General features: G+C 60.6%; 70 protein-coding genes. 33 read left to right on the top strand and 37 right to left on the bottom strand.

The genetic code is table 11. The features are described 5' to 3' along the window. Positions 1-94: 94 nt before the first annotated feature. The gene (locus AC3WN7_RS18745; protein WP_095964163.1) at positions 95-763 is read right to left on the bottom strand and encodes a polysaccharide lyase family 7 protein; all 669 of its coding nucleotides are present in this window, start codon (positions 761-763) and stop codon (positions 95-97) included. Positions 764-1,084: 321 nt separating this feature from the next. Here AC3WN7_RS18745 and AC3WN7_RS18740 point away from each other — a divergent pair, with 321 nt between their 5' ends. From AC3WN7_RS18740 to AC3WN7_RS18730, 3 genes are read left to right on the top strand one after another with little or no spacing between them, the layout of a single operon-like run. Continuing rightward, positions 1,085-3,208 (top strand): putative bifunctional diguanylate cyclase/phosphodiesterase, encoded by a 2,124-nt coding sequence (locus AC3WN7_RS18740; RefSeq protein ID WP_102674504.1) that lies wholly within the window; start codon positions 1,085-1,087, stop codon positions 3,206-3,208. Between the two features lie 45 nt (positions 3,209-3,253). Then, a complete protein-coding gene (locus AC3WN7_RS18735) occupies positions 3,254-3,742 on the top strand; it encodes a YgjP-like metallopeptidase domain-containing protein (RefSeq protein WP_095964161.1) in 489 nt (162 codons plus the stop codon). A gap of 37 nt (positions 3,743-3,779) precedes the next feature. Continuing rightward, positions 3,780-4,076 carry a winged helix-turn-helix domain-containing protein gene (locus AC3WN7_RS18730; RefSeq protein WP_007894945.1) on the top strand — a complete coding sequence of 99 codons (297 nt, stop codon included), beginning with the start codon at positions 3,780-3,782 and terminating at the stop codon, positions 4,074-4,076. Between the two features lie 97 nt (positions 4,077-4,173). On the opposite strand, the gene AC3WN7_RS18725 is transcribed toward AC3WN7_RS18730, so the two are convergent. Next, entirely contained in the window at positions 4,174-4,626 is a 453-nt protein-coding gene (locus AC3WN7_RS18725) for a GNAT family N-acetyltransferase (RefSeq protein ID WP_095964159.1), read from the bottom strand. A 258-nt stretch (positions 4,627-4,884) separates the two neighbouring features. Between AC3WN7_RS18725 and AC3WN7_RS18720 the strand changes: the two genes are divergently transcribed. Continuing rightward, positions 4,885-5,622: a substrate-binding periplasmic protein gene (locus AC3WN7_RS18720; protein WP_095964158.1), complete on the top strand. Its 738-nt coding sequence runs from the start codon at positions 4,885-4,887 to the stop codon at positions 5,620-5,622. Between the two features lie 139 nt (positions 5,623-5,761). Here the strand turns inward: AC3WN7_RS18720 and yccS are convergent, their stop codons facing one another. The 9 genes from yccS to betI all read right to left on the bottom strand — a co-directional run bounded on the left by yccS (position 5,762) and on the right by betI (position 19,535). Then, a complete protein-coding gene (gene yccS, locus AC3WN7_RS18715) occupies positions 5,762-7,945 on the bottom strand; it encodes a YccS family putative transporter (protein WP_102674505.1) in 2,184 nt (727 codons plus the stop codon). 239 nt (positions 7,946-8,184) lie between these two features. Next, complete coding sequence (locus AC3WN7_RS18710; protein ID WP_102674506.1) at positions 8,185-9,363, bottom strand: BaiN/RdsA family NAD(P)/FAD-dependent oxidoreductase; 1,179 nt, start codon at positions 9,361-9,363, stop codon at positions 8,185-8,187. Positions 9,364-9,515: 152 nt separating this feature from the next. Continuing rightward, complete coding sequence (gene dbpA / locus AC3WN7_RS18705; protein ID WP_238540823.1) at positions 9,516-10,853, bottom strand: ATP-dependent RNA helicase DbpA; 1,338 nt, start codon at positions 10,851-10,853, stop codon at positions 9,516-9,518. A 105-nt stretch (positions 10,854-10,958) separates the two neighbouring features. Then, positions 10,959-12,386, bottom strand: coding sequence for a multidrug transporter subunit MdtD (mdtD, locus tag AC3WN7_RS18700; RefSeq protein ID WP_102674507.1), 1,428 nt, complete (start codon positions 12,384-12,386; stop codon positions 10,959-10,961). Positions 12,387-12,534: 148 nt separating this feature from the next. Beyond that, positions 12,535-13,872, bottom strand: a complete 1,338-nt coding sequence (locus AC3WN7_RS18695; RefSeq protein WP_102674508.1) for a TldD/PmbA family protein — start codon at positions 13,870-13,872, stop codon at positions 12,535-12,537. Then, positions 13,872-15,314: a TldD/PmbA family protein gene (locus AC3WN7_RS18690; protein ID WP_102674509.1), complete on the bottom strand. Its 1,443-nt coding sequence runs from the start codon at positions 15,312-15,314 to the stop codon at positions 13,872-13,874. The genes AC3WN7_RS18695 and AC3WN7_RS18690 overlap by 1 nt, the downstream gene beginning before the upstream one ends. Before the next feature lie 260 nt (positions 15,315-15,574). Further along, entirely contained in the window at positions 15,575-17,275 is a 1,701-nt protein-coding gene (betA, locus tag AC3WN7_RS18685) for a choline dehydrogenase (protein ID WP_102674510.1), read from the bottom strand. A 133-nt stretch (positions 17,276-17,408) separates the two neighbouring features. Next, positions 17,409-18,881 carry a betaine-aldehyde dehydrogenase gene (betB, locus tag AC3WN7_RS18680; RefSeq protein ID WP_095964152.1) on the bottom strand — a complete coding sequence of 491 codons (1,473 nt, stop codon included), beginning with the start codon at positions 18,879-18,881 and terminating at the stop codon, positions 17,409-17,411. 60 nt (positions 18,882-18,941) lie between these two features. Then, entirely contained in the window at positions 18,942-19,535 is a 594-nt protein-coding gene (betI, locus tag AC3WN7_RS18675; protein WP_007975486.1) for a transcriptional regulator BetI, read from the bottom strand. Between the two features lie 380 nt (positions 19,536-19,915). Between betI and AC3WN7_RS18670 the strand changes: the two genes are divergently transcribed. After that, complete coding sequence (locus tag AC3WN7_RS18670; protein WP_256585681.1) at positions 19,916-21,856, top strand: BCCT family transporter; 1,941 nt, start codon at positions 19,916-19,918, stop codon at positions 21,854-21,856. Positions 21,857-22,058: 202 nt separating this feature from the next. On the opposite strand, the gene choV is transcribed toward AC3WN7_RS18670, so the two are convergent. From choV to AC3WN7_RS18655, 3 genes are all read right to left on the bottom strand, one after another. After that, a complete protein-coding gene (choV, locus tag AC3WN7_RS18665; RefSeq protein WP_015097151.1) occupies positions 22,059-23,237 on the bottom strand; it encodes a choline ABC transporter ATP-binding protein in 1,179 nt (392 codons plus the stop codon). Continuing rightward, positions 23,234-24,079, bottom strand: coding sequence for a choline ABC transporter permease subunit (gene choW / locus AC3WN7_RS18660; RefSeq protein WP_095964150.1), 846 nt, complete (start codon positions 24,077-24,079; stop codon positions 23,234-23,236). Before choW ends, choV begins: the two co-directional genes overlap by 4 nt. A 77-nt stretch (positions 24,080-24,156) precedes the next feature. Continuing rightward, positions 24,157-25,104 (bottom strand): choline ABC transporter substrate-binding protein, encoded by a 948-nt coding sequence (locus tag AC3WN7_RS18655; protein ID WP_015097149.1) that lies wholly within the window; start codon positions 25,102-25,104, stop codon positions 24,157-24,159. Positions 25,105-25,539: 435 nt separating this feature from the next. On the opposite strand from AC3WN7_RS18655, the gene AC3WN7_RS18650 reads away from it, so the two are divergent. From AC3WN7_RS18650 to gbdR, 3 genes are all read left to right on the top strand, one after another. Further along, entirely contained in the window at positions 25,540-26,916 is a 1,377-nt protein-coding gene (locus AC3WN7_RS18650; RefSeq protein ID WP_095964149.1) for an L-serine ammonia-lyase, read from the top strand. Positions 26,917-27,015: 99 nt separating this feature from the next. Then, positions 27,016-28,116 (top strand): hypothetical protein, encoded by a 1,101-nt coding sequence (locus tag AC3WN7_RS18645; protein ID WP_146022397.1) that lies wholly within the window; start codon positions 27,016-27,018, stop codon positions 28,114-28,116. A gap of 493 nt (positions 28,117-28,609) precedes the next feature. After that, positions 28,610-29,713 (top strand): choline metabolism transcriptional regulator GbdR, encoded by a 1,104-nt coding sequence (gene gbdR, locus AC3WN7_RS18640; protein ID WP_007975492.1) that lies wholly within the window; start codon positions 28,610-28,612, stop codon positions 29,711-29,713. Between the two features lie 112 nt (positions 29,714-29,825). Here gbdR and AC3WN7_RS18635 read toward each other — a convergent pair whose 3' ends face one another. The 6 genes from AC3WN7_RS18635 to AC3WN7_RS18610 form a co-directional block, all read right to left on the bottom strand. Further along, a complete protein-coding gene (locus AC3WN7_RS18635; RefSeq protein ID WP_007995656.1) occupies positions 29,826-30,092 on the bottom strand; it encodes a hypothetical protein in 267 nt (88 codons plus the stop codon). Between the two features lie 386 nt (positions 30,093-30,478). Beyond that, entirely contained in the window at positions 30,479-31,642 is a 1,164-nt protein-coding gene (locus AC3WN7_RS18630) for a gamma-butyrobetaine dioxygenase (protein ID WP_102674513.1), read from the bottom strand. Between the two features lie 13 nt (positions 31,643-31,655). Beyond that, positions 31,656-32,132: a thioesterase family protein gene (locus AC3WN7_RS18625; RefSeq protein WP_102674514.1), complete on the bottom strand. Its 477-nt coding sequence runs from the start codon at positions 32,130-32,132 to the stop codon at positions 31,656-31,658. A gap of 138 nt (positions 32,133-32,270) precedes the next feature. Further along, a complete protein-coding gene (locus AC3WN7_RS18620; protein ID WP_095964145.1) occupies positions 32,271-33,236 on the bottom strand; it encodes an L-carnitine dehydrogenase in 966 nt (321 codons plus the stop codon). A gap of 143 nt (positions 33,237-33,379) precedes the next feature. Continuing rightward, entirely contained in the window at positions 33,380-34,267 is an 888-nt protein-coding gene (gene cdhC, locus AC3WN7_RS18615; protein ID WP_007975497.1) for a 3-dehydrocarnitine:acetyl-CoA trimethylamine transferase CdhC, read from the bottom strand. A gap of 96 nt (positions 34,268-34,363) precedes the next feature. Further along, positions 34,364-35,308: a choline ABC transporter substrate-binding protein gene (locus tag AC3WN7_RS18610; protein ID WP_095964144.1), complete on the bottom strand. Its 945-nt coding sequence runs from the start codon at positions 35,306-35,308 to the stop codon at positions 34,364-34,366. Positions 35,309-35,532: 224 nt separating this feature from the next. On the opposite strand from AC3WN7_RS18610, the gene AC3WN7_RS18605 reads away from it, so the two are divergent. Continuing rightward, positions 35,533-36,477 carry a GlxA family transcriptional regulator gene (locus AC3WN7_RS18605; protein ID WP_095964143.1) on the top strand — a complete coding sequence of 315 codons (945 nt, stop codon included), beginning with the start codon at positions 35,533-35,535 and terminating at the stop codon, positions 36,475-36,477. Positions 36,478-36,608: 131 nt separating this feature from the next. Here the strand turns inward: AC3WN7_RS18605 and AC3WN7_RS18600 are convergent, their stop codons facing one another. Continuing rightward, complete coding sequence (locus AC3WN7_RS18600) at positions 36,609-37,025, bottom strand: DUF3010 family protein (protein ID WP_095964437.1); 417 nt, start codon at positions 37,023-37,025, stop codon at positions 36,609-36,611. Positions 37,026-37,085: 60 nt separating this feature from the next. After that, a complete protein-coding gene (locus tag AC3WN7_RS18595) occupies positions 37,086-37,487 on the bottom strand; it encodes a lysozyme inhibitor LprI family protein (protein WP_095964142.1) in 402 nt (133 codons plus the stop codon). A 224-nt stretch (positions 37,488-37,711) separates the two neighbouring features. Here AC3WN7_RS18595 and AC3WN7_RS18590 point away from each other — a divergent pair, with 224 nt between their 5' ends. From AC3WN7_RS18590 to AC3WN7_RS18555, 8 genes are all read left to right on the top strand, one after another. Then, positions 37,712-38,689 (top strand): dipeptidase, encoded by a 978-nt coding sequence (locus AC3WN7_RS18590; RefSeq protein ID WP_015097138.1) that lies wholly within the window; start codon positions 37,712-37,714, stop codon positions 38,687-38,689. 78 nt (positions 38,690-38,767) lie between these two features. Further along, positions 38,768-39,298, top strand: a complete 531-nt coding sequence (locus AC3WN7_RS18585; protein ID WP_007975505.1) for a DUF5943 domain-containing protein — start codon at positions 38,768-38,770, stop codon at positions 39,296-39,298. A 15-nt stretch (positions 39,299-39,313) separates the two neighbouring features. After that, positions 39,314-41,374 carry a dimethylglycine demethylation protein DgcA gene (gene dgcA, locus AC3WN7_RS18580; protein WP_007975506.1) on the top strand — a complete coding sequence of 687 codons (2,061 nt, stop codon included), beginning with the start codon at positions 39,314-39,316 and terminating at the stop codon, positions 41,372-41,374. A 173-nt stretch (positions 41,375-41,547) separates the two neighbouring features. Next, the gene (gene dgcB, locus AC3WN7_RS18575) at positions 41,548-43,491 is read left to right on the top strand and encodes a dimethylglycine demethylation protein DgcB (RefSeq protein ID WP_102674515.1); all 1,944 of its coding nucleotides are present in this window, start codon (positions 41,548-41,550) and stop codon (positions 43,489-43,491) included. Next, positions 43,491-44,711: an electron transfer flavoprotein subunit alpha gene (gene etfA, locus AC3WN7_RS18570; protein WP_102674516.1), complete on the top strand. Its 1,221-nt coding sequence runs from the start codon at positions 43,491-43,493 to the stop codon at positions 44,709-44,711. The genes dgcB and etfA overlap by 1 nt, the downstream gene beginning before the upstream one ends. Before the next feature lie 15 nt (positions 44,712-44,726). Further along, on the top strand, positions 44,727-45,497 hold the full coding sequence (gene etfB / locus AC3WN7_RS18565) for an electron transfer flavoprotein subunit beta (protein WP_102674517.1): 771 nt from the start codon (positions 44,727-44,729) through the stop codon (positions 45,495-45,497). A 148-nt stretch (positions 45,498-45,645) separates the two neighbouring features. Further along, positions 45,646-46,212, top strand: a complete 567-nt coding sequence (locus AC3WN7_RS18560; protein WP_102674518.1) for a GNAT family N-acetyltransferase — start codon at positions 45,646-45,648, stop codon at positions 46,210-46,212. Positions 46,213-46,384: 172 nt separating this feature from the next. Then, positions 46,385-47,605, top strand: a complete 1,221-nt coding sequence (locus tag AC3WN7_RS18555) for a retropepsin-like aspartic protease (RefSeq protein ID WP_371918058.1) — start codon at positions 46,385-46,387, stop codon at positions 47,603-47,605. A gap of 299 nt (positions 47,606-47,904) precedes the next feature. Here AC3WN7_RS18555 and AC3WN7_RS18550 read toward each other — a convergent pair whose 3' ends face one another. Continuing rightward, positions 47,905-48,234: a hypothetical protein gene (locus tag AC3WN7_RS18550; protein ID WP_146022399.1), complete on the bottom strand. Its 330-nt coding sequence runs from the start codon at positions 48,232-48,234 to the stop codon at positions 47,905-47,907. 146 nt (positions 48,235-48,380) lie between these two features. After that, on the bottom strand, positions 48,381-49,676 hold the full coding sequence (gbca, locus tag AC3WN7_RS18545; protein ID WP_095964137.1) for a glycine betaine monooxygenase oxygenase subunit: 1,296 nt from the start codon (positions 49,674-49,676) through the stop codon (positions 48,381-48,383). Between the two features lie 283 nt (positions 49,677-49,959). Between gbca and gbcB the strand changes: the two genes are divergently transcribed. After that, positions 49,960-51,060, top strand: coding sequence for a glycine betaine monooxygenase reductase subunit (gbcB, locus tag AC3WN7_RS18540; protein ID WP_095964136.1), 1,101 nt, complete (start codon positions 49,960-49,962; stop codon positions 51,058-51,060). 127 nt (positions 51,061-51,187) lie between these two features. On the opposite strand, the gene AC3WN7_RS18535 is transcribed toward gbcB, so the two are convergent. From AC3WN7_RS18535 to AC3WN7_RS18525, 3 genes are all read right to left on the bottom strand, one after another. Further along, a complete protein-coding gene (locus AC3WN7_RS18535; RefSeq protein ID WP_102674519.1) occupies positions 51,188-52,012 on the bottom strand; it encodes an SDR family oxidoreductase in 825 nt (274 codons plus the stop codon). Between the two features lie 194 nt (positions 52,013-52,206). Continuing rightward, positions 52,207-52,407 carry a hypothetical protein gene (locus tag AC3WN7_RS18530; protein WP_095964134.1) on the bottom strand — a complete coding sequence of 67 codons (201 nt, stop codon included), beginning with the start codon at positions 52,405-52,407 and terminating at the stop codon, positions 52,207-52,209. A 189-nt stretch (positions 52,408-52,596) separates the two neighbouring features. Beyond that, positions 52,597-53,637 (bottom strand): threonine aldolase family protein, encoded by a 1,041-nt coding sequence (locus AC3WN7_RS18525; protein WP_102674520.1) that lies wholly within the window; start codon positions 53,635-53,637, stop codon positions 52,597-52,599. 144 nt (positions 53,638-53,781) lie between these two features. Between AC3WN7_RS18525 and AC3WN7_RS18520 the strand changes: the two genes are divergently transcribed. From AC3WN7_RS18520 to AC3WN7_RS18480, 9 genes are all read left to right on the top strand, one after another. Then, positions 53,782-54,510, top strand: coding sequence for a TraX family protein (locus AC3WN7_RS18520; protein WP_256585682.1), 729 nt, complete (start codon positions 53,782-53,784; stop codon positions 54,508-54,510). A 260-nt stretch (positions 54,511-54,770) separates the two neighbouring features. Beyond that, complete coding sequence (gene glyA / locus AC3WN7_RS18515) at positions 54,771-56,024, top strand: serine hydroxymethyltransferase (protein ID WP_015097125.1); 1,254 nt, start codon at positions 54,771-54,773, stop codon at positions 56,022-56,024. A gap of 23 nt (positions 56,025-56,047) precedes the next feature. Further along, a complete protein-coding gene (locus AC3WN7_RS18510) occupies positions 56,048-57,298 on the top strand; it encodes a sarcosine oxidase subunit beta (RefSeq protein ID WP_007980419.1) in 1,251 nt (416 codons plus the stop codon). A 15-nt stretch (positions 57,299-57,313) separates the two neighbouring features. Further along, positions 57,314-57,643: a sarcosine oxidase subunit delta gene (locus AC3WN7_RS18505; protein ID WP_007980417.1), complete on the top strand. Its 330-nt coding sequence runs from the start codon at positions 57,314-57,316 to the stop codon at positions 57,641-57,643. Beyond that, the gene (locus AC3WN7_RS18500; protein ID WP_007980415.1) at positions 57,640-60,657 is read left to right on the top strand and encodes a sarcosine oxidase subunit alpha; all 3,018 of its coding nucleotides are present in this window, start codon (positions 57,640-57,642) and stop codon (positions 60,655-60,657) included. Before AC3WN7_RS18505 ends, AC3WN7_RS18500 begins: the two co-directional genes overlap by 4 nt. A 201-nt stretch (positions 60,658-60,858) precedes the next feature. Beyond that, positions 60,859-61,491: a sarcosine oxidase subunit gamma gene (locus AC3WN7_RS18495; protein ID WP_102674521.1), complete on the top strand. Its 633-nt coding sequence runs from the start codon at positions 60,859-60,861 to the stop codon at positions 61,489-61,491. Between the two features lie 150 nt (positions 61,492-61,641). Further along, positions 61,642-62,499 carry a formyltetrahydrofolate deformylase gene (gene purU, locus AC3WN7_RS18490; protein ID WP_007981374.1) on the top strand — a complete coding sequence of 286 codons (858 nt, stop codon included), beginning with the start codon at positions 61,642-61,644 and terminating at the stop codon, positions 62,497-62,499. Between the two features lie 211 nt (positions 62,500-62,710). Further along, on the top strand, positions 62,711-63,910 hold the full coding sequence (fdhA, locus tag AC3WN7_RS18485; protein ID WP_095964131.1) for a formaldehyde dehydrogenase, glutathione-independent: 1,200 nt from the start codon (positions 62,711-62,713) through the stop codon (positions 63,908-63,910). 220 nt (positions 63,911-64,130) lie between these two features. Beyond that, complete coding sequence (locus AC3WN7_RS18480; protein WP_102674522.1) at positions 64,131-64,697, top strand: DUF2780 domain-containing protein; 567 nt, start codon at positions 64,131-64,133, stop codon at positions 64,695-64,697. A gap of 1 nt (position 64,698) precedes the next feature. Here AC3WN7_RS18480 and yihG read toward each other — a convergent pair whose 3' ends face one another. Then, on the bottom strand, positions 64,699-65,586 hold the full coding sequence (yihG, locus tag AC3WN7_RS18475) for a 1-acylglycerol-3-phosphate O-acyltransferase, YihG family (protein WP_095964129.1): 888 nt from the start codon (positions 65,584-65,586) through the stop codon (positions 64,699-64,701). A gap of 164 nt (positions 65,587-65,750) precedes the next feature. Between yihG and rloA2 the strand changes: the two genes are divergently transcribed. The 4 genes from rloA2 to creD all read left to right on the top strand — a co-directional run bounded on the left by rloA2 (position 65,751) and on the right by creD (position 69,990). Next, complete coding sequence (gene rloA2, locus AC3WN7_RS18470; RefSeq protein WP_095964434.1) at positions 65,751-66,257, top strand: retropepsin-like aspartic peptidase RloA2; 507 nt, start codon at positions 65,751-65,753, stop codon at positions 66,255-66,257. A 59-nt stretch (positions 66,258-66,316) separates the two neighbouring features. Continuing rightward, positions 66,317-66,997, top strand: coding sequence for a two-component system response regulator CreB (creB, locus tag AC3WN7_RS18465; RefSeq protein WP_095964128.1), 681 nt, complete (start codon positions 66,317-66,319; stop codon positions 66,995-66,997). Then, a complete protein-coding gene (gene creC, locus AC3WN7_RS18460; protein WP_102674523.1) occupies positions 66,997-68,415 on the top strand; it encodes a two-component system sensor histidine kinase CreC in 1,419 nt (472 codons plus the stop codon). Before creB ends, creC begins: the two co-directional genes overlap by 1 nt. A 204-nt stretch (positions 68,416-68,619) precedes the next feature. Continuing rightward, entirely contained in the window at positions 68,620-69,990 is a 1,371-nt protein-coding gene (creD, locus tag AC3WN7_RS18455) for a cell envelope integrity protein CreD (protein WP_102674524.1), read from the top strand. 210 nt (positions 69,991-70,200) lie between these two features. On the opposite strand, the gene AC3WN7_RS18450 is transcribed toward creD, so the two are convergent. The 7 genes from AC3WN7_RS18450 to AC3WN7_RS18420 all read right to left on the bottom strand — a co-directional run bounded on the left by AC3WN7_RS18450 (position 70,201) and on the right by AC3WN7_RS18420 (position 79,313). Then, positions 70,201-70,830, bottom strand: coding sequence for a glutathione S-transferase (locus AC3WN7_RS18450; RefSeq protein ID WP_173862096.1), 630 nt, complete (start codon positions 70,828-70,830; stop codon positions 70,201-70,203). Positions 70,831-71,183: 353 nt separating this feature from the next. Next, entirely contained in the window at positions 71,184-72,314 is a 1,131-nt protein-coding gene (locus tag AC3WN7_RS18445) for a PepSY-associated TM helix domain-containing protein (protein WP_102674530.1), read from the bottom strand. A 72-nt stretch (positions 72,315-72,386) separates the two neighbouring features. Next, a complete protein-coding gene (locus tag AC3WN7_RS18440) occupies positions 72,387-74,822 on the bottom strand; it encodes a TonB-dependent siderophore receptor (RefSeq protein ID WP_102674527.1) in 2,436 nt (811 codons plus the stop codon). A gap of 130 nt (positions 74,823-74,952) precedes the next feature. Then, positions 74,953-75,927 (bottom strand): FecR domain-containing protein, encoded by a 975-nt coding sequence (locus AC3WN7_RS18435; RefSeq protein ID WP_095964123.1) that lies wholly within the window; start codon positions 75,925-75,927, stop codon positions 74,953-74,955. Beyond that, positions 75,924-76,442 carry an RNA polymerase sigma factor gene (locus tag AC3WN7_RS18430; protein WP_015097109.1) on the bottom strand — a complete coding sequence of 173 codons (519 nt, stop codon included), beginning with the start codon at positions 76,440-76,442 and terminating at the stop codon, positions 75,924-75,926. Before AC3WN7_RS18430 ends, AC3WN7_RS18435 begins: the two co-directional genes overlap by 4 nt. 226 nt (positions 76,443-76,668) lie before the next feature. Further along, the gene (locus AC3WN7_RS18425; RefSeq protein WP_007980367.1) at positions 76,669-77,376 is read right to left on the bottom strand and encodes a 3'-5' exonuclease; all 708 of its coding nucleotides are present in this window, start codon (positions 77,374-77,376) and stop codon (positions 76,669-76,671) included. Continuing rightward, positions 77,373-79,313, bottom strand: a complete 1,941-nt coding sequence (locus AC3WN7_RS18420) for a putative nucleotidyltransferase substrate binding domain-containing protein (protein WP_102674528.1) — start codon at positions 79,311-79,313, stop codon at positions 77,373-77,375. Before AC3WN7_RS18420 ends, AC3WN7_RS18425 begins: the two co-directional genes overlap by 4 nt. A 253-nt stretch (positions 79,314-79,566) precedes the next feature. Here AC3WN7_RS18420 and AC3WN7_RS18415 point away from each other — a divergent pair, with 253 nt between their 5' ends. Further along, the gene (locus AC3WN7_RS18415; RefSeq protein ID WP_095964121.1) at positions 79,567-80,013 is read left to right on the top strand and encodes a response regulator; all 447 of its coding nucleotides are present in this window, start codon (positions 79,567-79,569) and stop codon (positions 80,011-80,013) included. Between the two features lie 208 nt (positions 80,014-80,221). Here AC3WN7_RS18415 and AC3WN7_RS18410 read toward each other — a convergent pair whose 3' ends face one another. After that, complete coding sequence (locus AC3WN7_RS18410) at positions 80,222-82,399, bottom strand: malate synthase G (protein ID WP_102674529.1); 2,178 nt, start codon at positions 82,397-82,399, stop codon at positions 80,222-80,224. 546 nt (positions 82,400-82,945) lie between these two features. On the opposite strand from AC3WN7_RS18410, the gene AC3WN7_RS18405 reads away from it, so the two are divergent. Next, a complete protein-coding gene (locus AC3WN7_RS18405; RefSeq protein WP_095964119.1) occupies positions 82,946-83,464 on the top strand; it encodes a glycine cleavage system transcriptional repressor in 519 nt (172 codons plus the stop codon). A gap of 215 nt (positions 83,465-83,679) precedes the next feature. Here AC3WN7_RS18405 and rarD read toward each other — a convergent pair whose 3' ends face one another. Beyond that, the gene (rarD, locus tag AC3WN7_RS18400) at positions 83,680-84,567 is read right to left on the bottom strand and encodes an EamA family transporter RarD (RefSeq protein ID WP_095964118.1); all 888 of its coding nucleotides are present in this window, start codon (positions 84,565-84,567) and stop codon (positions 83,680-83,682) included. Positions 84,568-84,731 lie beyond the last annotated feature (164 nt).

Here is an 84,731-nt window from a genome sequence, read left to right as displayed (position 1 = left end):
TATCGAGCGGTTCTGATATTTCCTGACATTTTCGGTGGCTGATCGGCCGCCTTCGCGAGCAAGCCCGCTCCCACAGGGTCAACGGTGCCCGACATCATTGATTGTGATCGATATCCAGCTTGCTGAAGGTCACTTTCCCGCCTTCGGTGGTGTACCCGGTGTTGTCCTGCACATAGACCCCGGCCTTGAAGTACAGCGGCTTGTCGCGCCAGGTTGTGCTGATTTGCGTATCCCACTGATAACCTGCCGCGCTGATGCCCAAGGCCCCGCCGGGGCTGAGGTGGATGAGGTAGTTGAACTCCTGGTCGAGTTTCACCCCAGTCGCAACGACGATCACCCGGCCTGTATCGTCATCGGGATGCATCCGGACCTTGGCGACAATATTGCCGGTGGCCGTACTGGTTTTGTATTGGTACTCGACCTTCACCAGAGGTTTCTGGCTTTGATAGGCATGGATCTGGCCGATGACGATTTTCCCGGAGCTCGGTACCTGGTTCACTGCCAGCGTGGCATACAACAAATTGTCGGCCTGCGGGTAATACCAGTTTTTCAACGTGCCGTTGCTGTAGGTTTCACGTAATTCGGTGCGCGGATAAATCGCGTTTTCGGTACGGGAACCGGTCACGGGCGTCCAGAAAAACAATGTGCCGGTGTCGGAATGGAAGTATTGATCCTTGAAGCCATCCACCAGTTTGGCGGTTTCGACGGTGTACGGCGGGCTGCCAACGGGAACGCTGAGGTTCCAGGTTGCGAGATCGATCATGTCGGTTCTTCCACTGGGTTCATGCTGCACGGGCGTGCCAGAAGCTCTAGATCGCGCCTTTTGGGCGGCCTTTATAATCGTAGCGGGTTATTTTGTTAACGCTCGTCTGACGGGTGGTTGACGTCAACATCCTGTCTAAATGCCATCTTTCCCGGTTTTATGGGGCTGAACCATCGACCGTTAGTCGGCTAAAAGTCACAATAGTGAATGCTGGCTCACTGATACCTTCTGCTTTTGCAGAACCGGGTCTAGAGTGAAGGCACAGTATTTGGCCGGTTTTCACGAGAAACCAGCCTGACGCCCCGCAATTAGAGAAGCAGCATGGAATGCGCGCAACCCACGCCAGTAGAAGGCGGCTCAACCCTTTTAGTCGTAGACGATTACCCTGAAAACCTGATCAGCATGCGCGCGTTGTTACAGCGCCAGGGCTGGCGAGTCATTACTGCCACCTCGGGATTCGAGGCCCTCGGCTTGTTGCTTGAACACGATATCGACCTGGTGCTGCTGGACGTGCAGATGCCGGGCATGGACGGTTATGAAGTGGCGCGCCTGATGCGCGGTAGCCAGCGGACCCGCCTCACGCCGATCATTTTCCTGACCGCCAATGAACAGTCCCAGGACGCGGTCATCAAGGGCTATGCCAGCGGTGCGGTGGATTACCTGTTCAAGCCGTTCGACCCGCAGATCTTCACGCCCAAGGTCCAGGCGTTGCTCGAACACCAGCGCAACCGCCGGGCTTTGCAGCGCTTGAGTCATGATCTGGAATCCGCCCGGGCCTTTAATGCATCGGTGCTGGATAACGCGGCCGAAGGCATTCTGGTGTTGGGTGAGGACGGCCTGATTCGTTTTGCCAATCCGGCGATGTCGCGGCTGCTCAATGCCCCGGTGCAGGAACTGCAAGGCAAGGAGTTTCTGGACTATCTGCAAAAGCCACATGTCCCGGTCTGGGCCGATTCAGAGTTTTTCACGGGCTACAAACGTGGCGAAACCTTGCGCCTGCACGATGCTCTGCTGCGTACGACGCGTGGCCAGCAGGTGCCGGTGGCCTTGTCCTGTGCGCCATTGCCTGCCGAGCAACATGCAATGGTCGTGACCGTGCTGGACATGTCGGTGGTGCGTCATTTGCATCAGCAACTGGAGTTTCAGGCGGTCACCGATCCGCTGACCGGATTGCTCAACCGCCGCGGTTTCTACCAGACCGTAGAGAACCTGTTGTTGCGCGGTGAGCGTTCCGACAGTTCCTGGGTCTTGATGTATCTGGACCTCGACGGCTTCAAGCGCGTCAATGATTCGCTCGGGCACGATGCCGGCGATCGGGTGCTGCGCTGGGTCTCCGAACAATTGAAGGCTTGCTTGCGGCCCTTCGACATTCTGGCGCGGATGGGCGGCGATGAATTCACCGCGCTGCTGGATCTGGAGTTTCCCGAGCAAGCGGCGAAGATTGCCGAAAAGCTCATCGAGCGCGTGTCGATCTGTCAGCAGGTCGACGGCCTCGATATCGCCCTGGGTGCCAGTATCGGCATTGCTACGTTCCCCGATTGTGGTGCCAATCTCGACGGGATGCTGCGGGCGGCCGACATCGCCATGTACGAAGCCAAGCGTGCCGGTCGTCAGCAATATCGCTTCTACGATCACGAAATGAACGGCCGGGCGCGCTCGCGGCTGATGCTCGAAGAAAGTGTGCACACGGCCATCGAGAACCGGGATTTCAACCTGGTGTATCAGCCTCAGGTTGCGATTGCGGACGGGCGGATTCGTGGCTTCGAGGCCCTGCTGCGCTGGCAGCATCCGAGCGTAGGCGACGTGCCGCCGGGGCTGTTTTTGCCATTGCTGGAAGAGGCGCGGCTGATCAGTCGTCTGGGCAGCTGGATCTACCACCGCAGCGCCGGGCAGCGTAAAGCCTGGGAAAGCCTGTTCACCGAGGATCTGGTGCTCGGCGTCAGCTTGAGCAGTACACAGTTCGGCATGCCCAATCTGGCCACCGAACTGCGCCAGGTGCTGGAGCGCCATGGCTTGCAACCGCGTCATCTGGAGGTCGAGATCACGGAAGAGGCCTTGACGCATCGCCCCGAGGAAACCCGCAAGCAGTTACGCCTGTTGCACAATCTGGGCGTACGAGTGGCATTGGATGACTTCGGGGCCGGCCCGTGCTCCCTGTCGCACCTGCGCGACCTGGAGCTGGACACCCTCAAGCTCGACCGCCATTTGATAGCCCGGTTGCCGGACTCGGTACGGGATGCGGCGCTGGTGCGCAGTGTGATCGACCTGTGCAAACAGTTCGGGGTGCTGGTGATTGCCGAAGGGGTGGAAACCATCGCGCAGTATGAATGGCTGCGGGCCAACGGCTGCGAATATGTGCAAGGCTTTCTGGTGGCCCGGCCGATGATGGCCGAGGACGCCGGGGTCTTTGTCCAGCCGTTTGACTGGAGCGCGCTGCCCCGCTGAATTCGCTACACTGGCGACCTTTCAGTGACCTGTATTGCCGCCCCGATGACCGTGTTGAAATATCTCCAGGCCTATCCCGCCACCTTGCAGGATCAGGTGCGCCAGCTGATCGCCGACGGTCGGCTGGGCGATTACCTGAGCCAGCGTTACCCGCAAAAGCACGGTGTGCAGAGCGACAAGGCGCTGTACACCTATGCCCTGGACCTCAAGCAGGAATACCTGCGTAATGCTCCTGCCATCGACAAGGTGCTGTTCGACAATCGCCTGGACCTCACTCACCGTGCCCTTGGCCTGCACACCACGATCTCCCGGGTGCAAGGCGGCAAGCTCAAGGCCAAGAAGGAAATCCGCATCGCTTCGCTGTTCAAGGAAGCGCCTTGCGAGTTCCTGAAAATGATCGTGGTGCATGAGCTGGCGCACTTCAAGGAATCGGACCACAACAAGGCTTTCTACAAACTGTGCGAGCACATGCTGCCGGGGTATCACCAGGTGGAGTTCGATGTGCGGGTGTACCTGACGTGGCGGGATCTGTAGGTGCTGCCGCAGGCTGCGATCTTTTAAGGAGCAATGGATGGACGTGAGCAAGACCAAGAGCAGCTTCTATCGCCGGTTGTATGTGGCGTACCTGATCGACAGCGGACTGGCCAGCAGCGTCCCGGCGCTCACCGAAGTGACCGGCATGCCCCGGCGCACGGCGCAGGACACCATCGCGGCGTTGGCGGATCTGGATATCGTCTGTGAATTCGAGCAGGAAGAGGGCGCGCGCAACCATGCGGGACGCTATCGGATTCGCGAGTGGGGTGCGATTGATCGTGGCTGGATCGAGCGTAATCTGCGGCAGATCAAGGCGGTGCTGGAGTATCCCTGAAATCTTTCAGTGGTTTGACTGACGCCTTCGCGGGCAAGCCCGCTCCCGCAGGGGACCGCATTCCAGTGTGGGAGCGGGCTTGCTCGCGAAGAGGCCCTTACGGACGACGCATGCCAATGTGTGGAATGCCATCTTCGACAAACTCGTCACCCGTCACAAAAAACCCGTACCGCCCGTAATACCCCTGCAAATGTGTCTGGGCTGAGAGGTAGATCGGCGTTTCCGGCCAGCGTTCTTCAATCTGCTTTAACGCCTGGTCCATCAATGCATGTCCAAGCCCGGCTCCTCGTGCGTGTGGAGCAATGATCACCCGACCGATCACTACGTCCCCGCCTTGCAGTTCCGGGTCGAGCAGCCGCAGATAGGCCACCAGTTGATTGCTGTCCCAGGCCATCAAGTGGCAAGTGTCACCTTCCAGGTCCTGGCCATCCACGTCTTGATAAGCGCATTGTTGCTCGACGACGAACACTTGCGCGCGCAGCTGCAAAATGGCGTACAGCTGCTCCTTGCCCAGGTCGCTGTGATGTTTGCAGATCCAATCGACTGTCATGTTTTGATTCCCTGAAAACGTTGTTCCGATACTAAGCGCACTCACGCCAGAAGTCTTTATGGCGGGAGAATCTGTGACAAAGGCCAAAATGCCATCATTCATTTCTCGCGTGGATGTCTTCTTTGTGTAATCTGGATCGAAGCGCTGTGCTGTGGCTTCGATGAGCTAATGTTGAGTACCCGGGTATTGCCGGATCAGGGGCCTTGGGGTTTTGGCTGAAAACACGTCGGGCAATCGCCCGCTAAGGATTTTTCTAGCATGCCGCGATTGCATCGAGCTTTTGCCTTGATTGGATTGCTGTTGCTGGTTCAGGGGGCAGCGGCAGAAAAACTGCGGTTGGTCGCTGATGCCTGGCCACCCTTTACCGATGCCACGCTCATCAATGGTGGTCTGGCCACGGACATTGTCAGTACCGCGCTCGCCAGGGCTGGCTATGCCAGCGAGTTTGAACAAGTGCCCTGGGCGCGGGCCTTGATGGGGTTGGGTGAGGGCCGATATGACGTGCTGGTCAACGCCTGGTACACCGAGGAGCGGACAAGACTCGGCCAGTTTTCCGGCGAATACCTGCTCAATCGCGTACGTTTTCTCAAGCGTAAGGACGCGCCCATCGAATTCCATAACCTGCAGCAATTGCACACTTATCCGATTGCCATCGTGCGCGGTTACGCCTATTCGCCCGGGTTCGACAACGATGACTCGTTGCAGAAAGTCCCCGTGCACAGCTTCGCCATGGCCGTGCGTATGGTTGCTGCCGACCGGGTCAAACTGACACTGGAAGATGAGTACGTCGCCCGCTATTACCTGGCCCGGGAGTCACCCAAGGTACGAAACGCCGTGGAATTCCTGCCCAAGGCCTTGAGCGAGAACAGCCTGCATATTCTGGTCAGCCTGAAGAACCCGCAGCATGAGCAGATCGTTGCCGGGTTCGACCGGGAGATTGCGGCGATGAAGGCGGATGGCAGTTATGAAAAATTGATGAAGCAGCATGGGATGTGAGTGGGGTGTGCCAGTTTCTGTGTTGATGCTGATGACCCCATCGCGAGCAAGCTCGCTCCCACAGGGGGTCTGTGAGCGATGTAAATCCAGTGTGGGAGCGAGCTTGCTCGCGATGAGGGCCGCTCAGACAGCACAGATCTCAATCCTCACCGCTGTCCTTGATCAGATGCGCCGCCAGTGTCCGCAACGGCCCGAGCTGCCGGCAGATCAATGCCAACTGCGTCTGCACCAGCCGCTGGCCTTCATCGATTTCATCCGGCATCTGTTCCAGCTCATTGGCCAGTGCTTCTTCTTCATCGCTCTGGATCGCAATCGAAGCCTTGCTCGCCAGCCCCTGGGCGATCTCGTCGATGCTGGCAGCCAGTTTCACCCCGGCCCCCTCGATCAACTGTTCACGCACGTCTGCCGGCAGTTGGGTTTCCCGGTGCGCTCCCAGGCCTGAGAGGTAACTGAGCAGCGTGTGCGACAGCACCAGGAAGCGGAAGCCCACGTCCGCTTCTTTTCGGAAATGCCCCGGCTCCATCAGCATATTGGCCAGCGTGGTCGACAGCGCCGCGTCGGCGTTGTGCGCGTTGCGGCGGGCCAGGCGGTAGGCCAGGTCGTCGCTTTTGCCCGCTGCGTACTGCTGCATGATCTGGCGCAGGTAAATGCTGTTGCAGGCCAGGGTGTTGGCCAGCACTTTGTTCAGGCGCCGGCCCTGCCAGTCCGGCAGGAACAGGAACACCGCCAGCCCGGCGATCAGGCTGCCGAGCAAGGTATCGAACAGCCGTGGCAGGAACAGTCCATAACCGTCACCCACCTGGTTGAAGCAGAACAGCACCATCAGGGTGATTGCCGCCGTCGCCAGGGTGTAGCGGGTGGTACGGTTGGTAAAGAACACCACCCCGGCGGCAATGGCGAAACACGACTGGATCAGCGGGTTCGGGAACAGGTCGAACAGCGCCCAGGCCAACGTCAGGCCGATGGCGGTGCCAATGATCCGTTGACCGAGTTTGCGGCGAGTGGCGCCGTAGTTCGGTTGGCAGACGAACAGTGTCGTGAGGATGATCCAGTAGCCCTGGGACGGGTGAATCAAATGCACCATGGCGTAGCCGATGCTCAACGCCAGGGGCAATCGCAGGGCATGACGGAACAGCAACGAGGTCGGTGTCAGCTGCGTGCGCAGGCGAACCCACACGTCCTTGAGGTTGCGGGGCGAACGGTCGAGCAAGCTGCTGTCGGTGGCGTCGGCCAGGGCGTCGGGGTTGCTGGCATCGCTGAGCAAGCGGTCGAGGGTGCCGAGGTTGGCCGCCAGTGCCCGCAGCGAACGCAGCAGGCCGCGCCAGGCCGGGTTGCTCTGGATGCGCAGGTGTTCGAGAGAGGCATCCAGATCGCTGAGGGCCTCGGTGAAACTGGCGTCATAGGTGAACGGTTGACGCATCTGGATCGATTCGGCCAGGGCACGGCAGGCTTTGCCTTGCTGACGCAACAGGCGTTGGCAGCGGAACATGACGTCACTGTGGAAAAACGCTTCTGCGAGTGCGTTGTACGGATAGTGTGAAGAGCTGGCGCGTTCGTGGATGTCCTGGGCGAGGAAGTACAGTTTCAGGTAGCGGCTGACCTTCGACCCCGGGCGCCCGTTGCCGACCCGGTGCAGGATGATTTCCTTGGCGGCATTCAGTGCCGCCACCACTCGGCCGTTCTGCTGGGCCAGTTCCAGGCGCCGCGCCTCCACGTCCATCTGCCGGATCGGCTCGAACAGCGAAGATTTCAGCTTCAGGTAAAAGCCCAGTTCGCGGAACAGCCGCGCCAGGCTCTGTTGCACCGGCTGATTGGAAAACAGTGCCTGCCACAACACCGACAGCAAGCCATACCAGGCGGCACCGGCCACCAGCAGCACCGGCTCGTGCCAGACGTCGGTCACCGCGCCGCCACGCTGGTCCACGCCGATCATGGTGTAGACCGACAGGATCAAGGTTGCCGAAGCAATCGCGCCATAGCGCTCGCCGAGAGCGCCGAGCATGGTCAGGCAGAACGCGGCCAGGGCGAAAGCGATGATAAACAGCGAGGGGTAGGGGAAGAGCAGTTCGACGGACAGGGCGGCAACCGCGAAACACACCAGCGTCACCGCCAGCGCGTTGAGACGGCCCTGCCAACTGTCGTCGGTCTCGGCCAGGGCACTGGCGATAATCCCCAGGAACAGCGGGATCAGCAGGCCCATTTCGTCCTGATACCAACACAGCGCCATGGTGCCGGTCAGGGCAATGAATACCCTTACGCTGTAGCTGAATTTATCCAGCGCCCAAAGGCGCCGCAGAGACTGGCGGAACGAAGTCGATGACATGAAGTGCGAAGGCCTTCCGAGGCAATGACGCTAAATTGAGCCACTAATGACGCCGACGCAATGGCGCCGATCACATCAGACAGCAAAATCTGTTCCTTTGAGCTTCACGCATAACAAATGTGGGAGCGGGCTTGCTCCGGGGGGGCGTTCCGACGAATGCAACCTGTCAGCCGATATCTCTGTCGACTGACACACCGCCTTCGCGAGCAAGCCCGCTCCCACATTTTGATTTGTGTTTGTCAGACGTACTGCGCCGCCGCGTAGCCCGAAGCCCAGGCCCACTGGAAGTTGAACCCGCCCAGATGCCCGGTGACGTCCAGCACTTCACCGATGAAATACAGGCCCGGGCTTTTCAGTGATTCCATGGTCTTGGACGACACTTCATTGGTATTGACACCGCCCAGTGTCACCTCGGCGGTGCGATAACCTTCGGTGCCCGCCGGCACGACTTTCCAGCTCGCCAGTTTCTCGGCGATGTCAGCCAGTTCCGCGTGGGTGTACTGCTTCATCGGTTTGGAGACGAACCAGTTGTCCGCCAGCAGGTTGGCCATCTTTTTGGTGAAAATTTCCCCGAGCAGGGTTTTCAACTCACTGTTGGGACGTTCGGCCTGTTGCTGTTGCAGCCAGCCCGGCACGTCGTGATCCGGCATCAGGTTGATCTCGACGGTATCGCCGGACTCCCAGAACGACGAAATCTGCAAAATCGCCGGGCCGCTGAGGCCGCGGTGGGTAAACAGGATGTTCTCGCGGAAGCTCTGGTCGTTGCAGCTCACCAGGCAATCCACCGAGGTGCCGGACAATTCAGTGCACAAGGCCTTGAGCTGATCGGTGATGGTGAACGGCACCAGACCGGCGCGGGTCGGCAGCAGCTCGTGACCGAACTGCCTGGCCACCTGGTAACCGAAGCCGGTGGCGCCCAGCGTCGGGATCGACAGGCCGCCGGTAGCGATCACCAGGGATTCGCAGGTGATCTGGTCGAGGGTCGTGTCCAGCAAATAGCCCTTCTCAAGCTTTTCGATGGTCTGGATAGAAGTGTCCAGGTGCAGGCTGACGCCGACCTGATCGCACTCGCTCAGCAGCATTTCGAGGATGTCGCTGGATTTGTTATCGCAGAACAACTGGCCGAGTTTTTTCTCGTGGTACGGCACGCCGTGCTTGGCCACCATGCCGATGAAATCCCACTGGGTGTAACGGGCCAAGGCGGATTTGCAGAAATGCGCGTTCTGCGAGAGAAAATTGCCTGGTTCTGTGTACATGTTGGTGAAATTGCAGCGACCACCGCCAGACATCAGGATTTTCTTGCCGGCCTTGTTGGCATGGTCGAGCAGCAGCACCTTGCGCCCGCGCCCGGCGGCGGTCAGTGCACACATCAACCCTGCGGCGCCAGCGCCAATGATCACGACTTCGGTAGAGCGCAAAACGGTGTCCTCTTGATGACTCACCACAAAACAAACCTGTAGGAGCGAGCCTGCTCGCGATGGACGTCAACGATAACGCGGGGTGTCTGATACCCAGCGGTGTTCTGTCGTCCATCGCGAGCAGGCTCGCTCCTACAGGGGGCGATGCGTTTTTACAGGATGCGCACGCGCAACGAACGGCCCTTGATCTTGCCGTCGTTCAAACGCTGCAAGGCCTGCTTGGCGACGCCGCGCTCCACGGCCACATAGGCCTGGAAGTCGAAAATCGCGATCTTGCCGACCTGGGCGCCGGGAATGCCGGCATCACCGGTCAGTGCGCCAAGAATGTCGCCCGGACGGACCTTGTCCTTGCGGCCGCCAGCGATGCACAGGGTGCTCATCTGCGGCAACAGCGGACCACCGCCCTTGGAGGTGAGGTTGTCCACCTGATCCCAGGTCAGCGGTGTTTTCTGCAATTGCTCGATGGCTTGTGCACGCTGCGCTTCGGACGGCGCCACCAGGCTGATCGCCAGGCCTTTCTCACCGGCGCGGCCGGTACGGCCGACGCGGTGGATGTGGATTTCCGAATCACGGGCCAGCTCGACGTTGATCACCATGTCCAGGGAATCGATGTCCAGACCACGGGCAGCAACGTCGGTGGCGACCAGTACCGAAGTACTGCGGTTGGCGAACATCGCCAGCACCTGGTCGCGGTCGCGCTGTTCCAGATCACCGTGCAGGCCAACGGCGGAGATGCCTTTGGCGGTCAGGTGATCGACGGTTTCCTGAACCTGCTGCTTGGTGAAGCAGAAGGCTACGCAGGACGCCGGACGGAAGTGGCCAAGTACCTTGGTCACCGCACTCATGCGGTCATCCGGGGAAATCTCGTAGAAGCGCTGCTCGATCTGCGTGTCGTCGTGGAACGCTTCGGCCTTCACTTGCTGCGGGTTGCGCATGAACTTCGAGGCCAGCTGCTTGATGCCCACCGGGTAGGTCGCGGAGAACAACAGGGTCTGGCGACGTTCCGGGGCCTGCATGATGATTTCTTCGATGGAATCGTAGAAACCCATGTCGAGCATGCGGTCGGCTTCGTCGAGGATCAGGGTGTTGAGGCCGTGAAGGACCAGCGAGCCCTTGCGCAGGTGCTGCTGGATGCGCCCCGGCGTGCCGACGATGATGTGCGCGCCGTGCTCCAGCGAAGCGATCTGCGGGCCGAGGGACACGCCGCCGCACAGGGTCAGGACCTTGATGTTGTCTTCGGCACGGGCCAGGCGACGGATTTCCTTGGCGACCTGGTCGGCCAGCTCGCGGGTCGGGCACAGGATCAGTGCCTGGCAACCGAAGTAACGCGGATTGATCGGGTTCAGCAGGCCGATGCCGAAGGCCGCGGTCTTGCCGCTGCCGGTCTTGGCCTGGGCGATCAGGTCCATCCCTTTGAGGATCACCGGCAAGCTTTGCGCCTGGATCGGCGTCATCTGGGCATAACCGAGGGATTCGAGGTTAGCCAGCATGGCGGCAGACAGCGGCAAAGTATTAAATTCGGTGGCGATGGTGGTCACGGGACTGGCCTGCAAAACAAAATGTCGCGCAGTGTACCAGCCCGATGGCCATTCGCCCTAAGGCTCGATGTGTTCTTCCGGACGTTTAACTCGCCGTCCGTCATTTTTTGACAGTTGCGAGAAGATTGTAGCGGCCAGCATCGCCATGATTCCCACGGTCACGAAGGTCAATTGGAATGCCCCCAGGACCGTGTCCACGCCATCATTGCCAATCTCCGCCGTAAAGCCGCCGAGCAACGCACCGGCACAGGCAACGCCCAGGCTCAGGGACAATTGCGCGACCACCGACAGCAGGCTGTTGCCGCTGCTGGCGCTGGCGTCGTCGAGGTCGATCAGGGTCACGGTGTTCATCGCGGTGAACTGCAGGGAGTTGATCGCGCCAAGAATCGCCAGCAGGCACAGCAGTAGCCAATACGGCGTCTGCTCGCTGACCAGGCCCATGCTCGCCAGCATGATGCCCAATGCCAGGGTGTTGCCGGTCAGCACGATGCGATAACCCAAACGCTCGATCAGTGGCCGGGCCACCCACTTGGCGATCATCGCCGCAGCGGCCAGCGGCAACATGCTCATACCGGCCTGGGACGGCGAGTAGCCCAGCGCCACTTGCAGCAGCAACGGCACCAGAAAGGGCAGGGCGCCGCTGCCGAGGCGGGCAAACAGGTTGCCGAGAATGCCCACGGCAAAGGTCCGGGTCTTGAACAGCGACGGCGCGAACAACGGGTTTTCGACATGCCCCGCGCGCAACCAGTACGCCGCCAGGCACGCCATGCCGCCGAATAGCAGCAACATTACCCGCAGGTGCGGCAGGTGCAACTCGCCCAGGCCTTCCATGGCGATGGTGATCAGAATCATCGCTGCGCCGAACAGTACGAAGCCCAGGCTGTCGAAACGGGTGCGCTCGGAACCGCGCAGGTCCGGGATGAATTTCCACACGGCGTAGCATCCCACCAGCCCCACCGGCAGGTTGATCAGGAAGATCCAGTGCCAGGTCAGGTACTGCACCATCCAGCCGCCCATGGTCGGACCGATCAAGGGGCCGAGCAGCCCGGGAATGGTGATGAAGCCCATGATCCGCACCAGTTCCGAACGCGGGTAGGCGCGCAGCACCACCAGCCGCCCGACCGGCAGCATCAACGCCCCGCCCAGGCCCTGGATCACCCGGGCGCCGATCAGCAGGCTCAGGCTGCTCGACAATGCGCAGAGCAACGAGCCGAGACTGAACAGCAGGATTGCACTGAAGAAGATCTTCCTGGTGCCAAAACGATCGGCGATCCAGCCCGAAGCGGGAATCAGCAAGGCGACCGTGAGCATGTAGGCAATGATCACCCCCTGCATGCGCAATGGGTCTTCGGCCAGGTCGCGGGCCATGGCCGGCAGGGCGGTGTTGAGGATCGTCCCGTCGAGGGACTGCATGAAGAAGGCAATGGCGACGACCCAGGGTATCCAGCGGGCGGTGACAGCGTCGAGAGGCGGGCGGTTGGGCATGGGACCTCTTGTCAGTGTGAGCTTTACTCCGTTCCTGTAGGAGCGAGCTTGCTCGCGATGAATGTGAAGGCGATGCATTTTTCCAGGCAGCACGCGTCATCGTTCACGACCATCGCGAGCAAGCTCGCTCCTACAGGGGCATGCGTTTTTACAGTGTCAACGTTAGTCGGCTGACCAACGCCCCCGGCAACAACGCCGAAGCCGTCGCCCGCTGGCTGTAGGTGCTCGCCGACAGCAACAACTCCCGCTCCTCGGTCAACGCTTCCAGCCGCGAACCGAGCAGGCTGAAGGCACTGTCATCAAAGCGCATGGTGTTGACCGGTGCCTGAATCTCGCCGTTCTCGACCCAGAAAGTGGCGAAGCGGGTCATGCCGGTCAGGCGCGCGGCCGGTTGATCCGAAAAGTTGAGGTACCACAGGTTGCTGATGTACAGCCCCGTACCCAACTGCTTGAGGATGTCCGCGTCAGGCAATGCCCCGGCTTTCATGTTCAGCGCGCTCGGGGATTCACCGCCACTGGCGCCGTTGGCGGTCAAACCGTATTCCGCGGCGCTGCGCGAACTGACCAGTTGTGCCCCGGCCTTGCCATTGACGATCAACCCCAGGTCACTGCGCGGATAACCTTCGTCGGAAAACGCCGGGCTCAGTGAACCGCTGACTTTTTCGTCCAGCGAGACCAGCGGGCTGAATGCGCTGTCGCCACCGTAGAGCCTTTGCAGCGGGCTGCTTTTGCTGGCAATCGACTGTGCCGAGAAACCACCCCAGCACAGCATGCCCATGATTTCTTCCAGCGCCGCCGGTGCCAGGTAAGCGCGGTACTGGCCGGGCGCCAAAGTGCGTAGCGGCCGTCCCAGAAACTCAAGTTGCTCGCGGGCTTGCTCGAAGCGTTTGGCAAAGCCCTCGCTGTTCCAGTCCTGCCCGGCATAGCTGGCCTTTACCGCCTGGCCGTTCTCGTGGAACAGGCTGAAGTCGAAATTGAAACTGTTGGCCTGATGCCAGCCGAAGGCGCCCGAAGAACTGGCAAAACCACGACTGATCGGTCCGGCAGCGTAGAAACCGACAAGATCCAGGCCTTCGGCGGCCTGGGTGATTTGCGCGACCACCTGTTCGGTGTCCGGCAGCGGTTGGGCCTGTACGTTGTTGCTCTGCCAGCCATTGTGGTTGAGCAGCAGATACGGGTCCGCAGGCAACAATGGCAAGGTATCGCGCAGCTGTTGCAGGCCTTCGTTCAAACGTTGCAGATCAACCTGGGGATCGCCGGCCAGAGTGATTTGCAGATCGGCATGGCGGCCTTCGTTGATCAGTTTCAGGCCGATGCTCGCCTGCTGCACCTGACCGGCCTGACGCACCTTGGCGTGGTTGAAACGTATGAAGGCCGAGGATTCGGCGGCGTAGCTGAGGGTAAACTGTTCGGGCTCGTGAAGCGCTGCACGCAGGCTGTTGACCAGCGCTTTGAACGATGCGGACTGGCTGATTGACGGATGCATCAGGCGTCTCCTCCGAATACATCAACGTTACTGAACACGCAGGCCGGTGACGCGTGGCCGACGCGGATCACCTGGTTCGGCTCGCCCTTGCCGCAGTTCGGTGTGCCGAGGACCTTGAAGGTACTGGCATCACCGACGGCGCTGAGGCTTTTCCAGAACTGCGCGGAGATGCCCCTGTAATTGGGATTTTTTACCACGCCTTTGAGTTCGCCGTTTTCGATCAGTTGGCCCCATTCGCAGCCGAACTGGAATTTATTGCGGGCATCGTCGATCGACCAGGAACGGTTGGTCGACATCAGCACGCCGTGTTCGATACCGCCGATCAGCTGCTCGATGGACTGATCGCCCGGCTCGATGTTGAGGTTGGCCATGCGATCGATCGGCGGACGATTCCAGCCGCAGGCGCGGCTGTTGGCGACGCCGTCCATGCCGGCCCGGAATTGCGACAACGCACCGCCCAGCGGGCGCAGCAACAGGCCTTCGCGGATCAGGAACTGTTTGCTGGCGGGCGTGCCGTCGTCGTCATGGCCGTAGCTGGCGAGCTCCTCGGGAATGTCCGGGTCGAAGGTCACGTTGAGCAGGCCGGAGCCGTATTGCAGCCTGCCGAAATCTTCGGCTTTGACGAAACTGGTGCCGGCGTAATTGCGCTCGTCACCCAGAATGCGGTCCAGCTCCAGCGGATGGCCGATGGATTCGTGGATTTGCAGCATCATCTGGTCGGGCATCAGCAGCAGGTCGCGCTTGCCTTGCGGTGTGTTCGGCGCCAGCAGCAGTTGCAGCGCCTGATCAGCCACCTGGGCACCGGCACCGATCAGGCCGCAGCGGCTGATGACGTCCGCCGCGCCTTGCTGGCCGAAGTTCTCGCGACCCAGGCTGCGGGTCTGGCTGTCGTTGCCGTCGTAGGCCGTGACGTCCAGGCCGGGGTACACAAAACGTTGCGCCTGGCGCAGTTCGGCACCGGCGCTATTGAGATAAATCTGCTCGACGTGAGTGATGCCGAGGCTGACTTGCCAGTTCACCAGGCGCTCGTCCCTGGGCACGGCGGCCGACTCGGCGCCGAGCAGTTGGTAGCAGTCGCTCAGGGACGGGAAGGGCTGGTCGAGGTTCGGCGAAAAGTAATCGGCGCGGTCGCTGGAAACAGCCTGTTCACGCAGGTCCAGCAAGGCATGGGGCTTGAGTCGACGGGCCTGGAGTTCGGCGCGCTCGAGGGCGGCCTGCAGGCCTTGTTGCGACAGATCGTTGGTCGCCGCATAGGCCTCGACGCCATTGACCCGCACGGTCAGCATCGCCCCTTCGTCACGGCTCAGGCTCGGCGGTTCGGCGATGTTCTTACGCACCGACAGGTACTGCCCGGATTCGCGCACATAACGCAGGGAAAAGAAATCAGCACCCGTGCGCAAGGCAGCGAAGCGCTGCTTGAGCTGGGGGTAGAAATCGAACATTCGTGAACCTCCTGGGTATGGAGTGGCGATGGCGCGGTGCTGCGAGGGGAAGGGGTGAAACGATTGCGTGGCGCTAGATTAGGCCTGCAAGGGGGGAGGATCAAGTTTGGATCGGATTTGCGAGTGATTGCCGGAGGAGAGGTGTTGCCTGGCCGGGCCCCTTCGCGAGCAAGCCCGCTCCCACACTGGATCTTCAGTACATCCAGATCAAATGTGGGAGCGGGCTTGCTCGCGAAGGCCGCACCGCAATTTAACGGTTGTTAAGCGATCTGGCTCACTTCCCGCACCGGCTTGCCCTTCACCGGGGCTTCACCGGCCACATAGTAAGTGGCAGTGCTGCGCGGCAATGGCTTGCGACCACGGATCTTGTCGGCGATTTTCTCGGCCATCATGATCGTGGGGGCGTTGAGGTTGCCGGTGGTGATGATCGGCATGATCGAGGCATCGACCACCCGCAGGCCTTGCATGCCATGCACGCGACCTTCGCCATCGACCACGGCCATGTCGTCGGTGCCCATCTTGCACGAGCAGGACGGGTGGAACGCGGTTTCGGCGTGTTCGCGGATGAACTTGTCCAGTTGCTCGTCGGTTTGCACCTCGATGCCCGGGCTGATCTCGCGACCACGGAAGGCGTCCAGCGCCGGTTGTTGCATGATTTCACGGGTCAGGCGGATGCCGTCGCGGAATTCCTGCCAGTCCTGCTCGGTGGCCATGTAGTTGAACAGGATGCTCGGGTGCTGGCGTGGGTCCTTGGACTTGGCCTGGATGCGCCCACGGCTTGGCGAACGCATGGAGCCCATGTGCGCCTGGAAGCCGTGCTCTTTCACACCGTTGCTGCCGTTGTAGTTAATCGCCACCGGCAGGAAGTGGTACTGAATGTTCGGCCATTCGAATTCCGGACGGGTGCGGATGAAGCCGCCGGCTTCGAACTGGTTGCTGGCGCCGATGCCGGTGCCGTTGAACAGCCACTCGGCACCGATGGCCGGCTGGTTGTGCAGGAGCAGCGACGGGTACAGCGAGACTGGCTGGGTGCAAGCGTATTGCAGGTACAGCTCAAGGTGATCCTGCAGGTTTTCACCGACGCCCGGCAGGTCGTGGACCACCGGAATGTCGAGCTTTTTCAGCAGCTCGGCCGGGCCGACGCCGGAGCGTTGCAGGATCTGCGGCGAAGCGATGGCGCCGGAGCACAGCAGCACTTCCTTGCGTGCTTTGACGTCAACGCGCTCTTCAGCGTCGCCGACCAGGTAACGCACGCCGACCGCACGCTTGCCTTCGAACAGGATCTTGTCGGTCAGGGCGTGGGTGACGATGGTCAGGGTCGAACGCTTCTTGGCCACGTCCAGGTAACCACGGGCGGTGGAGGCACGACGACCTTTCGGTGTCACGGTGCGATCCATCGGGCCGAAGCCTTCCTGCTGGTAGCCGTTCAAGTCTTCGGTGCGCGGGTAGCCGGCCTGTACGCCGGCTTCAACCATGGCGTGGAACAGCGGGTTGTTGCCGGCTTTCGGCGTGGTCACGCTGACCGGGCCTTCGCCACCGTGGTAGTCGTTCGGGCCGATGTCACGGGTTTCCGCCTTGCGGAAATAGGGCAGGCAGTCGAGGTACGACCAGTCTTCCAGGCCTGGCAGTTTCGCCCAGCCGTCGTAGTCCATGGCGTTGCCGCGGATGTAGCACATGCCGTTGATCAGCGAAGAACCGCCCAGGCCCTTGCCGCGACCGCACTCCATGCGACGCCCGTCCATGTGTGGCTCTGGATCGGTTTCGTAGGCCCAGTTGTAGCGACGGCCCTGCAGCGGGAACGCCAGGGCGGCCGGCATTTGTGTGCGGAAGTCGAAACGGTAGTCCGGGCCGCCGGCTTCGAGCAGCAGGACGGTGACGCCTGCGTCTTCGGTCAAACGGGTCGCCAGGGTGTTACCGGCCGAGCCGGCACCGATGATGATGTAGTCGAATTCTTGGGACATAGGCCCTCCGGGAGTTTCTAGCTGCAAGCTTCAAGCTGCAAGAGAGAGCAGCGAGCGGTGCTGAGATGGAGCGGCAAACCAATCTGCTTTTACTTGCAGCTTGAAGCTTGCCGCTTGTCGCTGGATCAGCTGATCAAAATACCGAAACGTACTCACCCAGTTCGACTTGCACGGACTTGATGCGCGTGAAGTTATTGAGCGAGCTGATCCCGTTCTCCCGGCCGACACCCGACTGCTTGTAGCCGCCAACCGGCATCTTCGCGTCGGACTCGCCCCAGGCGTTGATCCAGCAGATACCGGCTTCCAGTTGATGAATTACGCGGTGCGCGCGGTTCAGGTCACGGGTGACGATACCGGCGGCCAGGCCGAATTCGGTGTCGTTGGCGCGACGGATCACTTCTTCTTCGGTTTCGTAGGTGAGAATCGCCATCACCGGGCCAAAGATTTCTTCACGGACGATGGTCATGTCGTCGGTGCAGTCGGTGAACACGGTCGGGGCCACGAAGGCGCCTTTGGCGAATTCGCCGTCGGTCAGACGCTCGCCGCCGCACAGCAGGCGTGCACCTTCTTCCTTGCCCTTGGCGATGTAGCCCAGCACGCTTTCCATGTGGGCGAAGCTGACCAGAGGGCCGAAGTTGGTGTTTTCGTCTTCAGGGTTGCCGACGCGGATGCGCGCAACGCGCTCAACGATCTTGGCTTCGAAAGCGGCTTTCAGGTGGGCCGGTACGAACACGCGGGTGCCGTTGGTGCACACCTGACCGGAGCTGTAGAAGTTGGCCATCATCGCGGTGTCGGCAGCGCGATCGAGGTCGGCGTCGTCGCAGATGATCAGCGGGGACTTGCCGCCCAGTTCCATGGTCACGTCCTTGAGCGAAGAGCTCGAAGCGCTGGCCATGACTTTCTTGCCGGTGTCGGTGCCGCCGGTGAACGAGACTTTCTCGATGCGCGGGTGCTCGGTCAGCCAGGTGCCGACTTCGCGGCCGCTGCCGGTCAGGACGTTGAACACGCCGTTTGGCACGCCGGCTTCGGTGTAGATCTCGGCCAGTTTCAGGGTGGTCAGCGAGGTGACTTCGCTTGGCTTGAAGATCATCGCGTTACCGGCCGCCAGGGCTGGCGCGGATTTCCACAGGGCGATCTGGATCGGGTAGTTCCACGCGCCGATACCGGCCACGACGCCCAGCGGCTCGCGACGGGTGTAGACGAACGAGGTGGTGCGCAGCGGAATCTGCTCGCCTTCGATGGCCGGAACCAGGCCTGCGTAGTACTCCAGCACATCGGCGCCGGTGACGATGTCGACGTAGCGGGTTTCGGAGTACGACTTGCCGGTGTCCAGGGTTTCCAGGGCGGCCAGCTCGTCGTTGCGCTCACGCAGGATTTCCACGGCGCGACGCAGGATGCGCGAACGCTCCATGGCGGTCATGGCGGCCCAGATTTTCTGGCCCTTTTCGGCGCTGACGACGGCGCGCTCGACGTCATCGAAGGTGGCACGTTGTACTTTTGCGAGGACTTCACCGTTAGCCGGGTTGATGGCTTCGAAAGTGGCGTCGCTGCTGGCGTCAGAGTAAGCGCCATCGATGTAGAGTTTTTGCAATTCGAAACGGGCCATAAAGTCCTCGCAAGTGCATCAGTGATTGGCGCGGTCCGGTGGTTGAGCGTTCTGTGTGCTCTAACTCACCTGCTTGGCCAGTTGGAAATCCATGTATTCGTAAGCGATCTGGTGCGCCTGCCCGGTGTCGAAAGCATCTCCCGACAGCGCGCCGCGCAACCACAAACCGTCAATGAGGGCTGCCAGGCCACGGGCTGCACTGCGCGCATCGTCGAGCGGCAGTACACGGCGGAACTGGCAGCACAGGTTGGAATACAGACGGTGATCGTTGATCCGCTGCAACCTGTGCAAAGACGGGTGGTGCATGCTGGTGGCCCAGAAGGCCAGCCAGGTTTTCATTGCTGGGCCATTGACCTGGCTGGCGTCGAAGTTGCCTTCGATGATCACCTGCAGATGCGCCCGCGGGCTTGCATCTGTCAGCGCCTGACGGCGCGCGGTGACGTTCTCGCTGAGGACACTCATCAGGTACTGCGCCGTGGCAGCGATCAGGCCGTTCTTGTCCTGAAAGTAATGACTGATGATGCCATTCGAGACACCGGCCAAACGGGCGATCAGCGCAATGCTGGCGTCCCCCATTCCGACCTGATCGACCGCCAGCAATGTGGCTTCGATCAACTGCTGGCGACGGATGGGTTGCATACCGACCTTGGGCATCTTGCACATCTCCTTGGGCCTTCCGGCAGACGTCAAACGACTACCGGCTTGAGGGCCAGTCTATTTTGTTTTGATTGAACGTTCAATCAACAAAGAATAAGATCTGCGACAAATCGTCGCTGCCTACAGATTTTCCCAACATGTAGCGGCGGAAAAATGACTTCCGAAACTGCTCGAAACCTACGCGCTGTGGCGCTCCAGGGGTTTCGGGCTTTTTTCGGGGTGTCTTTATATCACCCGCCGGTCGGCTGCCCACTAACCGATTGGTCGGGTAACTCGTTTGCCTTGCGTTCTTCTCTCGCACTGCCCGGAGCATCTGTGCCATGAGTTCTGCCTCGCTAATAAAGACCCCACCGCAGAAGGTGTCGGTCAACGGTTGGGTGTTCTACACCTCTACCGCGTTGATTCTGTTGTTGACCGCCATTCTGATCATCGCCCCGCAAGAGGCCGGCAGAATGCTGGGTACGGCGCAAGCCTGGTTGTCCCGCAGCTTCGGCTGGTACTACATGGTGGTGATTGCCGCCTATCTGATTTTCGTCGTCGGCCTGGCGTTTTCGTCCTACGGCAAACTCAAGCTGGGCAGCAAGGACGACACCCCGGACTTCAGCTACGGCGCCTGGGCGGGGATGCTGTTTTCCTCGGGTATCGGCATCTCGTTGCTGTATTTCGGCGCGTCCGAACCGCTGGACCACTACTTCAACCCGCCGGAAGGCGTGGCCGGCAGTAACCTCGCGGCACGTCAGGCGGTACAACTGACGTTCCTGCATTGGGGCCTGCACGGCTGGGCGATTTACGCGCTGGTCGGCTTGGCGGTGGCGTACTTTGCCTACCGCCATAACCAGCCGCTGGCGTTGCGTTCGGCGCTGTATCCACTGGTGGGTGAGCGCTGGGTCAAGGGCGCGGCCGGTCACGCGGTGGATGGCTTCGGCATGTTCGTGACCCTGCTGGGGCTGGTGACCAACCTGGGGATCGGTTCGTTGCAAGTGTCGTCGGGCCTTGAAAACCTGTTCGGCATGGAGCACAGCAACACCAACCTGCTGATCGTGATCATCGTGATGAGCACCGTGGCGACCATCGCCGCGGTGTCGGGCGTGGAAAACGGCATCCGTCGTCTGTCCAACCTGAACATCGTGCTGTTCAGCGGCCTGCTGATTTTCGTCCTGCTGTTCGGCCCGACCCTGCACCTGCTCAACGGTTTCGTGCAGAACGTCGGCGACTACCTGAACGGTGTGGTGCTGAAGACCTTCGACCTCTATGTGTATGAAGGCGACGCCGAGAAGTCCGACCGCTGGTTGGGCCTGTGGACCCTGTTCTACTGGGCCTGGTGGATTTCCTGGGCGCCATTCGTGGGCATGTTCATCGCACGTATTTCCCGTGGTCGCACGGTGCGTGAACTGGTGGCCGGCGTACTGCTGATTCCGCTGGGCTTCACCCTGGCGTGGCTGTCGATCTTCGGTAACTCGGCCCTGGACCTGGTGATGAACCATGGGGCGGTGGAGCTTGGAAAAACGGCGCTGGAACAGCCATCCATGGCGATCTACCAGTTGCTTGAGCATTACCCGGCATCGAAGGTGGTGATCGGCGTATCGATTTTCGTTGGTTTCGTGCTGTTCCTGACCCCGGCGGATTCCGGCGCGGTGATGATGGCCAACCTGTCGTGTAAGGGCGGTACCGTCGATGAAGACGCGCCGCACTGGCTGCGGATCTTCTGGTCGGTGGTGATCACCCTGGTGACCATCGGCCTGCTGTTCGCCGGTAACTTCGAAGCCATGCAAACCATGGTGGTACTGGCTGGTCTGCCGTTCTCGGTGGTGCTGGTGTTCTTCATGTTCGGCTTGCACAAGGCCATGCGCCAGGACGTGCAGATCGAACAGGAGCAAGCGGAACTGGCGGCACGCGGTCGTCGTGGTTTCAGCGAGCGTTTGACTCAGTTGGACCTGCAACCGAGCCAGTCGGTGGTGCAGCGCTTCATGGACAAGCAAGTGAGCCCGGCGCTGGAAGATGCGACGGCGCAAATGCGTGCTCAAGGTCTGGAGGTTCAGACGCTGCTGGGCAAGTCCAAGCGTTGCATGGGCGTGCGCGTCGAGATGGAAGAGGGCAACCCGTTTGTCTACGAAGTCAGCCTGGACGGTTACCTGGCCACGCCGACTGAATCGGCACAGTCCGATGAGGCGCGTCAGCGTTTCTATCGCGCCGAGGTTTACCTGCATAACGGTAGCCAGGACTACGACTTGATGGGATTCACTCAAGATCAGATCACCCGTGACGTGCTCGATCAGTTTGAAAGCCATCGGCAGCTGCTTGGCCGGGTTTATAGCTGAGTAGCGATAGGGCGCGGTGTTTCTGTCTGAAGCACCGCGTTGCGCCCTTCGCGAGCAAGCCCGCTCCCACATTCGACCGCATTCGGTCACCTGTGGGAGCGGGCTTGCTCGCGAAGGGGCCATCAGCGGCAAAGCTATATGACCTGATACCCCATAAACAAAAACGCCGCGATTCTCTCGCGGCGTTTTTGTGTCTGTTGCCTTACCCCAGGTTCTTGCCGAGCAGTGCGTGATACAGCTCGCTGTCGCCCAGAATCCCCACCACCTTGTTGTTGTCATGCAGCACCAGCTTGTTGCCGGTCTGATAACGAATCTGCAGCGCATCGCGCATGCCGATGTTCGAGTCCACCAGGGTGGGTCGACGACCCAGGCCTTCAACGGCCTGACCCGGTATCCAGTTCTGCAAGTCCAGCGCAGACCCGTTCTGGCGAGCGCCCTTGATGGTGTTGCCTTCAGCCAGATCCAGCCACGAATCACCGCCTGGATCCAGGCACACCGAACCGTTGATGCGCTTGCAGTTGTCCAGGGTGCGCATCAGGCTGCGGCCGCACAGTACGTTCAGCGGGTTGGTGTGGGCCACGAAGGTCCGCACGTAGTCGTCCGCAGGGTTGAGGACGATTTCTTCCGGCTTGCTGTACTGGATGATCCGGCCGTCTTTCATGATCGCGATGCGGCTGCCCAATTTCAGGGCTTCGTCGAGGTCGTGGCTTACGAACACGATGGTCTTGCTCAGCTTGCGTTGCAGTTCCAGCAGTTCGTCCTGCAGACCCTGGCGGATCAGCGGGTCAAGTGCCGAGAACGGTTCGTCCATCAGCAGGATGTCGGCGTCCATCGCCAGGGCACGGGCCAGGCCCACGCGTTGCTGCATACCACCGGACAGCTCGTTGGGCTTCTTGTTGCGCCACTGGGTCAGGCCCACCAGCTCAAGCTTGTCGTCCACCAGTTTGCGTCGTTCCTTCTCGGGCCGACCCTGCATTTCCAGGCCGAAGCTGATGTTCTCGCGAACGGTCAGCCAAGGCATCAAGGCGAACTTCTGGAACACCATCGCGATGCGTTTGGTGCGCATCATTTTCAGTTCGGCCGGGCTACAGGAGGCGATGTCGATCTGCTTGCCTTCGTGCTCGACGAACAACTTGCCACGGCTGACGGTGTTCAGGCCGTTGATGCAGCGCAGCAGGCTGGACTTGCCGGAGCCGGACAAGCCCATCAGTACACAGATTTCACCTTTTTCGATGTCCAGGCTGGCTTTTTCAACACCGACGATCTGCCCGGTCTTTTTCAGGATCTCGTTGCGGGTCATGCCCTGATCCAGCAGCTTGAGCGCCTCGCGTGGATCTTTGGAGAAGATAACGTCAACGTTATCGAAGCGAATAATGCTCATGCGTCACCCCCTACCTTGGCGTCGGGTTGTTTGCAGATACGGTCGAGCATGATCGCCAGCAGTACGATCGCCAGGCCTGCTTCGAAGCCCAGGGCGATATCAGCAGTGTTCAGTGCGTTGACCACCGGTTTGCCCAAACCATCGGCGCCCACCAGTGCCGCGATCACCACCATCGAAAGAGACAGCATGATGCACTGGGTGATGCCTGCCGCGATGCTTGGCATGGCGTGGGGCAGTTCGATTCGCGAGAGCAGCTGACGCCGGGAGCAGCCAAAGGCCTTGCCGGCGTCCATCAATTCTTCCGGAACATCGCGGATACCCAGGTAGGTCAGGCGGATGGGCGCGGCAATCGCGAACACCACCGTCGAAATCAGGCCCGGGACCACACCCAGACCGAAGAGGGTCAGGGTAGGAATGAGGTACACGAAGGTCGGTACGGTCTGCATCAGATCGAGTACCGGACGCATTACAGTATAGAACATCGGCTTGTGCGCGGCGACGATGCCCAGGGGCACGCCAATGAGCACGCAGACCAGGGTGGCGAACAACACCTGGGCGAGGGTTTCCATGGTTTCCTGCCAGTACCCCAGATTGAGGATCAGCAGAAAGGAGGCAACGACAAACGCGGTCAGGCCCCATTTGCGTTGAATGAAGTGTGCCAGTAGAGCGATCAGGCCGATCAGCGCCAGCGGGTTGAACCAGGTCAGCGCAAATGTCACGCCGTGGATCATCGTTTCCAGTGTCACGGCGATTGCGTCGAAGGTGCTGGCGCCGTGTTGCGTCAACCATTCAACGAAGCCCGAGATGTACTGGCCTAGAGGTATTTTCTGATCAATCAGCATGGTAGTGAACGTCCGCATGCAAGGAAATAAACAGCCCGGACGGCGTGGGCCGTCCGGCATAAGCGATGCTCCCTAATTCAAGGCGTCAGTTTGGCTTTCACGGCCTCCAGGCCCGGTTTACCGTCAATGGTGGTTACGCCAGCGAGCCAGGTATCGAGCACCTGTGGATTCTTTTTCAGCCAGGCCTTGGCGGCCGCGTCAGGCTTCATCTTGTCGTCCAGGATGTTGCCCATCAGTTCGCTTTCCATGTCGACCGTGAACTCCAGGTTTTTCAGCAACTGACCGACGTTGCTGCATTCCTCGGCGTAGCCCTTGCGGGTGTTGGTCGCCACGGTGGCGGCGCCAAAGTCGGGGCCGAAGAAATCGTCGCCGCCGGTCAGGTATTGAATCTTGAAGCGCTTGTTCATCGGGTGCGGCGCCCAGCCGAGGAAGACCACGGCGGTGTCGCGTTTCTGCGCGCGGTCGACCTGCGACAGCATGCCTGCTTCGCTGGACTCGACGACCTTGAAGCCCGCGTCCTTGAGGCCGAAGGCGTTCTTGTCGATCATCGACTGGATCAGGCGGTTGCCATCGTTGCCAGGCTCGATGCCGTAGATCTTGCCGTCGAGCTCTTTCTTGAATTTGGCGATGTCGGCGAAGTCATGCAGCCCCTTGTCGTACAGCGCTTGAGGGACGGCGAGGGTGTACTTGGCACCCTTGAGGTTGGTACGCACGGTTTCCACGGTGCCGGCATCGCGGTAGGCCTTGATGTCGTTTTCCATGGTCGGCATCCAGTTCCCCAGGAACACGTCCATGTTCTTGCCATCGGCCAGCGACTTGTAGGTCACGGGCACGGAAATCATGGTGGTCTTGGTCTTGTAGCCGAGGGCGTTGAGCACGACGCTGGTCGTCGCGGTTGTCGCGGTGATGTCGGTCCAGCCGACATCGGAGAAGTTTACGGTACTGCACTGCGCCGGTTCTGCGGCTTGCGCCAGAACCGGCAGACTAAGCATGGCGGCCAACAACAACGACGGGGAACCTTTCATGGATGGACTCCTTGGTGTTTTTTTTGGCAGTGTTCCGACTGGACCACCGCACTTATAGGTTGCGGTTGGATGGCGTTCTGGAGACAGCTCTACCACGGCGCCTTGCAATCGAGTCGATACGATCATGTACCAGTGAAAATCTGACGCCTACAGGGTGCGTCGTATCCAGTACAGGGATGGTCGCATCCAGTGTCGGTGACGTCGTTTACAGATTTTTTCAGCCCTTTTTTCCCCTCTGAACCGCAAAAAAACGGCGAAAACACGGCGTAAAAGACACGCGGCGCTGGTGGGCATGAGTGCGTCGGTTAGAGACGTCGAACAACTGGATAAAAGCTTGATGATGCGGCCATCTCGGCGGATTGCAGCTTGAGCGTAGCAGCTCCGTCACCCTGCGCTTTGGCGTGCGCAGTGGGCCCATTCAGGAGTTCGGCAGTCATGGCTATCAGTGTTTTCGACCTGTTCAAAATCGGCATCGGCCCTTCCAGTTCGCACACCGTGGGGCCCATGCGGGCAGCGGCGTTGTTTGTGCAGGGCTTGCGCGAGCGGGGTCTGCTGGAACAGGTGCGGCGTGTCGAAGTCCAGCTGTTTGGCTCGTTATCGGCCACCGGCATCGGTCACGGCAGCGACAACGCGGTGATCATGGGCCTGATGGGCGAGTGGCCGGATGCGATCGATCCGTCGCAAATCGGCATCCGTATCCAGACCCTGCGCGAAACCCACACACTGTTGCTCGACGGTCGCCTGCCGGTGCCGTTCGTCTGGGCTCGGGACATGCGCCTGATCGACGAAAACCTGCCGTTCCACCCCAACGCCATGACCCTGATTGTCGAAGGCGATGACGGTGAATTGCATCGCGACACCTACTACTCGGTCGGCGGCGGTTTTGTCGTCGATGAGGCGCAAGCTTCCAGCGGTGTCGTGGATCTGGATCGCACCGTGCTTCCATATGACTTTTCCAGCGCCGCCGAGCTGTTGCAGCTGTGCAAGAAGCACAACCTGCGCGTGGCTGAATTAATGATGGCTAACGAGAAAGTCTGGCGCAGCGAAGAAGAAATCCGCAGCGGTCTGATGAAGCTCTGGCGCGCCATGCAGGACTGCGTCGAACAGGGCCTGAAACACGAAGGCATCCTGCCCGGCGGGCTGAACGTGCGCCGCCGCGCGGCCAAGCTGCATCGCAGCCTGCAGGAACTGAACAAACCCAACGTGATTGGCTCGACCTTGAGCGCCATGGAATGGGTCAACCTGTTCGCCCTGGCGGTCAACGAAGAAAACGCCGCCGGCGGGCGCATGGTCACGGCACCGACCAACGGCGCGGCGGGGATCATTCCGGCCGTGCTGCACTACTTCATGAAGTTCAGCGAGGCCGTGACCGACGCCAATGTCGTCGACTACTTCCTCGGTGCGGCGGCGGTGGGCATCCTGTGCAAGAAGAACGCCTCGATCTCCGGTGCCGAAGTCGGTTGCCAGGGCGAAGTCGGTTCGGCCTGCGCCATGGCGGCCGCCGGGCTGGCGGAAATCCTTGGCGCCACACCAGAGCAACTGTGCAACGCGGCGGAAATCGGTCTGGAACACAACCTCGGCCTGACCTGCGACCCGGTGGGTGGACTGGTCCAGGTGCCGTGCATCGAGCGCAACGCGATTGCGGCGGTGAAGGCGATCAACGCTGCGCAGATGGCATTGCGCGGCGATGGCCAGCACTTTATTTCGCTGGATCGGGTAATCCGCACCATGCGCGATACCGGTGCCGACATGCATGACAAATATAAGGAGACATCGCGGGGTGGGTTGGCGGTGAGTGCGGTGGAGTGTTGAGGGGGTAACGTAAGAATTACTTGGATACAGGTGTAAGTCATTTGCAGCAGTAGCGGTCTCTAGAATGCTGGGCTCGATTTCCTGTCTTCGAGGGTTTCTATGCTAACGAAAACACTATCCGGTTCCGCTCCAAATCTTAGTGGTGTCCTGTTGGATCCTGGCTTTCACGCAAAAACGACGTTGGTACACAAACAATTGGTTTTGGCAGAAAACAATCCGGGTTCGCTTCATCTTGCCAGTAGCAGCAAGTTGGCATGGGTAAAGCACGATTGCTCTCCAGCGGCGTTACTTCATAGCGTTGAAATGCATGCTAAACGAGGCTTGCTGAACTTGATTGCTTCGAGGGATTTTGCCACTGGGGCGCTCAGCCAAGAGGACAAGCGTGAGGTTGGGCGTGCTGTGACCTCTACGGTAATGGCTCTGAATCAAATTTTGGCCAGGAAAGACGCAGAATCTCCGTCAATTACAGTTCACGAGAATCATTTGATCGGCGATGGATTGATTCATGAGGACCGCAATCTTCCGCGTCAGAGTAACCCTGACGATTATGATCGCTACCATACTCTGGGGGTTCCTTTTGCGGAAAATGGTCGCATGCAGGCCCATTATCATCTTGAGTTCAGGGGTGGGTTAACCGCCGCAGCCGTTGCTGATGTACTTAATAGTCTCAACGATGTAGGGACGGTCATTGCCGGGAGGGAGATCATTTCAGCAGAAGATATCGAACTGATTCTTGGCAAAATGCCGGCGAGCGATGCTGCAAAGTCATCATTGCGTACGGAAATCAAAACTGTCCGCCAGTTGATTCCCAGTGAGCTCGATGCAGGCTCATCAAAAACCCAGGTTCGCGATGTGTTGTTTGGCGCATTTACCGCATTGGGTAGCGCAAATGTCGAGGTAAGCACGGGCCAGGTGTTTCGGAACGCTCATATGAACGGATTTCGCGTTGCAGAGCCCGATTGCCTGGGTAATGGCAATACTCGGCTGAGCGACGATCTTGCTTTGATTGAGTCTTTTTCAGGTGGCGTTTCGGTCTCTTCTTTGACTATCCAGCATTTGTTGGACATTCACCTTTCTTTTCGAAAAGCGATGGCTGATCTACCAGATGCGGATGCGGTTGGGGTGAAGGAGCTGCAAGCTTTTAAAGAACGGTTGGAGGCGGCCTCAGATCAGGTAGCAAGAATGTTGAGACGTTCCTGATCGTCGCAGTAGCGGTTGCGAAGTTAAATAAAACGCTTCGGTGCAAGGGGGGCGTTTGTTATCAAGACCAGTCAAAACTGCGCGCTAAGTGAACACTCGATGTAAAACGCGCCACCTTTTGGCGCGTCGCTAACAGATAATCCGTGTCACCGGCGGTCGGGTCTTATCCAGAGCTCTGACCACCCGTCACCCGTGCCTGCGGTGACACTCTTTTACAGCGGCTCGCAGCCCTGTTCCCACAAGTGCTACCGAATTGCTCACCGCTCGTGAGCCGGGGCGCTTGCCAGTCCTGATGGCCATTTAAATCCCCACGCCTTGCAAGACATATATAGACACATTCCGACGTCGTTTTTAGGAGTTATTGAACGCGCATTCAAATTTAGGCATGGCAATTGCTCTGTCATTACAAAGCCCGTCTCCCACGCGAGAACGATGGCAATAAAAAGAGCCTCCGCCTGAGGCCATCACCCGCTTTGTGTGAGGAGATACCGCGATGACGACGTTCAACTCCGGGGCCCAACCCCAGAACCGTGCGCCTCAATCCATCGGCTTTCTGCTGCTGGACAATTTCACGCTGATTTCTCTGGCCTCCGCAGTAGAACCCCTGCGCATGGCCAACCAGTTGTCCGGTCGCGAGCTATATCGCTGGACCACCCTCACCGTCGATGGCGGCCAGGTCTGGGCCAGTGACGGCCTGCAGATCACCCCCGACGCCTCCATGCACAAAGCCCCGCCAATGGACACCGTCATCGTCTGCGGCGGTATCGGCATCCAGCGCACTGTGACCCGTGAACACGTGTCATGGCTGCAAAGCCAGGCCCGCCAGTCCCGCCGCCTCGGCGCGGTGTGCACCGGCAGCTGGGCCCTGGCCTGCGCCGGCCTGCTCGACGGCTTCGATTGCAGCGTGCACTGGGAATGCCTGGCAGCCATGCAGGAAGCTTTCCCGCGGGTGGCCATGAGCACCCGCCTGTTCACCCTCGACCGTAACCGTTTCACCAGCTCCGGCGGCACCGCGCCGCTGGACATGATGCTGCACCTGATCAGCCGCGATCACGGCCGTGAACTGTCGGCGGCCATTTCGGAAATGTTTGTCTACGAGCGCATCCGCAACGAGCAGGATCACCAGCGTGTGCCGCTCAAGCACATGCTCGGCACGAATCAGCCAAAACTGCAGGAAATCGTTGCGCTGATGGAAGCCAACCTCGAAGAGCCGATCGATCTCGACGAACTGGCCGTCTATGTCGCGGTATCCCGTCGTCAGCTCGAGCGCCTGTTCCAGAAATACCTGCACTGCTCGCCGTCGCGTTACTACCTGAAGCTGCGCCTGATCCGCGCCCGGCAACTGCTCAAGCAAACGCCGATGTCGATCATCGAAGTGGCGTCGGTGTGCGGTTTCGTATCCACGCCGCACTTCTCCAAGTGCTACCGCGAATACTTCGGCATTCCGCCGCGTGACGAGCGCGTAGGCTCCAACACTACCCAGCAAGTGGCGATGATGCCGTTGCCGCAAGCCTTGGTGCTGTCGCCGTTGTCCGGGCCGTTGTCGGCGTTGAGCCAGGCGCGTAATGAGTCGACGTTTGCCAGTGTAAGGCTTTAAACCGAGGCGCCTTCATTCGCGGGCAAGCCCGCTCCCACAGGTTTTGTGTCAGAGCATTAACTTTGTGCTCGACACAAAGCCCTGTGGGAGCGGGCTTGCCCGCGAAGTCTTTTTATCGGCCTGTGTGGCTCTGCTGATACTCCGCCAATGCCGGCAACAACTGCTTGTCGATCGCCTGGCGCACCGCCGGCAGGATGGTCGCGCTGCTGGTGTACATCTGCTTGACCATGGTCCGCAGCGTCATCGCCCGTACATCGTTCAAACCCCGTACCGCACACTCACAGGCCTGCTCGGCGGTGGCGCCGGTGGGCACCTCGAATCCCAACGACTTGAGCTGGCCCAACAGGTCTTCCTGGTCTATCAAATCGGCGTGCATCATGACGCAATCCTTCTTCAGGGAACGGTGTCGTGGCTCGATTCTGGTAGGGCCACGCAGTAGCGGCAAGGGCGAATTGTCGCAATGGCCGCAATGGCTATGAACAGGTCGTTTTCGACTAACTTGCCGTTCGGAGGAGTGGGCACACTGGGCTCAGCTCGCTTCACGAAGGTTTGGTCACCCTCGCACGGCAGCTCCTCAACAGTACCCTCTGCCTCGATCCTGTCACGGCTTGATCGGGGCTTTTTTTTGTCTGTGAATCAATGGGTTTTGTGTCGATTAATAGACCGCTTTCGCGAGCAAGCCCGCTCCCACAGTTGACCGAGTCCCATCAGGGGAATGCGGTCGAGTGTGGGAGCGGGCTTGCTCGCGAAGAACGATGACGCGGTCTAGCGTTGCAACACCAGAATCCGCGACAACAACTCATCCCGGTCGACATAGCAGCCCTGGAAGTGCCGCGCCCCGGTGGCGGGGTCGAAGGCGTTGCGGGCGTGCAGGGTGCGGCGGTTGTCGAAGCACCACAGCTCACCGGGATTGAGCCGCTGCATCAAGCGGAATCGGGGTTCGCGCGTCATCGCGATAAAGCGCCGGTAGGCGTGATAAAGCCTGGGCATCTGCTCCACCGAGGTGTCGAATGGTCCGCGCAGAAAGTTCGCCATGCGGATTTCCGATACCTGCCCCAACGTGTCCAGGGCAATGATCGGCGCGAGGCAGCGGTAGTCGCTGTGGCGGTCTTTGTTGCGAAACTCTACGGGGATTTCGCAAAGGCTTTTGAATGACTCCGGGTCTTCGCGACGCAGCGCATCGGCGATGGCAAACCCGTCGACAAAAATGCTTTCGCCACCCTCGGCGTCATTGACCAGGCAATGCAGGAATTGCAGCCCCGGTTGCAGCTCTCGGGTCGGCAAATCACTGTGCAGCGGCAGGTTGAAGGCGGTGTAGGCGTTGCTGTCGGCGTCGGCTTTGGATTGCACGTTGAACAGCACGCCGAAATTGCTCTCGCGGATGAAGGAAATCCGTTGCGCGATCAACTTCAGAGAGCCGGGCTCGGTGGGCACGCCACGAACCTGGGTCAGGCCGACATCGCGAACCGCCAGCAGCCATTGCAGCAACGCCTGCGGGTCGTTCATCAGTGCTTGATATTCGAACACCGGCAACTGCAAATCGCTGTGCCAGAGCCTGGCTTTGGGTTTGCGTGCCAGGCGTTCGGCGCGGGATTCATCGTCATAGGCGTGGGCGCGCAGCCAGCCGGGATCGAAGCGGCTGGCGTGGCCATCCTGCCAATCCATCGACAGGCAGCCATCGGTGTCGATGTGTACGGCGTCAGGCATCAGGTCTTGAGCCACATCGACGATTTCCAGTACTTGCTCGCGGGTCACGGTGTAGACGCATTGCGGGCACGGGCAGTTATCCCGCAGCCATTGATGGTGGAAAGGGCTGACGCGATCGTCGGCCCACGTCACCAGAACCCGATCCGCCAGTGTCTGCACGCCAGTCAGCGCGCTGATCAACGGATAGGTACGAAAGTCGGCCAATGCAGCGGCGGTGTTCATGACGATCTCCTTGTTATTTTTTTGGGGGTAATGCGATCACTCGGCCAATGTACCCGGGCGTTGGCAGGTCCGCCTGTTCGGCGACGATGGCTTGTAGTTGATTCAAGGACTGGTCGCTGAACGGGGCCGAGCGCGGCCCGGCGAGATCCACGTGCAGCAGCATCTGTTCGTTGCCTGCAAGCTCCTGGGCATCACCGACCCGATGCAGGCTGTGATAGAGGTGCAGGCGTTTGCTGTCGTGGGCAATGATTTGGGTGTGCACTTCGACTTGGGCGTCGAGTTTCACTTCGTGCAGGTAGTTGAGGTGCAGTTCGAGAGTGAACAGCGAGTTGCCGCTGGCTTCGCGACTGTCGCTGTCCAGGCCCAGGCGATCCATCAGGGCATCGGTGGCGTAGCTGAAAATCAGCAGGTAGAAGGCGTCGCGCAGGTGGCCGTTGTAGTCGACCCAGTCGGGGATGATGGTGGTTTGGTAGGTGGTGAGGGTGGGCATGGTTCAGGTTCCGATAATAGTGGTGACCGGGCTACCGCTTTCGCGAGCAAGCCCGCTCCCACAGGGGGGGACGCATTCCAATGTGGGAGCGGGCTTGCTCGCGAAGGGGCCAGGCCTGCTGGGCCATTAACTGACGGTCTACTCGCTGAAGGCCATCCCATGTTTCTCTTTGGTGGTCTTCACCGCCTCCAGCACTGCCAGCAGGCAGTCATCACGATAGCGCTCCAGCGCTGAAATGCTGTGTTTACCCAGTTGATCGCTGGTACCGTCGACCACGTCGTCGATCAGCTTGTCGGTCAGTTCCGGTGCCGGCAGGTAAGTCCACGGCAACTGCAACGCCGGGCCGAACTGCGCCATGAAGTGACGCATGCCGGCATCACCACCGGCCAGGGTGTAGGTCAGGAAGGTGCCCATGAACGACCAGCGCAGGCCTGCGCCGAAGCGGATCGCATCGTCGATTTCACCGGTAGTCGCCACGCCGTCGTTGACCAGGTGCAGCGCCTCACGCCACAGCGCTTCGAGCAGGCGGTCGGCGATGAAGCCCGGCACTTCCTTGCGCACGTGCAACGGGCGCATCCCCAGGGATTCATAGACTTTCATCGCCGCTTGCACGGCTTCGGGCGCGGTGTTTTTACCGCCGACCACTTCGACCAGTGGTAGCAGGTAAACCGGGTTGAACGGGTGACCGACCACGCAGCGCTCCGGGTGTGTGGCACTCTCGTAGAACTCGCTCGGCAGCAGGCCGGAGGTGCTGGAGCCGATCAACGCATTGGGCTTGGCTGCCGCGCTGATTTTGCTGTGCAGGTCCAGTTTCAGCTCAAGGCGTTCCGGGGCACTTTCCTGGATGAAGTCAGCGTCGCGAACGCATTCTTCGATGGTTGCGACAAAGCGCAGGCGATCCTGCGATGCACCCGGCGCCAGGCCTTGTTTCTCCAGTGCGCCCCAGGCGTTGGCGACGCGTTTGCGCAGGGCTGCTTCAGCGCCTGGTGCCGGGTCCCAGGCCACTACATCCAGGCCATGGGCGAGGGCGCGGGACACCCAGCCGCTGCCGATGACACCGCTGCCCAGGGCGGCGAAGGTTTTGATTTCGGTGATGAAGCTCATGGTCAATTCCTGAATTTGGCTCGGAAAAAAACTGTGGGAGCGAGCTTGCTCGCGATGGCGGTATTCCTGCCGCAGATGATGCTTCGGATGTACCGATGTCATCGCGAGCAAGCTCGCTCCCACAGGGGGAAAGTTGTTTTGAATTAACCGCGCTGGGTCAGGCCCATTTTCTTGCGGCCTTCAGCGGGGGTGAGCACGCGGGCACCAAGGCGGCTGAGGATTTCCGTGGCGCGTTCGACCAGTTGGCCGTTGGTCGCCAGCACGCCCTTGTCCAGCCACAGGTTGTCTTCCAGCCCGACCCGCACGTTGCCGCCGAGCAACACCGCTTGCGCCGCCATCGGCATCTGCATGCGACCGATACCGAAGCCGGCCCAGACCGCGTCGGCCGGCAGGTTGTCGACCATGGCTTTCATGGTGGTGGTGTCCGCCGGAGCGCCCCACGGGATGCCCAGGCACAGCTGGAACAACGGGTTGTCGAGCAGGCCTTCCTTGATCATCTGCTTGGCGAACCACAGGTGGCCGGTGTCGAAGATTTCCAGCTCGGCCTTCACGCCCAGCTCTTGAATGCGTTTGGCACCAGCGCGCAGCTGGGCCGGGGTGGAGACGTAAATGGTGTCGCCGTCGCCGAAGTTCAGGGTGCCGCAATCGAGGGTGCAGATTTCCGGCAGCAGTTCTTCGACGTGGGCCAGACGGGTCAGCGGGCCGACCAGATCGGTGTTCGGACCGAATTCCATCGGATTCTCGCCGGCACCGATTTCCAGGTCGCCGCCCATGCCGGCAGTGAGGTTGACGATGATATCCACGTCCGCCTCGCGGATACGCTCCATCACCTCGCGATACAGCGCCACATCACGGCTAAACTTGCCGGTTTGCGGGTCGCGCACATGGCAGTGAACCACGGTGGCGCCGGCCTTGGCGGCTTCCACGGCGGCAGCCGCGATCTGTTTTGGGGTGACCGGCACGTGTGGGCTCTTGCTGGTCGTGTCGCCAGCACCGGTGAGTGCGCAGGTGATGATGACGTCGTGGTTCATTTGGCGGTTCCTTACAGGCGAGTTTTTTGGTTTTGGCCAGGCATGCTGGTCCCGTTCGCAGCCCCTTGGGGCTGCGAGACGGTGGTGGGTTCGGGTTTATTTACTGGTTAGTTGCAGGTTTTCAGCGGCCGGTTTGCCATCGAAGGTGGTGACGCCTTCAAGCCAGCGTTTTTTGTCCTGCGGGTGATCCTTGAGCCATTGTTTGGCCGACTCGAAAGCGTCCTTGTGATCCAGCAGTGGCTGCATCATCCGGCTCTCGTCTTCGGCGGTGAACGTCAGGTTGCTCAGCAGGCGACCGATGTTCGGGCATTGCTGGGCGTAAGTCGGTGCGGTGACGGTCCACACGGTGGCCTTGCCTTCGTTCGGGCCGAGGGCGTCTTCGCTGCCGGTGAGGTAGGTCATTTTCACGTTGACGTTCATCGGGTGCGGCGCCCAGCCGAAGAACACCACGGCTTCGTTGCGACGCACGGCGCGATCCACCGCGGCGAGCATGCCGGCTTCGCTGGACTCGACCAGCTGGAACTTGCCGAGGCCGAACTGGTTCTTGGAGATCATCGCCTTGATCTGGGTGTTGGCGCCCGAGCCCGGCTCGATGCCGTAGATCTTGCCGCCCAGTTCTTTTTCGAATTTGGCGATGTCAGCGAAGGTTTTCAGGCCCTTGTCCGCGAGGTAGGTCGGCACGGCGAGGGTCGCGCGGGCGTCTTGCAGGCTTGGCGCATCAAGCACCTTGACCTGCTTGGCCTCGACGAACGGGGTGATGGTCTGGGTCATCAGCGGGTTCCAGTAGCCGAGGAACAGGTCCAGACGCTGGTCGCGGATCCCGGCGAAGATGATTTGCTGGGAGGCGCTGGTTTGTTTGGTGCTGTAGCCGAGGCCATCGAGCAATACCTGGGTCATGGCACTGGTGGCGATCACGTCGGTCCAGTTCACTACACCCATGCGCACGTTCTGGCATGCGGCGGGTTCGGCGGCCATGACACTGGCGCTCAGTAACGCGGTACCACTGAGTGCAAGAACACAGCTGCTGATCAGTCGTTTCATTCTCAGGTTCCTCGGCAGTTCGTTATTGTGAGTTCCGGTGTCTGATGCGCCGGTGATGCCAAGTTACGCAGCAAAGCACCGATGAAAGCGCACTGCGGCGACCAGCTCTTGCACTGCAGCGACCTGTGCTCTTGAAAGCCGCTTGCAACTGGCGTATCAACATCCCTACGCTGCCCGCCCTCTCGTTACCTGGCCTCTTGTTACCTGCTAAGCGAGTGCGTCCCATGTCCCAGGATTTCTACTTCTTGTTGATGCCGGGTTTCTCGGCCATCGGATTTATCTCGGCCATCGAGCCGTTGCGGGTCGCCAATCGCTTTCGCGGCGAGCTTTATCGCTGGCATGTGCTGAGCGCGGACGGCGGGGCAGTGCTGGCCAGTAACGGTATGTCGGTCAACGCCGATGCGGCGCTGGAGCCGCTGAAGAAAGGCGCGACCTTGTTGGTGGTCGCCGGCTTCGAACCGCTGAAATTCGCCACCCCGGCGCTGGAGCACTGGTTGCGTCGGCTGGACAACGAAGGCGTGACCCTGGGCGCGATCGACACTGGCAGTTTCATCCTCGCCGAGGCCGGCCTGCTCGACGGCCATCGCCTGACGCTGCACTGGGAAGCCATCGACGCCTTCAAGGAGTCCTATCCGCAGCTCAGCGTCACTCAGGAACTGTTCGAGATCGACCGTCGGCGCATCACTTCCGCTGGCGGCACCGCGTCCATTGATCTGATGCTGGATCTGATCGCCCAGGCCCACGGTCCCGATCTGGCGATACAGGTCAGCGAGCAATTCGTACTCGGCCGCATCCGCCCGCGCAAAGACCACCAACGCATGGAGGTCGCCACGCGCTACGGCATCAGTAACAAGAAGCTGGTGCAGGTGATCGGCGAGATGGAACAGCACAGCGAACCGCCGCTGAGTACGCTGGAACTGGCGGAATCGATCAAGGTGACGCGGCGGCAGTTGGAGCGGTTGTTTCGGTTGCACCTGAACGACACGCCGAGCAATTTCTATCTGCGGTTACGGTTGGAAAAAGCGCGGCAGTTGCTGCGGCAGACCGACATGAGCGTGCTGGAGGTGAGCATTGCCTGCGGGTTTGAGTCGCCGTCGTATTTCACCCGCAGTTATCGGGCGAAATATGAGCGTTGTCCGCGGGAGGATCGGCGCACCGCGCAGGCATAAACACCCGAGAAACCTGTGGGAGCGGGCTTTTCCGCGATAAGGCTGGCACTTTCAATATGGATGTTGACAGGCACACCGCTTTCGCGGGCAAGCCCGCTCCCACAGTGTTCGGTTTTTACAGGTAGAAAGCCTTACTTCTTCAACAACGCCGAACACGCCGCCTTGTAAGCCTCATGCTGATATTTGTTCAGCGTATCCGATAGTTCGACATTGAATTTCTTGCACTGCGCCGTGATTGTCTGCGGAGACAGCAGCGTCACCTCGCAATTCTCCAGTAACTGGAAAACCCCTTCGATCTTGAACGTGGTCGGCCCACCGGCGAATTCGCCTTTCTTGCTGCGCTTTTTGATCGCGATGCGGTCGATGGAGTTCTCCCGGACAAACGAAGCGACCTGGGCTGCGAACACTTTGACATTGGCGGCTTCATCGTCATCGTCCAGGGCAATTTTCTTGGTGGCGAGCGGGACATGGCTCAGCGCCTGACCGTCCAGCGTGGCCACGGCAATGATCGCTTCACTGCCTTTGATTTCGATGCCGCAGACTTTCATGTTCAATCCCATTGGTGATAGAGGTGAGCAGCTTACAGTTCAAGCTGACTGGCGCACGAATCACTCCTGCCCAATCGACTCCAAAAACTCCGACCGTTCATCACTCATCCGCGCAATGCAATCGTTCTGGGCAATGGTGAGCGCCTTGCTGCCACCGGTGGCCGGGAAGGCTTCGACGGCGCAGTCGGCATCCCGGGTCTTCAGCCATTGCTGTTGGGCGGCCTTGAGCTTGGCGGTGATGTCGGCCAGTTGCGACGGGTTTTTGCCGTATTGCGACTGCATGCGGTCGGCCAAGCCCTGGAGGTTTTCCTTGAGCAGGTCTTCGGCGCTGGTTTTGCTGAAGGCCGAGCACTCGAGGGTCTGGACGTCGTTTTCGACTTTATCGCACGGGTTGTCGTCGGACTCCTGCGCTGCGTGTACGCCAGTCGCAATCAATGCCAAAGCCAGAAGGATGGATTTCATTCAGGTCGCCGCTCTATTCCAGTGATGCAGCGAATTCTGGCCCAAGCCGAGGGCCTTGAACAGGTCGCTGATTGTGCCGGGAGACGACCCTTTGTCGCGGATTGACGCTTTCGGCAAACCCCCTGTCGTTTTTGCACCCGGTCGCCGAGGCACCGAGGCATATGCTGGCCCCAAAGCGCCGGCAGACGATTCGGCGCATGAATCGCTAATAAGGGGACAGCCTGATGAGCCCAGCCGAATTGCACGCCGACAGCATCGTTATCGACGGGCTGATTATTGCCAAGTGGAACCGTGAACTGTTCGAAGACATGCGCAAGGGCGGTTTGACCGCAGCCAACTGCACCGTGTCGGTGTGGGAGGGCTTTCAGGCTACCGTCAACAACATTGCCGCGAGCCAGAAGCTGATCCGCGAGAACAGCGACCTGGTGATGCCGGTGCGTACCACCGCCGACATCCGCAAGGCCAAGGAGCAGGGCAAGACCGGCATCCTCTTCGGCTTCCAGAACGCCCATGCCTATGAAGACCAGATCGGCTATGTCGAGGTGTTCAAGCAGCTCGGCGTCGGTATCGTGCAGATGTGCTACAACACCCAGAACCTGGTGGGCACCGGTTGCTACGAGCGTGATGGCGGCCTGTCGGGCTTCGGTCGCGAAATCGTCGCCGAGATGAACCGCGTTGGCGTGATGTGCGACCTGTCCCACGTCGGCTCCAAGACGTCCGAAGAAGTCATCCTCGAGTCGAAAAAGCCGGTCTGCTACTCCCACTGCCTGCCGTCGGGGCTCAAGGAGCACCCGCGCAACAAGTCCGATGAAGAACTCAAGTTCATTGCCGACCACGGCGGCTTTGTCGGCGTCACCATGTTCGCGCCATTCCTCGCCAAGGGTATCGACTCGACCATCGACGACTACGCCGAAGCCATCGAGTACGTGATGAACATCGTCGGCGAAGACGCCATCGGCATCGGCACCGACTTCACCCAGGGCCATGGCCAGGACTTCTTCGAATACCTGACCCACGACAAGGGCTACGCCCGCCGCCTGACCAGCTTCGGCAAGATCATCAACCCGCTGGGCATCCGCACCGTGGGCGAGTTCCCGAACCTGACCGAAACCCTGCTCAAGCGCGGCCACTCCGAGCGAGTGGTACGCAAGATCATGGGCGAAAACTGGGTGAACGTCCTCAAGGACGTTTGGGGCGAGTAAGCCACTGCACCTCTGAATCCTTTCCCCCGGCCGCCCGCGCCGGGGGCAACACCAAAATTTTTCTGGAGTTAAGTTTCCATGGCCAAGATCGCCCCGCAATTGCCAATCGAAGTCGACAGCGAGACCGGTGTCTGGACGTCCGACGCCCTGCCGATGCTGTACGTGCCACGGCATTTCTTCGTCAACAACCACATGGGCATCGAGGAAGTGCTGGGCGCTGAAGCCTATGCCGAAATCCTCTACAAGGCCGGCTACAAGTCCGCCTGGCACTGGTGTGAAAAAGAAGCCGAATGCCATGGCCTGGAAGGTGTCGCGGTGTTCGAGCACTACATGAAGCGCCTGTCGCAGCGTGGCTGGGGCCTGTTCAAGATCCAGGACATCGACCTCGACAAAGGCACCGCCAGCGTCAAGCTCGAACACTCGGCGTTCGTCTATGTGTACGGCAAGGTCGGGCGCAAGGTCGACTACATGTTCACTGGCTGGTTTGCCGGCGCGATGGACCAGATCCTCGCCGCTCGCGGCAGCAAGATCCGCACCGTGGCCGAGCAAGTCTACGGTGGCTCCGAAGAGGGCCACGAAGACGGCTTGTTCATCGTCAAGCCGTTGTAAGTCGAGGAACCCGCCATGGCTTTCGAAGCAATGTTCCAGCCGATCCAGATCGGCAAACTGACCATCCGTAACCGCGTGCTCAGCACCGCGCACGCCGAGGTTTATGCCACCGACGGCGGCATGACCACCGATCGGTACGTCAAGTACTACGAAGAGAAAGCCAAGGGCGGGATCGGCCTGGCGATTTGTGGCGGTTCGTCCGTCGTGGCCATCGACAGCCCGCAGGAATGGTGGAGTTCGGTGAACCTGTCCACCGACCGCATCATTCCGCACTTCCAGAATCTGGCCGATGCCATGCATAAGCACGGCGCCAAGATCATGATCCAGATTACCCACATGGGTCGTCGCTCGCGTTGGGACGGCTTCAACTGGCCGACGCTGATGTCGCCGTCGGGTGTGCGCGAGCCAGTGCACCGTGCCACTTGCAAAACCATCGAGCCGGAAGAGATCTGGCGGGTGATCGGTAACTACGCTCAAGCGGCCCGCCGCGCCAAGGCCGGTGGCCTGGACGGTGTCGAACTGTCGGCGGTGCACCAGCACATGATCGACCAGTTCTGGAGCCCGCGGGTCAACAAGCGCACCGACGAATGGGGCGGCACCTTCGAAGGCCGGATGAAGTTCGGTCTGGAAGTCTTGAAAGCCGTACGCGCCGAGGTCGGTGACGATTTCTGCGTGGGCATGCGCATCTGTGGTGACGAGTTCCACCCGGACGGCCTGTCCCACGAAGACATGAAGCAGATCGCCAAGTATTACGACGACACCGGCATGCTCGACTTCATCGGCGTCGTGGGTTCGGGTTGCGACACCCACAACACCCTGGCCAACGTGATTCCGAACATGAGTTATCCGCCGGAGCCGTTCCTGCATCTGGCTGCCGGCATCAAGGAAGTGGTCAAGGTCCCCGTGCTGCACGCGCAGAACATCAAGGACCCGAACCAGGCCACGCGTATCCTGGAAGGCGGTTACGTCGACATGGTCGGCATGACTCGCGCGCACATCGCCGACCCGCACCTGATCGCCAAGATCAAGATGGGCCAGATCGACCAGATCAAGCAGTGCGTCGGTGCCAACTACTGCATCGACCGTCAGTATCAGGGCCTGGATGTGCTGTGCATTCAGAACGCTGCTACTTCTCGTGAATACATGGGCCTGCCGCACATCATCGAAAAAACCACTGGCGTGAAACGCAAGGTGGTGGTGGTCGGCGCCGGTCCTGCCGGGATGGAGGCCGCCCGCGTGGCCGCCGAGCGTGGCCACGACGTGACCCTGTTCGAGAAAAAGGAATTCATCGGCGGGCAGATCACCACCGCATCGAAAGCCCCGCAACGGGACCAGATCGCCGGTATCACCCGCTGGTATCAACTGGAACTGGCGCGGTTGAAAGTCGACCTGCGCCTGGGTACCGCGGCTGACGCGCCAACCATCATGGACCTGCGTCCGGACGTGGTGGTGCTGGCTGTCGGCGGTCATCCGTTCATCGAGCAGAACGAACACTGGGGTGCGGCTGAAGGCCTGGTGGTCAGCAGCTGGGACATCCTCGACGGCAAGGTTGCACCGGGCAAGAACGTGCTGGTCTACGACACCATTTGCGAATTCACCGGCATGTCGACCGCTGACTTCATCGCGGACAAGGGCAGCCAGGTCGAGATCGTTACCGACGACATCAAGCCGGGCGTGGCCATCGGGGGTACATCGTTCCCGACTTACTATCGCAGCATGTACCCGAAAGAAGTGATCATGACCGGCGACATGATGCTGGAGAAGGTCTACCGCGAAGGCGACAAGCTCGTAGCGGTACTGGAAAACGAATACACCGGCGCCAAAGAGGAGCGGGTGGTTGACCAGGTGGTCGTGGAAAACGGCGTGCGTCCGGACGAAGAAATCTACTACGCGCTGAAGGAAGGCTCGCGCAACAAAGGCCAGATCGACGTCGAAGCCTTGTTCGCGATCAAGCCGCAACCTTGCCTGGAACAGAGCGGCGACGGCTACCTGCTGTTCCGCATCGGCGACTGCGTGGCCCAGCGTAACGTGCACGCGGCGATCTATGACGCGCTGCGGTTGTGCAAGGATTTCTAAGAGCTTGTGAACAACCCCTGTAGGAGCGAGCTCGCTCGCGATGGATTTGAAGGCGCCGCGTTTCTCCAGACCGCACGCGTCATCGTTAACGCCCATCGCGAGCAAGCTCGCTCCTACAGAGGATCGAGCAAGGCATCCAGGTAGTTAAGCCCGAGGTCTTTGGGAGCTCCACCATGTTGAACACCCTTCTTCCAATCCTGTTGTTCGCAGCCCTGGGCCTTGGTGTCCTGGGCGCGTTGCGGCGGGTGGCCATGTGGCGCCGGGGCCGGGCTTCGAAAGTCGACCTGATCGGTGGACTGTTCGCCATGCCCAAGCGCTACATGGTCGACTTGCACCATGTGGTGGCGCGGGACAAATACATTGCCAACACCCACGTCGCCACAGCCGGCGGTGCGGTGGCGTCCATCGTGCTGGCGATACTGGTGCATGGTTTCGGCCTGCATAACCGCTTCCTCGGCTATGCGCTGCTGCTGATGTCGGCGGTGATGTTCGTTGGCGCGATCTTCGTTTACCTGCGTCGGCGCAACCCGCCGTCGCGTCTGTCGAAAGGCCCGTGGATGCGCCTGCCGAAAAGCCTGCTGGCATTCTCGGCCTCGTTCTTCCTGTTGACCCTGCCGGTGGCGGGCATCCTCCCGGAAAACTTCGGCGGCTGGCTGTTGGCCGCGATTCTCGGGGTCGGCGTGTTGTGGGGTGTGTCGGAGCTGTTCTTCGGCATGACCTGGGGCGGGCCGATGAAGCACGCCTTTGCCGGCGCCCTGCACCTGGCCTGGCACCGTCGCGCCGAACGTTTTGGCGGTGGCCGTTCCACCGGTTTGAAGCCGCTGGATCTTGGCGACCTGAGTGCGCCACTGGGCGTGGAAAAACCCAAGGATTTCACCTGGAACCAATTGCTCGGTTTCGACGCCTGCGTGCAGTGCGGTAAATGCGAAGCGGCGTGCCCGGCCTTCGCCGCTGGCCAGCCACTGAACCCGAAAAAACTGATTCAGGACATGGTCGTCGGCCTGGCCGGTGGCACCGATGCCAAATTTGCTGGCAGCCCATATCCCGGCAAAGCGATTGGCGAGCACGCTGGCAATCCGCATCAACCGATCGTCAACGGTCTTGTGGACGCCGAGACCCTGTGGTCGTGCACGACTTGCCGCGCCTGCGTCGAGGAGTGCCCGATGATGATCGAGCACGTCGATGCCATCGTCGACATGCGCCGTCACCTGACCCTGGAAAAAGGCGCGACCCCGAACAAGGGCGCCGAAGTCCTGGAAAACCTGATCGCCACCGACAACCCGGGCGGCTTTGCGCCGGGCGGGCGGATGAACTGGGCGGCAGACTTGAACCTCAACCTGCTCAGCGAAAAGAAATCCACCGACGTGCTGTTCTGGGTCGGCGACGGCGCCTTCGACATGCGCAACCAGCGCACCCTGCGCGCCTTCGTCAAAGTGCTCAAGGCGGCGAAAATCGACTTCGCCGTGCTCGGCCTGGAAGAACGCGACAGCGGTGACGTGGCCCGGCGCCTGGGCGACGAAGCGACCTTCCAGCTGTTGGCCAAACGCAACATCCAGACCCTGGCCAAATACAGCTTCAACCGCATCGTCACCTGCGATCCGCACAGTTTCCACGTGCTGAAAAACGAGTACGGCGCCTTCGATGGCAACTACCTGGTGCAGCACCACAGCACCTACATGGCGGAAATCATCCAGGCCGGCGCGCTGAACCTCGGTCAGCACAAAGGCGACAGCGTGACTTACCACGACCCGTGCTACCTCGGCCGCTACAACGGCGAATACGAGGCGCCGCGTGAGGTACTGCGCGCGCTCGGGATCGAAGTGAAAGAGATGCAACGTTCCGGTTTCCGCTCCCGCTGCTGCGGCGGTGGCGGCGGTGCGCCGATCACCGACATTCCGGGCAAGCAACGCATTCCTGACATGCGCATGGAAGACATCCGCGAAACCGGCGCCGAACTGGTGGCCGTGGGTTGTCCGCAGTGCACCGCGATGCTTGAAGGCGTGGTCGAACCCCGGCCGCTGATCAAGGACATCGCCGAACTGGTGGCCGATGCGTTGCTCGAAGACGCCGCGCCCGCCAAGACACCCGTCAAGCGCGAACCTGCGGAGGCCCACTGATGAGCGACATTATCCGCCGCGACCCGCGGGCCGAATGGATTGCCCGCAACCGTCTGCACCCACTGCACGCGGCCATGCAACCGGTGCAACACAGCTGGATGGGGCCTAACGGTGTCATCCGCAAGAATCCTCATGGCATTGGCTTTATCGGCCCCAACGGCATCAAGCGCATCGACCGCAGCGGCGCCCAGCAGGGCGGGACGACTAAACGTACAGCCGCTGTCGAAGTGCAATTGCCATTGCACCAGGTGGCCGCGCCGGCGTTTTACATCAGCGTGGTGCCGGATATGGTCGGTGGCCGCTTGAGCAGTCACGACCGCGACCTGCTGGGCCTGGCCCATCAACTGGCCGGCAAGGACGGTGCGGTGCTGGCCGTGGTCTTCGGTGAGCACAAGGAAAGCGCTTTTGCCACGGCGGGCGTCGACCGCCTGCTGGTGCTGGAAGGCGAAGCGTTCAACGGTTATGCGCCGGAACAACGGGTCCAGGGCCTGCGGGCTGTGGATAACCAGTTCAACCCACGTCACTGGTTGTTGCCGGACAGTCGCACCGGTGGCGGGGAAATGGGTCGGCGCTTTGCCGCCGCCTTGGGCGAACGCCCGGCGACGCGGGTCTGGCAGGTCAAGGATCAGGAGTGCATCGGCCGCGCCGGTGCCGGTCTGCAAGACCTTGCCCGTCCGTTGGCGCGCTTGATTCTGGCGGCTGCCGAGTGCGCCGAACCGGTCAGCGAAACCCGTCATGAAGCATTACCGGTGGAGTTATCCACAACCGTGGCGCGCAGCCTGTCGCGGATCGAAGATCTGGGCGCGGTGGCGGTGGATCCGGCGGCGATTCCGATGGCCGAGGCAGAATTCATTTTCTCCGGCGGCAACGGGGTCAAGGACTGGGGACTTTTCCACAGGACCGCCGAAGCCCTCGGCGCGACCGAAGGCGCATCGCGGGTGGCGGTGGACGACGGCTTCATGGCCCGCGATCGTCAGGTCGGGGCGTCCGGTACCTGGGTGACTGCACGGGTCTATGTGGCCGTGGGGATTTCCGGGGCGATCCAGCACCTGCAGGGCATCGGTGCCTGCGACAAGGTGGTGGCGATCAACCTCGATCCTGGCTGCGACATGATCAAGCGTGCCGACCTCTCGGTAATCGGCGAGAGTGCGGAGATTCTTCAAGCCTTGATCGAAGCGGTAGAGGCTTACCGCAACGACGCCAAGCGCGATGCGGCTTAAGGGAAGGAAAGGGTTATGAGCACGAAAATCATCAGCCTGGTGTCCATCGGCGCCCACCCGACGTCCGGTCGGCCGCGTCGCGCGGAACAGGATGCGCGGGCGGTGGAACTGGGCCTGCAACTGGCTGGGGATAACTTGCAGGTGCTGCATGCCGGCGACATCGCCGAGCCTGCGCTGCGCGCTTACCTGGGCATGGGCCTGGAACAGTTGCATGTGCTTGAGCAGCCCGAGGGTGCCGATGCGCTGCCGGCATTGACCGAGTATCTGCGCGATGCCGGTGCTCAGGTGGTGTTGACCGGCAGCCAGGCGGAAACCGGTGAAGGCTCGGGCATGTTGCCCTTCCTGCTGGCCGAAAGCCTGGGTTGGCCGCTGGTGGTGGGGCTGGCACAGGTCGAGTCCATCGATGGCGGTTCGGCGCTGGTGCTGCAAGCCTTGCCCCGCGGTCAACGTCGTCGGCTGAAGGTGCGCCTGCCGTTTCTGGCAACGGTGGACAACGCCGCGCCCAAGCCTCGCCAGAGCGCGTATGGCCCGGCCCGACGTGGCGTGCTGCAAGCGCAGGACGTTGAAGTTGTCGATGATGAACTGCTTGCGGTCGCCAGCCTGCAACCGGCCAAGCCACGGCCCAAGCGCCTGAAAGTGATCAAGGCCAAGAGCGGCGCCGACCGCATGAAAGCCGCGACGGCCAAGGCCAGTGGTGGGGGCGGGCAGGTGCTCAAAGGCGTGACGGCACAAGCCGGCGCCGAGGCGATTCTCAAGCTTCTGATTGAAGAGGGTGTGGTCCGCTGACAAATAGTCACCCCGGATCAAATGTGGGAGCGGGCTTGCTCGCGAAGGGGGCGTGTCAGTCGACATGAATATCGCCTGGCCCGCCGCTTTCGCGAGCAAGCCCGCTCCCACAGAAAAGCTTCATCTCACCCACATTTATGGGGGAACAATGGCAGTTGAATTTCGTTCGGCAGTGCGCGCGGATGCGCGTGAGATTGCGCGGTTGTTCCAGATTTCATCCGAGGGCGCTTCAGATTACATCTGGAGTCAGATCGCAGAGCCCGGTCAGGATCTGTTGGACGTCGGCGCCATTCGATATGCCCGGGACGACGTCGATTTCTCATACCAGAACTGCCTGATTGCCGAGACCGATGGCCAGGTTATTGGCATGATGCACAGTTACGCGATGCGCCACGATCCACTGGCGGTGCCGACGACCGACCCGGTGCTGGCGCCTTATGCCGACATGGAAGTGCCCGACACCCTGTATATCTCCAGCCTGGCCCTGCATGAAGGCTGGCGTAACCGGGGGCTGGGCGTGCAATTTCTCGCCCATGCTCAAGAACGTGCCGACCGGCTGGGGCTCAAGGGCCTGAGCCTGATTGACTATGCCGCCAACACGGGTGCCCGGCGTTTTTACGAGCGACACGGTTTCGGGATCATCAAGACCTGCCAGGTCACCCCTCATCCCATGATCCGCGTCACCGGCGACGCCTATCTTATGCACAGGCCCTGAGCCGGTTCCGGGGTTGTTCGAGTCGCGACAGTTATCCACAGCGCCACGCATCATTTATCTGGCTCCACGCTGACAAGGGCGGTGAGCTACAGTTTTCTATGCGCTGATCAAGGGTGCGGCACGCTTTCGGGAGTTTTCAGACATTCAGCGCTGACTCATAGAACCCGGTTTTATGACTGGCTTGAATATGAAGACTTTCGCTCTTTTGGCGTTCTTCGCTACAGCCATGTGGGTACCCACAGGCTTGATGTCTGCCGTCCAGATAAAAGCCCCCGCGGCCGATCAGGACTTTTATCAGTGGGTCGAGACCGAGCAGGGGCGCAACGCGTCCCTGGCACAGTGGCGGCAGCAGTGCGACAAGGAGCTGGATGCCGACAAGCACCTCGACTGTTCGGTGACGGTCCTGGCCAGAATGCTCGAAGCCAAGGTCGCCAACCAACTCCCCGAATACTATCTGGCGATCAAGGGCAGGCATGCCCGGGCGATAGAGGCCAGCGCCGAGCTGAAACCGCTGTTCTCCATGTTCGGCGACAAATCACTGGCTATCCTGGCGACGACTGGCAATTTCTCGGTCAGCGATTCGGTGCGGCATGAGGTGCTGCCGCTGCACCCGTATGCCAACGACTTTTACATCGCGCAAGAAGTGCTGCCATTTATCGATGTCGGCGCGGCCAACGGTGTCTCGGCGCGTTTTGTACTGGACACGGGGGCACCGCAAACCCGGGTCAACATCGACACTGCGAAACAGATGGGCATCAGGTTGTTGCCCGATGCTCAGTATCGCTACAGCACGTTTTATGGCGAAAAAGACCTGGCTGCGAGGCTGGGCATTCTCAGGTCACTCAAAGTCGGCACCCGAGAGTTCAGGAATGTCCTGGTGTTTGTCAGCGACCGGGAGAATTTGCTGGGGCTGGACCTGATCAGCAAACTGGGGCGCTTGAAGATCACCAGAAACGCTCTGGAACTTAATCCTGCGCCTGTCAGGCGCTGTGATGCGTTCATTGCCTTTAACCGCGTGGATCTCAACCAGCGGCTGGTGGTTGCCGCTCAGCTGGATCGCCGCACGACGCTGGCCATCATCGATACGGGAAATGTCGACTACCTGACGGCCGCGTTACCTGGCAGGCAGGCCAATGCCGTGCAGGCACTGACGCCAGGAAGCTCGAACGGTTACACCGGCGACAACAAGCACTTTCAGCGCTTTGACGGCATATTGGTCATGCAAGGCAACATCATGGCGGTCAGCTACAAATACTACCCGGGCTTCACCATCCCGCCGTCGCTGCTGGGCGGGCAATACGTGCCGTCGATATTGCTCGGTTGGCGTGCCTTCAAAGACTTTGAATTGAACCTGGACCTGGGCTCAGGTCGCTCATGCTTCAATAAAGTCTGAACACGTTGGTGTTTACCCACAATCCCTGTTGGTGGTTCTGTGGATAACATGTTCGCCCCTCGCTACGGCCCATGTAAATCAAGCCCTGCAAGGCGTCGTTCAAAAAACAACCAGTCTTGCTCGTGTTTTTTTCCAGCTTTTTCAAGGGGATAAGTGCTGCTGTTAACGCAGACTTGCCCCCAATCTCTGTTGGCGCTTCTGTGGATAAGATGTTTGCTGTCGGCTGCAGGCCTTGTAAACAGAGGTGTGCAGGTGTCTGATCAAAAAATGATCAAAAGGCGGTTTTGCATTGTCAGCTTTCACGCAAACGCTGGATTTCTCAAGGTTTCAGCGGTTTTCCACAGAGCTTTCCAAGTTAACCCCAAAGTCTGTTGGCGCTTCTGTGGATAAGGTGTTCGCCATCCTCTGAACGCCATGCAGGCCGTGGCTTTCAGGCTTAAGGTCAAAAAACGACCAGTCCACTCGTGGAAGCAGGCTTCTGGATAAGTCACGGTTTTTCTTTGGTTTTCGTGAAGAAAATTTCCAGCATTTCCACAGTTGTCCCCAATAGCTGTGGGTGGAGATGTGGATAACTTGTTCGCGGAAGGCTGGGAGGTGCGGCGGGCATAGGTCTGAACGAGATAGGTCATATTTCGTACAGCTCTATGAATGGCGGGCAAGCCCCCTGTAGGAGCGAGCCTGCTCGCGATGGACGTCAACGATAACGTTGGCAACCTGACACCCGGCGGCGTTCTCAGGCTCATCGCGAGCAAGCTCGCTCCTACAGGGAGTGGATTCAGCCTTGGACTGGAACACCTTTGAGGTAAGGCGCAGGCTCGGCCCCCAGGTTGCTCAGCAGACGCTCGCTGTACCAGTCCACGAAGTTCACCACGCCGAACTCATAGGTCTTGGAGTACGGGCCAGGCTGGTATGCGGTGGAGTTGATGCCGCGCTGGTTCTCTTCGGCCAGGCGACGGTCCTGGTCGTTGGTGGCGTCCCAGACCTGGCGCATGCGCTCCACGTCGTAGTCCACGCCTTCGACGGCGTCCTTGTGCACGATCCACTTGGTGGTGACCATGGTTTCCTGGGCGCTGATCGGCCACACGGTGAACACGATGATGTGGTCGCCCATGCAGTGGTTCCAGGAGTGCGGCAGGTGCAGGATGCGCATCGAGCCCAGGTCCGGGTTCTTGATGCGGCCCATTAGCTTGGCACAGCCCTGTTTGCCGTCCATGGTCATCGACACGGTGCCCTTGAGCAGCGGCATGCGCACGATGCGGTTACGCAGGCCGAAGCTGGCGTGGGCGTACGGGATCTTCTCGGCTTCCCAGGCGGCGGCGGAGGCAGCGACGTGGTCCTTGAACGCCTGGTCGGCGCGCGGGTCGGTGACGTCGTCCCATTCCAGCAGGGTTTTCAGCAGTTCCGGGTGCGATGCGTTGCAGTGGTAGCACTCGCGGTTGTTCTCTAGCACAAGCTTCCAGTTGGCCTTTTCCATCAAGGTGGTTTGCACCGCCACCTTGGTGTTTTCCATGTCGTACGGTTCCATGTAGTGGTTGAGCGTCGACAGGAAGTCATCGATGGCTGGCGGGTTCTCCGCCAGGCTGATGAAGATGTAGCCGCCGGCAGTCTTCACGTTCACCGGTTTGAGGCCGTACTGATTCATGTCGAAGTCGGCGCCCATTTCGGTGCCGGCGAACAGCAGGCGACCGTCGAGTTCGTAGGTCCACTGGTGGTAGTGGCAAACCAGCTTGGCGACCTTGCCCTTGTCGCTGGTGCACAGGCGCGAGCCACGGTGGCGGCAGACGTTATGGAACGCGTGCACCACGCCTTCGGCGCCACGGATGACGATGATCGGGTTCTTGCCGATCTGCAGGGTCAGGTAGTTGCCCTTGGTGGGGATCTCGCAGGTCATGCCGGCGATCAGCCACTCTTTCTGAAAGATTTCCTGCATGTCGATATCAAACAGGCGGTCGTCGGAGTAAAACGGCTGCGGCAGCGAGAACGTGCGCTCACGCTCTTGCAGCATCTGTGCGGTGGCCTTGCGTGCGGGTTCCAGCGGATCGCCCAGGCTCAGTGTAGTAGTGACGTCCATCGTTTAATCCTCAAGGCCATTCTGTGTGGCCGGCGAAAGTGGCTAATCAGGGTTGCTACGCAAGGTGTAATGGTTGTGTCTTGGTATGGGGCGAGTGTGGGGCCGGCGCTGGCCAGAACCTTATCCATGGGCGACATGGTGCAATCTGTTCCCGACGCGCAAGCCCCGGTCGTTGGGGGCTGGTCGCGATAAGCATGTCAATGTCGCAGATAGGTAAATGGGTGATCCGCGCTATACGCAGAATCGCCAACATGAAGGCCGACAGTCGGCCGTGGAGATCAGCATGTCCAACAGCTTCCTGAATCCGGTAACCACCCAGACCTGGGCCAATGGTCGACACATTGTCCGTTGCGTCAAAGTCATCCAGGAAACCTGGGATGTGCGCACCTTTTGCTTCATGGCCGACCAGCCGATCCTGTTCTTCTTCAAGCCGGGGCAATTCGTCACCCTGGAGCTGGAAATCGAAGGCCAGCCGATCATGCGTTCGTACACCATTTCCAGCTCTCCGTCGGTGCCGTACAGCTTTTCGGTGACCATCAAGCGTGTGCCGGGCGGCAAGGTCTCGAACTGGCTGCACGACACCCTGCACGAAGGCCAGGAGCTGGCGGTGCACGGCCCGGTCGGGCTGTTCAATGCCATGGACTTCACCGCGCCGAAGGTACTCTACCTCAGCGGCGGCGTTGGTATCACGCCGGTCATGTCCATGGCGCGCTGGTTCTACGACACCAACGGCAATGTCGACATGGTGTTTATCCACAGCGCCCGTTCGCCGAAAGACATCATTTACCACCGCGAGCTGGAGCACATGGCGTCGCGGATCGAAAACTTCAGCCTGCACCTGATCTGCGAGAAGCACGGCATGGGTGAGCCCTGGGCCGGTTATCGCGGATACCTGAACCACAGAATGCTTGAATTGATGGCGCCTGACTTCCTTGAACGCGAAGTATTCTGCTGCGGCCCGACACCCTATATGAATGCGGTCAAGCGCTTGCTCGAAGGCGCAGGTTTCGACATGTCGCGTTACCACGAAGAATCCTTCGGTGCGACTCCGCCAGAGGCGCGCGCCGATGCGGTAGAACATGCGGAACAAGCGGCCGAGGCACCGGAAGTCGACGCCGCGGACCTGCATCAAGTGGAGTTCACCGCCTCCGGCAAGAGCATCCGCGTGGCCCCGGGCGAGACCGTGCATGCGGCGGCGGCCAAGGTCGGCCTGATGATTCCGAAAGCGTGCGGCATGGGCATCTGCGGCACCTGCAAGGTGTTGAAGCTGGGTGGCGAAGTGGAGATGGAGCACAACGGCGGGATCACCGAGGAAGACGAAGCCGAAGGGTTCATCCTGTCGTGCTGCAGCGTGCCGAAGGGCGACGTGCGCATCGAATTCTAAGCGTTACGCAATACCCTTGTAGGAGCGAGCTTGCTCGCGATGGACGTCAACGATGACGCTGGCAACCTGGCACCCCGCGGCGTTCTCAGGTTCATCGCGAGCAGGCTCGCTCCTACAGGGGAGGGTTTTAGTCAATAAACAGATCTGTCATCAGCTTTTCGGTGCTATCGGGCGCGAACCGATAGTGCTCGAACTCGGTCGCGCCGTTCTCCCGCAAGATTTCCTCATCGATCAACAACCGCCCGGTCAGGCTGCGGTTTGTGCAGCTCAAAATCACATGCGCGGCATCCGCCATGATCGCAGGCGTTCGCGCATGCTTGAACGATTCCTTCGACCCCAACTGAAACTCGATGGCCGCGGTGGCAATCATCGTCTGTGGCCACAGCGAGTTGACGCTGATGCCGTAATTCCTGAATTCCTCACTCATGCCCAGGGTCAGCATGCTCATGCCGTACTTGGTGACGGTATAGGGGCTGTATTGCGCGAACCACTTGGTGGCCAGGTTCAGCGGCGGAGACAGGTTGAGGATGTGGCCACCGGATTTCTTCAAATACGACAGCGCAGCCTGACTGCAAAGCAGTACGGCACGGGTGTTGATCTGGTGCATCAGGTCGAAGCGTTTCAGTTCAAGGTGCTGAACCCCGGTCAGCTTGATCGCCCCGGCGTTGTTGATCAGTGCGTCGATACCGCCGAAATGTTCGTTGGCCCGGGCCAGCGCCTCACGTACGGCATCCTCTTCGCGTACATCCACCTGCAAAGCCAGTGCCTTGCCGCCTGCCGCTTCCACTTCCTGCGCCACGCTGAAAATCGTGCCCGGCAGCTTGGGGTGAGGTTCGGCACTTTTGGCGGCGATCACAATGTTGGCGCCATCGCGGGCGGCCCGCAGTGCGATCTCACGGCCGATCCCGCGGCTGGCGCCGGTAATGAACAGGGTTTTGCCTTGCAATGACATGCACATGCTCCTGATTGTTGTTATGTGAGCGGAGGCTCGACACACAATGTAGACCAAGTCTTTCAGGAGCTACCGTGAGAAAGATGAAATGAAACAATCCTGTATGACAAAGAAGTATCTGCCTTCGCCATACAGAATTGGGTGTGAATCAGTCCCCATCTATTAACGATGTGGACTGTCGGAGTAATGAATTATTACTTAGCTTCAAACAGCTTTATTTCGAATGAGTTGTCCATTTGCTGCACGAACTCCTTACGCGCGAGTTCAAACGCTCTCCCGTGCTGTTTAATGATGTCGCCGACCTGCGCAATTTTTTGAACTTCGTCCCAGCTCACGTTAGTGACAGTAGCTGTCGGGTCGTTTGTCAGGACTTGGTTCAGGGCTTGATTGCTCATTTGAATTACTCTGCGCTAGAACATGGATTGCGTATCGAAAATTCGACACGCGATTGTTCCCGAAAGACTGCGCGAAGTCCTTTTCAGGTGCTCACACGTTACTTCGGCGATGCAGAGACGGTGAACTGTCAGAAATGCCAGTTCGGATGAACGGCGCGGCCGAGATGTGCCGCGCCGTTGACAGCGACCTCAGGCGCTCATCACTTCGCGGATGTCCCGAGCCAGTTCCCGCACACGCTCTTCTTCGGTATCCCACGAGCACATGAAGCGTGCGCCGCCGTTGCCGATGAAGGTGTAGAAGCGCCAGCCCCTGGCGGCCAGGGCGGCGATGGCCGGCTCCGATAGTTGCAGGAACACGCCGTTGGCCTGTACCGGGAACATCAGCTCCACGCCAGGAATGTCGCTGACCAGTTCGGCCAGCAGTTGTGCACAGTGGTTGGCGTGGTTGGCGTATTTGAGCCAGGCGTCGTTTTCCAGGATGCCGACCCAGGGTGCCGACAGGAAGCGCATCTTTGAAGCAAGCTGCCCGGCCTGTTTGCAGCGGTAATCGAAGTCTTCGGCCAGTTTGTGGTTGAAGAACAGAATCGCCTCGCCCACTGCCATGCCGTTCTTGGTGCCGCCGAAGCACAGCACGTCGACGCCGGCCTTCCAGGTCAGATCGGCCGGGGAGCAGCCGAGGAATGCGCAGGCGTTGGAGAAGCGTGCGCCGTCCATGTGCAGGTTCAGGCCCAGTTCCTTGCAGGTGGCGCTGATGGCGCGGATTTCGTCCGGGGTATAGACGCTGCCGACTTCGGTGGCCTGGGTCAGGGTCACCACACGTGGTTTCGGGTAGTGGATGTCCTGGCGCTTGAGCGCGACCTCGCGGATCGAGTCCGGGGTCAGCTTGCCGTTTTCAGTGCGGGCGATCAGCAGCTTGGAGCCGTTGGAGAAAAATTCCGGGGCGCCGCATTCGTCGGTTTCGACGTGAGCGGTTTCCGAGCAGATCACGCTATGGTAACTCTGGCACAGCGAGGACAGCGCCAGCGAGTTGGCGGCGGTGCCGTTGAAGGCGAAAAACACTTCACAGTCGGTTTCAAACAGTTTGCGGAAATCGTCGGAGGCGCGGGCGGTCCATTCGTCGTCGCCGTAGGCGCGCTGGTGGCCGTGGTTGGCCTGTTCCATGGCCGCCCAGGCTTCAGGGCAGATACCGGAATAGTTGTCGCTGGCGAATTGTTGGCTCTTGTCGGTCATGGCCTGCTTCCGTGGTCGAGATGCCTATGGTGAAGCGTCCCGTGGTCAATGAGGGTGCGCACTGTACCCAAGATCGTCAGGTGCAGCGCACAGGATGTCGCTGTTTGGAACATACACAGTCGAAGGGCAATTATGCACATGACGATGCACAAGGCCATGCACTTAAAGCAGCGAGATGGGGCACTGGATCTGCTCAAGTGGCTGGCGCTTTTGAGCATGCTGCTCGATCACCTGAGATATGTCGGCTATTCCGCCGATTGGCTGTATGTGCCGGGGCGCCTGGCGTTTCCGTGGTTCTGCCTGGCGATGGCGGCCAATCTGGCGCGCGAGCGGACTACGACGACCGGTGGCCAGTGGCGCTATCTGGGTTGGTTGTTGCTGTTTAGCGCGGTGAGTGAAGTTCCCTACCGGATGTTCATTCCCCATCCCGACACCTTGAACGTGCTGCCCACCCTTGCCCTGGGCTTGCTGGTGGTTCGTGGCTGGCAGCAGCCGGTGCTTGCATCGCGACTGCTGGCAGCTGGCGCCGTCCTGCTGGCGGCGTTTTTCTCCCAGCGACTGATGTTCGGTTTTTTTGGCGTCCTGTTGCCGTTTGTCTTGCTGTTGGTACTGCGCCGACCCTGGTATTTCGGGCTGTTGGCGGGGCTGGTCTGTCTGGCGGCCAATCAATGGCAGGTGCTGTATCACGCCGCACGACTGGGCAACCACGCGGCCATTCCGGCAATCGCCGCTTGTCTGATTGCGCCATGGCTCGGGCTGTTCTTGTTGCGACATGCCAAGGGCGTAAATCCACCACCGATGCGGCGCTGGGCCTATGCGCTGTATCCCGTGCATTTCCTTGTTTTACTGGCGCTACGTCAAGCTCTTGCCTAATCCCTGTGGGAGCGGGCTTGCTCGCGAAGCAGGCACTTCGGTGTCTCAGGCAGACCGCGTCATCGTTCTTCGCGAGCAAGCCCGCTCCCACAGGGGTTGCGTTGATCCATTTCCCGCCATGTCGTAAACGCACCTTTGCGTGGCGCCCGTAGGCATTTGACGACTCCAAGCCAGTCATACCATCGCTACCAAAGGGCACTGCCGAAAAGCCAGTGCCTCACCGAGACGAATGGCGCACCGCCGCCGCTGGGAGAGACGCGATGTTCAGCAAGCAAGACCAGATCCAGGGTTACGACGATGCACTGCTGGCGGCGATGAATGCCGAGGAGCAACGTCAGGAAGATCACATCGAGCTGATCGCGTCGGAGAACTACACCAGCAAGCGCGTGATGCAGGCCCAGGGCAGCGGCCTGACCAACAAATACGCCGAAGGTTACCCGGGCAAGCGCTACTACGGTGGCTGCGAGCACGTAGACAAGGTCGAGGCCCTGGCCATCGAGCGCGCCAAGCAACTGTTCGGCGCCGATTACGCCAACGTCCAGCCGCACTCCGGTTCCTCGGCCAACAGCGCCGTGTACCTGGCGCTGCTGCAAGCCGGCGACACCATCCTCGGCATGAGTCTGGCCCACGGCGGTCACCTGACCCACGGCGCCAAAGTGTCGTCCTCGGGCAAGCTGTACAACGCCGTGCAGTACGGCATCGACACCAAGACCGGTCTGATCGACTACGACGAAGTCGAGCGCCTGGCCGTCGAGTGCAAGCCGAAGATGATCGTTGCCGGTTTTTCGGCCTACTCCAAGACCCTCGACTTCCCGCGCTTCCGCCAGATCGCTGACAAGGTCGGTGCACTGCTGTTCGTCGACATGGCCCACGTGGCCGGTCTGGTCGCGGCCGGTCTGTACCCGAACCCGCTGCCTTATGCCGACGTGGTCACCACCACCACCCACAAGACCCTGCGCGGTCCGCGTGGCGGCCTGATCCTGGCCAAGTCCAACGAAGAAATCGAGAAGAAGCTCAACGCGGCAGTTTTCCCGGGTGCCCAGGGCGGCCCGCTGATGCACGTGATCGCCGGTAAGGCGGTGTGCTTCAAGGAAGCGCTGGAGCCTGGCTTCAAGGCTTACCAGCAACAAGTGATCGACAACGCCCAGGCCATGGCCGGCGTGTTTATCAAACGCGGCTACGATGTAGTGTCCGGCGGTACCGACAACCACCTGTTCCTGGTCAGCCTGATCCGTCAGGGCCTGACCGGCAAGGACGCAGATGCCGCCCTCGGTCGCGCCCATATCACTGTGAACAAGAATGCTGTGCCGAACGATCCACAGTCGCCGTTCGTGACCTCCGGCCTGCGTATCGGCACCCCGGCGGTGACCACGCGCGGCTTCAAGGTGGCCCAGTGCGTCACGCTGGCCGGCTGGATCTGCGACATCCTCGACAACCTCGGCGATGCCGATGTCGAAGCCAATGTCGCCGAGCAAGTGGCAGCCTTGTGCGCGGACTTCCCGGTTTATCGCTGAGTGCGGTTTTGGAGTAAATGACTATGCAACGCTACTCGGGCTTCGGCCTCTTCAAACACTCTCTCAGCCACCATGAAAACTGGCAGCGCATGTGGCGCACGCCGACCCCGAAAAAGGTCTACGACGTGGTCATCGTCGGCGGTGGCGGGCATGGCCTGGCCACGGCTTACTACCTGGCCAAGGAGCACGGCATCACCAACGTGGCCGTGGTCGAGAAAGGCTGGCTGGGCGGCGGTAACACCGCGCGCAACACCACCATCGTGCGCTCCAACTACCTGTGGGACGAGTCGGCCCACCTGTACGAACACGCGATGAAGCTGTGGGAAGGCCTGTCCCAGGACCTGAACTACAACGTGATGTTCTCCCAGCGCGGTGTCTACAACCTGTGCCACACCCTGCAGGACATCCGTGATTCCGAGCGTCGGGTAAGCGCCAACCGCCTCAATGGCGTGGACGGCGAGCTGCTCGATGCCAAGCAAGTGGCTGACGAGATCCCGTACCTCGACTGCTCGAAAAACACTCGCTATCCGGTGATGGGCGCAACCGTCCAGCGTCGTGGTGGCGTGGCCCGTCACGACGCCGTGGCCTGGGGCTTTGCCCGGGCCGCTGACGCCCTTGGCGTGGACCTGATCCAGCAGACCGAAGTGATCGGTTTCCGCAAGGAAAACGGCGTGTGCATCGGCGTGGAAACCAACAAAGGCTTCATCGGCGCCAAGCGTGTCGGTGTGGTGACTGCCGGCAACTCCGGGCACATGGCCAAGCTCGCCGGTTTCCGCCTGCCGATCGAATCCCACCCGCTGCAAGCGCTGGTGTCCGAACCGATCAAGCCAATTATCGACAGCGTGATCATGTCCAACGCCGTGCACGGCTACATCAGCCAGTCCGACAAGGGCGACCTGGTGATCGGCGCCGGTATCGACGGCTACAACGGCTACGGCCAGCGTGGTTCGTACCCGGTGATCGAGCACACCATCCAGGCCATCGTCGAGATGTTCCCGGTGCTGTCGCGCGTGCGCATGAACCGTCAGTGGGGCGGCATCGTCGACACCACGCCGGATGCCTGCCCGATCATTTCGAAAACCCCGGTACCGAACATGTTCTTCAACTGCGGTTGGGGCACCGGTGGCTTCAAGGCCACACCTGGCTCGGGCAACGTGTTTGCCGCAAGCCTGGCCAAGGGCGAAATGCACCCGTTGGCCGCACCGTTCTCCATCGACCGTTTCCACAACGGTGCGCTAATTGACGAACACGGCGCTGCTGCCGTCGCCCACTAACAGGAGAAATTTCCTATGTTGCATATCTTCTGTCCTCACTGCGGCGAACTGCGCTCCGAAGAGGAATTCCATGCATCCGGCCAGGCGCACATCCCGCGTCCTCTGGACCCGAACAGCTGCACCGACGAGGAGTGGGGCGACTACATGTTCTTCCGCGATAACCCACGCGGTCTGCACCACGAGCTGTGGGATCACGTCGCCGGTTGCCGTCAGTACTTCAACGTCACCCGCGACACCGTGACCTACGAGATTCTCGAAACCTACAAGATCGGCACCAAGCCACAATTCACCGACAAGACCGATAGCCCGAAAGCGGCCAGCACGGCTCTGGGAGAGAAGGTATGAGCCAGATCAATCGCCTGTCCAACGGCGGACGGATCGACCGCAACAAAGTCTTGAGCTTCACCTTCAACGGCCAGAACTACAAAGGCTTCGAAGGCGATTCCCTGGCCGCTGCACTGTTGGCCAACGGCGTCGACATCATCGGTCGCAGCTTCAAGTATTCCCGTCCGCGCGGCATCTTCGCCGCCGGTGCCGAAGAGCCGAACGCGGTGCTGCAGATCGGCGCCACCGAAGCCACGCAGATCCCGAACGTGCGCGCCACGCAACAGGCGCTGTATCAAGGCTTGGTCGCCACCAGCACCAATGGCTGGCCGAGCGTGAACAACGACATGATGGGGATTCTCGGCAAGGTCGGCGGCAAGCTGATGCCGCCGGGTTTCTACTACAAAACCTTCATGTACCCGCAATCGTTCTGGATGACTTACGAGAAGTACATCCGTAAGGCTGCCGGCCTGGGCCGCTCGCCGACCGAGAACGATCCGGACACCTACGACTACATGAACCAGCACTGTGACGTGCTGATCGTCGGCGCTGGCCCTGCCGGCCTGGCGGCTGCACTGGCGGCTGCGCGCAGCGGTGCCCGTGTGATTCTGGCTGACGAACAGGAAGAGTTCGGCGGCAGCCTGCTCGACTCCCGCGAAAGCCTCGACGGCAAGCCGGCGACCGAGTGGGTCGCCAGTGTCATCGACGAACTGAAGAACACCCCGGACGTGCTGCTGTTGCCGCGCGCCACCGTCAATGGCTATCACGACCACAACTTCCTGACCATTCACGAGCGCCTGACCGATCACCTTGGCGACCGCGCACCGATTGGCCAGGTGCGTCAGCGCATTCACCGGGTTCGTGCCAAGCGTGTGGTGCTGGCGACCGGCGCTCACGAGCGTCCACTGGTTTACGGCAACAACGACGTACCGGGCAACATGCTCGCTGGCGCCATCTCGACCTACGTGCGTCGTTACGGTGTGGCACCGGGCAAAAAGCTGGTGCTGTCGACCAACAACGACCACGCCTACCGCGTTGCCCTGGACTGGCTCGATGCCAGCCTGCAAGTGGTGGCCATCGCCGACGCCCGCAGCAACCCGCGTGGTGCGCTGGTGGAAGAGGCGCGTGCCAAAGGCATCCGCATCCTCACCGGCAGCGCCGTGATCGAGGCCCGTGGCAGCAAGCGCGTGACCGCTGCCCGTGTGGCCGCCATCGATGTCAAAGCCCACGCCGTGACCAGTCCTGGCGAATGGCTTGAATGCGACGTAGTGGCCAGTTCCGGTGGTTACAGCCCGGTGGTTCACCTGGCTTCGCACTTGGGTGGCAAGCCGATCTGGCGCGAAGACATCCTTGGTTTCGTACCGGGTGAAGCGCCGCAGAAACGCGTATGCGTCGGTGGCATCAACGGTGTCTACGGCCTTGGCGATTCTCTGGCTGACGGTTTTGAAGGTGGCGCCCGCGCCGCTGCCGAAGCCGGGTTCCAGACGATTGAAGGTGTGTTGCCAAAAGCCCTGAGCCGTCTCGAAGAGCCGACCCTGGCGCTGTTCCAGGTCCCCCATGAAAAGAACACCGCACGTGCGCCGAAGCAATTCGTCGACCTGCAAAACGACGTCACCGCCGCCGCCATCGAACTGGCGACCCGCGAAGGCTTCGAGTCGGTCGAGCACGTCAAGCGCTACACCGCACTGGGCTTCGGCACCGATCAGGGCAAGCTCGGCAACGTCAACGGCCTGGCCATCGCCGCCCGTTCGCTGAACGTGACCATTCCGCAGATGGGCACCACCATGTTCCGTCCGAACTACACGCCGGTGACTTTCGGCGCCGTGGCCGGTCGTCACTGTGGACACATCTTCGAGCCGGTGCGTTACACCGCGCTGCATCAATGGCACCTGAAAAACGGCGCCGAGTTCGAAGACGTCGGCCAGTGGAAACGTCCTTGGTACTTCCCGAAATCCGGTGAAGACCTCCACGCCGCGGTCAAGCGCGAATGCAAAGCCGTGCGCGACAGCGTCGGCCTGCTGGATGCTTCGACCCTGGGCAAGATCGATATCCAGGGCCCGGATGCGCGCGAGTTCCTCAACCGCGTTTACACCAACGCCTGGACCAAGCTCGACGTGGGCAAGGCCCGTTACGGCCTGATGTGCAAAGAAGACGGCATGGTCTTCGACGACGGCGTGACGGCTTGCCTGGCCGACAACCATTTCGTCATGACCACCACCACCGGCGGCGCGGCTCGCGTGCTGCAGTGGCTGGAGCTGTACCACCAGACCGAATGGCCGGACATGAAGGTGTACTTCACTTCCGTGACCGACCACTGGGCGACCATGACCCTGTCCGGGCCGAACAGCCGCAAGCTGCTCAGCGAAGTCACCGACATCGACTTGAGCAGCGAAGCCTTCCCGTTCATGACCTGGAAAGAAGGCCTGGTCGGCGGTGTGCCGGCGCGGGTGTTCCGGATTTCGTTTACCGGTGAACTGTCGTACGAAGTCAACGTGCAAGCCGACTATGCGATGGGTGTGCTGGAAAAAATCGTCGACGCCGGCAAGAAGTACAACCTGACTCCGTACGGCACCGAAACCATGCACGTGCTGCGGGCCGAGAAGGGCTTCATCATCGTCGGTCAGGACACTGACAGCTCGATGACCCCGGACGACCTGAACATGGGTTGGTGTGTCGGTCGCACCAAACCGTTCTCGTGGATCGGCTGGCGTGGCATGAACCGCGAAGACTGCGTGCGTGATCAGCGCAAACAGCTGGTTGGCCTGAAGCCGATCGATCCGAACAAATGGCTGCCGGAAGGTGCGCAACTGGTGTTCAACACCAAGCAAGCCATCCCGATGACCATGGTGGGTCACGTGACTTCCAGCTACCTGCACAACTCCCTGGGCTATTCGTTTGCCATGGGCGTGGTCAAGGGCGGGTTGCAGCGGATGGGCGAGCGCGTGTTCGCACCGCTGGCCGACGGCAGCGTGATCGAGGCGGAAATCGTTTCTTCGGTGTTCTTCGATCCGAAGGGTGAACGCCAGAACGTTTGATGGCTTCAAGTCCGGTGGGGGGGGGCAATGACACCGAGTCGGCCCATTCGCGGGCAAGCCCGCTCCCACAGGATCGAAGTCGCCAAGGGAATTTGAGTCAGGCATCAATCCATGTGGGAGCGGGCTTGCCCGCGAAGTCGGCAGTCCAGTCACCACAAAGGTTGAGACCAACCGCACAACAGAATTCAGAACAGGTGCTTTATGACCGCAGCCAATGTTTACCAACAACGCCCAACCTCCGGGGCCAAGGCCGAGTCGTCGTTGCATCATGCCGACCTCGCCAGCCTGGTGGGCAAGGGTCGCAAGAACGCCGGCGTGACCGTGCGTGAGAAAAAACTCCTCGGCCACCTGACCATTCGTGGCGACGGCCACGATGCCGCGTTCGCCGCCGGTGTGCACAAGGCTCTTGGCATTGAGTTGCCGGGTGCGTTGAGCGTCATCGTCAAAGGCGAGACCAGCCTGCAGTGGATGGGGCCGGATGAATGGCTGCTGATCGTGCCGACCGGTGAAGAGTTTGCCGCCGAACAGAAACTGCGCGAAGCACTGGGCGATTTGCACATTGCAATCGTCAACGTCAGCGGCGGCCAGCAACTCCTCGAACTGAGCGGCCCGAACGTGCGCCAGGTGCTGATGAAGTCCACCAGCTATGACGTGCACCCGAACAACTTCCCGGTGGGCAAAGCGGTCGGCACGGTGTTCGCCAAGTCGCAACTGATGATCCGTCACACCGCCGAAGACACTTGGGAACTGCTGATTCGTCGCAGCTTCTCGGATTACTGGTGGCTGTGGTTGCAGGATGCATCTGCCGAGTATGGCCTCAGCGTTCAGGCTTGATCACCCCTGTCACTGTAGGAGCGAGCCTGCTCGCGATGGACTTCAAGGCAACGCGTTGAATCAGAAAGTACGCGTCATCATTGGCCTCCATCGCGAGCAGGGCTCGCTCCTACAGTAGGCATCCACCGATCTCACAGGAGTCACCGCACCATGAGCCGCGCCCCAGACACATGGATTCTGACCGCCGACTGCCCCAGTGTCCTCGGCACCGTGGATGCGGTGACCCGCTTTCTGTTCGAGCAGGGCTGCTACGTCACCGAACACCATTCCTTTGATGACCGGCTCTCGGGCCGTTTCTTCATTCGAGTGGAATTCCGTCAACCCGACGGCTTTGATGAGCAATCATTCCGCGCGGGGCTCGCCGAGCGTGGCGAAGCCTTCGGCATGATCTTCGAACTGACCGCGCCGAACTATCGGCCGAAAGTGGTGATCATGGTCTCCAAGGCCGATCACTGCCTCAACGATTTGCTCTATCGCCAGCGCATCGGCCAACTGTCGATGGACGTGGCCGCGGTGGTCTCCAACCACCCGGACCTCAAGCCACTGGCTGACTGGCACCAGATTCCGTACTACCACTTCCCGCTGGACCCGAACGACAAGCCGTCGCAAGAGCGTCAGGTGTGGCAGGTGATCGAAGAGTCCGGTGCCGAGCTGGTGATCCTTGCGCGCTACATGCAAGTGCTGTCGCCAGAGTTGTGCCGCAAGCTCGATGGCAAGGCGATCAACATCCACCACTCCCTGTTGCCCGGGTTCAAGGGCGCCAAGCCCTATCACCAGGCCTATAACAAGGGGGTGAAACTGGTGGGCGCCACGGCGCATTACATCAACAACGACCTTGATGAAGGCCCGATCATTGCCCAGGGCGTCGAGGCAGTGGACCACAGCCATTACCCGGAAGACTTGATCGCCAAGGGGCGAGATATCGAAGGACTGACGCTGGCGCGGGCGGTGGGTTATCACATTGAGCGCCGCGTGTTCCTTAACGCCAATCGCACCGTCGTTCTTTAGATCGCTTTCGCGAGCAAGCCCGCTCCCACAGGGATTTGTGTGAGTACACAGATCTTGATCACACCAGAGATCAAATGTGGGAGCGGGCTTGCTCGCGAAGAGGCCCTGACAGACAACGCAAAAAAAAACAAAGGCAATAACCCGGGCAATCAACGCGCCGCCGATCCATGGCGACGCGACCGCTACATAAAAACAACAGCGAGGTGAAAGCATGTCTGGCAATCGTGGTGTGGTGTATCTCGGCGCTGGCAAGGTCGAAGTGCAGAAGATTGACTATCCGAAAATGCAGGACCCGCGCGGTCGCAAGATCGAGCACGGGGTCATTCTCAAAGTGGTTTCCACCAACATCTGTGGTTCCGACCAGCACATGGTGCGCGGGCGTACCACGGCGCAAACCGGCCTTGTGTTGGGCCATGAAATCACCGGCGAAGTGATCGAGAAGGGCAGTGACGTCGAGAACCTGAAAATCGGCGACCTGGTGTCCGTACCGTTCAACGTGGCTTGCGGGCGCTGCCGTTCCTGCAAGGAAATGCACACCGGTGTGTGCCTGAGCGTCAACCCGGCTCGCCCAGGCGGTGCTTACGGTTATGTCGACATGGGTGACTGGACCGGCGGCCAGGCGGAATACGCCATGGTGCCGTATGCCGATTTCAACCTGCTGAAACTGCCGGACCGCGATCGGGCGATGGAAAAAATCCGCGACCTGACCTGCCTTTCCGACATCCTGCCGACTGGCTATCACGGTGCCGTGACTGCCGGCGTAGGCCCAGGCAGCACCGTGTATATCGCGGGTGCCGGTCCGGTCGGTCTGGCGGCGGCGGCTTCGGCTCGCCTGTTGGGCGCGGCGGTGGTGATCGTCGGTGACGTCAACACCGTTCGCCTGGCGCACGCCAAGGCCCAGGGCTTCGAGATCGCCGACCTGTCCCTGGACACGCCGCTGCACGAACAGATCGCTGCACTGCTGGGCGAGCCGGAAGTTGACTGCGCCATCGACGCTGTCGGCTTCGAAGCCCGTGGCCATGGCCATGCCGGCGTGAAACACGAAGCGCCGGCCACCGTCCTCAACTCGTTGATGGGCGTGGTGCGTGTGGCCGGCAAGATCGGCATTCCCGGCCTCTATGTGACCGAAGACCCGGGTGCTGTCGACGCTGCCGCGAAAATGGGCAGCCTGAGCATCCGCTTCGGGTTGGGCTGGGCCAAGTCCCACAGCTTCCACACCGGCCAGACCCCGGTCATGAAGTACAATCGCGCGCTCATGCAAGCGATCATGTGGGACCGTATCAACATCGCCGAAGTGGTGGGCGTTCAGGTGATCAGCCTGGATCAGGCTCCGCAGGGTTATGGCGAGTTTGATGCCGGCGTGCCGAAGAAGTTTGTGATCGATCCGCACAAGATGTTCAGCGCTGCTTAAGCGTTCGGGCAATACCAGAACGGCGACCTTCGGGTCGCCGTTTTGTTTGGGCTGTTACTCAGAACTGGTGATTCACGCCAGGATCAAAAGATCGCAGCCTTCGGCAGCGCCTACAGAGTCGCGACAAGCTCGCAGGGCCGGGAACAATCCTTGAGAGCGTCAGTCCAATGCACAGTTTTTTGCCGCCCATTGCCGGGCGGTGTTCATCGAGGATGTCTGAATGAAGATTTCACGCGGTTTTGCACTGGCATCACTCCTGACCCTGGCTGCCAGCCCGGCCTTTGCACAGTTCAACCTGAGTGATGCTGCCAGTGTCATTGCCGGCATGAAGGGCGATGACGCGACCGCGACCGCGACCGCCGCACCGACGCCGCAGACAGCCGATTTGCTGAGCACCCTCAGTGAATTGGACATCACCCCACAGCAAGCCATTGGCGGCGCCGGGGCGATGCTGGGCCTGGCGAAGAACCAGTTGAGTTCGACCGACTACTCGGAACTGGCCAAAAGCGTGCCGGGTATCGACATGCTCTCGGGCGGCGGTGAGTTGGGTGCGCTGGCCGGCCTGCTCGGCTCCGGCGGCAAAGCTGCAGGGCTGGATAATGCCCTGGGCAACGTCAAGGACAGCAACGACCTGAACAACGCCTTCAGCGCCCTGGGCATGGACAGCGGCATGATCGGCCTGTTTACCCCGGTGCTCTTGCAGTACCTCGGTCAGCAGGGCGTCGGCGGTACGCTGCTGAGCAGCCTGGGCAACATCTGGGGCGCCGGGGCCGGCACCGGTAGCTGAATCAGTAGCGCTCGGCGCGCAAGGCGTCGATGCGCCGGTCCTTCTCGATCCAGAGCTGGTTGACCCAGTTCTGGATCTTCTCGCGAAACACCGGATCGTTTTCGTAATCGCCCTGCCACAGCGCCGGGTCGAGTTCGCGGGTCTTGATGTCGATGATGACCCTTGGCACATTGCCGCTGATCAGGTCCCAGAACCCCGGAATCTTCTGCTGCGGGTAAACCACTGTCACATCGAGAATGGCATCCAGCTGTTCGCCCATTGCCGCCAGCACGAATGCCACGCCGCCAGCCTTGGGCTTGAGCAGGTGAGTGAAGGGTGACTGCTGTTGAGCGCTTTTCGCTGCGGTGAAGCGCGTACCTTCCAGATAGTTGACCACCGTCACCGGCTGGCGCTTGAACAGCTCGCAGGCCTTTTGGGTGATCTCCAGGTCCTTGCCCGCCAGCTCCGGGTGTTTGGCCAGGAACGCCTTGCTGTAGCGCTTCATGAACGGGTAATCCAGCGCCCACCACGCCAGACCCAGGAAGGGCACCCAGATCAGCTCTTTCTTGAGGAAGAATTTGAAGAACGGCGTGCGCCGGTTCAGCGTCTGGATCAGCGCCGGGATGTCGACCCAGGATTGATGGTTGCTGATTACCAGATACGAGGTATCGCGGCGCAGATCTTCACCGCCACGGATGTCCCATTGAGTGGGGATGCAGACGCGGAAAATCAGCTTGTCGATTTCCGACCAGGTTTCGGCGATCCACATCACGGTCCAGGACGCGTAGTCGCGAAAACGGCCGGGCAGGATCAGCTTGAGCAGGGCAAACACCAGCAATGGCCCGATCAGGACCAGGGTGTTGAGCAGAAGCAGCAGGGTCACGAAACAGCCGGTGAGCAGGCGGCGCATAAGTCACTCGTCGAAGCGGTTGGGCGCGCCATGATAAGCAGCTTCGGGGGACAGGCCAAATCGGGGGTGACGAATGTTTCACCTCCGGGGCGGTAACCTTGGGGGAACGATCAAGCGAACAACGGTCTAAAATCCGGCAGTTCACTCTTATGGAAGCCCAGTACGTGAAATCCCTCCTTGCAGTGCTCTCCCTCATCGCTTTGCCGGTCATGGCCGCCGAGCCGACCCTGTACGGGCGTTACGAATACATCGCCCTGCCGGAAATCGGCGGGCAAGTCCTCAAGGCGAAAATGGACACCGGCGCCCTGACCGCATCCCTGTCGGCCAAGGACATCGAAACCTTCAAGCGTGACGGCGAAGACTGGGTGCGTTTCCGCCTCGGCACCAAGGATGCGGGCAACCAGGTCTACGAACACAAGGTCGCGCGCATCAGCAAGATCAAGACCCGCTCTGAAGAGGACGAGGAGGACAGCGAAGTTGTCGCGCCGAGCAAGCGTCCGGTGGTCGATCTGGAGCTGTGCCTGGGCAACGTCAAGCGCACCGTGGAGGTCAACCTGACGGACCGCAGCAGCTTCAACTACCCGTTGCTGATCGGCGCCAAGGCGTTGCGCGAGTTCGGTGCGGCGGTGAACCCGGCACGGCGGTTCACGGCGGACAAGCCCGATTGCTGATTGACGGGGTGTGAGGCTTGGGGCACCGTTCGCCCACATCCCTGCCGGGCTCGGACGCCATGCCTCATATCCTGATTGTCGAAGACGAAGCGGCCATTGCCGACACCCTGATTTTCGCCCTGCAAGGCGAGGGCTTCACCACCACATGGTTGAGCCTTGGCGCGGCGGCGCTGGAGCATCAGCGTCAGACTCCGGCGGATCTGATCATTCTCGATATCGGCCTGCCGGACATCAGCGGCTTCGAAACCTGCAAGCAACTGCGGCGCTTCAGCGAAGTGCCGGTGATGTTCCTCAGTGCCCGGGATGGCGAGATCGATCGCGTCGTGGGCCTGGAAATCGGCGCCGACGATTACGTGGTCAAGCCGTTCAGCCCGCGGGAGGTGGCGGCGCGGGTCCGGGCGATTCTCAAGCGCATGGCGCCCCGCACGGTGAGCGAACCATCGACGACGCTGTTTCGTATCGATAGCGACCGTGTGCAAATCAGTTATCGCGGTCAACTGCTGACCCTTACCCGCCATGAATTCCGCCTGTTGCAATGCCTGCTGGAACAGCCCGAGCGCGTCTTCAGCCGCGAACAGTTGCTCGATGCCCTGGGCGTGGCCGCCGACGCCGGTTACGAGCGCAGCATCGACAGCCATATCAAGAGCGTGCGCGCCAAGTTGCGACGGGTGAAGGCTGACGCCGAACCGATCCAGACCCACCGCGGCCTTGGCTACAGCTACAGCCCGGGGCACAGCTGATGCCGCTGGGAATCCGGTTCTTCCTGGTCTACGCACTGTTCATCGGCCTGACGGGCTACTTTGTGCTCAACACGGTCATGCAAGAGATCCGCCCGGGCGTTCGCCAGTCCACCGAAGAAACCCTGGTCGATACCGCCAACCTGATGGCCGAGATCCTGCGCGACGATTTCAAGGCCGGCACTCTCAATCAGAACCGCTGGCCGCAACTGCTCAAGGCTTATGGTGAGCGCCAGCCGGCGGCGAAAATCTGGGGCTTGCCGAAGAATCAGGTCAACCACCGCATCTACGTCACCGACGCCAAGGGCATCGTTGTGCTGGATTCCAGTGGGGTGGCAGTGGGGCAGGATTACTCGCGCTGGAACGACGTGTACCTGACCCTGCGCGGCGAATACGGCGCTCGCTCCACCCGCGGTGATCCGAACGATCCGGGGTCTTCGGTGATGCATGTCGGCGCGCCGATTCGCGACAACGGCCAGATCATTGGCGTGGTCACCGTGGCCAAGCCCAACAGCTCGTTGCAGCCTTATGTGGATCGCACGGAGCGCCGGTTGCTGGCGTATGGCGCCGGGCTGATCGGCCTCGGTTTGCTGTTCGGCGCGTTGTTGTCCTGGTGGTTGAGCCGCGCCCTGCGCAGATTGACAGCGTACGCTCAAGGCGTCAGTGCAGGCCGGCGGGTTGAAGTGCCGCATTATCGCGGTGGTGAGCTGGAACAATTGGCCACGGCGGTGGAGCAGATGCGCACGCAGCTTGAAGGCAAGGCCTACGTCGAACGTTACGTGCACACACTGACCCACGAGTTGAAGAGTCCGCTGGCAGCCATTCGTGGCGCGGCGGAACTGTTGCAGGGCGAGATGCCGCCGATCCAGCGACAGCGTTTCGTCGGCAACATCGATAGCGAAAGTGCGCGCATGCAGCAGTTGATCGAACGGCTGTTGAACCTGGCCCAGGTCGAGCAGCGCCAAGGGCTGGAGGAGCGGGTAGCGGTGCCGCTGGCGAAGTTGGTCGATGAATTGCTGAGCGCTCAGGCGGCGCGCATCGAAGGCAAGCAGTTATGTGTGGAGCAAACCATTGCAGCGGATCTGACCGTGACCGGTGAGCCATTCCTGTTGCGTCAGGCGCTGGGAAATCTGCTGGAGAACGCTCTGGATTTCACCCCGGCTCGTGGCTTGCTGCGATTCAGTGCCACAAAGATCGGTGAGCAAATCGAATTCAAGCTTTTTAACCAGGCCGAGGCGATTCCAGACTATGCGTTGCCGCGCTTGAGCGAGCGCTTCTACTCACTGCCGCGTCCGGACAGTGGGCGAAAAAGCACAGGGTTGGGGCTTAACTTCGTTGAAGAGGTGGTCAAGTTGCATGGTGGGGAGATGAGTGTCGGTAATGTCGACTGTGGTGTAGAGGTCACGTTGCGCCTGCCTTAGGACCGAGTCGCGGCCATCGCGAGCAGGCTCGCTCCCACATGGGATCTCCCGCGAACACAAAATATATGCGAACCGAAGATCAAATGTGGGAGCGAGCTTGCTCGCGATGGGGTCGGTCAAGTCTCCACATAATCCCCACATTTCTCCCATAAAACCCCCACACAGCCACGCCAGACTTTCCCCATCCAAAACAGGGAGAGTCCCATGAACCGTAGCCTGACCCTAAAACTCGGGGCGATTGCCCTGTTGATTCTGTTGTTGCTGATCCCGCTGCTGATGATCAACGGTGTGATCCGCGACCGTCAGCAATTGCGCGACGGCGTGCTCGACGACATTGCCCGCAGTTCCAGTTTCAGCCAGCAGGTGAGCGGTCCGTTGCTGGTGGTGCCGTATCGCAAAGTGGTGCGCACCTGGAAGACTCGTGAAAAAACCAACGAGCGTTATCAAGACATCAGCGAAGAGCGCGGTCGTCTGTATTTCCTGCCGGAACGCTTCGAGCTCGACGGCCAGGTGCAGACCGAGTTGCGCTCCCGGGGGATTTACCAGGCGCGGCTGTTTCATGCCGACAATCGCATCAGTGGGCTTTTTTCGCTGCCGGCGCGGCTCGGAATCAAGGAAGACTTTGCCGATTACCGGTTCGACCCGCCGTTTCTCGCCGTTGGCATCAGCGACATCCGTGGTATCGAAAATGCCTTGAAACTCGAGCTCGACGGCCAGAGCCTGGACTTCATTCCCGGTAGCCAGGTCGGCTGGCTGGGTGAGGGCGTGCACGTGACACTGCCGGCGCTGAACACCGAACAGGCCGCGGAGCTGGCTTTCGGTTTTAACCTGCGCCTGCAAGGCACGGGCGTGTTGCAGGTATTGCCGGTGGGTAAAACCAGCACAGTCTCGCTGAGCGCCGACTGGCCTCACCCAAGCTTCATTGGCAACTATCTGCCGGCCCAGCGTAACGTCACCGATCAGGGGTTCACCGCCAACTGGCAGGCGTCGTTTTTCTCCACCAATCTGCAGGAGGCCTTGAGCAGCTGTGTCACCGGCGGTGACTGCGCAGCCTTCAGCGGCCGCAGCTTCGGCGTGAGCTTTATCGACCCGGTGGACCAGTACCTGAAAAGCGACCGGGCGATCAAATACGCACTGCTGTTCATCGTCCTGACGTTCGCCGGCTTCTTCCTCTTCGAAGTGTTGAAAAGCCTGGCCGTGCACCCGGTGCAATACGCGCTGGTGGGGGTGGCCCTGGCGTTCTTTTATCTACTGTTGCTGTCGCTGTCCGAGCACATCGGTTTTGGGCTGGCCTATCTGTTGTCGGCGGCTGGCTGCGTGTCCTTGATCGGTTTTTATGTGTGCCATGTGCTGCGCAGTGTCGTGAACGGGTTGAGCTTCTCCGCGGGACTGACGGCGTTGTACGGCCTGCTTTACGGCGTGTTGAGCGCCGAGGATTACGCGCTGTTGATGGGCTCGTTGCTGCTGTTCGGCTTGTTGGGCGTGTTCATGGTGCTGACCCGCAAGCTGGATTGGTATGGGGTTGGGCAGAAAGCGGTGAAACCGTTGGACTTCGATATTGGAGCGGTGCAATGAACCGGTCGGTGGGGTTGCGCGAGGATCAGCGCTGGAGCGAGGTGTTAGTGACTCGGATTTTGCAGTGGTTGCCTGATGAACCGCGTTGGTATTTTCGCGAGCAGGCTCGCTCCCACAAGGGTTCTCCAGTGAATACAAAATTTGTACGCACCGACGACCTACTGTGGGAGCGAGCCTGCTCGCGAAGCGGCCAGTACAGCCAGCGAAGTTCTAAGCCTTCGGCATCGTCGCAATCATCGAAGGCCGCTGGCTCACCTCGAAGTACCACCCCGCCAGTTGTGGATTCGCCGTGCGCCAATCCAGATCCGGATGGCGCAGGTCGAGGTAACCCAGTGCACAGGCCACGCTGATCGCGGCCACGTCGAAGTGGCAGGTCAGCTCGGCAATCGCGTCTTTTTCCAGCAGGGCCAGGGCGCGGCGGATCTTGTCGCGCTGGCCGTCGAGCCATTCGTCCCAGTGTTTCTCCGGGGCACGCAGGGCGACTTCGTAGCGCACCAGCACGGCCGCGTCCATGATCCCGTCGGCAAGGGACGCGAGGGTCAGGCGCCGCCAGCGGGCCGAGCCTTCGCGGGGGATCAGCGGGTTGCCGACGTGCTGCTGATCGAGGTAGTCGAGGATGACCCGGCTGTCATGGATGACATTGCCATCGGCCAGGCGCAGGGCCGGGATTTTGCTCAGGGGGTTGTCGTCGATCAGGGCCGTGTCCGGGGTTACCGGGGTGAGGACGCTGGTCTGCAGCGCCACGCGGTCCTGTTGACCGGTTTCGTACAGCAGCACCATGACTTTGCGAACGAAGGGTGAGAGCGGGTTGTGGTACAGGGTCATGCTCGGGGCGGACATGGCAGCGTCTCGATCGGTGGCAGAGTCGGGCAGCATAGCGTGTTGGGGCGATAGCTCAAGATGGCCCGCCTCTGTAGGAGCGAGCTTGCTCGCGATGGACTTGGGAACGCCGCGGGGTGTCAGGTTTCCCGCGTTATCGTTGACGTCCATCGCGAGCAAGCTCGCTCCTACAGGGGGGCAGCGGCGTTGCAGGAGGCCGCGCAGGGCTAGCACAGCCGGGATGCCCAGCCCCACCCAGCTCAGTGAATCCCACACACCATCGCCGAGCAACGCGGCAAACAGCCCTGCCGCGCTGAGCACCGCGATGACGGTGGGAATGGCAAAGACCTTCCGGAAATTCGACTGCCGGGGCTTCATGCCACGTTCTCCGCTTTTTCCAGCACAGGCCTGGCAGCCTTGCGCCGCACCACCCACAGGTAGACTCCGCTGCCGAGCACAATGATGGTCAGCACATCCAGGGTCGCCCAGAGGATTTGCATCGGCATGCCGCCGTAGTCGCCGAAGTGCAGCGGTTGCGACATGCCCATGGCATCCATGTACCAGGGGCGTTCGGCCACGGCGGTGACTTGCAGGGTGCTGGCGTCGATCAGCACCGGCGTCAGCAGGTGCGAGGTCAGGTGCGTGCTGCCTTTCATGAACACCGCGTAATGGTGCTCGCTGGAAAACCGCGTGCCGGGGAAGGCGATGAAGTCCGGTTGCATGCCTGGCGCGACGTCCTTGGCGATGTCGAGCAGACGGGTGGCCGGCGCCAGTTGCGTCAACGGTGGCGCATCGCGGTACGGCGCAACCATCGCGTTCAGGCTGTCGTTGCGCCAAGCGGCAATGATCAGGTCGGCGCAGGCACTGATCACGCCGGTCACGCCGACCACCAGGGCCCAGGTCAAGGTCACGACGCCGATCAGGTTATGCAGGTCGAGCCAGCGCAGGCGGGTGGATTTGTCCTGGCGCACGGTGGCGAACTTCAGGCGGCGCATGAATGGCAGGTACAAGACGGTGCCGGAGACGATCGCCACCACGAACAGAATGCCCATGAACGCTAACAGCAGCTTGCCCGGTAAGCCGGCAAACATGTCCACGTGCAGGCGCAGCATGACCATCATGAAACCACCGTTGGCCGACGGCATCTCCAGGGCCTCGCCGGTACGGGCGTCGAGCATGAAGGTGTGGGACGAATTGGGCTCGGTGCCGGCGGTAGGGGCCATGATCGCAATCGCGGCATTGGGCTCGTCGTCCTCGAAGCCGAAATACTGCATGACTTCGCCAGGGCGATGCTTTTCAGCCGCCGCTACCAGTTGCTGCAAATCAAGCCGCGGGGTGTCTGCCGGCATCTGCTTCAGTTCGGCTGCATCACCGAGGAGGTGGTCGATCTCGTGATGGAAGATCAACGGCAGGCCGGTCAGTGCCAGCAGCAACAGGAACACCGTGCAAATCAGGCTGGTCCAGGTATGAACAGCGGACCAGCGGCGAATTGTTTTACTTTTCATTTCATGGCCTTCAGAAAAACCAAAGCCGTCCTTTGGGGACGGCTTGGTCATTGGGCGTATCAGCTCAACGTGTTACCACTTGTAGGTTGCACTGGCGACGACACTGCGCTGGTCGCCGTAGTAGCAGTAGAAGCTGTCGCAGGTCGAGATGTAGTCCTTGTCGAACAGGTTGGTGGCGTTAACGGCCAGCGAAGCGCCCTTGAGGCTGTTGTCCAGGCGGCCGAGGTCGTAGTGTACCGCGGCGTCGAACACCGTGTAGGCGTCGGCCTTGCCCAGCCAGGTGTTGGCCTCGTCGCCGTAAGTGTTGCCGGTGTAGCGCGCGCCGGCGCCGATGCCGAAGCCGTCGAGTACGCCGTTGTGCCAGGTGTAGTCGCCCCATACCGATGCTTGCTGGTTAGGCATCAGTTGCAGGCGATTGCCCTTGAATGCGCCGTCTTGCACTTCGGACTTGGCCAAGGTGTAGGCGGCGGTGACCTTGAGGTTTTCGGTCACGTCGGAAACGGCTTCCAGCTCCAGGCCTTTGACTCTCACTTCGCCGGTCTGGCTGGTGACCGTCACGTTGCCCACATTGTTGGTGACGGAAACGTTTTTCTGGGTCAGGTCATACACAGCGGCCGTCAGCAGTGTGTTGCTGCCCGGTGGCTGGTACTTGATACCCAGTTCCCACTGCTTGCCTTTGGTCGGCTTGAACGAATCGGTCGGCGAGGCGACAGCATTGCTGGCCGGCTGGAACGATTCGGCGTAGGACAAGTAAGGCACGAAGCCCGAGTCGAACACATAGCTGATCGCCGCGTTGCCGCTGAAGTTCTTGTCGCGCTGAGTGTTGGTGGCATCACCCTTGTTGAAGAATTTGGTGCCGGTATGCACCCAGTCTTCACGACCGCCGAGGGTCAGGCGCCATTGGTCGAGGGCCATTTGATCCTGGACGTACAGACCGGTCTGGTAGGTCTTCTGGTCATAGTCATAAAACGCCGAGGAGCGTGGTGGACGGGTGATCGGCAAGCCATAGACCGGATCGTTGACGTTGATGGCCGGTGCGCTGCCAAAGATCGAGGTGTAGTTGGTGTTGCTGCGCTGGTGGTCCAGGCCGATCAACAGCGTGTGATTAATGTCGCCGGTGGCGAAGACGGCCTGGAAGTTGTTGTCCACGGCGAACTGGCTGATGTCTTCGTCGACATTGGTCGTGCCGCGCCCGGTGTTGCCTTCATCGTCTACGACAAATCCGATGGAGGGAAAGTAGCTGTTGACGGTGACCGTCTGGAACGACAGGTCCGACTTGGTGTAGCGCAGGTTCTGGCGGAACTGCCATACATCGTTCAAGCGATGCTCGAAGGCATAACCGAGTGCGTAATAGGTGCGGTCGTAGAAATCGTAGTCCGGATCACCCAGGTTCTTGTGGTGCGAGATCTTGCCGAACGGCATGTCGATCTTGGTGCCCTGAATCGGATAGAACTGGCTGGTAACGCCGGTATCGTCACGGGTGAACTGCGTCAGCAGGGTGAAGCGGGTGTCTTCGTCGATGTTCCAGGTCAGGCTTGGCGCAATGTTGTAGCGCTTGTCATCGATATGGTCGATCTGGGTGCCGCCGTCACGCACCACGCCGCTCACGCCATAGAGAAACCGGCCTTCGTCGTCGATCTTGCCGGTGCTGGCGAAGTTGATCTGGCGATGGTTGTCGCTGCCGTACTGCAGCTGGATTTCGCTGCTGGCTTCGGCGCTCGGGCGACGGCTGACCATGTCCAGCAGACCGCCTGGCGGGGTCTGGCCGTACACGGACGAGGCCGGGCCGCGCAGCAAGGCCAGGCGGTCGAGGTTCCAGGTTTCCTGTTTCGGGTTGGCGTATACGCCTTTTGGCAGGGGCAGGCCGTCGAGGAATTGAGTCGGCTCGAAACCACGCACCCGCAGCCAGTCAGCGCGGGTGTCGCTGCCGTAGCTGCTGGCGGTGATGCCCGGCAGGTAGCGCACGGCGGCGTCAAGGGTATGCGCGTTGCGGTCGTCCATCTGCTCGCGAGTGACGACCGAAATCGAGCGCGGTACCTCGACCAGCGCGGTATCGGTCTTGGTGCCGGCGGCGGTCCGCTTGGCCACGTAGCCTTGCACCGGGCCCCAGGCGCTTTCAGCGTCTTCCACGCCAATCACGCTGGTTGCCGGCAGAGCCATCACGCCCTCGGGCACGGCCACCAGGCTGTAGGTGCCGGCACTGCTTTGCTCCATTTGCAGCCCGGTGCCGCGCAGGGCCTCGCGCAGGGCGCCGGCGGCGTCGAACTGGCCGTTGACGGGCGCCGAGGTTTTGCCTGCCGCCAGGGAGGGGTTCAACGACAAGGCCAGGCCGGCCTGGCTGGCGATCTGGTTCAGGGTGCTGGCCAGTGGTGCGGCTGGCAGGTTGTAGGCGCGAACGCTTGACGCCTGCTCAGCGGCGACCAGTTGGCTGCTGCCCAAAGGGGTGCAAAGGGCAACGGCGACCGCCAGCAAACTGGGGCGCAACAGGGTGTTCAGCGAACGGGACATACAGCGGCTCCTGAATGGAAATATTTCTCAATTGCCTGTGTGCCGAACGAGAATCAGAAAGTGATAGGGGTGGATGAAAATAATTTGTATTCAGTTATTCAATAAGCACTGAAGGGTTCTGTGTGCGGATTCAGGGCTTTGTTTCGGCCTTGGCGACTACCTTCACCCACCACTGCGTGTGCTGTTCAATCTGCACTGGCAGAGTCGGCAGCAGGGCATTGAGCGCCAGGTCGGTATCACGCAGCGGGAAGCTGCCAGTGATGCGCAGGTCGGCGACTTCCGGCGCGACGCCTGTGTAACCGGGTCGATAACGGCCGATTTCATGCACCAGATCTTCCAGCCGCGTGTTGTCCACCACCAGCATGCCGCGGGTCCAGGCATCCGCGCCGAAATTGACGGCCAGAACCGGACCCAGGCCGTTATTGCGGATCAACACCTGCTGGCCTTCGCGCAGAATCCGTTCATCCGGGCTGGACTCGGGGTGAACCGCCACCGCCGACTGCAACACACTCAGGCGTGTGCCTTCTTCTTCACGCTTGACCAGAAACCGCGTACCCAGCGCGCGCATGCTGCCTTCACGGGTTTCGACGATGAACGGCCGGGGATCGCCATGGCCGGTTTCAACCAGGATTTCGCCTTCCTGAAGCACGATGCGCCGCTGCTTCTCATCGAAGCGCACATCCAGGGCGCTGTGGGTGTTGAGATTGACCAGTGTGCCATCCGCCAGGCGCAGGGTGCGCTGCTCGCCAACAGCGGTGCGCTGGTCGGCCAGCCAGTAATCGATCGGCAGGTAACGTGGCCCGGCAAATAGCGCCAGGCCGATCACGGCCACCACGCTCGCCACGCCATTGCCGAGCTTGCGCACCCGTCGGCGGATGCCTTCGCGCGATTGCAGCAGGGCAGTGCGGGCCGGGCCACTGGCTGCGCTGAAGCGTTGGTCGAGCATGCCCAACTGGCGCCAGGCACGGGCGTGCTCCTCGTGGGCAGCGTGCCACTTGGCGAATTCTTCGCGCTCTACCGGGTTGGCGCCATCCATGGACAACTGCCAGGCAATCGCTGCGTCCAGCACGTTGGCCGATACCGGTTTGGAACCGAGCGGGTTCATGTCGGCTCACCGTACAGCGCGATGTAGCATTGGCGAATGCCCTGGGCCAGGTACTGGCGCACCCGCGGCACCGATACCCCCAGGCGCTCGGCGATTTCTGCGTGGCCAAGACCGTCGAGACGGTTGTAGAGGAACGCCGCCCGGGCCTTGGTGGAAAGCTTGCCGAGCAAACGGTCGATGTTTTTCAGGTCTTCGAGGATCATCTGCTGCTCTTGCGCCGACGGTTGTTCGGCTTCGGGAATCAGCATCAGTTCGGTGAGGTAAGCCTGCTCCAGCGCGGCGCGACGGAAATAATCGAACAGCAGGCCCTTGGCGATGGCCACCAGGAATGCCCGCGGTTCGCGGGGTTCCTTCAGTTCCTCGCGGCCCAGCAAGCGCACGAACGTGTCCTGGCTCAGGTCTTCGGCCCGCTGTGGGCAGGCGACATTGCGTCGAAGCCAGGCCAATAGCCAACCGCGATGGTCGCGATATAACGCACCGACGAGCTCACTTTGAGGGCTTGGGACTGACGACACGCCGCATCACCGCTTGGGAAGTGTTAACTAACGAGAATTGTTCGCGATTGTGGCAGAGGCGCGGGAGGTCCGCAATCGGCGTTGGTCGGGTGGGAATCTGGCGAAGGCCCCTGTAGGAGCGAGCTTGCTCGCGAAAAACTATCTGACACCTCGGTCTTGCCAGAAAAACGCGTTACCGTTGACGACTTTCGCGAGCAAGCTCGCTCCTACAGGGATTGCGTATAGGTCAGAAGGACGGCGCTTGTTGCCGACGCTTCCACTGACTCAAGCGCTGTTGCAAATTCAGCGGGCTATGAATCTGCTGCTGCCGCGCGCGGCTGAACAGGATCAGTGCCAGTTCAGCGGTGGCCAGGGCGTCGGCGCTGGCGTGGTGACGTTCGAAGACTTCGAGCTTGAACCAGTCGATCCAGTCGTCCAGCCCGGCCTCGCGAAAGTGCGCTTGGGGGCATAGCAGCGGTGCAATGTCCGCCACATCCAGAAACGGATGCTGCAACTTGAAGCCCAGGTGATCTTTCAACGCACGGCCGAGCATGTGCTGGTCAAACGGCGCGTGGAAGGCCAGTACCGGGCTGTCACCGAGGTATTCCATCAGGTCCACCAGCGCTTCTGCGGGATCGCTGCCCGCCGCAATGGCGCTGGGGCCAATGCCGTGGATCAGCACGCTGGGGCCGAGTTTGACTTGCGGATATTGCAAGGTGCGTTCGAACTGCTGGCGAAAATCGATGGCCCCGTCCTCGATCGCTACCGCGCCAATCGACAACACATGGTCCTTGTTCAGGTTCAGCCCGGTGGTTTCCAGATCGAGCACCACCCAGCGCTGCTCACGCAGGCTGCATTCGCCCAAGGCGGCAGCGGCTGGCAAGCGTTCCAGGCGATGTTGCAGGTCGGCGGGCAGGGTGGGGCTCGGCGGACGCAGCCATGAAAACAGGCTCACAACTGATACCGCAAGGTCAGGCTGCTCTGCAGGCGTTGGGCCTGACGCAAGGACTCACGCAGGATGCGCCGGTCCAGGTGATTGAGGCTGTCGGGATCGACCCGGTTCGAGTAGGGAAAATTCTCCCGGGTCTGTAATTGATGTTGCTGCATGCGGGTTTGCTGGATGAAGTGATAGGCCTCTTCGTACGCGGCGCCGTCCAGGGGCTCGATGACCTCTTTGGCGACCAATTGGCGAAAACGCTCCAGCGTGTTATTGGCCTCGATGCCATGGGCCAGGGCCAGCAGTCGGGCGCCATCGACAAAGGGTGCCAAGCCCTGGATCTTCAGGTCCAGGGTGGCTTTCTCGCCATTTTTGCGCGTCAGCACGAACTCGCGCAAACGCCCTACGGGCGGGCGATTGCGCAGCGCATTCTCGGCCATCATGCGCTGGAACAAACGGTTGTCACCGACCTGATCGAGAATGCCCCGACGCAACTGCTCGCAGCCTTGCTCGCTGCCCCAGACCACGCGCAAATCGAAATAGATGCTCGAACCGAGCAGGTTCTCCGGGGTGGCCTCGCGGATGAACGCCGCAAAGCGCCGCGCCCATTCGGCCCGGGACAGGCACAGCTCGGGGTTGCCGGCCATGATATTGCCCTTGCACAAGGTGAAGCCGCACAGCGCCAGGCTCTGGTTGATCTGCTGGGCGATGGGCAACAACTTGCCGCGAATCTCGGCGGCATGGGCTGCATCCCTGGCTTCGAACAGAATGCCGTTGTCCTGATCGGTGTGCAGGGTCTGCTCGCGACGGCCTTCACTGCCGAAGCACAGCCAACTGAATGGCACGCCGGGATCACCTTTTTCGGCGAGGGTCAGTTCGATCACCCGGCACACGGTGTGATCGTTGAGCAGGGTAATGATGTGGGTGATTTGTGTCGAAGACGCGCCATGGGCCAGCATGCGTTCGACCAGTTGGCCGATTTCGCCCCGCAGCGCCACCAGGTTTTCCACCTTCGGTGCGTTGCGGATGGTGCGCGCCAGGTGCACCAGGTCGACCCGTTGCAGGGAAAACAGATCGCGCTCGGAAACCACGCCGCACAAGCGTTGGTCCTTGACCAGGCAGACATGGGCGATGTGACGCTCGGTCATGGCAATCGCCGCGTCGAATGCACTGTGGTCCGGCGACAGGAAAAACGGCGCTCGGGTCATGTGCCCTTCGATGGCTTCGTTGAAATCAGTGCTGCCGTTGGCCACGGTCTGACGCAGGTCGCGCAGGGTGAAAATACCCAATGGCACCTTGAGTTCATCGACCACCACGATGCTGCCGACCTGTTGTTCGTGCATCAACGTCACGGCTTCGCGCAAGGGCGTCTGCGGGGCGCATGACACCGGGTGGCGCATGGCCAACTCGCCCAGTCGGGTATTGAGCGAATATTGGGTGCCGAGGGTTTCCACGGCTTTTTGCTGCACTTGCTGGTTGACCTGGTCCAGCAGGCTGCTGACGCAGCGCAGGGCGAAGTTGCGGAAGGTGTCCGATAGCGAAAACAGACGGATGAACGCCGGCTTGTTCAGTTGCAGGCAAAAGGTGTCTTCACCGGCGAGGTGCTCGGTACGGGTGGCCCGTTCACCCAGCAACGCCGCGAGGGGAAAACATTCGCCGGTGGCGATCTCGAAGACCGTTTCGGTGCCACCTTTTGCCGTATCCGGACGCTCGCCCACGACCCGGCCTTGCTTGACGATATAGAAGTGCTCGACCGGGCCGTCGGCGGGTTTGATGATGCTCTCGCCGGGAGCGTAAAAACGCAGCTGACATTGCTCGACCAGATACGCCAGGTGCGCGTGTTCCATCTGGTTGAAAGGCGGGAAGCGCTGAAGGAATTGCAATGTGCCCTGGATGTTCTGCAACACCGCGGTTTTCCCTGCCTGTGTGAAGGCGTCCGCTTTACTCATAACCATTACCGCAGTCTATTTTGAATTGTTGTAGTCGGATGACCCATACATGGTCGACCCCTGTAGCCGGGGTGCCCATTGGACGTAAGTCTAGGTAGGCTGTTAGCGTCCTGAAATGTCGGAAAAATCCTACGCAAGTGTGCGAAAAACCTCTCGGCCCCCCTATTGGAAAATTATCTGTCGGAGTGCACATTGGTGGTCAGCTTAGCGATGTCTCATAACTGTGCTAGGGAATTGAATTGAACATGTAGAGAACGCCATGTCCGACCACGATATTTTGAGCGACGCCGAGCGCGAAGCGCTGAGTGCAGTCATGCTGGAGCCTGACCTGCCGCTGCAACGGGTGCTGGTCGTCGATGACGATAAGGACGCCCGGGAGCTGCTGTCAGAGATCCTCGCGTTGGAGGGCATTCCCTGCATAACAGCGGCCAGTGGCGAAGTGGCACTCAAGATGTTGGAGGAGAAACCTTCGATCGGACTGGTGATTACCGACTTGCGCATGGGGCGCGTCGATGGGCTGGAGCTGATCCGCCAGGTGCGCGAGTCGGTACGGGCGGCGTTGCCGGTCATCATCGTCTCGGGCGATGCCGACGTAAAAGATGCGATCGCCGCGATGCATTTGAGTGTGGTGGACTTTCTGCTCAAGCCGATTGACGCCGACAAGCTGCTGGTGTTGGTCAAGCATGAGCTTGGGATGGAGCCTTAGTCCAAGCCGGTAACCACTGCACAATCCCTGTGGGAGCGGGCTTGCTCGCGAATACGTAGTGTCAGTCGAGTATTTTTTGGCAGATGCACCGCTTTCGTCGGAACGCCGCCCGGAGCAAGCCCGCTCCCACAAAGAGCAACAGGTCATGCAAACAAAAAAGCCCTGAACTTTCGATCAGGGCTTTTTCATGTCCGGCGCAGGCGCTCAGTTACAGGCCATTGGCGGCCTTGAACTCGCGACGCCGACGGTGCAGAACCGGCTCGGTGTAACCGTTCGGCTGTTTGGTGCCTTCAACCACCAGTTCGACCGCCGCCTGGAAGGCGATGTTGCTGTCGAAGTTCGGGGCCAGCGGACGGTACAGCGCGTCGCCGGCGTTCTGCCGGTCAACCACCGGCGCCATGCGCTTGAGGCTTTCCATGACCTGCTCTTCGGTGACGATGCCATGGCGCAGCCAGTTGGCGATGTGCTGGCTGGAAATACGCAGCGTGGCACGGTCTTCCATCAGGCCGACGTCATTGATGTCCGGCACTTTCGAACAACCGACGCCCTGGTCGATCCAGCGCACCACGTAACCGAGAATGCCCTGGCTATTGTTGTCCAGTTCGTTCTTGATCTGTTCGGCGGTCCACTGCGGGTTCACCGCCAACGGGATGGTCAGGATGTCGTCTACCGATGCATGGGCACGTTTGGCCAGTTCGGCCTGACGGGCGAACACGTCAACCTTGTGGTAGTGCAGTGCATGCAGTGCAGCGGCGGTCGGCGAAGGTACCCAGGCAGTGTTGGCACCGGCCAGCGGGTGAGCGATTTTCTGTTCGAGCATCGCTGCCATCAGGTCCGGCATGGCCCACATGCCTTTACCGATCTGCGCGCGACCTTGCAGGCCGGTGCTCAGACCGATATCGACGTTGGAGTTCTCGTAGGCGCCGATCCATTTTTCCGCCTTCATGTCCGCCTTGCGCACCATCGGGCCGGCTTCCATGGAGGTGTGGATTTCATCGCCCGTGCGGTCGAGGAAACCGGTGTTGATGAACACCACACGCTCGCTCGCCGCCTTGATGCAGGCCTTGAGGTTGATCGTGGTACGACGCTCCTCGTCCATGATCCCGACTTTCAGGGTGTTGCGTGGCAGGCCCAGCACGTCTTCGATGCGACCGAACAGCTCGTTGGTGAACGCGGCTTCTTCAGGGCCGTGCATCTTTGGCTTTACGATATAGACCGAGCCGGTGCGGCTGTTCTTGCGCGAGCTGTTGCCGTTGAGGTTGTGGATCGCCGACAGGCAGGTCACCAGGCCATCGAGAATGCCTTCCGGCACTTCATTGCCATCTTTGTCGAGGATCGCGTCGATGGTCATCAGGTGACCAACGTTGCGTACGAACAGCAACGAACGACCGTGCAGGCTCAGTTCGCTGCCATCGACCGCGGTGTAGGTGCGGTCGGCGTTCATGGTACGGGTAAAGGTCTGGCCACCCTTGGCGACGGCTTCCGACAGGTCGCCCTTCATCAGGCCGAGCCAGTTGCGGTAGATCACCACTTTGTCATCGGCATCGACGGCGGCAACCGAGTCTTCGCAGTCCATGATGGTGGTCAGTGCGGCTTCCATCAGGATGTCTTTGACGCCGGCCGCGTCGGTCTGGCCGACCGGGGTGCTGGCGTCGACCTGGATTTCGAAATGCAGGCCGTTGTTTTTCAGCAGGATCGCGGTCGGTGCCGCGGCATCGCCCTGGAAGCCGATCAACTGAGCGTCGTTGCGCAGGCCGGTGTTGCTGCCGCCTTTGAGGGCGACCACCAGTTTGCCATCGACGATCTTGTAGCCAGTGGAATCGACGTGGGAGCCGGCCGTCAATGGCGCCGCTTCGTCGAGGAAGGCACGGGCGAAGGCGATGACCTTGTCACCGCGCACCTTGTTGTAGCCTTTGCCTTTTTCCGCACCGTTGGCTTCGCTGATGGCGTCGGTGCCGTAGAGCGCGTCGTACAGTGAGCCCCAGCGGGCGTTCGAGGCGTTGAGCGCAAAGCGGGCGTTCATCACCGGCACCACGAGCTGCGGGCCGGCCATGCGGGCGATTTCGTCATCGACGTTTTGCGTCGTTGCCTGGAAATCGGCCGCTTCTGGCAGCAGATAACCGATGTCTTGCAGGAAGGCTTTATAGGCCACGGCGTCGTGCGGTTGACCAGCACGCGCTTGGTGCCAGCCGTCGATACGAGCCTGGAAATCATCGCGTTTGGCGAGTAGGGCTTTGTTCTTCGGCGCCAGGTCATGGATGACCTTGTCGGCACCGGCCCAGAACTTATCGGCGGTGAGGCCGGTACCGGGAATGGCTTCGTTGTTCACGAAGTCGAACAGGACTTTGGCGACCTGCAGGCCACCGACTTGAACGTGTTCAGTCATTGCTTGCCTCACTCTGCTCAGCTATTTCGCTTTTCAGCTCTTCAAATTAACAATGAAGCCTTTGGCCATTTAAACCACAAACCCCTCTGCCAGTACATGCCCATGACGGGCGGCTGGGTTGGGACCAATCAACGGCTTGAGGCCTTGCTGACAGGGCTTTCAGGGTTGCGAACGGGCCGGCGGCAGACATCGATTCAACGTTATGTAGTGCGCGCTGCGGCATACTACATGATGAATTGCGGATGTGAAAATTAGACTAATCACGTCGTTCTGCGACCTCATGACGCATTGCGGTCACGGCGCGGAACAGGATGTTCTCAAAAAACCACTAGATTGTTCCAGTTAAATATCAAAAGTTGTACACGATTTGTTGGGTCAGTCAGATCGGCGGTGCATCCATTCGCGAGCAAGCCCGCTCCCACAAAGGCCCGCGCAACCCTTGTGGGAGCGAGCCTGCTCGCGAAGGCGCCTGACCTGTCGGCGCAGGTCCAACCCTTGCCTATACTTGGTTCTCTATAACAAAAATCATGACCAGAGGGCTGCGCCATGGACCACCTCGTACTCACCGTTTTCGCACCGGACAAGCCCGGGCAAGTCGAGCGCATTGCCCAATGCATTGCCGAGCACGGCGGCAACTGGCTGGAAAGCCGCATGTCGCGCATGGCCGGACAATTCGCCGGCATTCTGCGGGTGGGGGTGCCGGCCGAGGCCTATGATGAATTGGTCGATGCCCTGCAAGGCTTGTCCACCCAGGGCATTCGCGTATTGATCGCCGAAAGCAGCATCGAACAATCCTGCACCTGGAAGCCGATCGCGATGGAACTGGTGGGCAATGATCGCCCGGGGATCGTGCGTGACATCACACGCTTGTTGAGCGAGCAGGGGGTGAGTCTGGAACGGCTGGTTACCGAAGTGCGCCCGGCACCGATGAGCAGCGAGCCGTTGTTCCATGCCGAAGCGATTCTTGCCGTTCCGCTGACGCTGTCGCTGGACGTACTGCAATCGCGCCTGGAAACCCTGGCCGACGATCTGATGGTCGAATTGGTGCTGCGCAGTGAGCCCTGATCAGGTTATCCAAGTTAAACGTGCACCTGCCTGTGGATAACCTGTAGAGACACCCCGCCAGGCCACGCCGACCGGGGCTCTTCAGGATCTGATCAAAAAACCAGCAGTTTCAGCCACTTGCGCACAATCGGCGGGGATCACGCTGTGGATAACCTTGGGAAGGAATGATGCAGGCCACGGAACTCGTGGCCTGTAGAGGTTTGTGTGTTTTTTGATCAGCTGCGACGACGCAAACTGAGCCACGCATCGACGCTGTAAACCGCGAGGCCGGCCCAGATGAACATGAACGCTACCAGGGTACTGGACGACAGGTGCTCGCCAAACAGCAGCACCGCTTGCAGCAGCACCAATGTCGGCGCCAGGTACTGGAGAAAGCCCAGTGTCGTGTAGGGCAAATGCCGCGCAGCCGCGTTGAAGCAGACCAGCGGCACCAGCGTGACCGGCCCGGCTGCCACCAGCCACCAGGCTTCTGACGTGGTCCAGAACTCGGCCTGAGCGCTGTGGGCGGTCGGATTGAACAGCAACCAGGCAATGGCGATCGGCACCAGCATCCAGGTTTCCACCACCAGCCCCGGCAGTGCCTTGACCGGTGCCTGCTTGCGAATCAGCCCGTAGAAACCGAAGGTCAGTGCCAGCACCAGCGACACCCACGGCAGGCTGCCGACTTGCCAGACCTGTTGCGCCACACCCACAGCTGCCAGACCGACGGCAATCCACTGCATGCGCCGCAGGCGTTCGCCAAGGATCAGCATGCCCAGCAACACGTTCACCAAGGGGTTGATGTAGTAACCGAGGCTGGCCTCCAGCATGCGGCCGTTGTTCACCGACCAGACGTAGGTCAGCCAGTTGGCCGCGATCAGCGCACCGCTCAGGGCCAGGATCGCCAGGCGTCGCGGGTTCTCCCGCAGCTCGCGCCACCAGCCGGGATGCTTCCACACCATCAGCAACAAGGCGCCGAACAGCGCCGACCACAACACCCGGTGGATGATGATTTCCACGGCGGGCACGCTGGCGATGGCTTTGAAATAGAGGGGGAAAAGTCCCCAGATGATGTAGGCACTCAGACCCAGAATGTACCCGCGACGCGGGTTGGCGGCTTGCATGCAGAATCCTTGCTTAGGCAGCTAACAAAGAAGGGATTGTAAGGAGATTTGTCTGCGAATGTCCTGATTGAATAGGTAAGTCATTTGTGAACACAGAACCTGTGGGAGCGGGCTTGCTCGCGAAGGCGGCGTGTCAGTCGACATCAATGTTGAATGACACGCCG

It is taken from the genome of Pseudomonas sp. FW305-70, assembly GCF_058783925.1.
This window is presented reverse-complemented; position numbering and strand designations above follow the sequence as displayed.

What these genes read in the sequence shown, in the direction of transcription:
- AC3WN7_RS18525 (WP_102674520.1), bottom strand. Translation starts at nt 53,637, where the DNA reads ATGACCGACAAGAGCCAACAATTCGCCAGCGACAACTATTCCGGTATC.
- AC3WN7_RS18520 (WP_256585682.1), top strand. Translation starts at nt 53,782, where the DNA reads ATGCACAAGGCCATGCACTTAAAGCAGCGAGATGGGGCACTGGATCTG.
- creC (WP_102674523.1), top strand. Translation starts at nt 66,997, where the DNA reads ATGCCGCTGGGAATCCGGTTCTTCCTGGTCTACGCACTGTTCATCGGC.
- AC3WN7_RS18530 (WP_095964134.1), bottom strand. Translation starts at nt 52,407, where the DNA reads ATGAGCAATCAAGCCCTGAACCAAGTCCTGACAAACGACCCGACAGCT.
- AC3WN7_RS18630 (WP_102674513.1), bottom strand. Translation starts at nt 31,642, where the DNA reads ATGAACACCGCCGCTGCATTGGCCGACTTTCGTACCTATCCGTTGATC.
- dgcA (WP_007975506.1), top strand. Translation starts at nt 39,314, where the DNA reads ATGGCTTTCGAAGCAATGTTCCAGCCGATCCAGATCGGCAAACTGACC.
- AC3WN7_RS18635 (WP_007995656.1), bottom strand. Translation starts at nt 30,092, where the DNA reads ATGATGCACGCCGATTTGATAGACCAGGAAGACCTGTTGGGCCAGCTC.
- AC3WN7_RS18555 (WP_371918058.1), top strand. Translation starts at nt 46,385, where the DNA reads ATGACTGGCTTGAATATGAAGACTTTCGCTCTTTTGGCGTTCTTCGCT.
- creD (WP_102674524.1), top strand. Translation starts at nt 68,620, where the DNA reads ATGAACCGTAGCCTGACCCTAAAACTCGGGGCGATTGCCCTGTTGATT.
- AC3WN7_RS18495 (WP_102674521.1), top strand. Translation starts at nt 60,859, where the DNA reads ATGACCGCAGCCAATGTTTACCAACAACGCCCAACCTCCGGGGCCAAG.
- AC3WN7_RS18745 (WP_095964163.1), bottom strand. Translation starts at nt 763, where the DNA reads ATGATCGATCTCGCAACCTGGAACCTCAGCGTTCCCGTTGGCAGCCCG.
- gbcB (WP_095964136.1), top strand. Translation starts at nt 49,960, where the DNA reads ATGTCCAACAGCTTCCTGAATCCGGTAACCACCCAGACCTGGGCCAAT.
- choV (WP_015097151.1), bottom strand. Translation starts at nt 23,237, where the DNA reads ATGAGCATTATTCGCTTCGATAACGTTGACGTTATCTTCTCCAAAGAT.
- AC3WN7_RS18535 (WP_102674519.1), bottom strand. Translation starts at nt 52,012, where the DNA reads ATGTCATTGCAAGGCAAAACCCTGTTCATTACCGGCGCCAGCCGCGGG.
- AC3WN7_RS18595 (WP_095964142.1), bottom strand. Translation starts at nt 37,487, where the DNA reads ATGAAATCCATCCTTCTGGCTTTGGCATTGATTGCGACTGGCGTACAC.
- rarD (WP_095964118.1), bottom strand. Translation starts at nt 84,567, where the DNA reads ATGCAAGCCGCCAACCCGCGTCGCGGGTACATTCTGGGTCTGAGTGCC.
- fdhA (WP_095964131.1), top strand. Translation starts at nt 62,711, where the DNA reads ATGTCTGGCAATCGTGGTGTGGTGTATCTCGGCGCTGGCAAGGTCGAA.
- AC3WN7_RS18655 (WP_015097149.1), bottom strand. Translation starts at nt 25,104, where the DNA reads ATGAAAGGTTCCCCGTCGTTGTTGTTGGCCGCCATGCTTAGTCTGCCG.
- AC3WN7_RS18420 (WP_102674528.1), bottom strand. Translation starts at nt 79,313, where the DNA reads ATGGTTATGAGTAAAGCGGACGCCTTCACACAGGCAGGGAAAACCGCG.
- AC3WN7_RS18645 (WP_146022397.1), top strand. Translation starts at nt 27,016, where the DNA reads ATGCTAACGAAAACACTATCCGGTTCCGCTCCAAATCTTAGTGGTGTC.
- dbpA (WP_238540823.1), bottom strand. Translation starts at nt 10,853, where the DNA reads ATGCTGGCTAACCTCGAATCCCTCGGTTATGCCCAGATGACGCCGATC.
- AC3WN7_RS18405 (WP_095964119.1), top strand. Translation starts at nt 82,946, where the DNA reads ATGGACCACCTCGTACTCACCGTTTTCGCACCGGACAAGCCCGGGCAA.
- AC3WN7_RS18510 (WP_007980419.1), top strand. Translation starts at nt 56,048, where the DNA reads ATGCAACGCTACTCGGGCTTCGGCCTCTTCAAACACTCTCTCAGCCAC.
- AC3WN7_RS18620 (WP_095964145.1), bottom strand. Translation starts at nt 33,236, where the DNA reads ATGAGCTTCATCACCGAAATCAAAACCTTCGCCGCCCTGGGCAGCGGT.
- AC3WN7_RS18415 (WP_095964121.1), top strand. Translation starts at nt 79,567, where the DNA reads ATGTCCGACCACGATATTTTGAGCGACGCCGAGCGCGAAGCGCTGAGT.
- AC3WN7_RS18550 (WP_146022399.1), bottom strand. Translation starts at nt 48,234, where the DNA reads ATGACCTATCTCGTTCAGACCTATGCCCGCCGCACCTCCCAGCCTTCC.
- creB (WP_095964128.1), top strand. Translation starts at nt 66,317, where the DNA reads ATGCCTCATATCCTGATTGTCGAAGACGAAGCGGCCATTGCCGACACC.
- yccS (WP_102674505.1), bottom strand. Translation starts at nt 7,945, where the DNA reads ATGTCATCGACTTCGTTCCGCCAGTCTCTGCGGCGCCTTTGGGCGCTG.
- etfA (WP_102674516.1), top strand. Translation starts at nt 43,491, where the DNA reads ATGAGCGACATTATCCGCCGCGACCCGCGGGCCGAATGGATTGCCCGC.
- betI (WP_007975486.1), bottom strand. Translation starts at nt 19,535, where the DNA reads ATGCCCAAGGTCGGTATGCAACCCATCCGTCGCCAGCAGTTGATCGAA.
- AC3WN7_RS18625 (WP_102674514.1), bottom strand. Translation starts at nt 32,132, where the DNA reads ATGCCCACCCTCACCACCTACCAAACCACCATCATCCCCGACTGGGTC.
- glyA (WP_015097125.1), top strand. Translation starts at nt 54,771, where the DNA reads ATGTTCAGCAAGCAAGACCAGATCCAGGGTTACGACGATGCACTGCTG.
- AC3WN7_RS18440 (WP_102674527.1), bottom strand. Translation starts at nt 74,822, where the DNA reads ATGTCCCGTTCGCTGAACACCCTGTTGCGCCCCAGTTTGCTGGCGGTC.
- AC3WN7_RS18605 (WP_095964143.1), top strand. Translation starts at nt 35,533, where the DNA reads ATGTCCCAGGATTTCTACTTCTTGTTGATGCCGGGTTTCTCGGCCATC.
- AC3WN7_RS18650 (WP_095964149.1), top strand. Translation starts at nt 25,540, where the DNA reads ATGGCTATCAGTGTTTTCGACCTGTTCAAAATCGGCATCGGCCCTTCC.
- betA (WP_102674510.1), bottom strand. Translation starts at nt 17,275, where the DNA reads ATGTCCCAAGAATTCGACTACATCATCATCGGTGCCGGCTCGGCCGGT.
- AC3WN7_RS18600 (WP_095964437.1), bottom strand. Translation starts at nt 37,025, where the DNA reads ATGAAAGTCTGCGGCATCGAAATCAAAGGCAGTGAAGCGATCATTGCC.
- etfB (WP_102674517.1), top strand. Translation starts at nt 44,727, where the DNA reads ATGAGCACGAAAATCATCAGCCTGGTGTCCATCGGCGCCCACCCGACG.
- AC3WN7_RS18735 (WP_095964161.1), top strand. Translation starts at nt 3,254, where the DNA reads ATGACCGTGTTGAAATATCTCCAGGCCTATCCCGCCACCTTGCAGGAT.
- purU (WP_007981374.1), top strand. Translation starts at nt 61,642, where the DNA reads ATGAGCCGCGCCCCAGACACATGGATTCTGACCGCCGACTGCCCCAGT.
- mdtD (WP_102674507.1), bottom strand. Translation starts at nt 12,386, where the DNA reads ATGCCCAACCGCCCGCCTCTCGACGCTGTCACCGCCCGCTGGATACCC.
- choW (WP_095964150.1), bottom strand. Translation starts at nt 24,079, where the DNA reads ATGCTGATTGATCAGAAAATACCTCTAGGCCAGTACATCTCGGGCTTC.
- AC3WN7_RS18505 (WP_007980417.1), top strand. Translation starts at nt 57,314, where the DNA reads ATGTTGCATATCTTCTGTCCTCACTGCGGCGAACTGCGCTCCGAAGAG.
- AC3WN7_RS18585 (WP_007975505.1), top strand. Translation starts at nt 38,768, where the DNA reads ATGGCCAAGATCGCCCCGCAATTGCCAATCGAAGTCGACAGCGAGACC.
- betB (WP_095964152.1), bottom strand. Translation starts at nt 18,881, where the DNA reads ATGGCCCGTTTCGAATTGCAAAAACTCTACATCGATGGCGCTTACTCT.
- AC3WN7_RS18410 (WP_102674529.1), bottom strand. Translation starts at nt 82,399, where the DNA reads ATGACTGAACACGTTCAAGTCGGTGGCCTGCAGGTCGCCAAAGTCCTG.
- dgcB (WP_102674515.1), top strand. Translation starts at nt 41,548, where the DNA reads ATGTTGAACACCCTTCTTCCAATCCTGTTGTTCGCAGCCCTGGGCCTT.
- AC3WN7_RS18695 (WP_102674508.1), bottom strand. Translation starts at nt 13,872, where the DNA reads ATGCATCCGTCAATCAGCCAGTCCGCATCGTTCAAAGCGCTGGTCAAC.
- AC3WN7_RS18725 (WP_095964159.1), bottom strand. Translation starts at nt 4,626, where the DNA reads ATGACAGTCGATTGGATCTGCAAACATCACAGCGACCTGGGCAAGGAG.
- AC3WN7_RS18690 (WP_102674509.1), bottom strand. Translation starts at nt 15,314, where the DNA reads ATGTTCGATTTCTACCCCCAGCTCAAGCAGCGCTTCGCTGCCTTGCGC.
- AC3WN7_RS18435 (WP_095964123.1), bottom strand. Translation starts at nt 75,927, where the DNA reads ATGAACCCGCTCGGTTCCAAACCGGTATCGGCCAACGTGCTGGACGCA.
- AC3WN7_RS18720 (WP_095964158.1), top strand. Translation starts at nt 4,885, where the DNA reads ATGCCGCGATTGCATCGAGCTTTTGCCTTGATTGGATTGCTGTTGCTG.
- AC3WN7_RS18445 (WP_102674530.1), bottom strand. Translation starts at nt 72,314, where the DNA reads ATGAAAAGTAAAACAATTCGCCGCTGGTCCGCTGTTCATACCTGGACC.
- AC3WN7_RS18590 (WP_015097138.1), top strand. Translation starts at nt 37,712, where the DNA reads ATGAGCCCAGCCGAATTGCACGCCGACAGCATCGTTATCGACGGGCTG.
- yihG (WP_095964129.1), bottom strand. Translation starts at nt 65,586, where the DNA reads ATGCGCCGCCTGCTCACCGGCTGTTTCGTGACCCTGCTGCTTCTGCTC.
- cdhC (WP_007975497.1), bottom strand. Translation starts at nt 34,267, where the DNA reads ATGAACCACGACGTCATCATCACCTGCGCACTCACCGGTGCTGGCGAC.
- AC3WN7_RS18500 (WP_007980415.1), top strand. Translation starts at nt 57,640, where the DNA reads ATGAGCCAGATCAATCGCCTGTCCAACGGCGGACGGATCGACCGCAAC.
- AC3WN7_RS18560 (WP_102674518.1), top strand. Translation starts at nt 45,646, where the DNA reads ATGGCAGTTGAATTTCGTTCGGCAGTGCGCGCGGATGCGCGTGAGATT.
- gbdR (WP_007975492.1), top strand. Translation starts at nt 28,610, where the DNA reads ATGACGACGTTCAACTCCGGGGCCCAACCCCAGAACCGTGCGCCTCAA.
- AC3WN7_RS18480 (WP_102674522.1), top strand. Translation starts at nt 64,131, where the DNA reads ATGAAGATTTCACGCGGTTTTGCACTGGCATCACTCCTGACCCTGGCT.
- AC3WN7_RS18730 (WP_007894945.1), top strand. Translation starts at nt 3,780, where the DNA reads ATGGACGTGAGCAAGACCAAGAGCAGCTTCTATCGCCGGTTGTATGTG.
- gbca (WP_095964137.1), bottom strand. Translation starts at nt 49,676, where the DNA reads ATGGACGTCACTACTACACTGAGCCTGGGCGATCCGCTGGAACCCGCA.
- AC3WN7_RS18450 (WP_173862096.1), bottom strand. Translation starts at nt 70,830, where the DNA reads ATGTCCGCCCCGAGCATGACCCTGTACCACAACCCGCTCTCACCCTTC.
- AC3WN7_RS18740 (WP_102674504.1), top strand. Translation starts at nt 1,085, where the DNA reads ATGGAATGCGCGCAACCCACGCCAGTAGAAGGCGGCTCAACCCTTTTA.
- AC3WN7_RS18610 (WP_095964144.1), bottom strand. Translation starts at nt 35,308, where the DNA reads ATGAAACGACTGATCAGCAGCTGTGTTCTTGCACTCAGTGGTACCGCG.